Annotated in this window: 91 protein-coding genes, 1 tRNA gene and 2 pseudogenes; 42 read left to right on the top strand and 52 right to left on the bottom strand. The window is 65.7% G+C overall.

Annotated features, from left to right (window positions below; translation table 11 throughout):
• From WAO18_RS10515 to WAO18_RS10505, 3 genes are all read right to left on the bottom strand, one after another.
• Positions 1-759, bottom strand: a 759-nt coding sequence (locus WAO18_RS10515; protein ID WP_422206151.1) for a S1 RNA-binding domain-containing protein, incomplete at its 3' end; no start/stop codon positions are given.
• Positions 760-975: 216 nt separating this feature from the next.
• Positions 976-3651 carry a DNA polymerase I gene (gene polA, locus WAO18_RS10510; protein ID WP_422206172.1) on the bottom strand — a complete coding sequence of 892 codons (2676 nt, stop codon included), beginning with the start codon at positions 3649-3651 and terminating at the stop codon, positions 976-978.
• A 98-nt stretch (positions 3652-3749) separates the two neighbouring features.
• Positions 3750-4037 carry a putative quinol monooxygenase gene (locus WAO18_RS10505; RefSeq protein WP_422206150.1) on the bottom strand — a complete coding sequence of 96 codons (288 nt, stop codon included), beginning with the start codon at positions 4035-4037 and terminating at the stop codon, positions 3750-3752.
• A gap of 124 nt (positions 4038-4161) precedes the next feature.
• On the opposite strand from WAO18_RS10505, the gene WAO18_RS10500 reads away from it, so the two are divergent.
• Together WAO18_RS10500 and WAO18_RS10495 are read left to right on the top strand one after the other, a co-directional pair.
• The gene (locus WAO18_RS10500; protein ID WP_422206149.1) at positions 4162-4605 is read left to right on the top strand and encodes a Zn-ribbon domain-containing OB-fold protein; all 444 of its coding nucleotides are present in this window, start codon (positions 4162-4164) and stop codon (positions 4603-4605) included.
• The gene (locus WAO18_RS10495; protein ID WP_422206147.1) at positions 4602-5804 is read left to right on the top strand and encodes a lipid-transfer protein; all 1203 of its coding nucleotides are present in this window, start codon (positions 4602-4604) and stop codon (positions 5802-5804) included. The genes WAO18_RS10500 and WAO18_RS10495 overlap by 4 nt, the downstream gene beginning before the upstream one ends.
• Here WAO18_RS10495 and WAO18_RS10490 read toward each other — a convergent pair.
• Positions 5801-6412, bottom strand: coding sequence for an ANTAR domain-containing response regulator (locus WAO18_RS10490; RefSeq protein ID WP_422206146.1), 612 nt, complete (start codon positions 6410-6412; stop codon positions 5801-5803). The genes WAO18_RS10495 and WAO18_RS10490 overlap by 4 nt on opposite strands.
• A gap of 100 nt (positions 6413-6512) precedes the next feature.
• On the opposite strand from WAO18_RS10490, the gene WAO18_RS10485 reads away from it, so the two are divergent.
• From WAO18_RS10485 to WAO18_RS10470, 4 genes are all read left to right on the top strand, one after another.
• A tRNA-Leu gene (locus tag WAO18_RS10485) sits at positions 6513-6589 on the top strand.
• 33 nt (positions 6590-6622) lie between these two features.
• Positions 6623-7948, top strand: a complete 1326-nt coding sequence (locus WAO18_RS10480; protein ID WP_422206144.1) for an adenylate/guanylate cyclase domain-containing protein — start codon at positions 6623-6625, stop codon at positions 7946-7948.
• A 74-nt stretch (positions 7949-8022) separates the two neighbouring features.
• On the top strand, positions 8023-8595 hold the full coding sequence (locus tag WAO18_RS10475; RefSeq protein WP_422206170.1) for an HdeD family acid-resistance protein: 573 nt from the start codon (positions 8023-8025) through the stop codon (positions 8593-8595).
• 96 nt (positions 8596-8691) lie between these two features.
• On the top strand, positions 8692-9240 hold the full coding sequence (locus tag WAO18_RS10470; RefSeq protein WP_422206142.1) for a DUF4190 domain-containing protein: 549 nt from the start codon (positions 8692-8694) through the stop codon (positions 9238-9240).
• Here WAO18_RS10470 and WAO18_RS10465 read toward each other — a convergent pair.
• The 10 genes from WAO18_RS10465 to WAO18_RS10420 form a co-directional block, all read right to left on the bottom strand.
• Positions 9212-10639: a bifunctional lysylphosphatidylglycerol flippase/synthetase MprF gene (locus WAO18_RS10465; protein WP_422206140.1), complete on the bottom strand. Its 1428-nt coding sequence runs from the start codon at positions 10637-10639 to the stop codon at positions 9212-9214. The two genes, WAO18_RS10470 and WAO18_RS10465, sit on opposite strands and share 29 nt — an antisense overlap.
• 120 nt (positions 10640-10759) lie before the next feature.
• Entirely contained in the window at positions 10760-11599 is an 840-nt protein-coding gene (locus WAO18_RS10460; RefSeq protein ID WP_422206169.1) for an acyl-CoA thioesterase II, read from the bottom strand.
• Positions 11600-11651: 52 nt separating this feature from the next.
• On the bottom strand, positions 11652-13070 hold the full coding sequence (gene pyk, locus WAO18_RS10455) for a pyruvate kinase (RefSeq protein ID WP_422206138.1): 1419 nt from the start codon (positions 13068-13070) through the stop codon (positions 11652-11654).
• A 61-nt stretch (positions 13071-13131) separates the two neighbouring features.
• Positions 13132-13569, bottom strand: coding sequence for a DUF2752 domain-containing protein (locus tag WAO18_RS10450; RefSeq protein WP_422206136.1), 438 nt, complete (start codon positions 13567-13569; stop codon positions 13132-13134).
• Positions 13569-14927, bottom strand: a complete 1359-nt coding sequence (locus WAO18_RS10445; RefSeq protein WP_422206134.1) for a prolipoprotein diacylglyceryl transferase — start codon at positions 14925-14927, stop codon at positions 13569-13571. The genes WAO18_RS10450 and WAO18_RS10445 overlap by 1 nt, the downstream gene beginning before the upstream one ends.
• Positions 14924-15739 carry a tryptophan synthase subunit alpha gene (gene trpA / locus WAO18_RS10440; RefSeq protein ID WP_422206167.1) on the bottom strand — a complete coding sequence of 272 codons (816 nt, stop codon included), beginning with the start codon at positions 15737-15739 and terminating at the stop codon, positions 14924-14926. The genes WAO18_RS10445 and trpA overlap by 4 nt, the downstream gene beginning before the upstream one ends.
• A complete protein-coding gene (trpB, locus tag WAO18_RS10435; protein ID WP_422206133.1) occupies positions 15733-17031 on the bottom strand; it encodes a tryptophan synthase subunit beta in 1299 nt (432 codons plus the stop codon). Before trpB ends, trpA begins: the two co-directional genes overlap by 7 nt.
• 42 nt (positions 17032-17073) lie before the next feature.
• Complete coding sequence (gene trpC / locus WAO18_RS10430) at positions 17074-17892, bottom strand: indole-3-glycerol phosphate synthase TrpC (RefSeq protein WP_422206132.1); 819 nt, start codon at positions 17890-17892, stop codon at positions 17074-17076.
• Positions 17893-17972: 80 nt separating this feature from the next.
• Positions 17973-18632, bottom strand: coding sequence for a TIGR02234 family membrane protein (locus WAO18_RS10425; protein ID WP_422206131.1), 660 nt, complete (start codon positions 18630-18632; stop codon positions 17973-17975).
• Positions 18625-20166, bottom strand: coding sequence for an anthranilate synthase component I (locus WAO18_RS10420; RefSeq protein WP_422206166.1), 1542 nt, complete (start codon positions 20164-20166; stop codon positions 18625-18627). Before WAO18_RS10420 ends, WAO18_RS10425 begins: the two co-directional genes overlap by 8 nt.
• A 60-nt stretch (positions 20167-20226) precedes the next feature.
• Between WAO18_RS10420 and WAO18_RS10415 the strand changes: the two genes are divergently transcribed.
• The gene (locus tag WAO18_RS10415) at positions 20227-20685 is read left to right on the top strand and encodes a peroxiredoxin (protein ID WP_422206130.1); all 459 of its coding nucleotides are present in this window, start codon (positions 20227-20229) and stop codon (positions 20683-20685) included.
• On the opposite strand, the gene WAO18_RS10410 is transcribed toward WAO18_RS10415, so the two are convergent.
• The 9 genes from WAO18_RS10410 to hisD form a co-directional block, all read right to left on the bottom strand.
• Positions 20659-23043, bottom strand: coding sequence for a putative bifunctional diguanylate cyclase/phosphodiesterase (locus WAO18_RS10410; protein WP_422206128.1), 2385 nt, complete (start codon positions 23041-23043; stop codon positions 20659-20661). The genes WAO18_RS10415 and WAO18_RS10410 overlap by 27 nt on opposite strands.
• Before the next feature lie 289 nt (positions 23044-23332).
• Entirely contained in the window at positions 23333-23680 is a 348-nt protein-coding gene (gene hisI / locus WAO18_RS10405) for a phosphoribosyl-AMP cyclohydrolase (protein WP_422206126.1), read from the bottom strand.
• Entirely contained in the window at positions 23677-24474 is a 798-nt protein-coding gene (gene hisF / locus WAO18_RS10400; RefSeq protein ID WP_422206124.1) for an imidazole glycerol phosphate synthase subunit HisF, read from the bottom strand. The genes hisI and hisF overlap by 4 nt, the downstream gene beginning before the upstream one ends.
• Positions 24464-25264: an inositol monophosphatase family protein gene (locus WAO18_RS10395; RefSeq protein ID WP_422206122.1), complete on the bottom strand. Its 801-nt coding sequence runs from the start codon at positions 25262-25264 to the stop codon at positions 24464-24466. The genes hisF and WAO18_RS10395 overlap by 11 nt, the downstream gene beginning before the upstream one ends.
• A 7-nt stretch (positions 25265-25271) precedes the next feature.
• The gene (priA, locus tag WAO18_RS10390; RefSeq protein WP_422206120.1) at positions 25272-26006 is read right to left on the bottom strand and encodes a bifunctional 1-(5-phosphoribosyl)-5-((5-phosphoribosylamino)methylideneamino)imidazole-4-carboxamide isomerase/phosphoribosylanthranilate isomerase PriA; all 735 of its coding nucleotides are present in this window, start codon (positions 26004-26006) and stop codon (positions 25272-25274) included.
• 1 nt (position 26007) lies between these two features.
• A complete protein-coding gene (hisH, locus tag WAO18_RS10385; RefSeq protein WP_422206118.1) occupies positions 26008-26628 on the bottom strand; it encodes an imidazole glycerol phosphate synthase subunit HisH in 621 nt (206 codons plus the stop codon).
• Positions 26625-27239: an imidazoleglycerol-phosphate dehydratase HisB gene (gene hisB, locus WAO18_RS10380; RefSeq protein ID WP_422206116.1), complete on the bottom strand. Its 615-nt coding sequence runs from the start codon at positions 27237-27239 to the stop codon at positions 26625-26627. The genes hisH and hisB overlap by 4 nt, the downstream gene beginning before the upstream one ends.
• On the bottom strand, positions 27236-28360 hold the full coding sequence (locus WAO18_RS10375) for a histidinol-phosphate transaminase (RefSeq protein WP_422206115.1): 1125 nt from the start codon (positions 28358-28360) through the stop codon (positions 27236-27238). Before WAO18_RS10375 ends, hisB begins: the two co-directional genes overlap by 4 nt.
• A complete protein-coding gene (gene hisD / locus WAO18_RS10370; protein ID WP_422206164.1) occupies positions 28357-29697 on the bottom strand; it encodes a histidinol dehydrogenase in 1341 nt (446 codons plus the stop codon). Before hisD ends, WAO18_RS10375 begins: the two co-directional genes overlap by 4 nt.
• An 83-nt stretch (positions 29698-29780) precedes the next feature.
• Between hisD and WAO18_RS10365 the strand changes: the two genes are divergently transcribed.
• Positions 29781-30191, top strand: a complete 411-nt coding sequence (locus WAO18_RS10365) for a nitroreductase family deazaflavin-dependent oxidoreductase (RefSeq protein WP_422206113.1) — start codon at positions 29781-29783, stop codon at positions 30189-30191.
• On the opposite strand, the gene WAO18_RS10360 is transcribed toward WAO18_RS10365, so the two are convergent.
• Positions 30188-31216 carry a zinc-dependent alcohol dehydrogenase gene (locus tag WAO18_RS10360; RefSeq protein WP_422206111.1) on the bottom strand — a complete coding sequence of 343 codons (1029 nt, stop codon included), beginning with the start codon at positions 31214-31216 and terminating at the stop codon, positions 30188-30190. The two genes, WAO18_RS10365 and WAO18_RS10360, sit on opposite strands and share 4 nt — an antisense overlap.
• A gap of 40 nt (positions 31217-31256) precedes the next feature.
• Here WAO18_RS10360 and WAO18_RS10355 point away from each other — a divergent pair, with 40 nt between their 5' ends.
• From WAO18_RS10355 to WAO18_RS10345, 3 genes are read left to right on the top strand one after another with little or no spacing between them, the layout of a single operon-like run.
• On the top strand, positions 31257-31823 hold the full coding sequence (locus WAO18_RS10355) for a TetR/AcrR family transcriptional regulator (protein ID WP_422206109.1): 567 nt from the start codon (positions 31257-31259) through the stop codon (positions 31821-31823).
• A 44-nt stretch (positions 31824-31867) separates the two neighbouring features.
• Positions 31868-32173 (top strand): hypothetical protein, encoded by a 306-nt coding sequence (locus WAO18_RS10350; protein ID WP_422206108.1) that lies wholly within the window; start codon positions 31868-31870, stop codon positions 32171-32173.
• 12 nt (positions 32174-32185) lie between these two features.
• Positions 32186-33256, top strand: a complete 1071-nt coding sequence (locus tag WAO18_RS10345) for a hypothetical protein (protein ID WP_422206106.1) — start codon at positions 32186-32188, stop codon at positions 33254-33256.
• Between the two features lie 41 nt (positions 33257-33297).
• Here WAO18_RS10345 and nadC read toward each other — a convergent pair whose 3' ends face one another.
• From nadC to nadA, 3 genes are read right to left on the bottom strand one after another with little or no spacing between them, the layout of a single operon-like run.
• Positions 33298-34158 carry a carboxylating nicotinate-nucleotide diphosphorylase gene (gene nadC / locus WAO18_RS10340; RefSeq protein ID WP_422206104.1) on the bottom strand — a complete coding sequence of 287 codons (861 nt, stop codon included), beginning with the start codon at positions 34156-34158 and terminating at the stop codon, positions 33298-33300.
• 44 nt (positions 34159-34202) lie between these two features.
• Complete coding sequence (locus WAO18_RS10335; RefSeq protein WP_422206102.1) at positions 34203-35789, bottom strand: L-aspartate oxidase; 1587 nt, start codon at positions 35787-35789, stop codon at positions 34203-34205.
• Positions 35786-36814 (bottom strand): quinolinate synthase NadA, encoded by a 1029-nt coding sequence (gene nadA, locus WAO18_RS10330; RefSeq protein WP_422206162.1) that lies wholly within the window; start codon positions 36812-36814, stop codon positions 35786-35788. The genes WAO18_RS10335 and nadA overlap by 4 nt, the downstream gene beginning before the upstream one ends.
• Positions 36815-36915: 101 nt before the next feature.
• Here nadA and WAO18_RS10325 point away from each other — a divergent pair, with 101 nt between their 5' ends.
• Both WAO18_RS10325 and WAO18_RS10320 read left to right on the top strand, forming a co-directional pair.
• Positions 36916-37626, top strand: a complete 711-nt coding sequence (locus tag WAO18_RS10325; RefSeq protein WP_422206101.1) for an NUDIX hydrolase — start codon at positions 36916-36918, stop codon at positions 37624-37626.
• A gap of 62 nt (positions 37627-37688) precedes the next feature.
• Positions 37689-39032, top strand: a complete 1344-nt coding sequence (locus WAO18_RS10320) for a lipase family protein (RefSeq protein ID WP_422206100.1) — start codon at positions 37689-37691, stop codon at positions 39030-39032.
• Here WAO18_RS10320 and WAO18_RS10315 read toward each other — a convergent pair.
• The 3 genes from WAO18_RS10315 to bioB are packed head-to-tail and all read right to left on the bottom strand — an operon-like array spanning position 39027 to position 40929.
• A complete protein-coding gene (locus tag WAO18_RS10315; protein ID WP_422206099.1) occupies positions 39027-39659 on the bottom strand; it encodes a DUF2567 domain-containing protein in 633 nt (210 codons plus the stop codon). The two genes, WAO18_RS10320 and WAO18_RS10315, sit on opposite strands and share 6 nt — an antisense overlap.
• A complete protein-coding gene (locus WAO18_RS10310; protein WP_422206097.1) occupies positions 39656-39883 on the bottom strand; it encodes a hypothetical protein in 228 nt (75 codons plus the stop codon). The genes WAO18_RS10315 and WAO18_RS10310 overlap by 4 nt, the downstream gene beginning before the upstream one ends.
• 11 nt (positions 39884-39894) lie before the next feature.
• Positions 39895-40929: a biotin synthase BioB gene (bioB, locus tag WAO18_RS10305; protein WP_422206096.1), complete on the bottom strand. Its 1035-nt coding sequence runs from the start codon at positions 40927-40929 to the stop codon at positions 39895-39897.
• 219 nt (positions 40930-41148) lie between these two features.
• Between bioB and WAO18_RS10300 the strand changes: the two genes are divergently transcribed.
• The 5 genes from WAO18_RS10300 to WAO18_RS10280 all read left to right on the top strand — a co-directional run bounded on the left by WAO18_RS10300 (position 41149) and on the right by WAO18_RS10280 (position 46281).
• Positions 41149-41292 carry a hypothetical protein gene (locus WAO18_RS10300; protein ID WP_422206173.1) on the top strand — a complete coding sequence of 48 codons (144 nt, stop codon included), beginning with the start codon at positions 41149-41151 and terminating at the stop codon, positions 41290-41292.
• Between the two features lie 197 nt (positions 41293-41489).
• Positions 41490-43265: a hypothetical protein gene (locus WAO18_RS10295; protein WP_422206160.1), complete on the top strand. Its 1776-nt coding sequence runs from the start codon at positions 41490-41492 to the stop codon at positions 43263-43265.
• Positions 43266-43270: 5 nt separating this feature from the next.
• Entirely contained in the window at positions 43271-43636 is a 366-nt protein-coding gene (locus tag WAO18_RS10290) for a hypothetical protein (RefSeq protein WP_422206158.1), read from the top strand.
• Positions 43633-44991 (top strand): hypothetical protein, encoded by a 1359-nt coding sequence (locus tag WAO18_RS10285; protein WP_422206094.1) that lies wholly within the window; start codon positions 43633-43635, stop codon positions 44989-44991. The genes WAO18_RS10290 and WAO18_RS10285 overlap by 4 nt, the downstream gene beginning before the upstream one ends.
• A gap of 102 nt (positions 44992-45093) precedes the next feature.
• Positions 45094-46281: an NAD-dependent formate dehydrogenase gene (locus tag WAO18_RS10280; protein WP_422206093.1), complete on the top strand. Its 1188-nt coding sequence runs from the start codon at positions 45094-45096 to the stop codon at positions 46279-46281.
• Between the two features lies 1 nt (position 46282).
• Here WAO18_RS10280 and WAO18_RS10275 read toward each other — a convergent pair whose 3' ends face one another.
• The 4 genes from WAO18_RS10275 to WAO18_RS10260 are packed head-to-tail and all read right to left on the bottom strand — an operon-like array spanning position 46283 to position 49959.
• Positions 46283-46792: a 2'-5' RNA ligase family protein gene (locus WAO18_RS10275; protein ID WP_422206091.1), complete on the bottom strand. Its 510-nt coding sequence runs from the start codon at positions 46790-46792 to the stop codon at positions 46283-46285.
• On the bottom strand, positions 46792-47472 hold the full coding sequence (bioD, locus tag WAO18_RS10270) for a dethiobiotin synthase (RefSeq protein ID WP_422206089.1): 681 nt from the start codon (positions 47470-47472) through the stop codon (positions 46792-46794). Before bioD ends, WAO18_RS10275 begins: the two co-directional genes overlap by 1 nt.
• On the bottom strand, positions 47469-48617 hold the full coding sequence (locus WAO18_RS10265) for an 8-amino-7-oxononanoate synthase (RefSeq protein WP_422206088.1): 1149 nt from the start codon (positions 48615-48617) through the stop codon (positions 47469-47471). Before WAO18_RS10265 ends, bioD begins: the two co-directional genes overlap by 4 nt.
• 4 nt (positions 48618-48621) lie before the next feature.
• On the bottom strand, positions 48622-49959 hold the full coding sequence (locus WAO18_RS10260; RefSeq protein WP_422206086.1) for an adenosylmethionine--8-amino-7-oxononanoate transaminase: 1338 nt from the start codon (positions 49957-49959) through the stop codon (positions 48622-48624).
• A 91-nt stretch (positions 49960-50050) separates the two neighbouring features.
• Here WAO18_RS10260 and WAO18_RS10255 point away from each other — a divergent pair, with 91 nt between their 5' ends.
• The 8 genes and pseudogenes from WAO18_RS10255 to WAO18_RS10220 all read left to right on the top strand — a co-directional run bounded on the left by WAO18_RS10255 (position 50051) and on the right by WAO18_RS10220 (position 60577).
• Positions 50051-50494: a hypothetical protein gene (locus WAO18_RS10255; RefSeq protein WP_422206084.1), complete on the top strand. Its 444-nt coding sequence runs from the start codon at positions 50051-50053 to the stop codon at positions 50492-50494.
• Between the two features lie 307 nt (positions 50495-50801).
• Positions 50802-51299: pseudogene (gene ripD, locus WAO18_RS10250) on the top strand (NlpC/P60 family peptidoglycan-binding protein RipD); the annotation flags it as partial.
• A gap of 76 nt (positions 51300-51375) precedes the next feature.
• Entirely contained in the window at positions 51376-53532 is a 2157-nt protein-coding gene (locus tag WAO18_RS10245; protein WP_422206082.1) for an acyltransferase family protein, read from the top strand.
• Positions 53533-53649: 117 nt separating this feature from the next.
• Positions 53650-55830 carry a glycogen debranching protein GlgX gene (glgX, locus tag WAO18_RS10240; protein ID WP_422206080.1) on the top strand — a complete coding sequence of 727 codons (2181 nt, stop codon included), beginning with the start codon at positions 53650-53652 and terminating at the stop codon, positions 55828-55830.
• Positions 55831-55833: 3 nt separating this feature from the next.
• Positions 55834-58131: a malto-oligosyltrehalose synthase gene (gene treY / locus WAO18_RS10235; RefSeq protein WP_422206078.1), complete on the top strand. Its 2298-nt coding sequence runs from the start codon at positions 55834-55836 to the stop codon at positions 58129-58131.
• Positions 58124-59854, top strand: a complete 1731-nt coding sequence (treZ, locus tag WAO18_RS10230; RefSeq protein ID WP_422206076.1) for a malto-oligosyltrehalose trehalohydrolase — start codon at positions 58124-58126, stop codon at positions 59852-59854. The genes treY and treZ overlap by 8 nt, the downstream gene beginning before the upstream one ends.
• 36 nt (positions 59855-59890) lie before the next feature.
• On the top strand, positions 59891-60316 hold the full coding sequence (locus WAO18_RS10225) for a hypothetical protein (protein ID WP_422206075.1): 426 nt from the start codon (positions 59891-59893) through the stop codon (positions 60314-60316).
• A gap of 27 nt (positions 60317-60343) precedes the next feature.
• Complete coding sequence (locus WAO18_RS10220) at positions 60344-60577, top strand: hypothetical protein (protein ID WP_422206073.1); 234 nt, start codon at positions 60344-60346, stop codon at positions 60575-60577.
• 22 nt (positions 60578-60599) lie between these two features.
• On the opposite strand, the gene ilvA is transcribed toward WAO18_RS10220, so the two are convergent.
• Both ilvA and WAO18_RS10210 read right to left on the bottom strand, forming a co-directional pair.
• On the bottom strand, positions 60600-61898 hold the full coding sequence (ilvA, locus tag WAO18_RS10215; protein WP_422206071.1) for a threonine ammonia-lyase: 1299 nt from the start codon (positions 61896-61898) through the stop codon (positions 60600-60602).
• 28 nt (positions 61899-61926) lie between these two features.
• On the bottom strand, positions 61927-62364 hold the full coding sequence (locus WAO18_RS10210; RefSeq protein WP_422206069.1) for a nitroreductase family deazaflavin-dependent oxidoreductase: 438 nt from the start codon (positions 62362-62364) through the stop codon (positions 61927-61929).
• Positions 62365-62592: 228 nt separating this feature from the next.
• Here WAO18_RS10210 and WAO18_RS10205 point away from each other — a divergent pair, with 228 nt between their 5' ends.
• Positions 62593-63819 carry a fatty acid desaturase family protein gene (locus WAO18_RS10205; RefSeq protein WP_422206067.1) on the top strand — a complete coding sequence of 409 codons (1227 nt, stop codon included), beginning with the start codon at positions 62593-62595 and terminating at the stop codon, positions 63817-63819.
• Between the two features lie 2 nt (positions 63820-63821).
• Here the strand turns inward: WAO18_RS10205 and fadD11 are convergent, their stop codons facing one another.
• Entirely contained in the window at positions 63822-65654 is a 1833-nt protein-coding gene (gene fadD11, locus WAO18_RS10200; protein WP_422206066.1) for a fatty acid--CoA ligase FadD11, read from the bottom strand.
• 34 nt (positions 65655-65688) lie between these two features.
• Here fadD11 and WAO18_RS10195 point away from each other — a divergent pair, with 34 nt between their 5' ends.
• Complete coding sequence (locus tag WAO18_RS10195) at positions 65689-66510, top strand: class I SAM-dependent methyltransferase (protein ID WP_422206064.1); 822 nt, start codon at positions 65689-65691, stop codon at positions 66508-66510.
• 64 nt (positions 66511-66574) lie between these two features.
• On the opposite strand, the gene dnaE is transcribed toward WAO18_RS10195, so the two are convergent.
• The 5 genes from dnaE to WAO18_RS10170 all read right to left on the bottom strand — a co-directional run bounded on the left by dnaE (position 66575) and on the right by WAO18_RS10170 (position 75506).
• Entirely contained in the window at positions 66575-70117 is a 3543-nt protein-coding gene (gene dnaE, locus WAO18_RS10190; protein ID WP_422206062.1) for a DNA polymerase III subunit alpha, read from the bottom strand.
• Between the two features lie 74 nt (positions 70118-70191).
• Complete coding sequence (locus WAO18_RS10185) at positions 70192-73155, bottom strand: RND family transporter (RefSeq protein WP_422206060.1); 2964 nt, start codon at positions 73153-73155, stop codon at positions 70192-70194.
• Between the two features lie 92 nt (positions 73156-73247).
• Positions 73248-73679, bottom strand: coding sequence for a type II toxin-antitoxin system Rv0910 family toxin (locus WAO18_RS10180; protein WP_422206058.1), 432 nt, complete (start codon positions 73677-73679; stop codon positions 73248-73250).
• Positions 73679-74482, bottom strand: a complete 804-nt coding sequence (locus WAO18_RS10175) for an SDR family NAD(P)-dependent oxidoreductase (protein ID WP_422206056.1) — start codon at positions 74480-74482, stop codon at positions 73679-73681. The genes WAO18_RS10180 and WAO18_RS10175 overlap by 1 nt, the downstream gene beginning before the upstream one ends.
• Positions 74483-74489: 7 nt before the next feature.
• A complete protein-coding gene (locus WAO18_RS10170) occupies positions 74490-75506 on the bottom strand; it encodes an SDR family NAD(P)-dependent oxidoreductase (protein WP_422206054.1) in 1017 nt (338 codons plus the stop codon).
• Positions 75507-75668: 162 nt separating this feature from the next.
• Between WAO18_RS10170 and WAO18_RS10165 the strand changes: the two genes are divergently transcribed.
• Positions 75669-76076, top strand: a complete 408-nt coding sequence (locus WAO18_RS10165) for a group I truncated hemoglobin (RefSeq protein ID WP_422206053.1) — start codon at positions 75669-75671, stop codon at positions 76074-76076.
• A gap of 104 nt (positions 76077-76180) precedes the next feature.
• Here the strand turns inward: WAO18_RS10165 and WAO18_RS10160 are convergent, their stop codons facing one another.
• The gene (locus tag WAO18_RS10160) at positions 76181-77563 is read right to left on the bottom strand and encodes a nitrate/nitrite transporter (RefSeq protein ID WP_422206051.1); all 1383 of its coding nucleotides are present in this window, start codon (positions 77561-77563) and stop codon (positions 76181-76183) included.
• 179 nt (positions 77564-77742) lie between these two features.
• Between WAO18_RS10160 and WAO18_RS10155 the strand changes: the two genes are divergently transcribed.
• Entirely contained in the window at positions 77743-78924 is a 1182-nt protein-coding gene (locus tag WAO18_RS10155) for a putative sulfate/molybdate transporter (RefSeq protein WP_422206049.1), read from the top strand.
• Here WAO18_RS10155 and WAO18_RS10150 read toward each other — a convergent pair.
• The 3 genes from WAO18_RS10150 to glp are packed head-to-tail and all read right to left on the bottom strand — an operon-like array spanning position 78915 to position 81154.
• On the bottom strand, positions 78915-79394 hold the full coding sequence (locus WAO18_RS10150; RefSeq protein ID WP_422206047.1) for a MogA/MoaB family molybdenum cofactor biosynthesis protein: 480 nt from the start codon (positions 79392-79394) through the stop codon (positions 78915-78917). The two genes, WAO18_RS10155 and WAO18_RS10150, sit on opposite strands and share 10 nt — an antisense overlap.
• Positions 79394-79888, bottom strand: a complete 495-nt coding sequence (gene moaC / locus WAO18_RS10145) for a cyclic pyranopterin monophosphate synthase MoaC (protein WP_422206045.1) — start codon at positions 79886-79888, stop codon at positions 79394-79396. Before moaC ends, WAO18_RS10150 begins: the two co-directional genes overlap by 1 nt.
• 60 nt (positions 79889-79948) lie before the next feature.
• Positions 79949-81154 (bottom strand): gephyrin-like molybdotransferase Glp, encoded by a 1206-nt coding sequence (gene glp / locus WAO18_RS10140; protein WP_422206043.1) that lies wholly within the window; start codon positions 81152-81154, stop codon positions 79949-79951.
• A 120-nt stretch (positions 81155-81274) separates the two neighbouring features.
• On the opposite strand from glp, the gene WAO18_RS10135 reads away from it, so the two are divergent.
• Complete coding sequence (locus WAO18_RS10135) at positions 81275-81700, top strand: molybdenum cofactor biosynthesis protein MoaE (protein WP_422206156.1); 426 nt, start codon at positions 81275-81277, stop codon at positions 81698-81700.
• A 23-nt stretch (positions 81701-81723) separates the two neighbouring features.
• Here WAO18_RS10135 and WAO18_RS10130 read toward each other — a convergent pair whose 3' ends face one another.
• Positions 81724-82005, bottom strand: coding sequence for a MoaD/ThiS family protein (locus tag WAO18_RS10130; RefSeq protein WP_422206041.1), 282 nt, complete (start codon positions 82003-82005; stop codon positions 81724-81726).
• Positions 81998-83068, bottom strand: coding sequence for a GTP 3',8-cyclase MoaA (moaA, locus tag WAO18_RS10125; RefSeq protein WP_422206039.1), 1071 nt, complete (start codon positions 83066-83068; stop codon positions 81998-82000). Before moaA ends, WAO18_RS10130 begins: the two co-directional genes overlap by 8 nt.
• Positions 83069-83209: 141 nt before the next feature.
• Between moaA and WAO18_RS10120 the strand changes: the two genes are divergently transcribed.
• The 4 genes from WAO18_RS10120 (at position 83210) to WAO18_RS10105 (ending at position 86046) form a co-directional block, all read left to right on the top strand.
• Entirely contained in the window at positions 83210-83632 is a 423-nt protein-coding gene (locus WAO18_RS10120; RefSeq protein ID WP_422206037.1) for a TOBE domain-containing protein, read from the top strand.
• A gap of 111 nt (positions 83633-83743) precedes the next feature.
• Entirely contained in the window at positions 83744-84220 is a 477-nt protein-coding gene (locus WAO18_RS10115; RefSeq protein ID WP_422206154.1) for an oxidoreductase, read from the top strand.
• Between the two features lie 13 nt (positions 84221-84233).
• Positions 84234-85724, top strand: a complete 1491-nt coding sequence (locus tag WAO18_RS10110) for a molybdopterin-dependent oxidoreductase (protein WP_422206035.1) — start codon at positions 84234-84236, stop codon at positions 85722-85724.
• 1 nt (position 85725) lies between these two features.
• Complete coding sequence (locus WAO18_RS10105) at positions 85726-86046, top strand: hypothetical protein (RefSeq protein WP_422206033.1); 321 nt, start codon at positions 85726-85728, stop codon at positions 86044-86046.
• On the opposite strand, the gene WAO18_RS10100 is transcribed toward WAO18_RS10105, so the two are convergent.
• Both WAO18_RS10100 and WAO18_RS10095 read right to left on the bottom strand, forming a co-directional pair.
• Complete coding sequence (locus WAO18_RS10100; protein WP_422206031.1) at positions 85982-86359, bottom strand: hypothetical protein; 378 nt, start codon at positions 86357-86359, stop codon at positions 85982-85984. The genes WAO18_RS10105 and WAO18_RS10100 overlap by 65 nt on opposite strands.
• Before the next feature lie 31 nt (positions 86360-86390).
• Positions 86391-87443: a hypothetical protein gene (locus WAO18_RS10095; protein ID WP_422206029.1), complete on the bottom strand. Its 1053-nt coding sequence runs from the start codon at positions 87441-87443 to the stop codon at positions 86391-86393.
• A 60-nt stretch (positions 87444-87503) separates the two neighbouring features.
• Here WAO18_RS10095 and WAO18_RS10090 point away from each other — a divergent pair, with 60 nt between their 5' ends.
• The 5 genes and pseudogenes from WAO18_RS10090 to nirD all read left to right on the top strand — a co-directional run.
• The gene (locus WAO18_RS10090) at positions 87504-87890 is read left to right on the top strand and encodes a pyridoxamine 5'-phosphate oxidase family protein (RefSeq protein ID WP_422206027.1); all 387 of its coding nucleotides are present in this window, start codon (positions 87504-87506) and stop codon (positions 87888-87890) included.
• Positions 87891-88054: 164 nt separating this feature from the next.
• Positions 88055-92077 (top strand): molybdopterin-dependent oxidoreductase, encoded by a 4023-nt coding sequence (locus WAO18_RS10085; RefSeq protein WP_422206025.1) that lies wholly within the window; start codon positions 88055-88057, stop codon positions 92075-92077.
• On the top strand, positions 92074-93834 hold the full coding sequence (locus WAO18_RS10080) for an NTP transferase domain-containing protein (RefSeq protein WP_422206024.1): 1761 nt from the start codon (positions 92074-92076) through the stop codon (positions 93832-93834). The genes WAO18_RS10085 and WAO18_RS10080 overlap by 4 nt, the downstream gene beginning before the upstream one ends.
• Positions 93835-93993: 159 nt before the next feature.
• Entirely contained in the window at positions 93994-96492 is a 2499-nt protein-coding gene (gene nirB, locus WAO18_RS10075; RefSeq protein WP_422206153.1) for a nitrite reductase large subunit NirB, read from the top strand.
• A gap of 1 nt (position 96493) precedes the next feature.
• Positions 96494-96877 (top strand): annotated as a pseudogene (gene nirD, locus WAO18_RS10070) (nitrite reductase small subunit NirD); the annotation flags it as partial.
• Between the two features lie 27 nt (positions 96878-96904).
• Here nirD and WAO18_RS10065 read toward each other — a convergent pair.
• Together WAO18_RS10065 and WAO18_RS10060 are read right to left on the bottom strand one after the other, a co-directional pair.
• Entirely contained in the window at positions 96905-97615 is a 711-nt protein-coding gene (locus WAO18_RS10065; RefSeq protein ID WP_422206022.1) for a sirohydrochlorin chelatase, read from the bottom strand.
• Positions 97612-98760 carry a uroporphyrinogen-III synthase gene (locus WAO18_RS10060; RefSeq protein WP_422206020.1) on the bottom strand — a complete coding sequence of 383 codons (1149 nt, stop codon included), beginning with the start codon at positions 98758-98760 and terminating at the stop codon, positions 97612-97614. The genes WAO18_RS10065 and WAO18_RS10060 overlap by 4 nt, the downstream gene beginning before the upstream one ends.
• Positions 98761-99128: 368 nt before the next feature.
• On the opposite strand from WAO18_RS10060, the gene WAO18_RS10055 reads away from it, so the two are divergent.
• A complete protein-coding gene (locus tag WAO18_RS10055) occupies positions 99129-99554 on the top strand; it encodes a group I truncated hemoglobin (protein ID WP_422206018.1) in 426 nt (141 codons plus the stop codon).
• 142 nt (positions 99555-99696) lie between these two features.
• The coding region (locus WAO18_RS10050) for a DUF732 domain-containing protein (RefSeq protein WP_422206016.1) at positions 99697-100097 on the top strand (401 nt) is incomplete at its 3' end.

The raw sequence follows: 100097 nt of genomic DNA, 5'->3' as shown, positions 1-100097 counted from the left end.
CTGGACAACCTCGGACGGGTGATCGATGTGCTTCCAGGACAGCTCGGAGACGTGCACCAGACCGTCCACCCCGCCGAGGTCGACGAACGCGCCGAAGTTGACGATCGAGGACACCACACCCTTGCGGATGGCGCCCTTCTGCAGCTGGTTGAGGAACTCGCTGCGCACCTCGGACTGGGTCTGCTCCAGCCAGGCGCGACGGGACAGAACCACGTTGTTGCGGTTCTTGTCCAGCTCGATGATCTTGGCTTCGATCTCCTTGCCGATGTACGGCTGCAGATCGCGGACGCGGCGCATCTCGACCAGCGACGCGGGCAGGAAGCCACGCAAGCCGATGTCGAGGATCAGACCACCCTTGACGACCTCGATGACGGTGCCCTTGACGGCCTCGTCCTTCTCCTTGAGTGCCTCGATGGTGCCCCAGGCGCGCTCGTACTGGGCGCGCTTCTTGGACAGGATCAGGCGCCCTTCTTTGTCCTCTTTGGTGAGGACGAGGGCTTCGACTTCATCGCCCACGGAAACGACCTCATTGGGGTCGACGTCGTGCTTGATGGACAGTTCGCGGGAAGGGATGACGCCTTCGGTCTTGTAGCCGATGTCGAGCAGGACTTCGTCCCGGTCAACCTTGACGATGGTCCCTTCGACGATGTCGCCATCGTTGAAGTACTTGATTGTTTTATCGATGGCGGCGAGAAAATCCTCGCTCGAGCCAATGTCGTTGACGGCTACTTGCGGCGAGGTGACGGTGGGACTCGGCATATTGTTGGGTTGCTCCGGACAGGTTGAGGTCGTAGGGACAGTGCTGGATTCAATTCACGCCCGGCTTACCCATCGCGCTACGCGCGCTGAATCGTTGCCGAACTACCTGTTGAGGCTACTCGACTAGGCACACGCTGGCCAAACTCGGCCCACCGACGTCCTGGGAAAACCTGCGAATTTCTCGCGAGCACGAGGCGCCCGCGGCTAGATCGGACGCTAATGTGCGGCAGTGTCCCAGCTCGGGCCATAGCCCACCGACACCTCCAACGGCACGTCAAGCGGGTATGCGCCGCCCATTTTGTCGCGCATCAGCTGCTCGAGCTGCTCACGCTCACCTTCGGCGACTTCGAACAAAAGTTCGTCGTGAACCTGCAACAACATCCGTGATGTCAGCCCTGCGGCGGTGAGGCCGTTGTCGACCTCGATCATGGCCACCTTGATGATGTCGGCGGCGCTGCCCTGGATCGGCGCGTTGAGCGCAGCCCGTTCGGCGGCCTCGCGGACCTGCCGGTTGGTGCTGTCCAGCTCGGGCAGATAGCGGCGGCGTCCCAGCACCGTCGATGTGTAGCCGTCCTTGCGGGCCTGCTCGACGACGGCCATCAGGTAGTCACGCACCCCGCCGAACCGGGCGAAGTACTGATCCATCTGGACCTTGGCCTCTTCGGTGGAGATCTTCAGCTGCGCCGCCAGGCCGTACGCGCTCAACCCGTAAGCCAGTCCGTAGGACATCGCCTTGACCCGGCGTCGCAGTTCGCCGGTCACCTCCTCGATCGGCACCCCGAACGCCCGCGACGCGACAAATGAGTGCAAATCCTCTCCGGTGTTGAAGGCTTCGATGAGGCCCTCGTCGCCGGAGAGATGCGCCATGATCCGCATCTCGATCTGGCTGTAATCGGCGGTCATCAGCTCGGTGTATGAGGCACCGGCTCCCGTGCCGACCACGAAAGCGTCGCGGATTTGGCGGCCGGCGTCGGTGCGGATCGGGATGTTCTGCAGGTTGGGCTCAGTAGATGACAGGCGGCCCGTGGCTGCGATCGTCTGGTTGAACGTGGTGTGGATACGGGCATCTCCGGCAACCGAATTCAGCAGGCCGTCGACGGTCACCTTCAACCGAGTGACGTCGCGGTGTGCGAGCAGGTGCTGCAGGAACGGATGCCCGGTTTTGTCGAACAGCGACTGCAGCGCATCGGCGTCGGTGGTGTATCCGGTCTTGGTCCGTTTGGTCTTCGGCATCTCCAGCTCGTCAAACAGCACCACCTGCAGCTGTTTCGGCGATCCGAGGTTGATCTGCTTGCCGATCACGGCGTACGCCGCTTCGGCGGCATCGCGGATCTGGTCGCCGAATTGGCTTTGCAGCGAACTCAACTGGTCCAGATCCACGGCGATACCGACCGCCTCCATGCCCGCCAGCACCCGCTGGACCGGCAACTCCATGTCGGCCAGCAACGGCGTGGACTCGATGCGGGCTAATTCCGAGTCCAGCGCGTCGGCGAGGTCGACGACCGCGCGGGCACGTAGTACCGCGGTCTGCACGGCTTGCTGGTCGACGCCGTCGCTGTCATCGAGGAGTGAAAGTTGCTGCTGCTCAGATGTTTCCGCGCGCAGCTCGCGACGCAGGTAGCGCAGCGACAGATCATCGAGCGTAAAGCTGCGCTGTCCCGGGCGGACCAGGTAGGCGGCCAGCGCGGTGTCGGAGCTGACGCCGTTCAACGTCCAACCGCGACCGGCCAGGTCGTGGATCGCCAACTTGGCCTCGTGCAAGGCTTTTGGCTTTTCGGGGTCGGCCAGCCAGCCGGCCAGCGCCGAATCGTCCTGCGGCGTCAGCGTCGTGGTATCGATGAAGCCGCCGTCGCCGTCGGCAGCGGCGATCGCCAGCGCGGTCGCATCGCCGCCGTAGGGCAGATGGGTGCCCACCACCGCCAGGCCGGCGCGGCGGCCGTCGGCGAGATGATCGGACAGCCACTGCCCGATGGTGCCGGGTTCCAGCGCTCCCCCGCGGATGTCGAATCCCTCGTCGACCTCCGGCTCGACGGCCGCCAGCGTGTCGAACAACCGGTCCCGCAGCACCCGAAATTCCAGCTGGTCGAACAACTGGTGGATCTGGTCGCGATCCCAGGGCTGCATCCGCAGCGTGTCCGGCGTCTGCGCCAGCGGCACGTCCCGCACCAGGTCGGTGAGCTCGCGGTTGAGCACCACGCTGGACAGATTCGCACGCAGCGCGTCGCCGACCTTGCCGCGCACCGAGTCGACGTTGTCGACCAGCGCCTGCAGCGATCCGTATTCGGTGATCCACTTCGACGCCGTCTTCTCGCCAACTCCCGGGATGCCGGGCAGATTGTCGCTCGGGTCGCCGCGCAGCGCGGCAAAGTCCGGATACTGCTCGGGCGTCAGGCCGTACTTCTCGACCACAGCCGCCGGAGTGAACCGGGTCAGTTCGCTAACGCCTTTACGCGGGTAGAGCACGGTGACGTCGTCGCTGACCAGCTGCAGCGAATCGCGGTCGCCGGTAACGACCAGCACCTGGTAGCCCTCTTTTTCGGCCTGTGTCGTCAGCGTGGCGATCAGGTCGTCGGCTTCGAAGCCAGGCTCAGCGAGTACCGTAATACCCAGTGCCGCAAGGACTTCCTTGGTGACGTCGATCTGCCCGCGGAACTCGTCGGGGGTGGACGAGCGGTTGGCCTTGTATTCCGGGTATCGCTCGGAGCGGAACGTCTGCCGCGACACGTCGAACGCGGCTCCCACGTGGGTAGGCGATTCGTCGCGCAGCAAATTGATCAGCATCGCGGTGAACCCGTACACCGCGTTGGTGGTCAGCCCGCCCTGAGTTTTGAAATTCTCCGCGGGCAGCGCGTAGAACGCGCGATACGCCAGCGAATTGCCGTCCAGCAGCATCAACGTCGGCTTGTCGTCACCGGCCTTGCCGGCTTCGGCCTTCTTGCTCGCGGTCCTCGCTGGGCTCACGGCCTCAACTCTAGGCACACGTCATGACATCAAGTCAGCCGCTGCTCGCTGCCGACGTCGTACTCGCACACCGACGCGGAGACGATCTGGCCTTGTTGCTCGTCACCGGGCCCGCTGCCGCGGAACTCATCGAGCGCGGCACGCGATTCCCAGCGTTCGAAGATGTCGACGCGATCCGGCTCGATCAAGTCGGCACTGATCGCGAAGTCGAGACAGCCCGGCGACGTGCGGGCTTGCCGCACGACCTCCCCGCAGCCTTCGAGGTAGCTATCGCGCTGCAATGGGTCGACGACGAGGTAACCCGCGACGATCAACATTGGCTGCTCCTTCGATTGACGCAAGCTTTGACAATGTGACCGCGCGGGTCCGCGAAACTCATCGGTGACAGCGCCAAACTGCAACACGTTTCAGTTTTGCTGTCGCGCTAGGTAGGCTGGCCCCGTGCCTGAGGTCACCATTCCAGAACCGGCAATCGACGGGTGGTTCGCCGCCGACTCGACCGGCAACCCGCATCTGATTGGCAGCAAGTGCCCAAAATGTGGCACCTATGTTTTCCCGCCACGGGAGAACAACTGTCCTAATCCGGCGTGCGATTCCGACGCACTAGAGTCCGTCGCGTTGTCGACCCGCGGAACGCTGTGGAGCTATACCGAGAACCGCTATCCGCCGCCTGCGCCTTACCCTGCCGCAGACCCCTTCGAGCCATTCGCCATCGCGGCGGTCGAACTCGACGATGAGGGCATCATCGTGCTCGGCAAGGTGGTCGAGGGAACGCTCGCGGCCGATCTGAAGGTCGGCATGCAGATGGAGCTGGCCACCATGACTTTGTTCACCGACGCCGACGGTGTCGAGCGTCTCGTGCACGCGTGGAGGATCGCCAAATGAGTACTCCCGAACCGCTTTACATCCTCGGCGCCGGCATGCACCCGTGGGGCAAGTGGGGCCGAGACTTCACCGAGTACGGCGTGGTCGCCGCGCGTGCGGCGTTGGCGGAGGCCGGCCTGGACTGGCGGCAGATTCAGCTCGTCGCCGGGGCCGACACCATCCGCAACGGATACCCGGGTTTCATCGCCGGGTCGACGTTCGCGCAGAAGCTCGGCTGGAACGGGGTGCCGGTCAGCTCCAGCTACGCGGCATGTGCCAGCGGCTCGCAGGCCCTGCAGAGCGCCCGCGCCCACATTCTGGCCGGGTTCTGCGATGTCGCACTGGTCATCGGCGCCGACACCACCCCGAAGGGGGCGTTTGCCCCAGTCGGCGGGGAGCGAAAGAACGACCCGGACTGGCAGCGTTTCCACCTGATCGGTGCGATGAACCCGGTGTATTTCGCACTGCTGGCGCGGCGCCGGATGGACCTGTACGGGGCGACGTCCGACGACTTTGCTCAGGTGAAGGTCAAGAACTCCCAGCACGGTCTGCAGAACCCGAATGCCCGCTACCGCAAGGAATCCTCGGTCGAGGACGTGCTGGCCAGCCCGGTGGTCAGCGACCCACTGCGCCAGCTCGACATCTGCGCCACCTCCGACGGCGCCGCCGCACTGATCGTGGCCAGCGCGGACTTCGCCCGCAAGCATCTCGGCTCTCTGGACGGTGTACCGTCGGTGCGCGCGGTGAGCACCGTGACGCCGCAGTATCCGCAGCATCTGCCCGAATTGCCAGACATTGCAACGGATTCCACCGCCGTGGTGTCGGCGCCGGATCGGGTGTTCAAGGACCAGATCCTCGACGCCGCCTACGCCGAAGCCGGTATCGGGCCGGAAGACGTCAGCCTGGCCGAGGTGTACGACCTCTCCACGGCCCTGGAGCTGGACTGGTATGAGCACCTAGGGCTGTGCGCCAAGGGCGAAGCCGAGGGTCTTCTGCGCAGCGGTGCGACCACCATCGGGGGCAAGGTGCCGGTCAACCCGTCGGGTGGATTGGCGTGCTTTGGTGAGGCGATTCCCGCCCAGGCGATCGCCCAAGTCTGCGAGTTGACCTGGCAGCTCCGTGGTCAGGCCACCGGCCGCCAGGTCGAGGGCGCCAGAGTCGGCGTCACCGCGAATCAAGGCCTGTTCGGCCACGGCTCGTCGGTGATCGTCGCCCGTTAGCTCGATGCGTCCTTAGTGGTGTCCAGGGTCTCCAGCACCACTTCGGCGACGTGCTTCATCGTGGTACGACGATCCATCGCCGCACGCTGGATCCACTTGAACGCCTCAGGCTCGGTCATGCCCTGGTTGGCTTGCAGCAGTCCTTTGGCCCGTTCGACGAGCTTGCGGGTCTCCAGCCGGTCGGACAGTGACTCGACCTCGAGCTCCAACGCCCTGACTTCGCTGAATCGGCTCAGCGCGACCTCGATAGCGGGAATCAGGTCGGAGATCGTGAACGGCTTCACCAGGTAGGCCATCGCACCGGCGTCACGCGCCTTTTCGACGAGATCGCGCTGGCTGAAGGCGGTCAGGATCACGATCGGCGCGATGCGTTTGCTGGCGATCTCCGATGCCGCGTCAATGCCATCGCGGCGCGGCATCTTGACATCCATGATCACCAGATCGGGCTTCATCTGCTCGGCCAGCTCGACGGCCTCCTGGCCGTCGCCGGCCTCGCCGACGATCTCGTAACCCTCTTCGCGCAGCATCTCGGCCAAGTCGAGGCGGATCAGCGCCTCGTCTTCGGCGATCAGAACCCGGTGCGGCGTGCGGGCGTCGTCGTCGGTCATGACGAACATTCTCTCGTGAACCGCGTGGATCCTCGACCGCGGGGCTGTGAGTCGGCCCGCATGGCCCGATCCTCTATGGTGGGAGGCCGTAAGTCAGCAGGCCCTCGTATCCCAACTGGCAGAGGAAACGGATTCAAAACCCGTCCAGTGTGAGTTCGAATCTCACCGAGGGCACCACATGGCATTGGTTTTAGCCGTTAGGCTTTTCCTGTGGTGGCTAAGCGGTGCGCCGCCCAACAACCAACAGGGTCGCGGCGGACACCGGATTGCGTAGAGGCAGTGCGGGCGCAACCGCGCGCTCGCAGCCAGGTTTACGCCGAGCGGATCACCCGGCGGCGCCGCATTCTCAACCTGACCGCAGCGATGGCGGTCTTCATCAGCGCCGGGTTCGGGTTCGTCCAAGTTTTCTCGGCGCCCCAGCTGTGGTGGACCGGCTTGGTCAACATCGTTGCCGCCGGGATCTACGCCGTGGTGCCGTTGCTATACCGTTTCGGCGAGCTGCTCCCGCCATTGACGTTCATCGGCACGGCGTACGTGTCGATCTTCACCATCTGCTGGTTCGTAGGCACCGGCTCGGGGCTGCAGTTCTATTTCCTTGTCGCGGCCTGCCTGGTGGTGCTGCAGCTGGGCGTCGACCGCATTTTTCTCGCGTCGATTCTGGCCGCGATCGCCGCCAGCATGGTAATCACGTTGCAGTTTCTGGTCCCCCACAACACCGGCGCGGAACCCGGCTGGGCGTTGTCGCTGAACTTCGTCGTCACCACGATCTCCGCGTGCGTGATGGTGGTGACGACCGTGTGGTACGCGGTACGCGAAATCGTTCGCGCTGAAGCCGCAATGGAAGTCGAGTACGAGCGGTCCGAGGCCTTGCTGGCCAACATCTTGCCGTCCAGTGTCGCCGACCGGCTAAAAGACCCGGAGCGCAACATCATTGCCGACAAGTACGACGACGCTTCGGTTCTGTTCGCTGACATCGCCGGGTTCACCGAGCGGGCCAGCGATATGCCGCCGGATCGGCTGATCCGCTTCCTGGATCGACTTTACAGCGACTTCGACGCGCTGCTCGACAAGCACGGCCTGGAGAAGATCAAAGTGAGCGGAGACTCCTACATGGTGGTCAGCGGCGTGCCTCAACCGCGTGCCGATCACGTGGAGGCGTTGGCAGCATATGCGCTCGACATGGCCGAAGCCGCAAGCCATTTGAAAGATTCACACGGCAACGCCCTGCCGTTGCGGATCGGGCTGGCCAGCGGACCCGTTGTCGCGGGCGTGGTGGGTTCGCGCCGCTTCTTTTATGACGTGTGGGGCGATGCAGTCAACGTCGCATCCCGGATGGAATCCACGGATTCGATCGGCCGGATCCAGGTTCCCGAGGATGTCTATCGGCGGCTGAAAGATGACTTTGTGCTTCAGGAGCGGGGCGCCGTCGAAGTCAAGGGCAAAGGATCGATGCGGACCTGGTACCTCATCGGCCGCAGGCCAGACACCGGGTCCGGCGACGTTCTTACAGCGGCGCCTCAGACAGCCGGCGTCTGACACCTCGTAAACCTTCCACCCGCGGAGGCTGTGTGTGGGAAAATTACGGCATGGAAAACACTGCTGTTCCAAAGTTGTTGCCGCATCTGTGGAAGTCGACCCTGCTCTCCGGGATCATGGCCCTGACTCTTGGCATCCTGGTGTACGTCTTACCCGGCCATTCCATCGTCGCTGCGGCCGCTCTATTCGGTATCTACCTACTGGTCACCGGTGTCGCGCAGGTCTTCTTCGCCTTCAGCCTGCACGTCGCCGCCGGCGGACGAGTGCTGTCGTTCATCAGCGGGGCGGCCTCGCTGGTGTTGGCCGTGCTGTGTTTTCGGCATTTCGGCGAGGGCTATGCGATCATCCTGCTGGCCATCTGGATCGGCGTCGGCTTCATCTTTCGCGGTGTGGCAACCTCGATCTCGGCCATCAGCGATCCGCACCTGCCCGGGCGTGGCTGGCAGATATTCCTCGGTTTGGTCAACCTGCTGGCCGGTATCGTGATGATCGCATCGCCTTTGGAAACGATCGAGATCTTGACGCTGATCGTCGCCATTTGGCTGATCGTCATAGGGGTGTTCGAAATCGTGTCGTCGTTCGGTATTCGCAGTGCCTCCAGGCGGCTGGACAAGGCCCTGACAAGCGGACCTCCGAACGCGGCGTGACAGGCGGCGCACGCAGTCCCGCAGACGTTCAATGAGGGTTGTGCCGGAGCATGTCTGGCTGACAGTTGTGCACGCCGCCCGATGAGAGAGCGAGCCATGAGCGGATCTCCGGATATGCCGGACAGACGGGAAAACGCCGCGGCCACACCGCCTACCGGTCCGCGGTATCAGTACCCCAACCGGTATCAGCCCGGCCCTTACCCGCCTGGTTATCCGCCGCCTCCGAGCTACTACTACGGCGGCCCCCGACCGCCGGTGGCGCCGAAGAATGGGCTGGGTATCTCCTCGCTGGTGTTGGCCGTCGTCGGGCTTCTCAGTGTCGCGACGGTGTTCGCGCCCATCCTTCTCGGAGTGCTCGCGGTGGTGATCGGTTTTTTCGGGCAGGGACGCGCGAAGCGTGGCATCGCCAACAACGGCGGTGTCGCGATCGCCGGCATAGTGTTAGGGGGCTTGGCAGTTGTTGTCGGGTTGGCGTTTATCGCGATTTGGACGACGGTCTGGAAGGACGTGCGCGGCGGCGATTACATCGACTGCACCCAGAAAGCCGGCTCCGACCGCGTCTTGCAGCAGCAGTGCGCCGACCAGTTTCGGCACAGCGTCCAAGACCGGCTCAGCGTTACGTTGACGCCTGTGCCGACCCGGTAGATCGCTGTCGGCCGCGGCGGCGCGGCACGAACTCCAGCGACAGGAGCACGTAGATCAGTGGTACCAGCTGCGTGAGCGATACCAGTGCGTAACGCCTTTCGCCCGTTGCGTGGAATTTACACAGATAGCGATAGAGCGACTCGAGTGCGATCAAAGGGTCCAGTCGATGGATCAGCCAGTAGAAGATAGCTTGCATCCGACCCCGGTCCTGCGCGTCGAAAAGCTCAGGAAAGGCCGCAAAAGACAATGACACGCGTTGTGCGCCAGCATCTTTAGCTGCAGTGATCATGTCTACGCTGAGTCGTTCGTCAATACCATTGGGTGCGCCACGTCGCCGCCACGGCACTTCGAGGGTGATCTCGCTGCCGCCCCCGGCCGTGGCGTAGCGGTGAAACCCTTGTGCGCGGCACGATTTGTCGCGCGCAACGATCAGCTGTACGCCCGGGAACCGGCCCTCGAGGACACCGTCCAGGCTCATGCAGAAGCCACGATCGGTGTGCGCTCCGCTGGGCGATGCCCGTAGCACCTCGGCCAGCTCCGCCACCTGCGACTCGTCGAGATCCTGTTCCGCGACGATCTCGGTGGTGATGCCGGAGTTGTGGGTGCGCTGAACTGCTTGACGCAAGTTGCGGAACCTGCGCCCGGTCATCGTGAAATCGGCCACGTCGATGACGACATCCCGGCCGATCGGTATCGTCCGCAACGGCGTGCCGAGCACCTTGTGATCACTCCACAACGGAAGGCGCCGTTCGCTACACCCCAGTACCACCATCCGCCAGCCGTGGGCGCGGCAGTGCGCGGCGAAATCGGCAACGAGTTGCGGGAATTGGGCCTCCTCGCCGACGGGGTCCCCGCTGACAACCGCGTAGCCGATGCGGGTCCGGTACGCAAGCGCCGCCCTGCCGTCCGCGCTGAACAGGTAGCACTTGCCGGCCTGCATCGCGAACGGCGCCAGTGGGTCGCGGTTGGTGGCGTTGATCAAGACCCACACTCGAGCAAGATCGCCGGGCTGTCGTCGCGCCGTGACGGGCCACATCAGCGCCAGTCCGGATCCAGCGATCAGTGCACCACCGAGCAAGTCGAAAGACAGCACCCGTGCACCGATCCCGACGACCAGGACGACGGCCGCGACACCTGCGTGCCGGGCCGTGACTGGTCGCCCGAGGAACAGACCTCGCACGATCAGCGCAACCGCGGCAAGGACAGTCAACGACCATTCCAGGCGATCCGTGGCGTGCCAGCCCGCGTGGGCGTATGCGCGCACGATTATCGACATCAACCAGCACACCGCGCCCAATAGCGCGGCTGCGCCGAGATAGCGTGCCGCCGATGAGTGGACGTGAACGGCTTGCCCACCTGAGCGGACCCCAGGTGCGAGACCGAGCGGTGACTCCTTCACGCGCACCTCCGGCTGGTCCAATCACCAACCCAATATCGAAGATACGCTCCAAACGCCCTTCAGCGCAGTACCGCGCCACGCTCCGAAATCAAAAGCTACCTGGACCTTCCCGCCCGCCGATCAGCTCTTTTCCGGGAAATATTTCACCAGTCCTTCTTGCACCACGGTGGCTACCGGCTGTCGAGACCGGTCGAAGAAGTAGCCGCTCCCGAGGCCGCGTGAGTCCGCCGCGACCGGCGAGGACGTGGAGTACAACACCCAGTCGTTGAAATTCACCTGACGGTGGAACCAGACCGAGTGATTAACAGTCGCAGCGAAGATGCGGTCGAACCCCCACGAGAGTCCGTGCGTCGTGATGATCGAATCCAGCACGGTGGTGTCGGAGCAGTAAAGCATTGCGGCGGTGTGCAATACGGGGTCCTCCGGTAATGTGCCGTGGGCCCTGACCCACACCCGGTTGTAATCCAGCTGATCGCCTTTTTTTCGCATCACCCACGATGGGTCGTTGGTGTAACGCCATTCGATGGGTTGCAGCGCGTTGGCGAACAGCGGGACGGCGTCCTCGTAGCCGCGCAGCTGCTCCTTGAGCGTTGGCACTTCGTCCGGGTCGGGGACATCGGGGGGTTCGACGTTGTGCTCGAGACCGCGGCCGCCGGCCAGGAAGGAGATCAGCACGGTGGCCAGCAGCATGCCTTCCTGCGTCACCTCGACACGACGGTTGGCGAAGCGGCGCTCGTCGCGCAGCCGTACCACCTCGAATTCGATGTCCTTGTCGGTGTCGCCGCCGTTGATGAAGTGTGCGGACAGGGCGTTGGGCGGAAGATCGCGGGTCCGCGTGCGGCTCGCAGCCACGAACGATTGCGCCATCATGAGTCCACCGAACGTGCGAGGCGGGTTTTTGCTGGGGTGGGTTCCGGCGAAGACGTCATCGCCCTTTTGATGCAGGTCCAGCACCGCCATCAGCTCGTCGAAGTCGGACACCGGCCCCAGCCTAGTGGCCCGGTTGGCTGAGCTAGACGTCCTCTTCGCCGATGCGGTGCACGTGAATCAGATTCGTCGAGCCCACGGTGCCCGGAGGCGCACCCGCAACGATCACCACCAGGTCGCCCCGTTTGTAGCGGCCCAGCGACAACAGCGACTTGTCCACCTGGCGGATCATGCCGTCGGTGGTTTGCATGATCGGGACGATGAACGTCTCGGTGCCCCAGGTCATGGCCAGCTGGCTGCGAACTTCGGGCAGCGGGGTGAACGCCAGCAACGGCAGCGGCGTGTGCAGGCGGGCCAGTCGCCGCACGGTATCCCCCGACTGGGTGAACGCGACCAGCGCCTTGGCGTCGAGCCGTTCGCCGATATCGCGCGCCGCGTAGCTGATCACTCCGCGTTTGGTGCGCGGTACGTGGGTCAGCGGCGGGGCGGCCGTCGAATTCTCTTCGACGGCGCAGATGATTCGGGCCATCGTCTGGACCGCCGCCAACGGATATTTGCCGACCGAAGTTTCTCCCGACAGCATGACCGCGTCGGCGCCGTCGAGAACCGCGTTTGCGACGTCCGAGGCCTCAGCCCTGGTCGGCCGCGAGTGCTCGATCATCGATTCGAGCATCTGGGTGGCCACGATAACGGGTTTAGCGTTCTCCCTTGCCATTTGGATGGCGCGCTTCTGAACCAGCGGCACTTCTTCCAGCGGCAGCTCGACCCCCAAATCACCGCGCGCGACCATGACAGCATCGAAGGCCAGCACGACCGCCTCGAGGTTGTCGATGGCCTCAGGCTTTTCGAGTTTGGCGATCACCGGAACCCGCCGGCCGACCCGATCCATCACCTCGTGAACCAGCTCGACGTCCGAAGGAGAACGCACGAATGACAGCGCCACCATGTCGACACCCAAGTGCATGGCGAACTCGAGATCGTCGACGTCCTTTCCGGACAGCGCGGGCGCCGACACACTCATCCCGGGTAGCGACATCCCCTTGTTGTTGCTGACCGGGCCGCCCTCGGTGACCCGGCACACCACGTCGTCGCCGTCAATGTGATCGACCATCAATCCGACGTTGCCGTCGTCGACCAGAACACGGTCACCGACCACCGCGTCTTGGGCCAGCTGCTTGTAGGTGGTCGAGACCCGGTCGTGGTTGCCCGCGCAGTCCGCAACGGTGATCCGCACGATTTCGCCGTCGGCCCAGTACGTCGGTCCGTCAGCGAAGCGGCCGAGCCTGATCTTCGGGCCCTGAAGGTCGGCGAGAACGCCGACGGCCCGGCCGGTGGCATTTGATGCGGCCCGCACCCGGTCGTAGGACGCTTTATGGTCGCTGTAGTCGCCGTGGCTGAAGTTCATTCTGGCGACGTCCATTCCGGCTTCGACCAGCGCCCGGACCGCCTCGTCAGAGCTGGTGGCCGGACCGAGAGTACAGACGATCTTTCCGCGTCTTGCCACGACAAATCAGCATAGTCGCGCTACTTGATCATCTCGCGTCAGTTCCGGATCGAGCAGCGGGCTAGTGGGTGAGCAAAGTCGGAACCAAGGGGAATCCGGGCAGGTTGCGCACCACTGTCCAGGCCAGCAGTGTGATCATCACCGTCACAACCGCCGGGAGTGTCAACGGCCACTTTCGGCTGCGGCGGCGCAGCAGAATCCACCCGACCAGCAGCGGGGCTCCTACCAGGACCACCACATTGTCGTTGATCGCCGCGAGCAGATTCCCGTGCAGCACGTCGTGCGTCATCCGCAGCGTGCCGCAGACAGGGCAGCTCCAGCCGGTGAGCAGGCGGAATGGGCACACCGGGAAAAACGAGTCCGGCTTATGCGGGTCTACCAGTCCGATGTAGCCGAGCGCGGCAGTGAGTACTGCGCCCGATCCCAGCAAGGCGTACAGGTGATGTCGATTCCAGCGTTCAGCCGGCCCGCCGGGGCCGTACTGAGCCGGACCGGACATCAGTCGTCTTCCGACTTGGTTGCGCTCGCGTCGGGATCGTCCTCGGCGTCTTCCGATGCCGCGACGTCCCCGTCGGTCGATTCCGGTTCGGGGTCTGCCGGTTCGTCTGCGCCTTCGTCTTTGTCTGCATCCTCTGCGTCTGCCGGCTCGGCTTCGTCTTCGTCGGCATCCTCGGCTTCTGTCGAGTCGGCCGTTGCCCCGTCGGCCTCGGTCTCGGGTTGCGGGGCGTCCTCTGGCTCAGGGGTTGCCGGCACCTCGACCTCGGTCGGGTCGACTTCGGCCGCATCAGCCTCGGCCACGACCGCCTCGGCGTCGTCGTCAGGCTTGTCGGGCGCCGTCGTGTCCGGCTTCTCGGTGTCCTCGACTTCGTCGGTGGCGCCGCCGACGGGAGGCGTCTCGGCCGCTTCTGTCGCCGCCGCGGCCTCTGGCGTCTCCGGCGACGCATCGTCGGATTCGTCCTCGATCTCATCGGGTTCCAGCAACTCGGCCGCGGAGCCGCTTAGTGTCGCCGGATCTTCGCGGCCCTTGGGGGCCAAGATCAGGTAGACCACCGCGCCGATGAAGACGAACGTTGACGTGAAGGAGTTGATCCGGATTCCAGCGATATGGGTTGCGGTGTCGTCACGCAGTAGCTCGACACAGAACCGCCCGACGCAGTAGAGCGCAACATAGGCCGCGAACAGCCGACCGTGCCCGATCGTGAATCGCCGGTCCAGGTAGATCAGGATCGCGAATACCAGTACATTCCAAAGTAATTCGTATAGGAACGTAGGCTGCACAACCATCGCCAACTGCCCGGTCGACACCCCGTCGAGCGAGTGCACGTCGACAAATCCGGCTGGGTCGCGACGGTAGAAGATCTCCAGACCCCACGGCATCGTGGTCTCACGGCCGAAAAGCTCTTGGTTGAAGTAGTTCCCGATGCGGCCGATCGCCTGCGCCAGAACGATGCCCGGCGCAATCGCGTCGCCGAATGCCGGAAGCGGAATGTCCCGACGCCGGCAGGCGATCCACGCGCCCACCCCGCCAAGTGCGACGGCGCCCCAGATTCCCAGTCCGCCGTCCCAGATACGCAGCGCTGCAATCGGCCCGGCCCCGCCCTCGCCGAAATATGTCCGCCAGTCTGTCGCCAGGTGATAAAGGCGACCCCCGATCAGGCCGAACGGTACGGCCCACAGCGCGATGTCGTAGATGACACCTCGCTCGCCGCCGCGGGCCGCCCACCGCCGGTCACCGATCACCAGAGCGGCGATGATCCCAATGATGATGAACAGGGCGTAGGCCCGCAGCGGGATCGGCCCCAGATGCCACACGCCCTGCGGCGGGCTCGGGAAATATGCAATGACAGTCGTCGTCATGATGTCGAATTCCTTTGGCGCACACCGGTGGCGAGTTCTTCGCTTAAAGCACGCAGGGTCGGCAACCCATCGGTGAGGGCAGAAACGAGCGCCGAGCCGACAATGACACCGTCCGCATAGCTGGCGATCTGGGCCGCCTGCTCCCGGGACCGAACGCCCAGACCGACTCCGGCGGGAATATCGGAAACCGCTTTGACCCTGGCCACCAGATCCGGCGCCGCGTTCGACACCGCATCACGGGCACCGGTAACACCCATCGTCGATGCCGCATAGACGAATCCTCGCGATGCTGCGACTGTAGCCGCCAGGCGCTCTGGCGTCGACGACGGCGCGACCAGGAAGATCCGGTCCAACCGATGCTGATCAGATGCCGCCAACCATTCGTCGGCCTCGTCGGGGATGAGATCGGGGGTGATCAGGCCATGCCCGCCGGCCGCTGCGAGGTCACGTGCGAACGCGTCAACTCCATAGCGCAACACTGGATTCCAGTACGTCATGACTACTGCACGGCCACCGGTCGCGCTGATCGCCTCGACGGCCGCCAACGTGTCGCGGACCCGCACACCCCCACGGAGCGCGATCTCCGCGGCGTTGGCGATGGTCGGGCCGTCCATACCCGGATCCGAGTATGGCACACCGACTTCGATGAGGTCACAGCCCGATTCGGTCAAAGCCTTCATCGCCTCGATCGACGTCGGAACATCGGGGTATCCGGTCGGCAGGTAGCCGATCAGCGCCGCGCGGTTATCGTCTCGGCACGCTTTGAAAAGCTCCGCCAAACGGCTCTTTTCGCTCTGCTCGACGGTCATGATCGTCTGCCGTCCGCTTCGTTGCCGAGCAAGCCGAACCACTTCGCGGCTGTCTCGACATCTTTGTCCCCGCGGCCGGACAGATTCACCACGATGACTGCCCCGCTGCCCATCTCAACGCCCAGCTTGAGCGCACCGGCCAGCCCGTGCGCCGATTCGATTGCCGGGATGATGCCTTCAGTCCGGCACAACAGCCGGAACGCGTCCATCGCCTCCGTGTCGTTGATCGGCCGGTATTCAGCCCGCCCAGTATCTCGCAGCCAAGCGTGTTCTGGACCCACACCCGGATAGTCCAAGCCGGCCGAGATCGAATGCGATTCGATGGTCTGTCCGTCATCGTCCTGCAGCAAGTACGAAAACGAACCCTGAAACGCGCCGGGCGAGCCGCCGGTGAATGTCGCAGCGTGGCGGCCGGTTTCGACTCCATCACCCGCCGCTTCGAAGCCCACCAGCCGGACGCCGGGATCATCAAGGAAAGCGTGGAATATGCCGATCGCATTGGATCCACCACCCACGCACGCGGTGACGGCGTCGGGCAGTCGGCCAGCCTGGTCCTGGATTTGCACACGTGTCTCGAGCCCGATGATCCGCTGGAAGTCGCGAACCATCGTCGGAAAGGGGTGCGGTCCGGCAGCGGTGCCGAAGCAGTAGTAGGTGTTGTCGGCGTTGGTAACCCAGTCGCGAAACGCCTCATTGATGGCATCTTTGAGAGTTTTCGAGCCTGATTCCACCGACACGACCTCGGCACCCAGCAGCCGCATCCGGGCGACGTTCAGCGCTTGGCGCGCGGTGTCGACGGCGCCCATGTAGATCACGCAGTCCAAGCCGAGCAGCGCGCATGCGGTCGCGGTGGCAACCCCGTGCTGGCCGGCCCCGGTCTCGGCAATCACTCGTGTCTTGCCCATCTGGCGAGCCAACAAGGCTTGACCCAACACGTTGTTGATTTTGTGAGAACCGGTGTGGTTCAAGTCTTCTCGTTTGAGGAAGATTCGCGCCCCGCCGGCGTGCTCGCTCAGCCGGACGGCCTCGTACAACGGCGATGGCCGGCCAGTGTAGTGCGTCTGCAGCCGGTCGAGCTCGTCCAGATATGTCTGATCGGTGCGTGCCTTGTCGTACGCCGCGGTGACGTCCTCGATCACCGCCATCAAGGCTTCGGCGACGAACCGGCCCCCATACACGCCGAAATGACCACGAGAGTCTGGATCGTGGTCAGTGGGCTCAGCGATCGCGGCGCTGGAACGCGGAAGTTCCGGACGCGTGGGGACACCTCGCGCTTGCGGGGGATTGTCTGCCATCACAAACGCTCAACGTGCAAGCGGCTCATCGGGTTCGCCGGGCTAGCGGGCGGGCTTGGGGCACGACGGATGCTTACCGGCGGTGACCAGGTCGGCGACAGCAGCACGCGGATCACCGCTGGTGACCAGCCCTTCGCCGACCAGGACGGCATCGGCACCGGCACCGGCGTAGGCCAGCAGATCGGCTCGGCCACGAACACCGGATTCGGCGATTCGGATCACGTCGGACGGCAGCCCCGGGGCGATGCGCGCAAAGCAGTCCCGGTCGACCCGTAGCGTCCGCAAGTCACGGGCGTTCACACCGATCACCCGGGCTCCAGCCGTCAACGCGCGGTCGGCTTCCTCTTCGGTGTGCACCTCGACAAGTGCAGTCATGCCAAGCGATTCGGTGCGCTCCAGCATCGACTCCAGCGCCGGTTGATCCAGCGCCGCGACGATCAGCAGAAGCATGTCCGCACCGTGGGCACGGGCCTCATGAATTTGGTAGGGCCCCACCACAAAGTCTTTGCGCAGCACCGGTATCGACACCCCGGCACGCACCGCGTCCAGATCGTCCAGGCTGCCGTGAAAGCGGCGCTCTTCGGTCAGCACGCTGATGATCCGGGCGCCGCCGTCTTCGTACTCGCACGCCAGAGCGGCCGGGTCGGAGATCGAGGCGAGCTCACCCGCCGATGGGCTGGCTCGCTTGACTTCGGCGATGACGCCGATGCCGGGCTCGCGCAACGCGGCCAACACATCACGCGGCGCAGGCGCAGCTTCAGCGGCGGCCCTGATCTCGGCCATGCTCACGACGGCTTCACGGGTGGCAACGTCGGCGCGGACTCCCTCGATAATGGAGTCGAGCACGCTTGCCGAACTCATGCCGTAGGTTCCTCTCCCCGGGCGCCGCCATATTGTCGTCGGCGTACTTCGAAGGGTAGCGAGCGCCGGCGCACGGTTCGTCACCGACCCTCGGTGTCAGGGTCGGGTGGTGGATTGCCATCCGGCGGCGGCGCCGACTCGGTCGGGTCGCGGCCCTCGTCGAGCTCGTCCCAGATCATCCGCTCAGACATCGGCCACTCGTCGCGCGCTGCCGCGGACCGACGCGCAGCGGGCGTGAGGTATTTCGTGGCGGTGCGGCCGGCCGTGGTCGCGGCGCGCATGACCAGCGCCGCGCTCGCCAGCGTGCAGACCGCGCTCGCCAGCGTGATCACCGGTCCCGGGTAGTGCCGGTTGCTGCCGACCAACTCCAGCAGCGGTACACGCGCGAGTTCAGCCGCCCGCACGGCAACGTCGGGGATCTCCAGCGTGCTGACCGCCAGATATCCCGCAGCCAGGCTGGCAAGTGCCACCAGGACCGCAAGAACCCGCAAGGCCCATCCCCGCACCGCCAGGACGGCGATAGCGGCGGCGAGCAGCAGCAGAGCCAGCGGGAGCAGGGCCGACGACCACGTCGCACCGGACAGGGTGACAGGCTTCGGTGGACCCAGCCCGTCGAAGGTGCGCAGGTCCACCCAGGTCAGCCTCGATGCCGCCCATAAACCCGCCGCCGAAGCCACCAGCAGGACCTGTGCGACCCGGATGGTCAGCCGGCCCGGAGTGGATGGCTGGGCGTCAGCCATCCCGACCGGTATCCGGGGTGGTCAACGTCTCCGCGGCCGCGATCGCGCTAAGCACCGCGCGTGCCTTGTTCGTCGCCTCGGTGTATTCATAGGGCCCGTTGGAGTCGGCCACTACCCCGCCGCCGGCCTGCACGTAGGCGGTGCCGTCGCGCATCAGCGCGGTGCGGATCGCGATCGCGAAGTCGGCATTCCCGGCGAAGTCGAGATAACCGATCACGCCGCCGTAGAGGCCGCGCCGGGTCTTCTCCACTTCTTCGATCAGCTCCATGGCGCGGACTTTGGGGGCGCCGGACAGGGTTCCGGCCGGGAAACAGGCCGTCACGGCGTCCAGCGCGGAGCGCCCTTCGGCCAGCATCCCGGTCACCGTGGAGACCAAATGCATGACGTGGCTGTAGCGCTCGATGTGGCTGTAGTCCTCGACTCGAACGGTGCCAGGCATACAGACGCGGCCCAGATCGTTACGGCCCAGGTCGACCAACATCAGGTGCTCGGCGCGTTCCTTGTCGTCGGCCATCAGCTCCTTCCCCAGGAGCTGATCCTCTTCCTCGGTCTCACCGCGCCATCTGGTTCCCGCGATCGGGTGCGTCGTCGCCCACCGGTCGTGCACGGTCACCAGCGCTTCGGGGCTGGACCCCGTAATTGAAAACGCCGTTCCCCCTTCGCCATTCGGTACGTGAAGGAGGTACATGTACGGGCTGGGGTTGGATACCCGCAACATCCGGTAGACGTCGATCGCCTCGACGTGGGTGTCCATCTCGAAACGCTGCGACGGCACCACCTGAAATGCCTCGCCGCGCTCGATTTCACCGACGAGACGTTCGACAATCGCGCCGTACTCCTCCACCGTGCGCTGGGAACGGTGGACCGGCTCGGGTCTGGTGAACGTCGCAACCGTCGCAGGCAAGTGCTGACCCAACGCAGTGGTCATCACATCCAGCCGTGCGATGGCGTCCTCGTAGGCTTCGTCGACACGCTCATCGGTGCCGTTCCAGTTCACCGCGTTGGCGATCAACGTAATGGTGCCCTCGTGGTGGTCGACGGCCGCGAGATCAGTGGCCAACAGCAGCAGCATGTCCGGCAGGTTGAGGTCGTCGACGGCGATCTCCGGCAGCCGCTCGAGCCGCCGCACCAGGTCGTAGGCGAAGAAGCCGACCATGCCGCCGGACAACGGCGGCAGCCCCGGCAGCACGGCAGTCGCCAGCAACTCCAGCGTCTCGTGTAAGACCTGGAGCGGGTCACCGCCGGTGGGCGCATCGTGCGGCACGGCACCCAGCCACACCGCCTGACCGTCGCGCACCGTGAGCGCCGACGGCGCACCGGCACCGATGAACGACCACCGCGACCACGACCGGCCGTTCTCCGCCGACTCCAGCAGAAAAGTGCCGGGGCGGTTGTCGGCCAGTTTGCGGTACGCGGACAGCGGCGTCTCGTCGTCGGCCAACACCTTGCGGGTCACCGGTACGACGCGATGCTCGGCCGCCAGCCCGCGGAAATGCTCCCGTGACGTGGTGGCAGCAGCGAGGTTTGCTTGCACGCAGCCATCTTCCCAGATGGGCAGATATACGGCGATCGCCACTGGCGTAGCCTGACGGCCATGAAAACCGGTGACACCGTGGCTGACTTCGAACTTCCCGACCAGACTGGCACTCCGCGCAAGCTGAGCGCGCTGCTGTCCGACGGTCCGGTCGTGCTGTTCTTCTACCCGGCGGCGATGACGCCCGGGTGCACCAAGGAAGCCTGCCACTTCCGAGACTTGGCTCAAGAGTTTGCCGCCGTCGGCGCAAGCCGGGTCGGCATCAGCGTCGATCCCGTCGCGAAGCAGGCGAAGTTCGCCGACACACAGGGCTTCGACTACCCGTTGTTGTCCGACACCGGCGGCGCGATCGCCAATCAATTCGGGGTCAAGCGTGGGCTTTTGGGCAAGCTGGTGCCGGTGAAACGCACCACCTTCATCATCGACACCAATCGGACTGTCCTTGACGTGATCGCCAGCGAGCTGAGCATGGAAACCCACGCCGACAAGGCATTACAGACGCTGCGCGCGCGTAGTTAGTTCGGCATGCCGCTGAACAACGGCGGTTCGTTCTGCGGGCGCCGGCGACGCCAGCAAGTCCATCATTGCGGAAGCCGCGATAGGCGGACTGTAGAGAATGCCTTGCGCCACTTCGCATCCCCGGTCGCGCAGCCACCCCGCCGTCTCGGCATTCTCCACGCCCTCCGCCACTGTCGTGACGTCCAAGGCGTGCGCGAGGTCGATGACCGCCCGCACGATCGCCTCGGCGCGCGGATCTGTCAGCACGTGCCCGATCAAGTCGTAGTCGACCTTGACCTCATCGATGGGCAGCTTGCGCAGATACGTCAATGCCGAATAACCGCTGCCGAAGTCGTCGAGTGCAATGTGAATGCGCTTCTCTCGCAAGACTTCCAGGACCTGGCGGGTCCGATAGATGTTGTCGAGCAGCATGTCCTCGGTGATCTCCACGATCAACGAGTCGCCGGGCAAGTCGTGTCGCGCCAGGGCTTCGAAGATGCGACCGGGCAGATTGACATCGCCGACCAACGGAGGGAACAAGTTGACCGCAACCGGCACGGCGATGCCCCGGCGCCGCCAGTGCGCGGCGTCGCCCAGTGCCTGGTCCAGAATCAGGTCGGTAAATGTGCGCATCAGGCCGTGCTGGCGCACCAGGGGCAGAAATTGGTGAGGCTGCACCATGCCGAAGAGCGGGTGCGGCCAGCGCACCAGCGCCTCGGCCCCCACTATGCGCGTCGTCTGCAGGTCGACCTTCGGTTGAAACAACACGGTCAGGGCACGATGGCTGATGGCCTGGCGCAGGTCACTGAGCAACCGCACCTCGACCAGTCCGCGTGTGGATTGCACCCCCGACGCGGGGAAGCTGGGCGATGTGTCGTCGCTGACATGCATGTCGGGACTGAAAGTCTGCAGTCCGCCACCGAACCGTTTGGCCGAGTACATGGCTATGTCAGCCTGCTTGAGCAATGCGCCGGCACGCAGGTCGGGATCGTCGACACCGGCAACCGCCAGGCCAGCGCTCGGCCGCATGAAGATGACCTCGCCGTCGGCGCTGAAGGGTCGCTCGAATGCCTCCATGATCTGGTAGACGATCAGGTGCGCTTGCTCCCCGGCGTCCTCGATGAGCACGGCAAATTCGTCGCCGCCAAGCCGGCCGACGGTGTCCCCGGTCCGCACGCAGCTCATCAAACGCTGGGCGGCTTGGACCAGCAGCGCGTCACCCGCGGGATGGCCCAAGTTGTCGTTGATCAGTTTGAAGTCGTCGAGATCCATCGACAACACCGCCACCGAGCGCTGATCTCGGTGGTAGAGCTGGATGGCATGGTCGAGCCGGTCATGAAACAGGATCCGGTTGGCCAGGTTGGTCAGCGGGTCGTGCAGCGCTTGGTCCGACACACTGTGCAGCAATCGCCGATTCTCGGCGACCACCATGAACTGGCGGGCCAGCACCGCAATGATCAGCCAAGGCGTCGCGGCCAGCGCGGGATCGGAGCCGAGGTGGCTATGGAGTTCGGCGAGTTCGAGCACACCGGCGATAGCTAATGGAATGTAGGGCAGCCACAACGAGATCGGGGCAGCCGAGGTCGGCGGTTCGGGTGAGGCCTCTGGCCCTTCTGCAGGACAGTTGAGCGCCGCGATGCCCAGCAGCACCAGCCCCGCCGGCCACTCCAAGCTCCACGCGCCGTCGGCCAGGTAGCTGTGGCGGACCAGCGAGAACACGTAAGCTCCGCCGGCCGCGGCAATCAGAGTCAGACCGATCGTCAGCACGGTAAACGTCCGGCGCCAGTGCGGGCTGGCGCGGGCTAGCCCGAGGATGGCCACCGTGACGGTCACGATTCCGGCGATCGGACAGGCGATCGACAGCATCTCGTCGACGCGGCTCACGCCACTAGCGGAGTACACGTCGCGGAGCAACGTCACCCAGGCCACGACGAACAGCGAGGCGCCGACTATCGCTCCGTCCAACAGCATGCGGAAACGGACGACGCCTGGATAACCCGACGGGAAGATGATCAGTGCGACGCAAGCGACCAAAGGAAAGATCAGAAACCCGACCATCGCCGTCGGCGGGTACGAGGGGAGGACACTGCCGCGTAACCGGTCATGCAGCACCGCGATCGAGCCGAACTCCAAAGCGACCAAGCCGACGGTCATCACGAGCCATGCCTGTCGTTGCCTCCCGCGTCCTCGTCGCGCCGCAATTGCGGCGCTCAGGGCCGCGAATGCAGGAAATCCCAACGTCCCCGCGACTCGCAGGGAGCTCACCACCGACTCGCCGCCCCACCCGGCTACAAACCAGACGGCGAACACCGCGAACACCGCGGTCGGCACCGCGGCTACGCGGAGCCGACGCTGCGTCGCGCTCGATGGTCCTGGCACTACACCCTGGCCTGTCATCCGGACTTGCACTGCGCGGCCGTTGATGCCGCGCCTGAAAGCTAGCAAAACCGGCGGCGGTTCACGGTGACATTTGTGCAGATCGTTGGGCGTTTGCCGACCGGATCGGCGATGTCTCCGCGTCAGCGGCGAGCGCGGCGCTTTTCCCTCCGGAATGTCGGACGCGATGTAGCGCGAGGATGTTGCTTCCAACAAACGGTCAGCGGAGCGCCAGGCGGGTTTCGCAAACCTATTTCACGATCTGAAATAACTCGCTGGTGTCTTCCTTCAGTTACTCCTCCGGTGCCAGCAGTACATCGGCGTCGAAGCAGCTGTGGTCTCCGGTGTGGCATGCGCCGCCGACCTGGTCGACCACCAGCAGCACCGCGTCGCCGTCGCAGTCCAGCCGCACCGAATGCACCCGTTGGGTGTGGCCGGACGTGGCGCCCTTTACCCACTGCGCGCCACGGGATCGCGAAAAATAAGTGCCCTCGCGGGTTTCCAGGGTGCGGGCGAGTGCCTCGTCATCCATCCAGGCGACCATCAGGACGTCACCGCTGCTGCGCTCCTGCACGATCGCGGTAAACAGGCCGTCGGCGTTGCGTTTGAGGCGCGCCGCGATATCGGGATCGAGTGTCATCGCACGGTGATCCCTTCTGCCGCCATGGCTTGTTTCACTTGACCGATGGTCAACTGCCGGAAGTGAAACACGCTGGCGGCCAATACCGCATCGGCGCCGGCAACCACGGCCGGCGCGAAATGCTCTGCTGAACCGGCGCCTCCGCTGGCAATCACCGGCACGGTCACCGCCGCACGGACCGCACGCAACATCGGCAGATCGAACCCGGCCCGGGTCCCGTCGGCATCCATCGAATTGAGCAGAATCTCCCCCACGCCCAACTCTGCACCGCGGGCCGCCCACTCCACCGCGTCGATGCCGGTGCCACGTCGTCCACCGTGAGTGGTGACCTCCCAGCCCGACGGTGTCGGAGCCGAACCCTCCGGCACAGTGCGCGCGTCGACCGACAACACGATGCACTGCGAACCGAATTGGGCCGCCATTTCGGCCAGCAGATCCGGACGTGCGATCGCCGCGGTGTTGATCGACACCTTGTCAGCGCCGGCCCGCAGCAACACGTCGACATCGTCGACTGTCCGCACACCGCCGCCGACGGTGAGCGGGATGAACACCTGCTCGGCGGTGCGGCGCACCACCCCCAGCATGGTGGCTCGTCCCGACGACGACGCGGTCACGTCGAGAAAGGTCAGCTCGTCGGCACCTTCGGCGTCATAGGCGGCGGCGAGCTCCACCGGATCGCCTGCGTCGCGCAAGTTGTCGAAGTTGACGCCCTTGACCACCCGGCCGTCATCGACGTCCAGGCACGGAATGACACGCACGGCAAGGTTTGTGTCACAGGCGGATTCAGTACTCATCGGGTCGTCCTACCGTTTGCAGCATCTCGAGCAACTGGGCGTGCACACCTGGTGCCGCCGCCAGAGCGGACCGCGAATCGGGTTTCCAGTCCTCGCCGGCCAACGTGGTGACCACTCCGCCGGCGGCCCGTACCAGCGCCACCCCGGCGGCGTGATCCCACACATGGTCACCGAAGCTGATCGAACCGCCGAGCACTCCGTCGGCGACGTAGGCGAGATCGATGCCGGTGGCTCCGTGCATCCGCATCCGCGACGACACCCGGCTGAGCTCTTCGAGCACCGCCAACCGGTACCGCCCTGGGAATCTGCCACGCGAATCGGCGTTGAAGGTGCCGACACCGATGATCGATTCGGTCAGCTCGCCCCGAGTCAACGGCGGTTGCGGCACACCATTTTTCATCACCGGACCACCCGAGACCGCCGCGTAGCGCTCGTTCATGAACGGCAACCAGGTCAGTCCGGCTACCGGATCGCCGTCATGCAGCAGGCCGAGCAGAATCGCGGCCATCGGCGAACCGGCGGCGTAATTGAACGTCCCATCTACCGGGTCGAGGATCCAGACCCATGGCGAATCGAGGTCCGCGCCACCGAACTCCTCGCCGTGCACCGGGATTCCGGTCGCCGACACCAAAGCGTCGACCACTTGACGCTCGATGGCCAGATCGACCTTGGTGGCGAAATCGTCGCCGCGTTTGCTGACGGCGGAGTCGGCTCGATGGCCGGCGACGAACGGTTTCGCGGCGACGTCGAGGATTGCCGATGCTTCCGCCACCAGTGCGTCGAGATCCATTGCGGCCCTAGCCCGCCACCGCTGCGAGCGCCTGCGGCAAAGTGAATCGTCGGGCGTACAGAGCCTTGCCGACGATCGCACCCTCGACGCCACTGCCGGTCAGCGTGGCGATGGCGCGCAGATCGTCGAGGCTCGACACGCCACCCGAGGCGATCACCGGAACGTCGGTCTGCTCGGCGACGCTGCGGAGCAGGTCGAGGTTGGGCCCGGTCAATGTGCCGTCTTTGGTGACGTCGGTGACGACGAAGCGCGAACATCCCTCGCTGTCAAGGCGTTCCAACACGTCCCACAAATCCCCGCCGTCGGTCTCCCAGCCGCGGCCGCGCAGCCGGTGATCGCCGTCGATGATCTGCACGTCCAGACCGACCGCGACCTTGTCGCCGTGCTCGGCAATCGCTCGCGCGCACCACTGCGGGTTCTCCAGGGCCGCGGTGCCCACGTTCACCCGGGCGCAGCCGGTGGCCAGCGCCGCCGCCAGCGATTCGTCATCGCGGATGCCGCCGGAGAGTTCGACCTGCACGTCGAGCTTGCCGACGACCTCGGCCAGCAACTCACGGTTGGAACCGCGGCCGAACGCCGCATCGAGGTCGACCAGGTGCACCCACTCGGCGCCGTCGCGTTGCCAGGTCAACGCGGCGTCCAGCGCTGAGCCGTACGCGGTTTCGCTGCCGGCCTTGCCCTGTACCAAGCGCACCGCCCGGCCCTCGACCACGTCGACGGCCGGCAACAAAATCAATGACACGTCATAACCCTTCAACCCAGTTGCTCAGCACGGCCGCCCCTGCATCCCCGCTCTTCTCCGGGTGAAACTGCGTGGCGGCCAACGGCCCGTCCTCGACCGCGGCCAGGAACGGTACACCGTGGGTGGCCCATGTCAGGAGCGCTTCGGGTCCGCCCTCCCACCGCTGGGCGGCATAGGAGTGCACAAAGTAGAAGCGCGCATCGGCGTCGAGGCCTTTGAACAATGCGCTGCCGGCTGCGGCCGCGACCACGTTCCAGCCCATGTGCGGGATCACCGGCGCATCCAACCGGGTAACCGCGCCCGGCCACTGGCCGCAACCGCTGCTCTCCACTCCGAACTCGACACCCCGGGCGAACAAGATCTGCATGCCGACGCACACACCCAGCACTGGCCGTCCGGTACCAACCCGCTCGGCGATCACCTGCTCGCCCTTGATCGCGCGGAGTCCGGCCATACACGCTTCGAATGCGCCGACGCCCGGCACCACCAGCCCATCGGCCGCCGCGGCCGCATCGAGGTCGGCCGTCACCTCCACCTCTGCGCCGACTCGCTGCAGCGCACGCTGAGCCGAACGTAGGTTACCGGAGCCGTAGTCCAGCACCACGACGGATTTGCTTGTCACAGAGTGCCTTTGGTGGACGGCACACCGGACACCCGTGGATCGGCTTCGACCGCTTGCCGCAGCGCCCGAGCGACGGCCTTGTATTGGGCCTCGGTAACGTGGTGCGGGTCGCGACCGTAGAGGACGCGGACATGCAGCGCGATGCGGGCGTTGTTCGCCAGCGTCTCGAACACGTGCCGGTTGATCACGGTGTGGTACGGCACCGAGCTGCCGGCGATCGTGGTGTGCCGCAGGTGATCCGGCTCGCCCGTGTGTACGCAGTAGGGCCGGCCGGAGACATCGACGATCGCGTGCGCCAGCGTCTCGTCCATCGGAATGAAGGCGTCGCCGAATCGGCGAATGCCCTTCTTGTCACCGAGTGCCTGACCGAGCGCCTGACCGAGCACGATCGCGGTGTCCTCGATGGTGTGATGTCCTTCGATGTCGACGTCGCCCTTGGCGCGCACGGTCAGATCGAAGCTGGCGTGGGTACCCAGCGAGGTCAGCATGTGGTCATAGAACGGCACTCCGGTGTCGACGTGAACGTCGCCGGTGCCATCGAGATCGAGTTCGACGACGATCTCGGATTCCTTGGTGGTGCGCTCAACGCGTGCGCGGCGACCGGCGGTCATGACGCTCCTAACGGCTGGGCTAATTGAGTCGCAGCCAGGTCTGCGCTGGCCGTCAGGAACGCATCGTTCTCCGCGGCCAGTCCTATTGTCGTGCGTAGGTATCCCGGGATGCCCACGTCGCGGATCAGTACACCGGCATCGAGGTAGCGCTGCCAGGTGTCGGGTGCATCAGCGAACCGGCCGAACAACACAAAGTTGGCGTCACTGGGAACCACCTGAAAACCCATGCCGCTCAGCGCTGTCGACACTCGTTCGCGTTCGGCGACCAGCGTCGCCACGCTGCCCAGCGTGTCGTCGGCGTGCCTCAGCGCCGCCCTGGCCGCGGCCTGGGTGGGCGCGGACAGGTGGTACGGCAGCCGAACCAGCAGCATCGCCTCGATCACTGCCGGCGTGGCAACCAGGTATCCCAGCCGCCCGCCGGCGAAAGCGAAAGCCTTGCTCATGGTCCGGCTCACAACCAGCTTGGTCGGGTACTCCTCGATCAGCGCCACGGCGCTGGGCTGCGCGGAGAACTCCCCGTAAGCTTCGTCGACGATCAGGATCCCCGGTGTCGCATCGAGCAACCGGCGTAGATCGGCCAGCGAAATGCTTTGTCCTGTTGGATTATTGGGACTCGTGACGAAAACAATGTCGGGGCAGTGCTCGACGATCGCCGCGACCGCGGCATCGGCGTCGAGGCTGAAGTCGGTGGCCCGAGTCGTCTGGATCCACTCGGTGCGGGTGCTGTCGGAGATGATCGGGTGCATCGAATACGACGGCACAAAGCCGATTGCGCTGCGTCCCGGGCCGCCGAAGGCCTGCAGTAGCTGCTGCAGGATCTCATTGGATCCGTTTGCCGCCCAAAGGTTTTCCACGCCGAGCTGAACCCCGGTCTGCACGCTGAGGTAGGCAGCCAGATCGGCACGAAGTGCCACCGCGTCGCGGTCAGGGTAGCGGTGCAGGTCGACAGCCGCATCGCGCACGGAGGCGACGACGTCGTCGACGAGCGCCTTGCTGGGCGGGTGCGGGTTCTCGTTGGTGTTCAGCCGCACCGGAACGGCCAGCTGCGGCGCCCCATAGGGCGATTTGCCGCGCAGGTCGTGGCGCAGCGGCAGGTCATCGAGCGACGGCCGGGTGCTCATTGCCCGAACCTCCGCCGTATCGCCTCGCCGTGCGCGGGCAGATCTTCGGCATTGGCCAGCGTGATCACATGCCCTGACACGTCTTTCAGTGCCGACTCGGTGTAGTCGACGATGTGGATACCGCGCAGAAAGGTCTGAACCGACAGGCCGCTGGCGTGCGCGGCACTGCCCGCGGTGGGCAGCACGTGATTCGAGCCGGCGCAGTAGTCGCCCAGGCTGACCGGCGAGTACGGGCCGATGAAGATCGCGCCGGCCGAACGAATCTGGGCCGCCACCTTGTCCGAATTCGCCGTCTGGATCTCCAGATGTTCTGCGGCGTAAGCATTGACGGTGCGGATGCCGGCATCGATGTCGTCGACCAGGATGATGGCCGACTGTCGACCGGCCAGCGCAGTCGTCACGCGCTGCCGGTGCACGGTGGTCTCCAGTTGCGCGGCCAGCTCGGTGTCGGTGGCGTCGGCGAGGGCGGTGCTCGGCGTCACCAGAACACTCGCGGCCATTTCGTCGTGCTCGGCCTGACTGATCAGATCGGCCGCGACGTGCGCCGCGTCGGCAGTGTGGTCGGCCAGGATCGCGATCTCGGTTGGCCCGGCTTCGGCGTCGATGCCGACCCGCGAGCGGCAAAGCCGTTTGGCCGCTGTGACATAGATGTTGCCCGGTCCGGTGACCATGTCGACGGGAAGCAGCTCGCCGCCGTCGGTGTCCTCGCCGCCGTACGCCAGCAGCGCCACCGCCTGGGCCCCGCCGACCGCCCATACCTCGTCAACGCCGAGAAGGCGGGCGGCGGCCAGGATGGTCGGATGAGGTAGTCCTTGGAAACGATCCCCGTATCGGCCTTGCGGCTGGGCCTGCGGCGGGCTGGCCACCACCAGCGAGCCGACACCGGCAGCCTGCGCCGGCACCACGTTCATCACGACGCTCGACGGGTACACGGCGTTACCGCCGGGCACGTACAGCCCGACCCGCTCGACGGGAACCCATCGTTCGGTGACGGTGGCACCGGGCCCCAACGTCGTCGTCACATCCGACCGGCGCTGATCGGCGTGCACCGCGCGGGTGCGTTCGATCGCCACCTCCAGTGCAGACCGGACGTCGCGATCCAGACCGGCCAGCGCGGCGTCCAACTCGGCACTGGGCACCCGGACCTTCGGCGGCCGAACTCCATCGAACGATTCGCCGTACTCGAGGGCGGCCTCCGCGCCGCGTTCGGCGACCGCATCGACGATCGGTCGCACCGTGGAAAGCGCGGCCTCCACGTCCACTCCGCCACGGGGCAAGGCCGCCCGCAGTCCGGCGACGGACAAGTCGGCACCCCGCAGGTCGATGCGCGCCATCACAGTCACGCCAACCATTGTCCCAGAGCAGAGCAACTACATATCGGACCGGTAGTGTGACCGCACCTGACGAAAACGGAGTCGCCATGTCCCGAAAGGACCATCCCAACAACGCCCCGGGTATCCCGATGCTCTTCCCGGTGTGGTTTGAGAACTTCCAAACCAAGTACTTCAACCCGATGGTGCAGCCGATCGCGCGCTACCTCCCGGGTTTCTCGGTGATCAAGCATCGGGGCCGCACGTCCGGCAAGCCATACGAGACCATCGTCACCGCGTACCGCAAGGACAATGTGCTGGCTATCGCGCTAGCCCACGGCAAGACCAACTGGGTCAAGAACGTGCTGGCAGCGGGCGAAGCCGACCTGCACTCCATCCGCAAGGACGTCCATCTGATCAACCCTCGGGTGTTGCCGGCCGGCAGCGCCAGCGACGGGCTGCCGTGGCTGGCCAAGCGGCAGATCGGTCGGGTCGGGATCTTCGTCGCCGATATCGCCTAGACGCGGGTGAATACGGTCTTGCCGGCGATCGTCGGCCAGGCTGACGGTGCGTCCTCCCACGGCACGACCCGTTCGACGATCGGCGACAAGTCACATCCGCCGGCCAGCACCTCCAAAATGTCTGGGATGACGGCCCGCGCGCTGACCCGCCCGGTGGCGAACCGCACACCTCGGGTGTAGGCCTGCAGCATCGGCATCTCGACGCTCGGCTGGAAGTAGATCCCGGTGTCGGTGCACACGCCATCCGGCCAGGTTGCGCGCAGCGCCGCGGAAAGCAGCGACGGGTTGCCGGTGGTGTGCACGGTGACCGGGTAGGGCTCCCAGGTTTTGTCCGGCTTGTCGGCATCGTGAACGACGGCGCCGATTTTTTCCGCCGCGGCGAGGCGGCCCGGATGGGTGTCGACGTAGTCGACGCGGCAGCCCAGCGCCGCGGCGAGCGCCGCCGCATACAGCCCGATCGACAGCCGGCCGATGACCAGCACACGGCGCTCGGCCGGGTCAAGGCCGGCAAGTTCCGACCGGAACGGGCCGATCGCCCGCCAGCCGTCGGGGATGTTGTCCGACAGCGACGCCACAGCGACCGGGTCGAGGGTCGGCGGCAGCGAAAGCAGCATCGCGTCGGCGTAGGGCACGAGCACCAGATCGGACATGAAGCCGCCGCCGTCCAGGCCGGCCAGCGGACCCAGTCCGTACATCGCCATCAGTGGCAGCGAACCGCATGAACTCGTCACGCCGCGACGGCATTCGCGGCAGGTCCCGCAGCTGATTTGGAACGGTACGACGACCCGGTCGCCCACCGCGACTCCCGTGACGGCGTCACCGACCGCGACGACCTCCGCTATCCCCTCGTGCCCGACCGCGTATCCGGGCGGCAGTGGCGCGGCTCCGCGCGCAACCGCGACGTCGAGGTCGCAGCACGCCACCGCCAAGGGGCGAACCAGCGCCTGCTGCGGCTGGGTGATCTCCGGGTCGGCGACATCGCGCCAGGCGTATCGACCGGCCTCCTCGAACGTCAGCTGCCTCATTCCAGAATTCTTGAGTGATTGCTCAAGTATTGTCAATAGCGTGCCGAGACCAGACCGCAGCCGGGCCGCATTGATCGATACCGCGGCTACCCTGTTCCGCCGCCAGGGGTACGCGGCGACCGGCCTCAACCAGATCCTCGAGGAGGCGGCGGTCAAACCGGGATCGATGTATCACCACTTCCCGCGGGGAAAGCAACAACTGGCCGCCGCAGTCGTCGACGGCGCCGGGGCCGCCATCGAACAACTGCTGCGCAGATTCTTAGCCGGCGGACTGCCGGTGGCCGACATCGTCGATCGGTGGGTCGATCTTCTGGTCGCCGGGCTGACCGCCGACCGGCGCGACGGCTGCCCGATCGAGCCGATCGCCACCGAGTCGGTCCATGCCAGTGCACTGGTGCGGGAAGCGTCGGCACGTGCCTTCACCGGCTGGTGCAGAGCGATCGAAGAGCGGCTGTGCGCCGATGGCTGGTCGGCGGTAGAAGCGGAAAGTGTTGCTGTTGCTGTGATTTCGTTGATCGAGGGAGCGTTGATCCTATCCCGCATCGCGGGCGACGCGGGCCCGCTCACCGCCGCAAAACCGGCAGCCCGCTGCCTACTTCGCCGCTAGATCGCGGCGCTCAGCGCGCCTATCCTGGACGCACGGGGTGCGACATGACTCGTGATGAACTCTTCGCCTCGATCGTGGCCGCAGGCCCCGGTCGCGATGACCTCGTGTACCTGGAGCGCCGCGGCGACTCCTACAACTGGCGAATCTTGACCGCCGTTGAAACCCCCGTTGCGGTCGCCGCGCCCGACGTGTGGATGTCGATCTCGGCCGCCTGGCCGCTTGACGATCCGGTGCGGCTGAACGCGTTCTTCGACGACCTGCTCGCCGAACTCGAGTCGATGGCCGATACCGCCGACCGGTGCCGGTGGCCAGTCGACGATCCATGGCCATATCACGCCCACCAGCACTGAACGGCGGGACAGATGGTCGAGTATCGGATCACCGCGGAGGAGCGCACTCGGTTCAAACGCTGCCGACGGCAGTGGGACTTCGCCTCACCCCATCGTCGCAATCTGCGCCCCATCGCTGCCGTCGAACCCGTGCTGCCTGCCGCTCTCAAGGACGCGCTGGCGGTGTACTACTACCCGGGCACCTGGGACTGGCAACACGAGGTGACCCAGCCGTTGGCGCACAAGGCCCTCGAGCGTGCGCTGGCCGACGCCGGTGGGACCGAGTTGCTCCCACGAGGGGCGGCCCTGCTGGACTGCTATGACGCCTGGGCGCATGCAGTCGACGACTTCGCGCCGGTCAAGATCAACCTCGATGTTGAGGCGCTGGTCCCGGATCCCGACGATGTCGAGTGCGGACTGGTGGTGCACGACGGATCACCGGTTATCTACGCGTGCCGGATCGACCTGGTGGCCGTCGACGCCACCGACGAGTACTGGGTGGTCTGCCATCAGATCGTCGACGAGTGGCAGGACGTCGACCGGTGGGACCGCGACGAGCAGGCGGTGGCGGCCTGTTGGGCGTTCGAGCATGACTACATCGGTGTCCAAGTCGCCGGAACCATCCACAACGAGGTGCGGATCGACGGCCCGCTCACGTTCCCGCCCACCGGGCCGGCGGTGAAACGTACGCCCAAAGCCGTCGCTCAACACGAGGCCAGCGGCGGTGGTCGATCGTTCCCACAACACCAACGGGTTTCGGCGCAGGAAACACGCGGCGATGCGAGGATCCGAACCGAGCAGCTCACCGCTGGGGTGTTGCGTCGTACTCGCATCCGCCGCAGCCGCCACGAAATCACATCGGCGGGAACGTTGATCGCCGCCGAGGCGGTGGATATGACACCTTGGCCAACCATCTACCCGACGTTCGCCGGGCATTGTCGCGACTGCGAATTCAGGGTGCCTTGTTCAGCGATCAGCGCAGGGTCTGACGCGGAACCGTTGTTGCAGAACGATTTCAGGCCAGCGCCCGATGAGGTGAGCAAACCGAGACTAGGTCAGTCGACCTGGGGTTTCGGGCGCGGCGCCGCTCCGCCGAGGTGGTGATCGCCGTATCTAAGCGTGCGTTTGATGATCGCTACTTCGCGCTAGACGTCCAGGCCGATGTCGAGCACCCGCACTGAATGCGTGAGCGCCCCGACCGCGAGGTAGTCCACTCCGGTCCCGGCGTAGTCCGCGGCGGACTCCAGCGAAAGTCCGCCGGAGGACTCGAGTTTGGTGGCCGGCGCCCGGGAGTCGCGGCGCTGCACCGCGATCTGGGTCTGCCAGACCGGAAAATTGTCGAGCAGCACCAATTCGGCGCCCTCGGGCAGGATTTCGTCGAGCTGCTCGAGCGAATCGACCTCGACCTCGCACGGCAGGCCGGGCGCGGCGGCCCGCACCGCGCGTAACGCCGCGACCACCGACCCCGCAGCCGCGACGTGGTTGTCCTTGATCAACGCCGCGTCGCCGAGGCCGAGCCGGTGGTTGACGCCACCGCCCACCCGGACCGCGTACTTCTGCAGGGCACGCAAACCGGGCAGCGTCTTGCGGGTGTCACGGATCTTCGTTGCGGTGCCGTGCACCGCGTCCACCCACGCCGCGGTCGCGGTGGCAATCCCGGACAGGTGGCATACCAGGTTGAGCAGTGTGCGCTCGGCGGTCAACAGGCCGTGCATGGGGGCTTCCACCGTCAATGCCGACGCTCCCGGCTCAAGCCGGGCGCCGTCGTCGACCCGGTCGATGATCCGATACCCGTCGGCGCCCAGCACCTCGTCGAGCACCAGCAGCGCGACGTCCACACCGGCAATTACCCCGGGTTCGCGGGTGATCAGCGACGCCGTGGTTCCCGCACCGTCGGGCACGGTCGCCGCGGTCGTGATGTCCGGGCCGTAGCGCAGATCCTCGTCGAGCGCCCGAGCGATCGTGGCGCGTGCCTCGGTGAGGTCGATTTCCGACAAATCCCCCATGGCGCTCCTCTCCGCTCGGCTCCGCATCCTCGACGGCGCAGCCATCAGCAGACCTCCGCCAACTCCTCGACCTGCGCGTCGTAGTCCGCGTCAAGCCGGACGACCAGGCTGCGGGCCGGAGCGGGAGCCGCGTGCGGATACTCCGCCCGGTGGTGACACCCTCGGCTTTCTTCGCGGGCCAGCGCCGCCGTGGCCACCGCGCGGGCGGCGACGGTTAATGCCGCGTCCTCGAGGCCGGCGCGGGTGGTGATCGCGCCCGCCGGCGCGGCCGACAATTTGCCGATCAACCGGTACAGGCCATCCGCGTCGCGGACCACCGCGGCATCGCGGCTCATGGCCCGCTGTAGCTCGGCGCGAGCCAGTGCCGCACATCCGGCCGGCTCCCCCGCCGTCGCGTGGACACGTCCGAGCAGCGTTGCGTGCTCAGCCGCGGCGCGGCCCGCCCGGCCTCCCACGACCAGGCCCTCCAACAGGCTGTTGGATGCCAGCCGGTTGGCGCCGTGCATGCCGGTGCGGGCGACCTCGCCCGCGGCGAACAGCCCGGGCAGCTCGGTGCGACCGTGAACGTCGGTGACGACGCCGCCGCAGCTGTAGTGCGCACCCGGGGCCACCGGGATCGGCTGACGAACCGGGTCGATGCCCGCCGCCCGGCAGGCGGCGGCAACAGTGGGGAAGCGGCGACCAAAGTCGTCGATACCGCGGGCGTCGAGGTAAACGCAGTCGTCGCCGATAGCGCGCAGGCGCGCCTCGATCGCGCCGGCCACCACATCGCGCGGCGCCAGATCTCCCATCGGATGCACACCCGCGGTCACCGAATTACCTTGACTGTCAACCAAGGCCGCGCCCTCACCGCGTATCGCCTCGGTGACCAGCGGCCGGCGACCACCTGCACGGCCGTCATAGAGCATCGTCGGGTGAAACTGGATGAACTCGATGTCGCTGACCGCGACACCGGCCCACAGCGCCAACGCGACCCCGTCGCCGGTGGAACCGGCCGGGTTGGTTGTCGCGCCGAAGAGTTGCCCGAGACCGCCGGTGGCCAGAATCACTGACGGCGCGTGGACGATGCCGATCCCCCGCGGATCGGCTACCAGAACACCGGTCACAGCATCGACTCCCGAAGCCGTGTCGTGCAGCAGTCGCAACGCGGCGTGCTTGGTCCGGATGTCCAGCGTGGTCGCCGCACGGTCGAGGGCCCGTTGCACCTCGGCACCGGTGGCGTCGCCCCCCGCGTGCACGATGCGTCGCCGGGAGTGTCCACCTTCGCGACTGAGCGCCCAGCCGCCGGTCGCAGCCCGATCGAATTGCGCTCCGTCGCTGACTAATTCGGTGACTGCCCGAAAGCCGTCCGCAACGATCGAGGTCACCGCGTCGGTATCACAAAGCCCGGCGCCGGCCGCCAGGGTATCGGCGACGTGCCCATCGACCGAGTCGTCGGTGTCCGGTAAGACCACGGCGATCCCGCCCTGGGCGTAGTGCGTGGCCGTCGCGCCCGGCTTGCGGCCGGCCTTACTGAGCACGATGACGCGCCGGCCCGCGCGGTGCGCGGCCAGTGCCGCGGCCAGACCACCGACACCCGTGCCGATGACGACGACATCAGCGCTCTCTGCCCAAGTCGGGTGGATGCTCATTCGCCGCCGCCGCCGCCCGGCTGGCCGATCGCGATCATCCGCTGCACGCTCTGCCGCGCCCGTGCCGCGGTCTGGGGATCGACGTGGACTTCGTCGGCACCCTCGACCAGGCAACGCAACAGGGCCGCGGGGGTGATCATCTTCATGTACTTGCACGATGCACGATCGTTGACCGCCTGGAAGTCGACGTCCGGTGCGGCGTTGCGCAGCTGGTACAGCATCCCGACCTCGGTGGCGACCAACACCTGTCGGGCTCGGGTTTCGCGCGCGGCGTCCAGCATGCCTCCGGTCGACAGGATTTTGACCCGGTCGTCCGGGAAGGCGCCCTCACCGGCCAGATACAGCGCAGACGTCGCGCAGCCACACTCCGGATGGACGAACAGCTCGGCGTCGGGGTGCCGGCGGGCCTGATCGGCCAACTCATCGCCGTTGATCCCGGCGTGCACGTGGCACTCACCGGCCCACACGTGCACGTTGTCGCGGCCCGTCATCCGGCGCACGTGGGCTCCGAGGAACTGATCGGGGCAGAACAGCACCTCGCGGTCGGGGTCGATGGAGGCTACGACGTCGACGGCGTTGGACGAAGTGCAGCAGATGTCGGTGAGCGCCTTCACCGCTGCGGTGGTGTTGACGTAGGAGACGACAACGGCGCCGGGGTGTTCGTCTTTCCAGGCCTGCAGATCCTCGGGCGTGATCGAGTCGGCGAGCGAGCACCCGGCACGCTGATCGGGGATGAGCACAGTCTTGTCGGGGCTGAGGATTTTCGCGGTCTCGGCCATGAAATGCACACCGCAGAACACGATGGTGTCCTCGGGCACCTCGGCGGCGACCCGGGACAGCGCCAGCGAGTCTCCGACGTGATCAGCGACATCCTGGATGGCCGGCAGCTGATAGTTGTGCGCCAGGATCGTGGCGTTCCGCAGGTCAGCCAGCCGACGAATCTCGGCCGCCCATTGCGCGTCGCCTTCGATGCCACCGAAACCGTTGGGAGAGTTAGTGATTCCCGCGGCCAGATCGTTTGCCATGTCTTTTTCCAGCCCGTTTGACAGCAAGTCGGTGCGATTCACGACTGTCATAGTCGATCCTTTCGACTCCCGGCGTCGGTTTTCGACTTATAATCGAAAACATGGTCAATGGTAGCACTGAGCACGAAGTGCTCGCTGTCGTATTCCAGGTTCGCGGGCTCGGACCAGGCTCGAAGACGCAAAAACCCGAGCTCAGTGTGCTGTTGTGGCAGCGTGCTCGCGATCCGCAACGAGGTGCGTGGTCTCTGCCCGGCGGGCAACTGCGCCACGACGAGGACATGACGACGTCGGTGCGGCGCCAGCTGGCCGAGAAGGTCGATCTGCGTGAAGTCGCTCACTTGGAGCAACTCGCGGTGTTTTCCGAACCCGCACGATTGCCCGGCGCGCGCACCATCGCGTCGACGTTCCTGGGCCTGGTTCCCTCCCCCGCCATCCCGGAGCTACCGCCGGACACCCGCTGGCACCCGGTCGCCGCGTTGCCGCCGATGGCGTTCGACCACGGCCCGATGGTCGCTCACGCCCGGACCCGACTGGTCGCCAAGATGTCGTACACGAATATCGGATTTGCCTTGGCACCAACCGAATTCGCGATGTCGACGCTGCGCGACATCTACAGCGCCGCACTGGACTACCAGGTGGATACCACCAATCTGCAGCGTGTGCTGACCCGCCGTGGCGTCATCACGCCGACCGGCACCGTCGCACAGTCCGGGCGTAGCGGCGGCCGCCCGGCGGCGATGTATCGATTCACCGAGTCACAGCTGCGGGTCACTGACGAATTCGCCGCGTTGCGCCCTCCCGGCTCTGCGTGACATGCGCGAGCCACCGGCGGGCCGACTGGATTCTTAAAGCCCTCTTAAGCAAGAATGTTCCGATGGACATTGGCAACCTTGCGAGCGCGACCGAGACCGGTGCCGAGTGGATCGGTCGGGCGCCCCATGAGGATTTGCAGGCCAAGGCCCGACCACTCCTGCCGTCTGAGGATCCGTTCTTCGAGCCGCCGCCCGGTTACCAGCACGCCACGCCCGGCACCGTGCTGCGTTCGCGCGACGTAGAGCTGGCATTTCTCGGCCTGATCCCGCAACGAGCGATGGCCACCCAACTGCTGTACCGCACCACGGACATGAACGGCAGGCCCGAGGCGACGGCAACGACGGTCATCGTGCCCGCCGACGCCACGCCCGAGCGGCCCTGCCCGGTGCTCTCGTACCAGTGCGCGATCGACGCGGTGTCGTCTCGATGTTTTCCGTCGTATGCCCTGCGGCGACGCGCGCAGGCCGTGGGCTCGCTGGCCCAGCTGGAATATCTGTTGATCGCGGCCGCGCTCGCCGAAGGCTGGGCGGTGTCGATCCCCGACCACGAAGGCCGCGCCGGAATGTGGGGGGCGCCGTTCGAGCCCGGTTACTTCATTCTGGACGGTGTTCGGGCCGCGATGAACGCCGAGCGGCTCGGGCTGGCCTCGTCGGCGCCGGTGGCCTTGTGGGGCTACTCCGGCGGCGGCCTAGCGACCGCATGGGCCGCCGAGCTGTGCGCGGACTACGCACCGGAGCTGGACATCGTCGGCGCAGTGCTGGGGTCACCGGTCGGCGACCTCGGCCACACGTTCCGCCGGCTCAACGGGAGCTTCCTGTCCGGCCTACCGGCCATGGTGATCGCCGCGCTGGTGCATATCTACCCCGACCTGGACCGGGTCATCGACGAACACGCCACCGACGAGGGACGCGCGATCCTGCGCCGGCTGGAAAGTATGACGACCATCGGCGCGGTCATCCGGATGATCAAGAAGGACGTCGGACAGTACCTCGACCGGCCGCTGGAAGAAATCCTGACGATGCCGGAAGTTCAGCACGTCTTCGACAGCATCCGACTGGGCGCCAAGGTGCCCACCCCGCCGGTACTGATCGTGCAGGCTGTGCACGACTATCTGATCGACGTCGAAGACATCGACCGGCTGGCCGACGCCTACTCGGCGGGCGGCGCCGATGTCACCTATCACCGCGACGCGTTCAACGAGCACCTGCTGCTGCATCCGCTGTCGGCGCCGATGGCGTTGCGCTGGCTGCAGGACCGGTTTGCGCGCCGGCCACTGACCGATCACCTGGTCAGAACGAAATGGCCGACGATGTTCAACCCGACCACCTACGTTGGCATGGCGCGGCTGGCCGTCATCGCGGCCAAGGTCATCACCGGAAAGGCAGTACACCGCCGTCCGCTATGACGGCGTCGAGCCTTCAGCGCTTTCAGCGCGCGGATACACCGCCTCGACGGCCGGATAGCCGCCGAGATCGTCGCGTGCGGTCGCCGCAACCGGTATGGCGTAGACCAGTGCGGCGGTCGCGGCCGGAAGCAGCAGCGTGCAGGCTTTCTGTAGCCCTGAGGAGCCGAAGAACACCGATGGCGCCTCAGTGACGTAGTACAGCGGGTGATCGTGGCTCACCGGGACGGTGTCGAAATTGACTGCGCCATACCGTAAATGCGCCAAGAGCACGCCTACGCCGATCGCAGCACCGGCCGCGATCACCACGCCGGCGCACAGCCCGGCGACCATCCCGGGACCGCGGTGCGGCCGCCACTGCCAGGCCAGCACGGCTGCCACCGCGGCGACGACGTTCAGCAGCCCAAGCATCAGGAACGCGGCGACGAAATAATGATCGGCTTCGCTGCCCAGATACTCGTGCACCCGCTCACCGCTATGGGTCAGCGCCACCGCACCTTTGATCGGTGGGGTCAGCCATGCCCACAGGGCACCGACGAGCGCGCCGATGGGAAGCAGTCCCGCCGCCACCGTGATTTCGGCTCGTCGCCGGGAAATGCGCGGCACGCCGCCGGCCCGCACGTCGGTCATCGCTGTGCCTCCAGATCCGCCGAGTCCACCCGGCCGTGCCGCGAACATTTCGCCCACCAGCCATCGGGCCGGACCTGAACCACCATCCGCCGACCGCATTCGGCGCAGAACCGGGGCGGCTCCAAACCCAGCTGGGCTGCCGTCGGCACGGCGCTGTCGGCCGGATCGCCGGTATAGACGTTATAAATGCCCGCCCCTACCGGCGCAGGCAGATCGCGGAGCATCACCGTCTCGTCTACAGGCTGGCGTTGAGGGCCTTGATCGGCATCTGCAGATCTTCGAGCAGCTCCAGATCGGCCTCGGCGGGCCGGCCCAGCGTGGTCAGGTAGTTGCCGACGATCACGGCGTTGATGCCGCCCAGAATGCCCTGTTTGGCGCCTAGGTCCCCAAGCGTGATCTCCCGGCCACCGGCAAAGCGCAGCATGGTGCGCGGCAAGGCCAACCGGAATGCGGCGACCGCCTTGAGCGCTTCGCTGGCCGGCAGTACTTCGAGGTCACCGAACGGCGTGCCCGGCCGGGGGTTGAGGAAGTTCAGCGGCACCTCGTCGGGGTCCAGCTCGGCCAGGTTGGCGGCGAACTCCGCGCGCTGCTCGATGGTCTCGCCCATGCCGAGAATGCCGCCGCAGCACACCTCCATGCCGGCCTCGCGCACCATCGACAGCGTCTCCCAGCGCTCTTCCCAGCTGTGTGTGGTGACGACATTGGGGAAGAAGGAGCGAGCCGTCTCCAGGTTGTGGTTGTAGCGATGTACGCCCATCGCGGCGAGCCGGTCTACTTGCTCGGCGGTCAGCATGCCGAGTGAGCAGGCGATCTGGATGTCGACAGCGTCGCGGATCGCTTCGATGCCGGCAGCCACCTGAGCCAGCAGCCGCTCGTCGGGTCCGCGTACCGCGGCGACGATGCAGAACTCGGTGGCGCCGGTCTTGGCAGTCTGTTTGGCGGCTTCGACCAGGCTGGGGACATCCAGCCAGGCACTGCGCACCGGTGAGGCGAACAACCCCGATTGCGAGCAGAAATGACAGTCTTCGGGGCAGCCGCCGGTCTTCAGGCTGATGATGCCTTCGACCTCGACCTCGGGACCGCACCAGGCCATCCGCACTTCGTGCGCCAGCGCCAACAGCTCTTCGAGCCGTTCGTCGGGAAGCTGCAGCACCTCCAGCACCTGTTGCCGGCTCAGCCCTTCGCCACCCTCGAGCACTTGGTGACGCGCCACGGCCAGGATGTCGGTGCTGTCGGTCTCGGATGTTGGCCGAGTCGCCGCCTGAGTCACCAGCTACTCCTTAGATCTTCGTCTTTGTCCTGTCCACGCATCCGGGACGCAGCGGACCAGGGCTTCTCGCAACCAGCGTTGACCGGTGCCCAGGCTAGGCTAGCGGTGTGCACCTGCACAAACGTGATGTGGTCGATGCGGCGGTCGCTGGGTACCCGACCGGGGTAGGCAACAGAGCCCCGGGAGTGAATGCAATTGGCTAGTGCACACGTTGAATACGTGTCTCATCATTGGCTTCTGCTGGCCGGGCCGGCGTTCTTGCCGGCGGTGGTCGTCGTCGGCGTTGTGTTGTACGTCGCGATCAAAGACCGGCGCACTCCCGATGACGATCAACAGGCCTCGACCGACGAACGGCGTGACTGAAACACGCCGACAGCAAATCGACCGAAGTTTGAGCGGAGCGCCCGCAGGCTACCTACTGTGAAGTAAGTTGAGCGCCCGAGAACTGTGGGCGGTCCGTCGCGGTGGGAGGTATCACGGTGGAGCTGACACTTCTGGCAGCGGAGCCGCCGGCGCGCGGCGCAGGCCTCAACCAGGTGATAGGCCTGTCGTTCGCCGCGATGATCATCGGCGTGGTGCTGTTGTACGTCGGATGGGCCCATCGCACGCACCGGATCACCTGGTTCAACACGATCGCCGAGCGGCTGGGACACAAGTTCAACCGGCCGTCCTGGGTCGCGCTGCCCATCCTGGTTTTCACATCGTCGATCATCTGCGCTCTGTTCGGTTTCATTTGGGATGTCAGCTGGCACATCGGAAACGGTCGCGACCCGGGTCCGTTGGCGAACCCGGCGCACTACTTCATCATCATCGGGCTGTTCGGCATTTTCCTGGCGGGCATGATTTCGGTGGTGCTGCCGTTCGACAAGCCAGGTCCGGCCGCTGTACGCATCACCCGCAACTGGTACGCCCCGGTCGGCGGGTTGCTGATGGCCGGTTGCGGCCTGTACGCGATGATCGGCTTTCCGCTCGACGACGTTTGGCACCGCATCTTCGGCCAGGACGTAACGCTTTGGGGTCCAACCCATCTGATGATGATCGGTGGTGCGAACTTCTCGCTGTTCGCGGTGCTGATGCTGGAGTACGAGGGCGCGCGCAAGACCGAAGACACGCCCGCCGACGAAGCGCTGGAGCGCCACGACGGGCCGTTCATCAAAGTCCTCCGCTACCTGTCATGCGGCGGCCTCCTGATCGGAATGTCGGTCTACCAAATCGAGTTCGACTTCGGCGTGCCGCAGTTCCGACTGGTCTTCCAGCCGATGTTGATCGCCGCGGCGGCGGCGATCGGGACGATCATCGCCCGCATGACCCTGGGTAGAGGCGCGGCGATCATCGCGGCGCTGTTCGCGATTGGGCTGCGGGGGGCCGTCGCGGTAATCGTCGGGCCGATCCTCGGCGCTGCGATCAACTGGTTCCCGCTCTATCTCGGGCCGGCACTGGTCGTCGAATTGCTCGCCCTGACACCGCTTTTCCGCCGCCCGATTCTGTTCGGCGCCGTGTCTGGACTTGGCATCGGCACGGCAGGTCTGTGGCTCGAGTCGCTGTGGATCGGCAAGGTGTACCACTACCCGTGGCCAGTCGACCTGTGGCGCGAGGCGCTGCCGACGGCGGTGCCGGTGGCGATCTTGGCCGGAGTGTGCGCGGCATTGGTCGGCATGGTGCTCACCAGTCAGCGTTTGCCGGGTCGCGCCTTCGGCATCACCGCGGTAGCACTGACGGTGCTTGTCATCGGTGGCACCGTCGCCAACGGACTGCACATCAACGTGCCGAAGCAGGACTCGGCGACGGTCAAGCTGACCGACCTGCCCAGTCCGGCCGGACAGCGGCTCGCGTCGGCCGATGTGCAACTCAACCCACCCAACATGGCCGGCGACCATCCGGACTGGGTCACGATCTTGGCGTGGCAGGGCAAGATGCAGAACCACCGTGGCCTGGTGATCAACCGGCTGCAAAAGGTCGGACCCGGCCACTACGTGTCCACAGAACCAATTCCGGTGTGGGGTGACTGGAAGACACTGTTGCGGGTGCACGACGGCCGTGACTTGGCGGCGGTGCCGATCTGGGCGCCGGCCGACTCCGCCATCCCAGTGCCCGAGATCCCGGTGTTGAGCAACGGCACCCGGCCGTTCGCCTTCGAAGTCGCGATCTTGCAGCGCGAACGCGATCCTGGCGTTCCCGCGTGGCTGTTCACCGCGGGCGGCATCGTCGTGTTGTTCTTCACGCTTTGTGTGATCACCGCGCTGACGTGGGGTGCCGGACGGATCAACAACTCGGAGAATGCGCCGAACGAACCCGGCGAAGAGGCTGTGGAGCACTCGCCGCCGCGGGCAGCGTGAGCGCGTTGCGGGGAATTCGCAAAGCGCTTTTCTCTGTTGCGGTTTCGACACTGTTAGTCGCCCTGGCCGGGTGCGGCGGTGCATCGAAGCCGGCCGGCGGTGCCGGGCTGACGATCGACATCACCATCGCGCATGGTCAGGTGACGCCGGCCAACGCGACGATGCAGGCTACGGTTCGTCAGCCGATCACGCTGCATGTCACCAGCGACGCCACCGACGAGTTGCACGTGCATTCGGTGCCCGATCACAAATTCGAGGTGGCCGCGGCGGCCAACCAGACGTTCCAATTCAGCGTTGACGTACCGGGCAGCGTCGAGGTCGAACTGCACCATCTCGACCGCACCGTGGCCACCATCCACGTGCATCCGTGACCGATTCGGTCATCGTCGCGCACGGCCTTGGCGGGTCGAGCGATCTGCCTGTGCCGTATGCCTTTTCGGTGATCGGTGCGGCTTGGGCGTTGACCTTCACCTTCGCCCTGGTCGCGTTCGCCTGGCGCCGGCCGCGATTTGACCCGGACAACCCCGCTCGCCCGCTTCCGGAGGCGGTGACGACTTTCGTGGACTCACGTGTTACCCGCGGCGTTGCCGCGGGTACGGCGCTGGGGTTCACCGGATGGGTGCTGCTGGCCGGGTTATGGGGTCCGCAGACTCAGGCCAACGCGCTGCTCGGCGTCTTCTACGTGCTGCTGTGGGTTGGCCTGGTGGCGACTTCGCTACTCTTCGGCCCGGTTTGGCGGGTCGTCTCACCGGTGCGCACGGTGTACCAACTGCTGCAACGCATTACACCGGAACGCATCGCCAGGCCGCGGCTGTCCTACCCGGAATCCTGGGGGTACCGGCCGGCTGCGGTCGGCTTGTTCACGTTCGTATGGATGGAATTGGCCAGCCCCAACCCTGCGGCTCTGGCATGGGTCAAGACCTGGCTGCTGATCTACGCCGCGGTGCTGTTGATCGGAGCATGGCTATGCGGGCAACGCTGGTTCGCCCGCGCAGACCCGTTCGGCGTATACAGCATGGCGGTCTCGCGGCTATCGCCCTTTCGGCGCGACCGGGAGGGCGGGCGCATCGCGATCGGCAACCCGTTCGATCACCTGCTGTCGCTACCCATTCGGCCGGGCATCGTCGTCGTGTTGGCGGTGCTGCTCGGCTCCACCGCGTTCGACAGCTTCTCGTCGTCGGCGACCTGGCGTAACTTCGCCGACGGGCTCGCCCGTGGTATTCACGCTGTGCCGGTATCGGTTTCGTTGTCCGGGCTGCGCACTGTCGGACTGCTGCTGTTCATCGCGGTGGTGGCGACCACTTTTTCGCTTGCCGCCCGAGCGACGGGCGGAGTCGAACGTGAACAGCGTCGCGCCTTACCCGGCCAGCTCGCGCATTCGCTGATTCCGATCGTGGTCGGCTACATCTTCGCGCACTACCTCTCCTATCTGGTCGAGCGAGGACAGCAGGCGGTGTTCGCCCTCGCCGATCCGCTCGGCAAGGGCTGGAACCTGCTCGGGCTGGGGCATTTACACGTCGCCTATGTGCTGTCGCTGCACCCGACGGTGTTGGCGGTGGTCAAGGTGACGTCGGTGGTCACCGGGCACATCGTCGCGGTGATCGCGGCGCATGACAAAGCGCTGCGCCTACTACCGAAGGGTCACCAACTCACCGGCCAGCTGACCATGATGCTGGTCATGGTCGGTTACACGTTCACCGGGTTGTACCTACTCTTCAGCGCCTGACCTGTCGTCAACGGGAGGGGACCCCTGCCCGGCTGTTGGTGACCGCGGTGGTGAAGGCTTACAGAATCCCGTCGGGCAGGCACAGGAGAAAAGGACAAAGTCATGGCCAAGGTACTGCTGGTTCTCTATCCGGACCCGGTCACCGGCTATCCCCCGGTGTATGCGCGTGACAGCATCCCGTCGATCAGTGGCTATCCCGACGGCCAGACCGTGCCGAGCCCGTCGGCGATCGACTTCACCCCCGGCGATCTGGTGGGCTGTGTGTCAGGTGCCCTGGGGTTGCGCAAATTCCTCGAAGACGGCGGCCATCAGCTGGTCGTCACCTCCGACAAGGACGGCCCCGACTCGGAGTTCGAACGGGAGCTGCCCGACGCCGATGTCGTGATCTCGCAACCATTTTGGCCGGCATATTTGACCGCTGAGCGGATCGGCAAAGCGAAGAAGCTCAAGCTGGCCCTGACCGCGGGGATCGGCTCCGACCACGTCGACCTCGACGCGGCGATCGCCCGCGGAATCACCGTCGCCGAAGTCACCTTCTGCAACAGCATCAGTGTCGCCGAGCACGCAGTCATGCAGATCCTGGCACTGGTGCGCAATTTCGTCCCCTCCCACCAGTGGGCGGCTGACGGCGGCTGGAACATCGCCGACTGCGTTGAGCGCGCCTACGACGTCGAAGGCATGGACGTCGGGGTGATCGCCGCGGGCCGCATCGGACAAGCCGTGTTGCGGCGGATGGCCCCCTTCGATGTCAACCTGCACTACACCGACACCAGGCGGCTCCCAGAGAAGGCCGAAAAGGAATTGGGCGTCACCTATCACCCCGACGCCGCTTCGCTGGTGCGTGCCGTCGACGTGGTGTCCATCCACGCTCCGCTGCACCCGCAGACCTACCACTTGTTCGATGAAAAGCTGCTGGCATCGATGCGGCGGGGCTCCTACATCGTCAACACTGCGCGCGCCGAGATCTGCGTGCGCGACGCGGTTGTCGCCGCGTTGAAGAGCGGTCAGCTGGCCGGCTACGCCGGCGACGTGTGGTACCCGCAGCCGCCACCGGCCGACCATCCGTGGCGCGCGATGCCGAACAATGCCATGACGCCACACATCTCGGGCACGACGCTGTCGGCGCAGGCCCGGTACGCCGCGGGCGCTCGCGAGATTCTCGAGGATTTTTTCGCCGACAAGCCGATCCGTGACGAGTACCTGATCGTGGCCGGCGGAGCGTTGGCCGGTACCGGCAAGGCCTCCTACACCGCGGGCGGCGGCTCGAGCCCTGGCAGCAGCGGAAAGTAGATCAGCCGATCGGATGCTCGACGCGTTCGGTGCCATCCCATCGACGCAGACCGGTGAGGCTGCCCCGGATCTCTGACGGCAGGCCTGCCACGCGCAGAACGGGGCCGAGTCGCGCATCCTCGACTCGGCGAGCCAGCGTGACGTGCGCCGTCCACTGACCGGGCAGGCTGTGCGGCAACGGTCCGGGCCGCAGATGCTGGCCGCAGATTCGGTGCACCTCGGCGTGCAGAGCGAGCAGTTCGGCCGACGGCACGACAAGCCGGGCAAGGACGGCGTTCGATTGTCCGAACAGCAGCGGTGCCCCGACCGTGCAGCCCAGCGGCAGGCGTTGCGCGACCGGCCGCAGCAGAGCGTCGACGTCGGGCTCGATCCGCTCGGCCACCGCCAGCGTCACGTGCGGCCGGCCGGCCGGAGTCCTGCCGGGTAGGTCCGCAACGGACAGGTCGTCCCACATGCGCCGCAGAGTCGCCTCGGTGTCTCGATCGAAGAGCAGCTCGATGGAGTGCACCATCAGCTGACCAGACTGGTGACCCAGGCCCGGTCGAATGCGTGCGCGCTCATCGCGACGAACTCGCCGGAATTCATCGACCCCGCACCGGCGGGCAGCGCGGCACGCAGCGGCGCCAGGCGCGCCAACGCCGACCGGTTCGAGGTTTCCAACACTCCGGGCTGCTGCGGCCAGTTGCCGATCACCAGACCCGAGCAGGAAATTCCATGCGCTGCAAGCGACTCCACTGTCAATGCGGTGTGGTTGAGCGTGCCGAGCTCAGCGGTGGCAACCACCAGCGCGGCGGCACCCAGATCAGCCGCAAGGTCTCGCAAACTCGTGCCGGCCTCGGCGATCTCGACCAGCAAACCGCCGGCACCCTCGACCAGGGTCAGCTGACCCCGACGGTCCACTGCGCGAATGAGTTTGAGCATGTCGCGGCGGCTGGGCAAAGGTTTTCCGGCCTGCTCGGCGGCCGCCAACGGAGCCAGCGGCTGCGGATAACGCGCCAGCCCGACGACCTTGCTCACCCCGGAGAGCCGCGTCACTTCGGCGAGGTCGTCATCGCCCAGGTCGGTACCGGTCTGCACCGGCTTGCAGACCGCGACATCGACACCCGCGTGGCGCGCTGACGCTGCCAGGGCCGCGGTGGTGATGGTCTTTCCGACACCGGTCCCCGTGCCGGTGACGACCAGAACCGTCAACGGCGGGCCGCGGCGAGCACGTCGGTCAGCACCGTGCGGGCCAGCTCGATGTCGTCCTGATCCAGCGACGCGCGAGCGGTCAGGCGCAGCCGCGACGTACCTACGGGCACCGTCGGCGGCCGGAAGCAGCCCACCCGGACGCCGGCTTCCAGACAGGCCGTCGCGGCGGCCAGCGCCACCTCCGGCGCGCCGAGGATCACCGACACCACCGCGGACTGCGGAATCTCCGCGACTCCACAGATGCCGGCCAGCGTGCCCGCGTGTCGCAGTACCGCCTGGCTTCGCCACGGGTCCGCGGTCAACACCCGCAACGCCGCCAGGGCGGCGCCCACTGCCGCCGGCGCCAAACCGGTATCGAAGATGAACGGGCGGGCGACGTCGATCAGGTGATCGCGTACCCCGACGGTCCCCAGCACCGCGCCGCCCTGACTGCCCAGCGCCTTGGACAGCGTGGTGGTCATCACCACATCGGGCGCGCCGGCCAATCCCAGTTCGTGCAGCAACCCGCGGCCACCGGGACCTCGGACACCCAGTCCGTGGGCCTCGTCGACGATGAGCAGCGCCCGGTGCCTGCGGCACACCTCGTGCAGCTGCCGTACCGGAGCCAGCGCGCCGTCCGCGGAGAACACCGACTCGGTGATGACGACGGCCCGCTCCTCGTTCCGGGAGGCCAATGCCGTCTCGACCGCGTCGATGTCGCGATGCGGGGTCACCACCACCCGCGCCCGCGACAGCCGGCAGGCGTCGACCAGCGAGGCGTGCGAGTAGGCGTCCGAGACCAGCAGCGAACCCGGCCCGGACAGCCCTACCACCGCGCCCAGGTTGGCGGTGTATCCGGATGAGAATACCAAACCTGCTGCGGCACCGACGAATTCGGCAAGCCTGGTTTCGAGCTCCTCGTGCAGCGCGGTGTTGCCGGTGACCAGCCGGGAACCGGTCGCGCCCGCACCCCAGGTACGCAGCGCGTCCACTCCGCCGTCGATTACCTGGGGATGCTGCGACAGGCCCAAGTAGTCGTTGGACGCAAGGTCGAGTTCAGTGGCCACCGCGGGCCGGGGCCGCAACGCGCGTCGCAGCCCGGCCTGGCGGCGCGCCTCAGCATGCGCCTCCAGCCAGGCCAACGGCGAAGTATCGATCTGCGTCATCGCACTAGAGCCTACGAGAACCGGTCAGCCGGGCCACCTCGACCATCGCGGAGGTGACCTGCGCAATCTCGTCGGGGGTGCAGATGAACGGCGGCATGGCGTACACCAGGTTGCGGAACGGCCGCAGCCAGACCCCCCGATCAAGCGCGGCCGGCGTCGCGATCGCCAGGTCAACAGGGCGGTCGCATTCGATGACCCCGATGGCGCCACAGACCCGAACGTCGGTCACCCCCGGCAACGCCCGCGCCGGCTCGAGACCTGCGGTCAGTCCGGTGCCGACTTGGGCGACCGTCGAGCGCCAATCCTGGCCGAGCAGCAATTCGACAGCAGCCACCGATACCGCGCAGGCCAGCGGATTGGCCATGAACGTGGGCCCGTGCATCAGCGCTCCGGCTTCACCGGAACTGATCGTGTGCGCGACGTCGGTGGTGCACAGCGTGGCGGCCAAGCTGAGGTAACCGCCGGTGAGCGCCTTGCCGACGCACATGATGTCGGGGCTGACGCCGGCATGGTCGGCGGCGAACAATTCGCCGGTGCGGCCGAATCCGGTGGCGATCTCGTCGAAGACCAGCAGGACGTCGTGCCGTCGGCAGATGTCGCGAAGGTCGGTCAGGTAACGCGGATCGTGAAACCGCATCCCGCCGGCGCCCTGGACTACCGGCTCGACGACCACGGCGGCCAATTCGGCTGCGTGTCGGGCCAGCTGCGCCTCGAATGACGCGCTGTAGCCGGGGTCGTAATCACGGGGCACCTGCGGGGCGAACACCTGGTGAGCAAGGACGTCGGTCCACAAGCTGTGCATGCCGCCGTCGGGGTCGCAGATGCTCATCGGCGTAAAGGTGTCGCCGTGGTATCCCCCGCGCCAAGTCATCAGCCGGCGCTTGCCCACCCGGCCGCGGCTGCGCCAGTACTGCAGCGCCATCTTCACCGCGACCTCAACCGACACCGACCCGGAGTCACTGAAGAACACCGTCTCCAAACCTGCCGGGGTGATCTCGACGAGGAGCTGCGCCAGCCGAGCGGCCGGCTCGTGGGTGAGCCCGCCGAACATGACGTGGTTCATGGTGGCGAGCTGCCTGGTCAGCGCCGCATCCAGCGCGGGGTGGCCATGACCGTGGACGGCTGTCCACCACGAGCTCATCGCGTCGATTGCCTGAATCTGCTCGCCGTCGCGGACCAGCGTCAGCCAGGCGCCGCGGGCGCCGACCGCCACCACATTCAGCGTCTCCGCGCCGGCATTCGAGCCCCCGATCGTGCTGTAGGGGTGCCACAGGTGGGCCGCATCGATCGCGCTGATCTGCTGGGGCGTCAGCCCCGACATCCCGGGGGCCGCAGAAGTCATAGAAAACGAGGGTAAAGCAGCCGGCCTCGGTGGCCGACCCGCTCAGCTTTCGGTCGCACAAAAGCCGGGCATCCGGCAGCATTGAGCCACCATGGCTTCGCCGCAGCAGTTCGATGACCCGTCCCCCAGCGACCACGATGACTCCCCACAGCGGGTGCTGCGGCTGCGGCTGATCCCGTGGGATGTGTTCTCGTTGCTCGCGTTGCTGATGCTGCTGGCGGCCATTGCCTTCGGGACCGATTGGTATTCGCGGCTTTTCGGCTTCCTCAAGGACGTCTGCACCGGCGATTGCCCACCCGCGCCTCTCGGCGTCGATTTCTACATCTACCCGGTGGTGTGGGGATGCATCGGCGCTGCGGTCGCCGCGGCACTGCTTGGGCCGCTGGTCTCGCTGTTGAAGGGTTGGTATCTGTCCTTCTGGCCACTTTTGGCGATCGCCCTGGTGCTGTTCGCCTCGGCGGCCGGCTCGGCGCTGACCGACTTCAGCAGCACGTACTGGCACGGCGGATCCGGGGTTGTGGACGACGGCGAGTGAGAGCGAAATCACAACGGTTCGCTGCCGGTTCGGCCCCCGGCCGACATCCGGTCACCGTCGGGTCACGGTATGACAAAAAATCCCGCTCAGAGGGCTTGCGCAGTGGCTCTGGCCACCTTTTGTTGCCACAGTGTCCCTAGTGACTGTTGTGAATTCAGCGGTTCACCGGCGGGTCCACCCGACACCGGTCTCGGTGGCGGCATGCGGCCCCCAACGGGGCGGGCCAGCGCATGGGTCTCGGTGGTGAATCGGGAATGGCGGCAGAGGCGTGAAGTCACCGCGCCAAAGCCACAGAGAGGTGATCAACATGAGACGCAGCTTCGCCGTCCCGTCCACCCTGGCCCTGTTGTTGACGCTGCCGATGGTCAATCCGCACATCGCAAGCGCTGACCCGACCGGCCCGACTCTCGTCGGATACCAGCAGTCGACCAGCTACGTAATCCAGCGTGCGCTTTCTCAGCGCAATGTGCCGTTCCTCTACGGCGGCGGCAACGCGGCGGGCCCCACCCGGGGCACTGGCCTGAATGCCAACATCGTCGGCTTCGACGCCTCCGGTCTGATCCAGTACGCCTACGCCGGCGCTGGGGTGAAGATGCCCCGCACGTCGGCCGAGCAGTGCAACGTCGGCCGCAAAGTCGCGCCCGCGCAAGCACGTCCGGGCGACCTGCTCTGCTACGGACCCGGTGGAACCCAGAGCGTCGCGATGTATCTCGGCAACAACCAAATGATCGAGGCCACCGAGCCTGGCGTCACGGTCTCGCCCGCGCGTACCAACGGCATGATGCCGTACCTGACTCGCATCCTGGAGTCCTGATCGGGAGCTAGCCGCCGGTTTCGAGCACCCGGAACGGCCGGCGGGTTAGGTAGATTGGCTGTCAATCATGACCGCCTCCCTGACCCGTCCGGCCGACGCCGACGTTGCGTGCCCTACGCAACACGCGACCGGCAAACGCGCAACGGGGTTCTACCGCCACGATCTCGACGGGCTGCGTGGCATAGCCATTGCCCTGGTGGCGATGTTCCACGTGTGGTTCGGCCGGGTGTCCGGCGGCGTCGACGTGTTCTTGGCGCTATCTGGTTTCTTCTTCGGCGGCAAATTGCTACGCACAGCGCTCAATCCGGCGTCGTCGCTGTCGCCGGTGCCCGAGCTGCTTCGGTTGGCACGCCGGCTGCTGCCGGCTCTTGTGGTGGTGCTGGCCGGCTGCGCACTGCTGACCGTCCTGATTCAGCCGGAGACGCGGTGGGAGACCTTCGCGGACCAGAGTCTGGCCAGCCTCGGCTACTACCAGAACTGGGAGCTGGCCAGCACGGTGGCCGACTATCTCCGGGCCGGCGAAGCGGTCAGCCCGCTACAGCACATCTGGTCGATGTCGGTACAAGGCCAGTTTTATCTCTCGTTCTTGTTGCTGATCTTCGGCTTCGCGGTGATGTTCCGACGCCGGCTCGGGGATCGGCTGCGGACGGCGTTCATCGTGTTGCTGACCGCGCTCACCGTGGCGTCGTTCGTCTACGCGATCGTCGCCCACCAGGCCAACCAGGCAACCGCCTACTACAACAGCTTCGCGCGTGCGTGGGAGCTGCTGCTTGGCGTGCTCGTCGGTGCCCTGGTCCCCTACGTGCGTTGGCCGATGTGGCTGCGCACGACGGCCGCCATCATCGCGCTGGCCGCGGTGCTGTCCTGCGGCGCGCTGATCGACGGCGTCAAGCAGTTCCCCGGCCCGTGGGCCCTGGTCCCCGTCGGCGCTGCCCTGCTGTTCATTCTGGCCGGCGCCAACCGGGCTGAGGGTGTCATATTGCCGCGGCCCAACCGGCTGCTGGCAACAGCGCCACTGGTGCGACTCGGCGCGATGGCCTACTCGCTGTATCTGTGGCACTGGCCGCTGCTGATCTTCTGGCTGGCCTACACCGGTCACGCGCATGCCAACGTCGTGGAGGGCACCGCCGTACTGCTGATCTCCGGCCTGCTGGCCTATTGGACGAACCGGTACATCGAGGAACCGCTGCGGCAGCGCGGCGCCGCTCGCACCGCGCCCGGGGCGGCGCCTGCTCTGCCCTGGCGAACACGGCTACGTCGCCCGACGATCGTGCTGGGATCGGTAGTCGGGCTGATGGGTGTGACGCTCACCGCGACGGCATTCACCTGGCGCGAGCACGTCAACGTCGAACGCGCCAGCGGCAAAGAGTTGAGCGGGCTGAGTTCCATCGACTATCCCGGCGCTCGCGCGCTGGTCAAGCACGTGCGAGTGCCCAAGCTCCGGATGCGGCCCACCGTGTTGGAAGCCCAGGAGGACTACCCGCCGTCCACTCGCGACGGCTGCATCGGTGATTTCAAAAACACCGACGTGATCAGGTGCAGCTACGGCGACAAGAACGCCACCCGGACCATCGCGCTTGCCGGTGGCTCGCACGCCGAGCACTGGCTGACCGCGCTGGACCTGCTCGGGCGCAGACACCACTTCAAGGTCACCACATACCTGAAGATGGGCTGCCCGCTGTCCACTGAGCAGATGCCGTTGGTGATGGGCAACAACGACCCTTACCCGGAATGCCGCGACTGGGTGGCCAAGGCGATGGCAGCGGTGGTGGCCGACCACCCAGACTTCGTGTTCACCACCTCGACGCGGCCATGGAACATCAAACCCGGTGACGTGATGCCCGGCACTTACGTAGGAATCTGGCAGACGTTCTCTGACAACAACATTCCGATCCTCGCCATGCGAGACACCCCGTGGTTGGTTAAGGACGGTCAGCCGTTCAACCCGCCGGACTGCCTCGCCAAAGGCGGCGACGCGGTGTCGTGCGGCATCAAGCGCTCCGATGTGCTGGCCGACCGCAACCCCACCCTCGACTGGGTTGAGCAGTTCCCGATGCTCAAGCCGCTGGACATGAGCGACGCGGTCTGCCGGGCCGACATCTGCCCGGCCGTCGAGGGAAACGTGTTGGTATACCACGACGCTCACCACCTGTCGGCTACCTACATGCGCACGATGACCAACGAGCTGGGTCGGCAGGTCGGACCGGCCACCGGTTGGTGGTGACCGCCCGGCGACGATGCAGGCAGAGCATTGGCATGAGGAGGAGCCGGGCAAAAGACACGGCCCGGGGCGGCCGGAGCCAGCAGAGCGATCGGATCGGACCGCCACTAAGGTCGAGAGATGCCCCCGTCAGACCCGACCAATGGCGCCGCCGCGGCCCCGCCCGCGCTGGCCACCGTGTGGCCGGGAAGCAGCTATCCGTTGGGCGCGAACTACGACGGCGGCGGCACCAACTTCGCACTGTTCTCCGAGATCGCCGAGAAAGTCGAGTTGTGCCTGATCGGTGACGACGGTCAGGAAACCCGGATCAACCTCGACGAGGTCGACGGATACGTCTGGCACGCATACCTGCCGGACATCAACCCCGGGCAGCAATACGGCTTTCGGGTGCATGGCCCGTTCGACCCCGCGGCAGGGCACCGCTGTGATCCCAGCAAGCTGCTGCTCGACCCGTACGGCAAGTGCTTTGACGGCGAGTTCAAATTCGACCAGCCGCTGTTCTCCTACGACCTCGCCGTCGCCGCCGAGGACCCCGCTGAGACCGGCACTCCGCCCCGGCTCGACTCGTACGGGCACACCATGACCAGCGTGGTGATCAATCCATACTTCGACTGGGCGAACGATCGCGCACCGCGCACGCCGTATCACGAGACGGTGATTTACGAAGCGCACGTCAAGGGTATGACTCAGGCGCATCCCGCTATCCCCGAGGCGCTGCGCGGCACCTACGCCGGCCTGGCGCATCCGGCGATCATCGATCACCTCAAATCGCTGAACGTCACCGCGATCGAACTGATGCCAGTGCACCAATTCATGCACGACCATCGCCTGATCGACCTGGGGCTGCGAAACTACTGGGGCTACAACACGTTCGGATTCTTCGCCCCGCACAACCAGTACGCCGCCAACCGGCGCGTCCGTGGCGCGGTGACCGAATTCAAGTCGATGGTCCGGGCCTTTCACGAGCAAGGCATCGAAGTCATCCTCGACGTGGTGTACAACCACACCGCCGAAGGCAACCATCTGGGACCCACGATCAACTTTCGCGGCATCGACAACGCCGCCTACTACCGTCTGGTCGACGAGGACCTGCGGTTGTACAAGGATTTCACCGGCACCGGTAACAGCCTCAACGCTCGCAACCCGCACACGCTGCAGCTGATCATGGACTCGCTGCGCTACTGGGTGACCGAGATGCACGTCGACGGCTTCCGGTTCGACCTGGCCTCCACGCTGGCCCGCGAGTTCTACGACGTCGACCGACTGAGCGCGTTTTTCGATCTGGTGCAACAGGATCCGATAGTCAGCCAGGTCAAGCTGATCGCCGAGCCGTGGGACATCGGCGAGGGTGGCTACCAGGTCGGCAACTTCCCGGGTTTGTGGACCGAGTGGAACGGGAAATATCGCGATACTGTGCGTGACTACTGGCGGGGCGAACCCGCGACACTCGGCGAGTTCGCGTCCCGCCTGACCGGGTCGTCGGATCTCTATGAGGCGACCGGCCGCCGGCCAGGCGCCAGCATCAATTTCGTCACCGCCCACGACGGATTCACGCTCAACGACCTCGTCTCGTACAACGAAAAACACAATGAGGCCAACGGCGAGGACAACCGTGATGGCGAGAGCCACAACCGGTCCTGGAACTGCGGCGTCGAGGGCCCGACCGACGACCCGGAAATCCTCGAGCTGCGCGGACGACAGATGCGCAACATCATGGCGACGCTGATGCTGAGCCAGGGCACGCCGATGATCTTGCACGGCGACGAGATCGGCCGCAGCCAGCAGGGCAACAACAACGTGTATTGCCAGGACTCCGAATTATCGTGGATGGACTGGTCCTTGGTCGACAAGAACGCCGAGCTACTGGAATTCGGCCGCAAGGTCACCGCATTACGTAAGGCCCACCCGGTGTTTCGCCGTCGCCGGTTCTTCGACGGTGAGCCGATCCGCACCGGCGACGAAGTGCGCGACATCGCCTGGCTGACACCGGCAGGCAAGGCGATGCAACCCCAAGACTGGGGCGGCGAATTCGGCCAGAGCATCGCGGTGTTCCTCAACGGCGATGCGATACCCGAATCCAACTCCCGCGGCGAACGGGTCGTCGACGACTCGTTCCTGATGTGCTTCAACGCCCACGACCACGAAGTCGATTTCAGCATCCCGCCCGACGACTACGCCACCGAGTGGACAGCCGTTCTGGACACCACCGATGCCACCGGTTCGGTGGAACTGGTCGTGCAAGACGGCGACGAGGTTTCTCTACCGGCGCGGGCATTGCTCGTCTTCCGTAAGACGAAGTAACGCATGGCATTTCCGGTACTGTCCACCTACCGGCTGCAGCTTCGGGGTGCCTCGAGCGGCTTCGGGTTCACCTTGGCCGACGCGGAGAATCTCCTCGACTATCTCCACGATCTCGGGGTGTCGCATCTGTATCTGTCGCCGATCCTCACCGCGGTCAGCGGGTCGGGGCACGGCTACGACGTCACCGACCCGACGACGGTGTCGGCCGAACTCGGCGGGGCGCCGGGTTTGGCGCGGCTGTCAGCGGCGGCGCGGGCTCGGGGCCTGGGCTTGGTCGTCGACATCGTGCCCAATCACGTCGGGGTGGACAGACCCGAGCAGAACTCGTGGTGGTGGGATGTGCTGCGGCACGGTCGATCGTCGGCCTACGCGTCGTTCTTCGACATCGACTGGGAGCTCGGTGACGGCCGGATTATGCTGCCGCTGCTCGGTTCTGACGATGACTCCGCCGACCTCACGGTGGACGGCGACCTGTTGCGGCTCGGCGACCTGGTCCTGCCGATCGCGCCGGGCACCGCGCACGGCAGCGGTCCTGACGTGCATGACCGTCAGCATTATCGGCTGATCGGCTGGCGCAACGGACTGTGCGGGTATCGGCGCTTCTTCTCGATCACGTCGCTGGCCGGCCTGCGCCAAGAAGACCGGACCGTGTTCGACACCAGTCACACCGAGGTAGCGCGGTGGTTCGCCGAAGGACTCGTCGACGGGTTGCGCATCGACCATCCGGACGGCTTGGCGGACCCGTCGAAGTATCTTCGCGGGCTGCGCGAGCAGGTAGGGCCTGACGCGTGGATCGTGATCGAAAAGATCCTCGCCGTCGACGAGGCGCTGGAACCGACCCTGCCCATCGCCGGTACCACCGGATACGACGCGCTCAGGGAGATCGGCGGTGTGTTCGTCGATCCCCAAGGAGCACAGGCATTGACGGGCCTGCTGGAATCCGCCGGTGTCGACTACGGCCAGATGGACGCCATGCTGGCCGACCTCAAGACCGTGGCGGCAACCGAGACACTGGCCAGTGAGCTGGGCCGACTGCGGCGATGCATCGTCGCTGCCGCCGGAGCCGACCATCCGTTACTGCCCGCGGCAGTGGCAGCCCTGCTGACCCATATCGACGTCTATCGCAGCGACTATCTCGGACTGGCGGCGGTGCTGCCTGTCGCGTTGGCGGTAACCTGCTCTGCTGCTCCGGAATTGGACGTTCCGCTGCAGCTGATCGCGGCGGCGGCCTCCGACGGAGGCGAACCGGCGGTGCGTCTGCAGCAGTTGTGCGGGGCGGTGACCGCCAAGGCCGTCGAGGATTGCCTTTTCTATCGCGACGCCCGACTGGTGTCGCTGAACGAGGTCGGCGGCGATCCCCGCGACTTCGGCGTCGGTCTTGCCGAATTCCATCAACGGGCGGCGACCCGGGCCCAGCTGTGGCCGCAGGCGATGACGACGCTGTCCACCCACGACACCAAACGCGGCGAAGACGTCCGGGCCCGCATCGGCGTGCTATCGCAGGTGCCATCGCTGTGGGCCGAGTTGGTCGCCCGTTGGGAGATCAGCACCCCATCCCCTGACCCTGCGACCGGACTGTTTCTGTGGCAGAACATCTTCGGTGTCTGGCCGGCGGACGGCGTGGTCACCGACGAGCTGCGCGAGCGGTTGCACGCCTACAGCGAAAAGGCGATCCGTGAAGCGGCCTGGCATACCTCCTGGCACGACCCGGTTGCCGATTTCGAAGACTCGGTGCATCGCTGGCTCGACGCCGTACTTGACGGCCCGATCGCGCGCGAACTGACCAATCTGGTGGCCCGGCTGCAATCGCATGCCGAGAACGACGCGCTCGGCCAGAAGTTGCTGGCGCTGACATCGCCCGGGATCCCCGACATCTACCAGGGCACCGAGTTGTGGGATGACAGCCTGGTCGACCCCGATAACCGACGCCCGGTTGACTACACCGCGCGGCGACAAGCATTGAAGTCGCTGCAGCACAAGAAAATTCGGGTGGTCAAAGCGGCCCTGCAGTTGCGTCGATCCCGTCCTGGCACGTTCCTGCGGGGCGGCTACCGTCCGGTGCTCGCCGCCGGAACCGGCGCTGACCACGTGGTGGCGTTCCAGCGTGGTGACGATGTGCTGGTTGCGGCCACCCGCTGGACGGTGCAGCTCGAGCAGACCGGTTGGGGCGATACTGTTCTCACGCTGCCGGATGGCTCGTGGAGCAATGCGCTTACCGGTGCGGTGGTCAGCGGGACGACGCCGGCCGCAGAGTTGTTTGCCGAATTACCGGTGGCCCTCATGGAGCGCACCGATGCGTGACTTCGCCGTGTGGGCACCGAAACCGGATCGGGTGCGACTCGACGTCGACGGGGCGGAGTTTTCCATGACGCGCGATCCCGGCGGCTGGTGGCGGGCTGCCGTCGACGCACCCGCAGATGCGCGCTACGGATATCTACTCGACGACGATCCGACGCGGCTGCCCGACCCGCGCTCGCCACGTCAACCCGACGGGGTGCACGACCGCTCACAGTTGTGGGAACCGGCGCCACGGGCGTGGTCCGACGACGGCTGGGCGGGCCGATCAGTGCACGGCGCGGTGATCTACGAGCTGCACATCGGCACGTTCACCGCGGCCGGCACCTTCGATTCGGCGATCGAAAAGCTCGACTATCTGGTCGGTCTCGGCGTCGATTTCGTCGAAGTGATGCCGGTCAACGCGTTTTCCGGCACGCATGGCTGGGGCTACGACGGCGTGCTGTGGTACGCGGTGCACGAGCCCTACGGCGGGCCCGACGCGCTGGTCCGCTTCGTCGACGCGTGCCATCAGCGTGGCCTGGGAGTGCTGATCGACGCGGTGTTCAATCACCTCGGCCCGTCGGGTAATTACCTTCCACGGTTCGGGCCCTACTTGTCGTCGGCGAGTAACCCGTGGGGTGAAGGCATCAACATCGCCGACGACGGATCCGATGAGGTACGCCGCTACATCATCGACTGCGCGCTGCGCTGGATGCGCGACTTCCACGCCGACGGTCTACGCCTGGACGCAGTGCATGCGCTCTTCGACACCACCGCGATCCACATCCTCGAGGAACTGGCCACCGAAACCGACGCTCTCGCCGAGCAGTTGGGCAGACCGTTGTCACTGCTCGCCGAGAGCGACCTCAACGATCCGCGCATGATCACCCCGCGCTCTGATCACGGCCACGGGATGACCGCGCAATGGGACGACGACATCCACCATGCCATCCACACCGCGGTGTCCGGTGAGCGTCAGGGCTACTACGCCGACTTCGGGTCGCTGGCCGGCTTGGCAAAGACGTTACGCCACGGATTCTTCCACGCGGCTACCTACTCCTCGTTTCGGCACCGCCGGCACGGCCGGCCGTTGGACACCGCGGCAATTCCGGCAACTAGGCTGCTGGCCTACACGTGCACACACGATCAGGTCGGCAACCGCGCGCAGGGCGACCGGCCGTCGCAAAATCTGACTTACGGTCAGCTAGCCGTCAAAGCCGCGCTGGTGCTCGGTTCTCCCTACACCGCAATGCTTTTCATGGGCGAAGAATGGGGGGCATCAACTCCGTTTCAGTTCTTCAGCTCCCATCCGGAACCCGAACTGGCCCGCGCCACCGCCGAAGGCCGCAAAAAAGAGTTCGCCGGTCACGGATGGGACGCCGAGGAGATCCCCGACCCCCAGGATCCGCGGACCTTCCAGCGCTCGAAACTGGATTGGTCTGAGCTCGACGTCGACGAGCATGCGAAGTTGTTCCGGGTGTATCAGGAGCTGATTGCGTTGCGGCGCAGTGAAACCGACTTAGCAGATTCGTGGCTCGAGCATCTGATCGTCGACTACGACGAAGAGGCTCGCTGGATCACCTTGCGCCGTGGTCGATTGACGGTGGCCTGCAATCTGGGCGCCGAGCCGGTGACCGTCCCGTGCACCGGCGAACTGGTGCTCGGCTCGGACTCCCCCGCCATCGGCGGCGAGGGTACCGAGTTGGCGCCGCACTCGTTCGCGATCCTGCGCGCTGTGGATAACTGACTACCGGCACCGCTGCACGCCGCTGATGATGCGCGGATGAGCCAACCCGAGCTGTTGCCGATCCCACCCATCCACACCGCATGCGATCCGGTGCATTCGGCCGAAGATCTGCGTGAGCGATGGCGCGCGCTGATGGGGCCGTTGGGTTTTGGGACGCGGTTGCTGTGGTTCGGTCTGATCGGGCCAGACCGGTGCTTTGCCCAGAAAATCAGCCGGGTGGCGATCCGCCCCCGTCCCCGGGGCCCGATCGTCTGGAACCTGATGTCGTCATTGCGGACCCTGCTCGACGACCTGGAGCCGAGCACCACAGTGCCTTTACTGCTCTCCGGGCCCGGACGCGGACCGATCTCGACCACCGAGCTTGTCTGGTCGAAGGCGCTGACCGATATGGCCGCCCGGTTCGCCGTGCCGCTGGAACCGATCTTTCGCGCCAACGATGAATCGATCGCAGTACTGGGCTAGCCGACGTCGATCGGGTAGCTTTCGCGTGTGAGTGAAATCGACTACGGCGCCAGAGCCCGTCTCGATTACATCGAAAAGCAGCTCCAGGCACTGTTTCCCGACAGCTACGTGCCCTTCGCATCGGCCAACGCATCCGGGATGCCGGCCGCCGTGGTCGAACTGGCCCGCGCCGGCAACTTGATCGCCGCGATCAAGGAGTACCGCAGGATCACCGGCGCCGATCTGGCCGAGGCGAAAAGGGCCGTCGAAGCCATCCGCTGAGCGACACCGGAAACGTCTGCGCCTACAACAGATAGCGATACGCCGGCGAGCCCGGCTCGATGGCTTCGATCTGCATCTCGGTGGCCCGCATGCGTTCCAGCAAGCCGTCCAGGCCGGCGGCTGAGCCTAACTCGATACCGACTAGAGCCTCGCCAGTCTCCCGGTTGTTGCGCTTGACGTACTCGAACAACGTGATGTCGTCGTTCGGTCCGAGCACGCCGTCCAGGAAGCGCCGCAGCGCGCCGGGCTCCTGCGGGAAGTCGACCAGGAAGTAGTGCTTGAGACCGAGGTGGACCAGCGACCGCTCGAGTATCTCCCCGTACCGCGACACATCGTTGTTGCCACCGGACACCAGGCACACCACGGTGGAGCCAGGCTCGACGTTGGCATCCAGCAAGCCGGCCACCGCCAGTGCACCCGCCGGCTCGGCGATGATGCCCTCGTGCTGATACAGGTCCAGCATCGCGGTGCACACCGCCCCCTCGTCGACGGCGGTGATCGACACCATGTCGCCGGCGGCGGCCAGGGCGGCGTAGGTCAGTTTGCCGGCCCGGCTGACAGCGGCGCCGTCGACGAACTGGTCGACGTGATCGAGAGTCACCGGGCCCCCGCTGGCCAGTGCGGCCATCATCGCCGCCGCTCCTGCCGGCTCGATACCGAGCACGGCGGTGTTGCTCGTCCGCTCGGCAAGGTACGTGGTGATGCCGGCGATGCACCCGCCGCCGCCGACCGGGACCACGACCAGGTCCGGCTCGTCCTCGAGCTGGCTGAGTATTTCGACCGCGATCGTGCCCTGGCCGGCGATGGTGCGCGGGTCGTCGAACGGTGGAACCAGCGTCGCTCCGGTGCGCGCCACGTCGGCGAGCGCGGCCTCGGCCGCCAGATCGTAGGTCGATCCGCCCACAATCAGCTCGATGAACTCCCCGCCGTGGTAGCGGATGCGATCACGCTTCTGCTTCGGCGTCTTGGCCGGAACGTAAACGCGACCGCGAACACCAAGGGTCCGGCAGGCGTAGGCGAAGCCCTGGGCATGATTGCCCGCCGATGAGCACACCACACCGGCGGCGATCTCCTCGGCAGACAGCTGGACGAGCAGGTTGTAGGCGCCACGCAGCTTGTAGGAGCGCACCGTCTGCAGGTCTTCACGCTTGAGGTACACGTTCGCCCCGGTTGTCGCGGACAACCGATCGGACAGCTGAAGGGGCGTGGGCGTGACCACCCCCGCGATTCGCTTCGCCGCACTGTCGACATCGGCCGCTGAAAAGGACGGCAGCGGCCCACTACCGCCGGTGCTCGGGCTCTGGCTCAGTTCGGCGGACACCGGTCAATGGTGCCACCACGCTGCGCGTTCAGTGCACAGGGGTGAGCACAAAGACCGGAATTTGCCGGTCAGTCTTGGTCTGATAGTCGGCGTAGTCCGGCCAGGCCTGCACTGCCCGCTCCCACCACAAGGCCTTCTCGTCTCCGAAAACCTCGCGCGCGTCGTAGTCGCGCGTGACGGCGCCGTCCTGCAGTTCCACCCGCGGATTCTTGGCGATGTTGTAGTACCAAACGGGGTTTTTCGGGGCGCCGCCCAGCGATGCGACCACGGCATACTCCCCGTCGTGTTCGACGCGCATCAGCGGGGTTTTGCGGAGCTTGCCGGTCTTGGCGCCGACGGTGGTCAGCAGGATGATCGGCTTGCCCTTCATGTCGGCGGCATCGGCTCCGCCGGACTCGGCGTACTTGTCGGCTTGCTCGCGAGACCAGTCCCAGGGGGATGGTGCATATTCACCTTCGAGTGGCATACCTCACCTTAAACCCGGCCGCGCAGTGCATCGAGATCGCGCGGAGACCCTGCAGTAATGCTTCCCGTGTAGAGTCTGCGAGCGACATCGACAATCCACGGTCAACCGGACGGCGCAGAGCCGATAAAGCAGGTATTCAAGCAAATGCTCGAACCGTCCAGCTGGTCGTTGCGCGCCCTCGCGCGAATCGGGCCATACCCCAACGCTGCCCGTCACCGATAAGCCTCTATGGCAATCGCCGAGGTACCTGAATACGCCCATCTGAGTGACGCGGATGTCGCCGCGCTCGCGGCCGAGTTGGACACGATTCGCTGCGACATCGAGCAGTCCCGCGGCACCAAGGACATGGAATACATCCGGCGCGCGATCGCTATTCAGCGATGCCTCGAGGTCGCGGCGAGGCTGACCATTCTTGGCAGCAAGACCAGGTTTGGCTGGATCTGCGGCACCGTCGGGTTGGCCGTTGCCAAGTGCATCGAAAACATGGAACTGGCCCACAACATCACCCACGGTCAGTGGGATTGGATGAACGATCCGGAAATCCACTCCGCGACGTGGGAATGGGACATGGTCGGTCCCTCCGCGCACTGGATGTCCTCGCACAACCACCGTCACCATGTCTTCACCAACGTTGTCGATGTGGACCACGACCTCGGCTTCGGCGTTCTGCGGGTCACCCGCGACCAGGAGTGGCGGCCGAGCAACCTTTTCCAGCCACTACGAGCGGTGCTGCTGGCGGCGCTGTTCGAATGGGGCGTTGCCATGCACGGCCTGTATTCGGTGCAGGAACGCGAGGACACCGACGAGGCCAAGTCTGCCCACACCAAGACGATGGTCCGCAAGATGGTCCGGCAAGCCGTCAAAGATTATGTGCTCTTCCCTGCCTTGAGCCTCAGGCGGTGGCGCCGCACACTCGGAGCCACCGTGGTGGCCAATGGGCTTCGCAATGGGTGGGCCTACATCGTCATCGTCTGCGGACACTTCGCCGACGGCGCGGAGAAATTCACCGCCTCGGTATTGGACGACGAGACGAAGCCGCAATGGTATCTGCGACAGATGCTGGGCACCGCGAACTTCCGGGCCGGTCCGGTACTGGCATTCATGAGCGGAAACCTCTGCTACCAGATCGAACATCACCTGTTTCCCGATTTGCCCAGCAATCGCCTGCCCGAGATCTCCGAGCGGGTCCGCGCGTTGTGCGTCACCTACGACTTGCCTTACACCACAGACTCATTCCTACGTCAATACCTACTCACCGTGCGCACCATCTGCAAATTGGCGCTGCCCACTCGGTATCTCTCCGCCACCTGCGATGACGCACCAGAAACGGCTTCGGAGAACAAGTTCCGGAATGCGTTGAAACAACCGGACTCTGCACTAGTAGGCGAAGATGTGCGGCGAAGCGGGTTGGCGACTGCCATGCTGGCCCAGCGCGCTCGCCGCAAGGCCAGCTGAGGTCAAACCCCCTGCGTCGTCTCTGCGCGGGCGGGCTCGTGAACATCCGGGCCCGGTTCTTTCGCATACAGCCCCTTGATCTCGGCGGCGTACTTCGCCATGATCGGGCGGCGTTTGAGTTTCATCGTGAGCGTGATCTCTTCGCCGCCAGGCTCCCACAACGCGGGTAGCACGCGGAAACGCTTGATCTGCTCGACCCTCGACAGTCTGGCGTTGCCCGCAGCCACGCCCGCCGAGATCTTCTCCAGCATCTGCGGGTGGGCCGCCAGGGCCTCCGGCGAGGCATCGTCGAGTCCGAGGTCGGCCGCGATCGGGCCGACCGAGTCGGCGTCGAACACCAGCAATGCGGTGTTGTAGGGACGACCGTCGCCGACTGTCAGCATTGCGCCGACCATCGGGCAGGCCGCCAGGATCGTGGTCTCAATGTTCGCCGGTGACATGTTCTTTCCGGCTTCGTTGATGATCAGCTCTTTCTTGCGGTCGACGATCCGCAGGTAACCGTCGGCGTCGACCTCCAGAATGTCGCCGGTGTGCAGCCAGCCGTCGGGGTCGATGGCCTCCGCCGTCTTGGCCGGCTCGCCGCGGTAGCCCTTCATCACCAGCGGTCCGCGCACCAGGTACTCGCCGTCCTCGGCGATCTTGGACTCCAGCCCGGGCAGCAGCTTGCCCACCGAGCCTAGCCGCGCATCGGCCGGATGTGTCACGCTGGCAACGCAACTCAGCTCCGACATACCCCACACCTCGGCGATATCGATCCCGATGCCGGCGAAGAATGCCAGGGTCTCCCGCGGGATCGGCGCCGCGCCGGAGACCGCCCAGCGCAACTCGTCGAATCCGAGCTTGGCACGCAGCTTCGAGAACACCAGTTCGTCGGCTTGAGCCCATTCCGCAGTTACCTCGTCGGAGAGCGTCTCCCCGGCGACCAACGCGGCCGCCTTTTTGGCCGCGACCGACATCGACCACTGCAGAGCTTGGTGTTTAGTCTCATCCGGCTCGTGCGCTGTCGCGAATTCAATTGCGGCCTTGAGCTTTTCCCATACTCGCGGGACAGCACCCCAGGTGTTCGGGTGCACGTCGGCCAACGCGGCGGCGATCTCACGGGCATCGGGGACCACGGTGATCTGCGCACCGAACACCTCGTTGTTGTACAGCGCCATCGTGCGGTCGGCGATGTGCGCCGACGGCAGGAAGGACGTCACGCGGTCGCCGAACCGAACTCCCAGAACGGCGTCGAGGGCTTGGGCCTCGAACAGCAGATGGGCGTGCGTCATCTCGACGCCCTTGGGATTACCCGTCGTCCCGGAGGTGTAGATCAAAGTGATCACGTCCTCGGCGCGCACCGCCCGCCAGGTCGCCTCGAAATCGAAGTCGTCCGTCGCGGCCGCGTACAGATCATCCAGCGACAGGGTGCCGTCCGGGGCGCCGTCGATGCAGATGATGTGCTCGAGTGTCGCGCCGCTGGCCCGGATCCGGTCGACGTACTGCTGCTCGCAGATCACCACTGTGGTGCCGGCATTGTCGAAGACATAGGTCAGCTGCTCGGGGGCCAGCGTGTTGTACACCGAGAACGAGGTGGCGCCGACGTGCTGGGCGCCCACTTCCAGCGGATAGAACTCGATGCGGTTGGCCATCATCAGCGAGACCGTGTCGCCGCGGCGGACCCCCAGCCCGTGCAGCCCGGCTGCCACCCGGCGCACGTCGTCCGCGTACTCCCGCCAAGTCATCGCCTGGCCACCGCCCGGTGTACGCAGCGCGACCGCATCCGGATCGATCGCCGCGGTCCGTTGGAATGCCTCGCACAATGTGGTCGGTGGCTGGGTTTTCGATTCGGTCACCCAGCCGAGGCTAGTCCCGGAGTACCTTGCCGGTATGGGAATTGCGATCAGCGACTTGACGCCTGTCGAGCAGACCGCGTTTGTCACCCAGTACGCCCGTGCGGTCGACAGCCGTTGGCCCAGGCCGATACTCGGCGACACCCTGGCCGCGGAGATCGTCGCCAAGATCGACTACGACTTCGACAGTTTGGGAGTGCCATCGAGCGCGATACGCCAGACTGCGCTGCGCGCGAAGATGCTCGACGACCGGGCCCGCCAGTTCATCGCAGAACACCCAGGCGCCGTCATCGTCGACCTCGGCGCGGGCCTGGGCACGGCCATGCAGCGGGTGGCGCCCCCGACGACGGTCGACTGGTACAGCATCGATCTGCCCAACGTCATCGCGCTGCGCGACGAGTTGGTGCCCGCCGACGACCACGCGCATTCGGTGGCGGCGTCGCTGGCCGACGATGCCTGGACCGACAACATTCCGCCCGACCGGCCCACCATGCTGATCGCCGACGGTCTGCTGGCGTTCATCTCGGAGCGGGTGATCGTCAACCTGTTTCGCCACATACCCGAGCATTTCCGGTCGGGCGAGATAGCGATAAACGACTACGGCCGCGTCAGTCGCCTCAACATCGCGGCGATGAAGGTGGTCTTCAGCGCGGTCGGAACCCAGTGGAATTACCGGGGTTTCAACGACGCCCACGTACCGGAGAGCTGGACTCCACGGCTGCGACTGGTCGAGGAGACCAGCCTGTCGCATGCGCCCGAGATCGACCTGTACCCGATGGTTCCCCGGGTGGCGACCCGGCTGATGGGGATGACCAAGTCCGGTGCCCGCACGGCACGGATCCTGCGCTACCACTTCTGAAACTCCAAAAGGCAGCGCGGGGTGCTCCCACACACCCAGCACGAGCCGCGCTTCGGTTGTCCGCCTAACCGCCCAGACAGCCCGGACCAAGCAGCGCCTTGAGATCGCCCATCAGCGCTGGGGACAACGTCACCCGCAGTGACGCGTCCAACTCGAGGGTGGTAGTCCGGTCGCCGCTGAGCAGCCGCAGGTGCACCTGCGACGTGCCCGGGTGTTGAGCCAGCACTTGCTTGAGCGCGCTGACCTTGTCGATGGTGCACTGCCGCGTCGGCAAGCTGACCGCCAGCGGCCGATTCACCTGCGCATTACTGAAGTCCGGCACCACAAGGTCGTTGGCGATCAACGAAATCCGGTCATCCCTGATAGCGACTTTGGCTGTCACTAGCACCACCGTGTCATCGGCGACCTCCGCGCCGAACGCGGAGTAGGTGTGCGGGAAGAACATCACTTCGATGCCACCGGTGAGGTCTTCCAATTGTGCTGATGCCCAGGGCATTCCGTTCTTATTTACCCGGCGGTTCACCGAGGCCAGGATGCCGCCGACCTTCACCATGGTCTCATTGGCGACATCGCCGTCGAGGATCGCCGGGATGGCGGTGTCGACCTGGGTCGCCAGCAGATGCGCGACTCCGTTGAGCGGATGCCCGGACACGTAGAGGCCCAGCATCTCGCGCTCCAGCGCGAGTTTGTGCTTGTCGTCCCACTCCTCGTCGGGGACCCTGATGGTAAAGACCGCGTCGGCGCCCGCTCCGCCGTCATTCGGGTCGCCACCGAACAGGTCGAACTGCCCCATCGCCTCGGCTTTCTTGGTGCCCAGCACCGAGTCGACTGCGTCGGTGTGCACCAGGAACAGCCCCTTGCGCGGGTGCTTCAACGAATCGAATGCGCCGGCCTTGATCAGCGATTCGGTGACTTTCTTGTTGCACGCCGCGATATCGACCTTGCCGAGATAGTCGGAGAAATCGGTGAACTTCCCCTTCTCGGTACGGGTATTGATCAGCGAGGCAACCACATTGGCCCCGACGTTGCGGATCGCACCCAGCCCGTAACGGATATCGGCGCCGACCGAGGCGAAGTTTAGCCCGGATTCATTCACGTCCGGCGGCAGCACGGTGATGCCCAGCTTGCGGCAATCGGCCAGATAGACCGCGGCTTTGTCCTTGTCGTCGCCGACCGAGGTGAGCAGCCCGGCCATGTACTCGGCGGGATAGTTGGCCTTGAGGTAGGCCGTCCAGTACGACACCAGGCCGTACCCGGCGGCGTGCGACTTGTTGAACGCGTAGTCCGCGAACGGCAGGATGGTATCCCACAGCGCTTTGATCGCCTTGGCTGAGAAGCCGTTGCCCTGCATGCCTTCTGAGAAGCCCTCGAACTCCTTCTCCAGCACCTCGCGTTTCTTCTTACCCATCGCCTTACGCAGAATGTCGGCTCGAGCCAGCGAGTAGCCGGCCACCTTCTGCGCGATGCGCATGATCTGCTCCTGATACACGATCAGGCCGTAAGTCTCGGCGAGGATCTCCCGTAGCGGTTCCTCGAGTTCGGGGTGGATCGGTTTGATCGCCTGCCGATTGTTCTTGCGGTCGGCGTAATCGTTGTGGGCATTCATGCCCATCGGACCGGGCCGGTAGAGCGCAAGGACGGCGACGATGTCTTCGAAGCCGGTGGGCTGCATGCGGCGCAGCAGGTCGCGCATCGGCCCGCCGTCGAGCTGGAACACTCCGAGCGTCTCGCCGCGGCCCAGCAGCTCGTAGGTCGCCGTGTCGTCGAGGGCCAAAGACTCCAGATCGAGGTCAATTCCCCTGTTGGCCTTGATGTTCTCCAGCGCGTCGCCGATGATCGTCAGGTTGCGCAGCCCGAGGAAGTCCATCTTCAGCAGGCCGATCGCCTCGCACGACGGATAGTCCCAGCCGGTGATGATCGCGCCATCCTGCGGCCGCTTCCACAACGGGATGACCTCGGTCAACGGCTCGCTGCTCATGATCACCGCGCAGGCGTGCACGCCGGCGTTGCGGATCAGGCCTTCCAGTCCACGGGCGGTCTGGTAAATCGTGCGCACATCAGGATCGGTGTCGATCAGCCCGCGGATTTCGGCGGCCTCTTTGTAGCGTTCGTGGTTGGGGTCGGTGATGCCCGACAACGGAATGTCTTTGGCCATGATCGCCGGCGGCAGCGCCTTGGTGATCCGGTCGGCGATCGCAAAGCCGGGCTGCCCGTAGTGGATCCGTGCGGAATCCTTCAGCGCCGCTTTGGTTTTGATCGTGCCGAAGGTGATGACCTGCGCAACGCGATCCTGCCCCCATTTTTCGGCCGCGTAGCGCACCATTTCGCCGCGGCGACGGTCGTCGAAGTCGATGTCGATATCCGGCATCGACGCACGCTCGGGATTGAGGAACCGCTCGAATAGCAACCCGTGCTGGATCGGGTCGATGTCGGTGATGCCCAGCGAGTAGGCCACCAGCGAACCGGCCGCCGAGCCACGGCCCGGGCCCACCCGGATATCGACCGAGCGGGCGTAATTGATCAGGTCGGCGACGATCAGGAAATAGGACGGAAAACCCTTGTCGCAGATGACTTCGATCTCGTACGCGGTCCGCTGGGTGTAACCGTCGGGTGCCCCATCGGGGAAACGGCGCTGCAGGCCGGCCTCGACCTCGTGGCGCAGCCAGGACGCCTGGTCGTGGCCGTCGGGCACCGGAAAGATCGGCATCCGGTCGCGGGGTGCCCACACGTCGGCGTACGAGCTGACCCGCTCGGCGATCAGCAGAGTGGAATCGCAGGCCCCATCGACCTCTCCGTCCCAGATCTGCCGCATCTCGGCGGCCGACTTCAGGTAGTAGCCGTCGCCGTCGAACTTGAACCGGGTCGGGTCCGTGAGCGTCTTGCCGGTCTGCACACACAGCAGCGCCTCGTGGTTATGCGCGGCGTCGCGGGTGACGTAGTGGCAGTCGTTGGTGGCCAGCGGCGGAATGTTCAGCGCGCGACCGATTTCCAGCAGCCCGTCGCGCACCCGGCGCTCGATGGACAGCCCGTGGTCCATCAGCTCCAGGAAGTAGTTCTCGGGTCCGAAGATCTCGCGCCACTTGGCGGCGGATTCCAGCGCTTCGCGGTGATGACCTAGCCGCAGCCGGGTCTGCACCTCCCCGGACGGACAGCCGGTGGTGGCGATGATGCCGTTGGCGTGCTCGGCGATCAGCTCGGCGTCCATTCGCGACCATTTGCCCAGCTGGCCCTCGAAGGAGGCCAGCGACGAAAGCTTGAACAGATTGCGCAGCCCGGCGGCGTTCTCGGCGACCATCGTCATGTGGGTGTAGGAGCCGCCGCCGGACACGTCGTCGCTCTTCTGCCCCGGATCACCCCACAGAATGCGTTTGGTCTCGAACCGGGAAGCCGGCGCGACGTAGGCCTCGATGCCGATGATCGGTTTGATACCCGCAGCGGTGGCCCCGTTGTAGAACTCGCTGGCGCCGAACATGTTGCCGTGGTCGGTCATCCCGATCGCGGGCATCTCCAGCCGCTGCGCCTCGGCGAGCATCGGCGCGACCTTCGCGGCACCATCCAACATCGAGTACTCGGTGTGGTTATGCAGGTGCACGAACGACTGACTCATAGGGACGCCAGTCTATGGCCGCACACCGACGCTTACCCGGCGTGTCGCCGAGTGTGTCGTGCGGTTGCACCGACTCACGAGCGCAACGCGACGGTGTCGGGATCGCTGCGGGCGTGCCTGCCGTACGCGCCATTGCCATGGACCGCGGCCGTGCCGTTCGGCGCTTCGGGCGCTGGTGGTGAGGCCGGCTTCGGAAGCCGCTCATGCGGCGTGGGCGGCGGCGGCTTGGACGGCCACCAGTTCCACTTGCCGACAAGCACGGCGATGGCAGGCACGGTGATGGTGCGCACCAGGAAGGTGTCCAGCAGCAACCCGGTCCCGATGATGAAACCCGCCTGCACCAAGGTGCTGATACTGGCGAACATCATGCCGAACATCGAGGCGGCGAAGATGACCCCCGCCGCGGTGATCACGCCACCCGTCGACCGCACCGTGTTGAGGACGCCGGAGCGTATCCCGTGTGGCGACTCTTCCCGAAGCCGCGAGATCAGCAACAAGTTGTAGTCCGCGCCCATTGCGACCAGCACGATAAACGTCAGTCCGGGAATGCTCCACGTCAGCTTCTGGCCGAGGATGAACTGGAAGACGATGACACCGACACCGAATGCCGATAGGTACGAGATCACCACTGACCCAATGAGATACAGCGGCGCGACGACGGCGCGCAGGAGTGCGACCAAAATCACGAACACGATCAGAATGGTCATCACGACGATGAGGCTGATGTCTTTGGCGTAATAGGCACGCGTGTCGCGGAGCATCGCGGTGACTCCCGATGCCGAAATCGAGGCCTGCTTGAACATGGCATCCGGGTGCGGCCCCCGAGCGGCATCGGTGATGACACGAATCTGATCCATCGCATCGGTGCCGAACGGATAGAGCTTGGTTTGCACCAGGTAGCGCGCCGTGTGTCCATCGGGTGAAATGAAAGCCGTCAGCGCGCTGTTCAACCCTCCCCCGGTGTTATCGGTTTGCTTGATCAAATCCTTTACGCCGTCAATCATCTGCTGAATCGCGTCGGCGTAATTGTGGGCATCGTGCTGCGTTTCTGCCGTGCGCTGCTTCTTACCGGAATCGTCGTTGTTAACTACCCGCAGGTCATTGCTGGTGTCGTCCAGTATTTGGCGCACATTTCTCGACGCCGACTCGATGGTGTTCGCGTCAGGAAAGGTTTCCAGCCGCTCGGCGAAATCGGACATCTTCTTGAGTGCTCCACCGTCGCGCGTGGTGATCGCGACCACGTCCAAGACCGTCACCGGCGAGGCGTTGACGGTGTTGGCGATCTCGGCAACATCGAGGGACATCGCGAAGCCGAGCGCACGCACGGTGCTGACGAACATGGCGGTGTCGTCGACTTCTTTGGTGGGGGCGGCCGGAGGTGCCAGGGCGGCCAGTTCGGGCGGTAGGTCGAAGTCGGCGGTTACGGCCCCGGTGCTGGCAACGGAGTAAAGGAGCGAGGCCACGTTAGGGAATCCTTCGGCGCCTTCGATCGAATCGGCGGCCTTATCTGTCTTGTCGGCCTTATCGCTCTTGTCGGCGTTGTCGGCCTTGTCATGGTGCGCGTCGGCAGTGGTCGACTTTTTGTCGGTCGACTTTTTGTCGGTCGAGTTCGCCGTGGCCACCGGGGCGCCGTGGATCGCCGCGATGTCGGGCAGTTGGCCCACCCGCTGTTCCATCTGCTTCAGATCGACCAGGGCAGCCGGCTTGCGCAAGTCTTGTGATGACTGGACGACCAGATACTCGGGAATGGTCGCGTTCAACGGAAAATGCCGGCCAAGCGTGGCATATCCGACAGCGCTCTCGACGGTTTGCGGGAGTGTTTTGCTGTCGTCATAGTTGAAGCGGACAAACATCACGCAGCCGGCCAGAATCACCAACACGGTCATGCTGCCGACCAGATGGGCCACCGGCCGGCGCACGATGCGTATTCCCGAACGCCGCCAGAAGCGGGTGGAGAGGTCACGGCGCGGCTTGATCCAGCCCCGCCTTCCGACGAGAACCATCAGGGCCGGAAGGAAGGTCACGGCAGCCAGAAACGCCAACGCGATGGAAATCGCCAACGCCGGACCGACGTTCCTGAAGGAGCCTAGTTGGGTGAAGACCATGCCCAGAAATGTGACCGACACCGTGGCCGCCGACCCCGCGATGACTTTGCCGATCGACGTCAACGCCTTCACGACGGCTTCGTCAGAAGGCATGCCCTGCCGCAAATAGTCGTGGTATCGGCTGATCAAAAACACGGCGTAATCGACGCCGGCGCCCGCCATCATCGTCGTCATCAAGGTGATCGTCTGGCTGGAAACGCCCAAACCCAGTTCGGCAACTCCGGCCACAATGGACTGCGCAACCCCCACCGACACGCCGATCGTGATCAGCGGCAACATCATCGTGACTAGATTCCGGTAAATCACAAACAGGATGATCAGGACCATCAACACGACGGCCGCCTCGATCGCATGCATGTCGCGAATACCAATGAACATCATGTCGTCGCCGGTAGCCGCGGGGCCGGTCAGGTTTGCCGTCAGCGTGGTCCCGGCGACGGCTTGTTTGACGATGTTGGCGACCCGGCCGTACGCCGCATGCAGCTCTGGCGTGCCCACCCAGCCCGAGAGCACCATTGGCAGATACCAGGCTTTGTGATCCTTGCTCGTCACCGCCTCGCGCAGGGCCGGCGTCCGGACGAAATCCTGCAACATCACGATGTCGCGAGTGTCCGGCCGCAGCTTGTCGGCCAGGGTGCGATACGTAGTGAGGTCGGAGGGATTCAGCCCGTTGTCATCGGTCAGGACCACCAGCAGGACGTTTTCGTTCTCGGAGCCGGACTGGTGATAAGCCTCGGAGATCTGTCGTGTCGTCTGCAGCACCGGGGCGTAGGGCGGCAGAATAGCGACCGGGCGCTTGGCGGCCATCTCGGTCAGCGATGGAAACGTCATCGACAGCACTGCAGCGAGCGCAATCCAGAAACCGATGACGGCCCATGGCCACCGCTGCACCACCACGCCGATCCAGCCGAAGGAACCCCTGGCTTCGGACATAGTGGCTCCTCGAGCCCCCCACGACATCCGGCCAGGTTACCGCCGTTCGTCGATCTTTGGGGCCTTCGGACGTAGCGCGCCCGTCCGCGCCGCTATCCGTACAGCTCGATGAACTGCTTCAGCGACTTCTCGACATCGCCTTTGACGGCGCGTGCCGCCGCCGCACCCACCGGACCGAACAGGGCGCGGCCGCCCAGCTCGAGACGCACGCCCAAGTTCGAACCCTGTTTCGTTGGCGCGACGCTCAGCGTCACGGTGTATTTCGCCCCGCCCTTGCCGGAACCCGACAATGCGACCCGGTGCGGCGGGTCCCAGGTGGTGACCGTCCACGTCACGCGATTGCGAAGCCCCTTGGCGCGTGCCACGCCCACGATCTGGGTTCCTTCGCTCAATTCCTCCGGAAGCTCACTGCGCCACGCCTCGTGCATCACCAGCCAGTCGCCGAGATCGGACAGGTCGGCGACGTGATCCCACATGTCCTGTGGGCTCATCGGCACATCGGCCGTCACGTCGACAGCGGCCATCAGCGACTGGGTCCGCCGCGCAAGCGGTTGCCGAGGCGCAGGGCGGGCAGCAGCAGGGTGCGCGGCATATGCCTGCCGCCGATACTGACGGCCTTCGGCACGATCCCGGGTACCACACTGCGCTTTCCGTCGACCATGCCGGCGATGGCCTGTTCGGCGACATCGTGCGGTGACACCTGCGCGATGGGAATGCTGAACCGCTCGGCGTTGGCGATCTCACCCCATTCAGTCGGCACCGGGCCGGGGCACAACACGGTGACCGACACACCTGTGCCGTTCAGTTCCTCGTGGACAGCCTCCGAGAAGGTCTGCACGAACGCTTTGGTCGCCGAATACACGGCCATGTACGGCATCGGCTGGAATCCCGCAATCGAGGCGATGTTGAGCACCGCGCCGGCGCCCCGTTCGACCATGCCGGGCAGCGCGGCATGGGTCAGCTCCATCAGCGTCAGCGAGTTGAGGACGACCTCCTCGCTTTCGCGCTCGACCGGCAGAGTCTGGAAGACACCGCTGGTGCCGAAGCCGGCGCTGTTGCACAACCCGGCGATCGGCTCGGTGCGCAGCCGCTCGGAGAGTTGTTGGCGTGCCCTGGCATCGGACAGGTCGAGCGCCTGCACCTCGGCTCCGACCGAGTACTGGTTGCGCAGTTCGTCGGCAAGCTCGTCCATGCGTTCCTTGCGGCGAGCGACGAGCACCAGTGGGTAGCCGCGCCGGGCCAGCCCTTTGGCCAGTTCGGTGCCGATGCCGGAGGAAGCGCCGGTGATGACGACGGCTGCCTGGTTGTTCGGTTTCGGAAGACTCATGGTTCCCTCACCAGTGGATTCCGCGGGTGGCCCGCACGAATGTTTCGCTTCGGCCGTCGAATTGTGTTGTGCTGCTGTCAGATTCGTCACCTTTAGCCGCCGACGAGTCTTCGAACATGGTGAACGCCCGGTTGCGCACCCGGTCCATCACCGACGGGTTGACGGCGTCGGCCAGAGCCGCGAATTGCCCGAACGGCGAGCTGGCGCGACGTGGTCGCTGCACGATCGCGTCGGTGATCACCCCGGCGGCCTGGTCCGGTGTCAGCGCCGGGAATTTGTCGTACATCTTGGTGGGGCTGATCATCGGAGTCCTGACCAGCGCCATATGCACGGTGGTGAACTTGATGTCGTCGCCGACCACCTCGGCCTGTAGCGCGTCGCACAGGCTGTCCAGCGCCGCCTTGCTGGCGATGTAGGCACCGAACCGCGGCGCGCGGGTCTGCACACCCACCGAGGACACGTTGATGATCTGCCCGAAGCCGCGTTCGCGCATACCGGGAATGAATTTGAGGATGAGCTGTACCGCGCCGAGGTAGTTCAACTGCATGGTGCGCTGGTAGTCGTGAATCCGGTCGTAGGACAGCGCCAGCGAGCGCCGTATCGATCGTCCGGCGTTGTTGATCAGCATGTCGACGCCGCCGAGATCGGCCAGCACCTGATCGGCCATCGCGGCGATGGCGTCCATGTCGGAGAGATCGCATGGGTAGACATGCGCGGTGCCGCCACTGCTGCGGATTTCGTCGGCAACCTTTTCCAGGTTTTCCCGGGTCCGCGCGACCAGGACCACCTCGCCGCCGGCTTCTGCGATCTTCTTCGCAGCGGCTTCGCCGATACCCGACGATCCGCCCGTGATGAGGGTGATGGTGCCGTCGACGGCATCGTGCAGAGTGCGCCCCTGCACCGCGTCGAGCAGATTGCGCAGGTAGAAAGGTCGATAGCGGCCGGCGGAGTTTGGGGTGTTGACGAGATTGGACACTGCGGCGAACGGTTTCTCGACCAGACCGGTCAGATCACCCAGATTCATAGCTTCCACGCTCCCGGTGGTATTTCCGCTGGCTTCGCCACGAGTCTGCTACACCGCTGCGAAGTTAAGGCGCTTCTTCGGCAATCCGGTTGTTACGCCGGGTAATCCCGTGGTGATGGCGTTCTAACTGTCGGGCAACGGTCCGATGGTCCGCTATTGGGCATGGGAATACTCACCCGGTTTCGCAAACCGGGAACGGCCTCGCTCTACGAGAAGATCGGCGGTCAAGACGCCCTCGAAGTCGTGGTCGAGGACTTCTACTGCCGTGTGCTTGACGACGACCACCTGGCCGGCTTCTACGCCGGCTCGGACATAAGGTGCGTAAAAGCCAGGCAGGTCGAGTTCCTCTCGGCTTTGCTCGGCGGGCCACGGTCCTACACCGGCATGCCGATGCGGCAGGTGCACGAAGGCCGCGGCATCACAATGCATCACTTCGCCATGGCGGCAGCGCATTTGGCGGACTCGCTGTGCGCGGCCGGACTGCACCCGGACACCATCACCGACATCCTTGATGCGATCGCGCCGCTGGCCGGTGAGATCGCATCGGACAACATCAAGGCGGTGGTCTGAAGGCCGTGTCAAGCTTCGCCGAGCGTGCGTGATCCGCGAATGAACGGCCTGGTTTATCCCGCAGACCGCACGCTCGGCGGACCCCTTTCGCGGCGCCATGGGCGTCAGCGGGCGGTGGCCAACACGGGCCGATCGGCGAGGCCGCGGGATGGAAGCCGCACGTAGAAACGCATGGTGACCAGCACGGCTAGCGCATAGAACACCGCGAAGTCCCAAAATGCGATGGTCGCGGTGCCGTCCACGAGGTAGCTGCTGCGCAGCGCCAGGTTGATCGCCACGCCGCCGAGGCCACCGATCGCGCCGGTAATACCGATCACCGCACCAGACATCGAGCGGGAGTAGTTGGCCCGGGCCTCCTCGTCGGCCTCCAGTGCGCGAGACGCCGCATGAAAGATCGACGGGATCATCTTGTACACCGCGCCATTTCCGATCCCGCTGAGTAGGAACAGGACCACGAAACCGATCACGTACGCCACCATGGTCGTTGTCGTGGTTCGACGGCCGGCCAGAGTTGCGGTGATTGCCAGCACCCCATCGGCGCCGATCATGCCGACGAACGCCCACAATGTCACCGTGCCTCCGCCGACTCGGTCGGCAATGCGGCCGCCGTAAATCCTTGCGACAGAACCGAGTAGCGGCCCGATGAACGCGATTTCAGCGGCGTGAAGCGACGCCTGCGCTGCGCTCTGCCCGCTGGCGGCGAACGATATTTGCAGCACCTGGCCGAAAGCGAACGAGAACCCGATGAATGAACCAAAGGTGCCGATGTAGAGCAGGCTGACCAGCCAGGTATGCCGGCTGCGCAACGCGGCACGCATCGCGCCCAGGTCGACCGACACCGCGTCGAGGTTGTCCATGTAGCGGGCCGCCCCGACCGCGGCGATGATCAGCATCACGAGGTAGAACGCGCATACCCAATACGGCTGCCGATTGCCCGCGGTGGCGATGACTAACAGGCCGACCAACTGCACGGCCGGCACGCCGATATTTCCGCCGCCCGCGTTGACGCCCAGGGCCACACCTTTGAGACGCTGCGGGAAGAACGCATTGATGTTGGTCATCGATGACGCGAAGTTGCCACCGCCGAGGCCGCACAGCGTCGCACAGACCAGGTAGAACCACAATGGCCGACCCGGTTCGGCGAGAACGAGGATCGTCGCAACCACCGGCACGACGAGCACGCAGGCGGAGAACACGGTCCAGTTGCGGCCGCCGAAGCGTGCGGTCGCCATGGTGTAGGGCAACCGCAGTGCCGAGCCGACCAACGTTGCGGTGGCAGCAATCAAAAACTTGTCACCGGCGGTCAGCCCATACACCGACTGCGGCATGAACAGAACCATCACCGACCACAGCGACCACACCGAGAAGCCCACATGCTCCGCCGCGACCGACCACGCTAAATTGCGCCGCGCGATGGTTTGTCCGCCCGTCTGCCATGCCGCCCGGTCCTCCGGGTCCCAACCTGTGATCGTGCGCGATCGCGCCACCGCGTTCTCCCTCGCGATTCGGATACTTCCGACGTGAACGTAAAGAGGCGATGTTGCCGCTCGGCGTCCCACGATGTCGCGGCCGTGAAATCACTCTCACACGTGAGCTGGACGCCTTGTGAGCGGGACTTGCGTACTCGAAGACCGCGTGGGTGAGGGCCCTGCATTAGAGTGCTGGCATGGTCGACACGGTGCCAGCACAGATCGAGTCGAACCCGAACCCGTTCCGGTTCGATCGCGCGGAATTAGCCGGAGCGGTAAGCGATCTGGGCGTACTGGTCCCGATCGCGGTGGCCTTGATCGTGAAGAACGGTCTCATGCCGACCGCGGTGCTGTTGCCGGCCGGCCTGCTGTACGTGATGGCCGGCTTCATCTATCGACTACCAGTGCCGGTCCAACCGTTGAAGGCGTTCGGCGCGATCGCGATCGCGCATGGGTTCGGCGTCGACGACATCGCGGCGGGCGCGGTGCTGATGGGCATCCTCTTTCTGGTCCTTGGCGCGACGGGCGTGTTGGATTGGGTCGCAAAAGTGTTCCCCCAGACGATCATTCGGGGGATTCAGCTCTCGGTCGGGTTGTTGTTCTGCCAGCTTGCCTGGCGGCTGGTCTCCACGACACCGAAGGCGTTCACCGATCACCGGCACTCCCTTTGGTGGCTAGGGGGGATGACCCTGCTGGTCATCGCCGTCGCGCTGGTCTTGCGACGCCGGCAGATCACCTTGGTGCTGCTCGCGATTGCCGTGGTGGCAATGGTGCTGAGCTTTCACGTCCCCGTCACGTTCGGACCTTCCGCGGTGCACATACCGCATCTAAGTCGGGCCGCGTTCGCCGCTGCGGCAGTCGCCTTGGTGCTACCGCAGGTGCCGTTGTCGTTCGCCAACTCGTGCCTGGCCACTGCGGACACCGCCCGCACCTACTTCGGCGACGCCGCCCAGCGGGTGCGGCCGGGACGCTTGGCAACCACCATCGGGCTGGCCAATTTGTTCGCCGGCTCGATCAGCGGGATGCCGGTGTGCCACGGCGCCGGGGGCATGACGGCGCATCGCACTTTCGGCGCCCGTAGCGGCGGCGCCCCGATCATGTTGGGCAGCACGATGATTGCGCTTGCACTTGGGATAGGAGCGACCCTGACCGCGGCGCTGGCCGGTTTCCCGGTTCCGATCCTGGCCGGGCTGTTGACGGTCGCGGGCCTGCTGCACATCACACTGCTGAAAGATCTTCGGGGGCCCTGGCATTGGGCGCTGGCGATCGCGGTTGGCGTCACCGGCTTCCTGAGCAACCTTGCCGTCGCTCTCGTTGGGGCGCTTGTGATCTGGTGGGCAGCTCGACTGATCCAGGCACGCCGGTCCCGCTACGAATGATCGTTGCCGGCGATTTGATCCAATGCGTGATCAAGCACGCCGACTAGCACCCCGAGCCCGTCGCGCACTCCGCCGGGTGAACCGGGCAGATTCACCACCAGGGTCCGACCGGCCACCCCGCAGATGCCCCGCGACAGCACTGACGTCGGCACTTTCGGTAAGCCGGAACGCCGGATCTCATCGGCCAGCCCGGGAATCTCGAAGTCGAGCACGGCCCTGGTCTGGGCGGGTGTGTCATCGGTCGGCGAGATGCCGGTGCCCCCGGAGGTGATCACCACCTCGACACCGTCGGCAACCGCATCCCGCAGCGCCTTGCCGACCAAATCGCCATCCGCGACCAGCACCGATTGCACCGACGAAAACCCTTGCTGCACAAGCCATTCAGTGATAAGCGGCCCGCATAGATCATCGTAGACCCCGGCCGCCGCGCGAGTCGAGGCGATCACCACGGTCGCAGATCGGCCTGCCATCAGCGCGTCCACGTCCCGTGGCGGCCGCCGTCTTTGCGCACCACCCGGACGTCATCGATCTGCGCCGCCGGGTCCACCGCCTTAACCATGTCGTACAGCGTCAACGCGGCCACGCTCACCGCCGTCAGCGCCTCCATCTCCACACCGGTCCGATCGGTGCTGTGCACCGTCGCGGTGATCTCGATGCCGTTCGCGCCGATGGTGAAATCGACGTCGACCCCGGTCAGCGCCAATTGATGACACAGCGGAATCAGCTCGCTGGTGCGCTTGGCAGCCAGAATGCCCGCAACCCGTGCGGTGGCCAGCGCGTCACCTTTCGGCAAACCACCCGCCGAGATCAGCTCCATCACCTGTGCTGAGGTACGCAGCGAGCCCGCGGCAATCGCGGTACGTCTGGTGGCATCCTTCCCGGTGACGTCCACCATGTGAGCCGCCCCCGCGGCGTCGATATGCGACAGCGGACCTGTCGGTGGGGTGGGCGCGGCGTCAGACATCGCACCGCCTACCGGTCAACCACTTGGACACGCACGCTCCCATTCTGGCAGTTTGTCGCGCTAGTCGATGTCCCAGACCTGCACCTGGGCGCCCGCGGGGATCTCTGTCGCGTCGGCCGGAATATCGATCAGGCAGTTCGCCGACGCCAGCCACCGCACATGGTGGGAGCCGGCCGGACCATGGCTTGCCACCCTGCCGGTGGCCGCGTCGAATACCCCACGCCGGAACTGGCGTTTTCCGGCCGGCGCGGTCAGCGTCTCGGTCAGCACCGCAGATCGGCGCGGGCGATGCGGAGCCGGCAATCCCATGGCAGAGCGCAGCGCCGGACGGATGAAGACTTCGAAGGACACCAGTGCGCTCACCGGATTTCCGGGCACGGTGACGATCGGGGTACCGGCGGCTCGGCCGGTGCCTTGCGGCATGCCGGGCTGCATTGCCACTTTGACGAACTCCACGCCCTGATCTCCGTCTCGGCCGAAGGCATCCTTGACCACTTCGTAGGCGCCCGCGCTGACGCCGCCGCTGGTGATGATCAGATCCGCCTCACCCGCGTACCGGTCGAGCACCGCGCTGAACTGAGCGACGTCGTCATCAGCGGTCACTGACGCGACGACGTCGGCGCCGGCCTCGCGGATGGCGGCGGCCAGCATGAGCGAGTTCGACTCGTAGATCTGGCCTGCCTGTAGCGCCGCCCCCGGCTGCACGAGTTCGGATCCGGTGGATACCACCAAGATGCGCTGACGCGGGATCACCGTCAGCGCGCGCAGGCCCAGCGCGGCGGCTAATCCCACCACCGCCGGGGTCACCAGCTGCCCGACCCGCAGCACCGTGGCGCCCGCCGCGACGTCCTCGCCCGCCCGGCGGATGTAACTACCCTTCACGCTGGGTGCGTTGATCGTCACGACATCGGTCCTGCCATCGGTAGCCTCGACCGGCACCACCGCCGTCGCTCCGACAGGGACCGGGGCACCGGTCATAATGCGATGAGCGGTGCCGGCCGCGAGCACTGGTATGTCGGTGCGGCCAGCCGGAATATCTTCGGCGACAGGCAATTTCACTGGATATTCAGCCGTTGCCGAAGCCACCTCGTCGGCGCGCACTGCGTAGCCGTCCATCGCGGAGTTGTCGAAAACCGGCAGCGATATCGCCGTGATCACATCACCGGCCAGCATCAGGCCCTCGGCGTCGCGCAGCCCGGCCGCCGTCGCGGGCCGGGCGACGATCAACGCTGCGACGACGCGCTGGTGCTCCTGGACCGACCGCATGGCGTCAGACCGAAAACCGTTGGCTATCAATCATCGACAACTCCACCCAGCCATGCCTGCGCTCTGAAAGCCTTGAAGTTGCCAATATAGTTGGTTCTCATGGAAAGTCGTGGCTCGGCGATGACCCGGGTGGTGCGCGCCGCGCTGACCGATCAACCGATCCTGCTGGCCGACCACGAGGAACTGGTTGGCCATCACGCCGCGGGAGCCGTCGTGGGATTCGTCGGCGCGATTCGCGACCACGACGGCGGGCGGCAGGTGCTCAAACTGGAGTATTCGGCACACCCGTCGGCCGCCGACGTCATCGCTGAGGTGACGGCCGAAGTTGCCGCGAAAGCGGCAGGAGTGCGGGCGGTTGCGGCCAGTCACCGAATCGGTGTGCTGCACATCGGCGAGGCGGCCCTGGTGGTGGCGGTCGCCGCTGATCATCGTCAGGCCGCATTCGAGACCTGCGCGCAACTGGTCGATGCCATCAAGGCGCGGTTGCCGGTGTGGAAGCACCAATTCTTCGCCGACGGAAGCGACGAATGGGTGGGCTCGGCGTAGGGACCGGTTCGCGAATTACCGGGCTATCCCCCGGCGAACGGTGGCAACACGTCGATGGTGTTGCCCGACCGCAGCGGCTGAGCCTGGTCGTGCACTGCCACCCCGTCGCAGAGAAACGAGCACCGCAGCAGGACGCGCGCCAACTGCGGGCCGCGTCGGCTCAGTTCGCCGACAAACTCCCCGACCGTGATGCCGTCACGCACGGTCAGCTGCTCGAAATCGAAGCCCGCGGCGGCGCCGGCGGCCGCGAAATACCGCACATCGACGTCGATCAGCCGGCCCGTTTCGGCAGTCACCTCAGCCACCGATCGCGCTCATCGACCGCTTCGGCTGCACGAAGTCCGGCGCGTTGATACCGTGGCCTGCGGGTTTCTCCCACATCGCGGCTCGCCATGCAGCCTCGATTCCGGCGTCGTCAACGCCGTCGCGCAGCAAGGCCCGCAGGTCGGTCTCCTGGGTGGCGAACAGGCAACTTCGCAGCTGTCCATCGGCGGTCAGCCGGGTGCGATTGCACGTCGCGCAAAACGGTTGCGACACCGTGGCGACGATCCCGACTTTGCCGGTGCGACCTGTCACAGGATCGGTGATCTGCCATAACGCGGCCGGCATCGCACCCCGCGGAGTCTCATCGGGGTTCAACCGAAATCCGTGCCGCCGCAGCTCGGCCAGCACCTGATCCGCGGTCACCATGGTCTGACGTTGCCATTCGTGTCCGGCGTCGAGCGGCATCTGCTCGATAACGCGTAGCTGGTAGTCGTGCTCGAGGCAGAACCGCACCAACGGCACCGCGTCGTCCAGGCCGTTCACCGGGTCCAGCACCGCATTCACCTTCACCGGCCGCAATCCCGCTGCCGACGCGGCAGCCAAGCCGGCCAAGACGTCGGCCAGCCGATCGCGGCGGGTGATAGCCGCGAAATTCGCAAAGTTCACGCTGTCCAGCGACACGTTCACCCGGTCCAAACCGGCGCGCGCCAGCGCCGGGGCACGTTTCGCCAACAAAACGCCGTTGGTTGTCAGCGCGAGCTCCGGGCGGGGCAGAAGGGCCGCCGCCGCGGTGACAATGCGCTCAAGATGCTTGTCCAGCAACGGTTCTCCGCCAGTGAACCGGACTTTGGTCACACCCAGTCGGGTCACCGCGATTCGCACCAACCGAACAAACTCATCGGGCTGGAGCAGTTGACCCGCGCCCAGCCAAGGCAAACCGGCGGCGGGCATGCAGTAGGTACACCGCAGATTACAGCGATCGGTCAGCGACACCCGCAGGTCGGTTGCCGACCGCCCGTAGCTGTCAATCAGCGGACCAGCCGATGGAGCGGACCCGTCGAGCTCACGGGGCGCCAACGGGATACCGAGCGTCGTGATCGTCACGGTGCCGCCCGGAGCATCGTCGCCCGCTCATGCGGGTATTGCGAGAGCATCACTAGCCATTATTGCCCGATTAGCGCCGCACCGCTCGGCACGTTCTCGCACGCTGCTGCGCATCGAACCCGCCACAGATAGCATTTTCTCGTGTCATCGATGCGGATCCGTCAGGCGGCCGAGTTGCTCGGAGTCAGCGACGATACCGTCCGGCGATGGATCGACAACGGTACCTTGCCGGCCAGCCAGGATCAGGCCGGTCGCAAGGTGATAGCCGGTGATGTACTGGCCGAATTCTGGCGCGCCAATGCCCCGTCGCCGCCGCCGAACCCACTTGGAATCAACAGCTCGGCGCGCAATCGCTTCGTCGGATTGGTCACCGATGTGCTCAGCGACAAGGTGATGACCCGCGTCGAAATGCAGTGTGGGCCACACACAGTCGTGTCGTTGATGAGTACCGAGGCGGCCCGCGAGCTCAAGCTCGAGCCCGGCAGTCTGGCCGTCGCCATTGTCAAAGCCACCACTGTGATCGTGGAGACCCCGCGGGCGCGGGAGGAGCCGTCCGCGCACTGAGCCATTGACGCTTGGGCCTTTTCAGCGATTTGTACGCGTTTTGGCAGGCACCCCCCTGACCTGACCGGTTTGTGTAGAAGCGCCGCGGGGTAGGTTGCAGCCGTGGGTGTGATGACCCAGCGGTTGAAGCACGGCCAGTTGTATGAATGGCTTCGCCTCAAGGGCTACGTCGCGTTCAACGTGCCCCGAACGGTTACGGCGCTCGGAGCGGGTCTGTTGCTGGGAATTGCCGCCGTGCATGTCTACGTGTTGACCAGCCGGCCGGCATTGCCGGCGTACTTCGTCGGCTACACCGCCACGGTGCTCGCCTGCTGCCTGTTGGCCGCCGCGGGCCTCTGGCTTGACCGAATTCCCCGGATACCGTCCTCGGCATGGCTGCTCGGCGACGGGATTGCGGTCGCCTTCATCGGTCTGTACCTGGTCACCAGGGTGACGCCACTACCCGGGCTGCTTGCGGTGACCGGCCGCTGGGATTTCGCGCCGGGCACGCTGGCGGGTGTGTTGGCATTGGGCTTCGTCACCGTCCACATGTCAGTGTTGTTGGGAATCAACGTGGCCTATCCGCAACGTCAACAGTGGTCCGACTGACGGGAGCCCTGCCGTGACAACACTCGACTATCCGGTGTGGCTGCGAGTGGACCACTGGCTCAACGTGCTGTTCGTGACGCTGGTAATCCGCAGCGGCATCGAGATTCTCGCGACCCATCCGAAGCTGTACTGGAATGACGACAGCAAGCCCGGAACCGAGTGGGCGCGGTTCACCCGCAAGGTCATGCCTAAGAACAAGCTCTACGACACCCTCGACGAGGAGGAGGACTACAGCCCGTTCATCTCGTTGCCCGGCCGCGCCCAACTGGGCATCGGCCGGCACTGGCATTTCTTCGCGGTGATCGGCTGGATCCTGATCGGCCTGTCGTACTACATCTTGCTGTTCGCTACCGGGCAGTGGCACCGCTACTGGCCCGCGTCGTGGTCGATCTTCCCCGAGGCCTGGAATGACATCGTCACCTACATGACGTTCAATCTGCCGCCGCTGCTGCCGGGCGAGCCGCTGGACGCCATGCAGAAACTGACGTATGCAGGTGTCGTCTTTGTGCTGGCGCCGTTCCAGATCCTCACCGGCGCAGCCCAATCCCCAGCCGTCGAAGCCCGGTTCCCGTGGTACGTGCAGATGCTGGGCGGGCGACAATGGGCGCGCAGTCTGCATTTCCTGGGCCTTGTCGCCTTCGTGGGTTTCATCGCCATCCACCTCTCGATGGTGTTCTTCTGGGGCTGGGGCCGTCTCACGGCTTCGATGATCTTCGGCTCGGTTCACAACACCTACTGGTCAACAGCGTTGTCGTTGTTGATCATCGCGACGATCATCGGCATTCACGTCGCGGCGACGATCTGGAGCCTGCGCAACCCGCGTTCAGTTCAGCGGGTCATCGACCGCGTCGTGGCGATCGTTCGGCGGCCGCTGCTCCGGCCGTTGAACTCACGGCAGAACTATTCGGCCAAGCGGCTCACCACACAGCACCGGGTCAACGGCAAGCCCCCATGCTCGGACGAGTACAAGGTGATGGCGGTGCACAACTTCGTCGACTGGCGGCTTCGGGTAGGCGGATTGGTCGAGAATCCGGTGACGCTGGATTTGGCGGCGCTTCGCGCGCTCGCGCAACCGGAGATGCAGCGGGTGATGCACAACTGCGTCCAGGGTTGGACAAGCATCGGCGAATGGAGCGGCGTGCACCTGAGCATGCTGGTCGAGCTGGTGCGGCCGCTCCCGGAGGCGAAATACATCTGCTCGATGACGATGCAGGACAATGACCGCGACGAGCCCAGTTCGCATGGCGGAGGCCAGTTCTACGAAGTGATGGACCTCGAACTCGCCTACAAGCCGCAGACCATTCTGGCATATGAGATGAACGGCAAACCGTTGCCGATCAAGCACGGCGCACCGGTGCGGTTGCGAGTGGAGACCCAGGTCGGATTCAAGATGGCCAAATGGATCAACCAGATCGAGTTCGTCAACGACTACTCCGGGATCGGCAAGGGTGCGGGCGGCTGGCGCGAAGACAACGTCTACTACGCCAAAAATGTGGAGATCTAGCATGGCTGACCAAGCGATGGTGCGCCCCGAGCTGATCAGCCTGGTCCCCCTCGACCGGGACCGCGTCCTGGAACAGGTTGCGGCTAAAGGTGGACACTGCCAGAGCTGCGGCCAAACCGATTTCGAGGTCGGCCACGCGCTGTATCTCGGTTTTCTCTTCCTGGATGAAGACGACGATGCCTACCTGGTGGCGTTGACGTGCCGTGGCTCGGCGTGTGGGCAGCGCACTGCAATCAGGCTGTGCGAGAAGGATTTTCTCAGTTGCGGCGAAACAGAAGCCCGCGCCGCCACGTGGCTGGCCTCGACTCCCCCCAGCGCTTAGCCGCGGCGGGTGGCGCAGCGCTGAAAACCGGCTGGGCTAGGCCGAAGCGATCAATCAGGCCGGCCATGCCCCGCAGCTCGTCGCACAGGGCCTGGAACCGACGTTCGTCGGTCTCGTCGAGGAGTCCGCGCGAACTGTAGTGCAGCAACCGCGGCAACCGGCCGGCTAGAGCGGTACCCCATCTGATGCTGAAGTCGTATTTCTGGCTGTCGCTTACTTCGTCTAGTAGACCAAGTTGTTTGAGCGCCTCGATCTGTTCGGTGAGCCATTCGACGTCGTCGTCGATAGTGACCGGTGTGGACTTGTCTTCCATATCGGCAGGCCACCGTCCTTCAGTTGTCCGGTCACAGATGCGGTTTGGCGACACTGACCACCAACGGTGTTCCCGCGAAGGTCAGGTACACCCGGTGCGGCCCGAGCGCCATCCCCGACAACCGAGCCGATCGTTGCGATTCTGGAAGAGCCGCACGGTAATTGGTCATCCGCAACACTGGGATCGAGCCTAGCGGGTAACCGGTGAAACTGGCTGTTTCCAGCGTTGCCACCTCCTGGTCGGTGGCAGCGTAGACCCGGGTGTCGTCGGTACCGATCCAGCGGATCGGTGAGGGCAGTTGGGTCGCGGCCAGTACCTGCAACCCTTCCCCGCCCGGCCGCGAGTCGACGGCATACAACACGTCGCTGTCCGGTCGTGTCACGAAGATTCGCGTCACCGCGGTTCCATCCGCGGCTGACGAAGCGACGTCGATGGGCAACGCCCCCTGCTCGCCTGGTGGCGACGAAGGTCCTTTGTAATAACGAATTCCGGATGATCCGTACACGTGGTACTCGATCTCGCGCCCACGGTTAGCGCCGTCGATGGTGTCCGAGCGCCCGCCGTTTATCGTTGCCGTCGGCAGTTCCCGGTAGCCGTATTCGTCTACCGGGGTCACCGACGAGCCGTCGGCTGACAGCGCGAGCAACATCCGCAATCCGCTGTCTTCGGACAGGTACGCCGGACTCGGCCCGGCGTCGAAGTCGGCACTTTGGTCCAGCGAGGCGAGATCGACCACCGCGACCTTGCCGCGTCGCGGCTCGGGGACGAAGACGTGCCGATCGTCTTTCCGGCTGATCTGCAGGTTGCGCCCGGCCGCCATCGCTTGCGACAGCCGCGTGACGGCGTGGCCCGGGTGAGCCGGATCGGCGATTTCGGCCAGTCGGCCGTCGGCGGTTAGCGCGACGAGCGTGTGGCGGCGGTACGACCACAACGGGGCATTCAGCGCGACATCTACCGACGTCACAGTGACCTCTGGCGCGCTCTCCACGGATGTTCCAGGGGCCGAGCAACCCGCAACGACGATTGCACTGGCGGCCAATGAAACCTGCCAGCGATCAAGCCAGCGAACCACGATGTTGATCATCTCTCGTTGCCGGACTTTAGTACCCCGAATGACCGCACGGCTAACCCCTACGCTGTGCGAATGGGCAGCAAGTCCGCGAGGAGAATCGACTTCGACCGCTTGGCCGACGCATTGGGCGACTATCGATTCGCTTACCTCGTCACCGTTGACGACGACTACCTGGTGCACACCGTTACCGTCGAACCCGAATTGCGCGAGCAGGTGCTGCACGTCGGGCGGATCGGCGGCCGAACCCGCGAGAACGTCGAAAGCCACCGTGCCGTCACGCTGTTGTGGCCTCCGAGCGAACCGGGCGGTTACTCGCTGATCGTCGATGGCCGAGCTGAGACCCTCGGGGCGCCCGAGGCGCCCGGGCTTCGGGTGATACCGACTCGTGCGCTACTGCATCGCAATGCTGACCCTGACGACCCCGGCCTGCACGACTGTGTGATGTTGCACCGGCCGTAATCTGCATCACGTCTCTGAACTGGGATTTTGCCACCTCACCGCGGTACTCAGCGCACTGCTAGGTCAAGTTGATCCGGGCGTAACCGCAATGACGGGTGCCGAAACACACCCGCGACACCATGGGGTTCTGTTGCCGCGACCGCGGCGAAGGGCGAGAAGGTGGTATGACGACGGTCGCCACGGTGTGTGGGTACTGCGGTGTGGGTTGCGGCATGGACCTGCATGTGGCCGACGGCGTGGTGACCAAGGCGACCGGGCGCGCCGACCATCCCGCCAACCGCGGGCGATTGTGCACCAAAGGCAACACCACAGCCGACATGCTGCGTGCCGGCGGACGCCTGGATAATGCCCTTCGCCGGCGACAGCGCGGCGTCGAGGCCGAGCCGATCGCGGTGGAAACCGCGATCGCAGAGGTGGCCGCCCGGCTGTCGGCGATCCGCGACGAACACGGACCGGACGCCATCGCCCTGTACGTGTCGGGTCAAATGACCACCGAAGCACAGTATCTGGCCAACAAACTGGCCAAGGGGTATCTGCGGACGCAGTGGATCGAGTCCAACTCGCGGCTGTGCATGGCCAGCGCCGGGACGGGCTACAAGCAGTCGCTCGGCGCCGACGGTCCGCCCGGCAGCTATGACGACCTGGACACCGCAGACTTGTTTCTGGTGCTGGGCGCCAACATGGCCGACTGCCATCCGATCCTTTACCTGCGGATGATGGACCGCGTCCGGGACGGCGCCAAACTGGTGGTCGTCGACCCCCGCCGGACGGCCACTGCCGCCAAAGCCGACCTGCACCTCCCGATCCGCCCGGGCACCGACCTGGCCCTGCTCAACGGTCTGCTGCGGCTGGTGCGCGACGCCGATGGTGTGGACACCGACTTCGTCGCCGCCTACACCGAGGGCTGGGAGCCGCTGGATGCCCTGCTCGACGAATATCCGGCCGACCTCGTCGCCGACATCACCGGCCTGAGTGAGGCGGATCTGCGGACCGTGGCGGAGCTGATCTGCGGGACGAGGAACTGGGTGAGCCTGTGGACCATGGGCCTCAACCAGTCCACCCACGGAACTTGGAACACCAACGCCTTGTGCAATTTGCACCTGGCCACCGGCGCGATATGCCGACCCGGTGCGGGCCCGTTCTCGCTGACCGGCCAGCCGAACGCGATGGGCGGCCGGGAAATGGGATACATGGGTCCAGGCCTGCCCGGACAGCGGTCGGCACTGGATCCCGACGACCGCGCGTTCGTCGAGGCCCGATGGGAACTGGAATCCGGCACGATTCGCGCCGAGGGTGGAACCGGCACAGTCGACATGTACCGGCGGATGGCCGACGGCGAGATCCGGGCAGCGTGGATCATCTGCACCAACCCCGTTGCCTCCGTTTCGAATCGAGCCTCGGTAATCGCCGGTCTACAGCGTGCCGAGCTGGTGGTGGTCCAGGAGGCGTTCGCCGGCGCGGAGACCTCCGAATACGCCGACGTGGTGTTGCCCGCGGCGCTGTGGGCCGAGGCCGACGGTGTGATGGTCAACAGCGAACGCACCCTCACGCATTGCGGGGCCGCGATGGACCCGCCCGGCGAGGCCGCCCCGGACTGGCAGCTGATCTGCCGGGTCGCGACCGCGATGGGCTACCCTGGTTTCGACTTCGATTCGGCTGCAGCTGTTTTCGACGAGCTGGCCACTTTCCACAATCCGTGCACCGGTTGGGATCTGCGCGGAGTGGATCACCAACGGCTGCGCCGCGGCCCGGTCCAGTGGCCCGCGCCGCCCGGTTGCGAGGACCGCAACCCGATCCGCTACCGAAACGACGGCGTCAGTCAAGATCTGCATACCGCCGACGACGGCACGATACCGGCGCTGGCCTTCCCGACGCCGAGCCGTCGCGCCCGGTTTCTGCCCCGGCCTTACCTCCCCGCGGCCGAACTGCCAGATGACGAGTTTCCGATGGTGTTCACCACCGGCAGGCTGGCGCACCAATGGCACACCATGACCAAAACCGGGCGTGTCGCCAAACTCAACAAACTCAATCCCGAACCGTTCCTGCAGCTGCATCCGGGAGACGCCGACCGGCTCGGTGTCAGCGACGGCGACCGCGTCGAAATCCGTTCCCGCCGTGGTCGTGCCGTGCTCGCGGCCGCTGTCGACGATGCGGTACGCCCTGGCGTGTGTTTCGCCCCGATGCACTGGGCCGACGCTTTCGCGCCCGACGTCGCCGTCAATGCGGTGACCAACGACGCGGTCGACGCCGACTCGCTGCAGCCGGAATTCAAAGTGTGCGCTGTCGCAGTCACCCCGATCGAATCCGGCAGTGTCGCAAATCAACTCACGTCTCAAAAGGCTCGAGCGCCGGTCGACGCACTCGCTGCGCTGCTGAGCACGCTCCCGTCGTCGGCGACGCTGAGCGCCGACGAACGGCTGTTCCTGTCTGGCCTGGTGAGCGGTATTCGCGCGAATCCGCCCAGCGACGAGGTGCCGCTGCTGCCCGCCGTGACGCCGCTCTCGCCGCGAAATCGGGTATGGATTGACGGCGTGCTGGCCGGAATCTTCTCCAGGTCCGCAATACCAACGGCGTCCACACCCGGGCATGTCGCCGGCCAGCCGTTAGCGACGGTGGTGTGGGCATCACAGACCGGTACGGCCGAGGAGTTCGCCGCGACCTGCGTCGAAAAACTCAACGGTGCAGGTGTTGCGGCGCGTTTGCGCGGGGCCGAAGAAGTCGCGGTGGCCGATCTGACTGGCACTCTGCTGTTCGCGGTGTCGACCACCGGCGACGGCGATCCCCCCGACAACGGGATCGCGCTATGGGACGCGCTGGCGGCCGCTGAGCCCGGCGACCTCGACAACCTCACATTCTCGGTTCTCGGATTCGGCGACTCGTCGTACGCCGATTTCTGCGGCTTTGCCCGCAAGCTCGATGCCCGGCTCGAACACCTGGGTGCCCACCGCATCGTTGACCGCGCGTTGTGTGAACCGGACTTCGAGGCGACCGCACAGTCCTGGACCGACCGCGTCATCTCAGTGTTGAGCGATGTCCGCTCGGGTGCGAAGGAGTCGAAGCCGGTAACAGCACAGTCGTATTCGCGCGCCAACCCACTTCGGACGACGATAACCAGCAACGTCTCGCTGTGCGGTGCGGGTTCTGACAAGGATGTACGCAGCATCGGATTTCGTTTGCCTGAGGGCACTCTGGAGTACAACGCCGGCGACGCACTCGGCGTGTGGCCGCACAACCACCCCGAGACCGTCTCCGAGTTTCTCGACCTCACCGGCCTGGACGGCTCCGTCGAGATCGGCGTGGGTGAAGAGACGATGCTACTTGCGGAGGCGCTCGCTCGACGGCTGGACATCACCCGAATCACGCCGGACCTATTGCGGTTCGTGCACGAACGGCATCCGGCCGAAGACTTGCGGGTCGCGATCGATGACTCCCCCCGCTTCGCCGAGTGGACCTGGGGACGCCAAACTCTGGATCTGCTGGGCGATTACCCCGTCCAGGCGGAACTCGACGAGTGGCTCAGTGTGCTGCGACCGTTGGCACCCCGGCTGTACTCGATCTCGTCGAGTCCGCTCGAAGACCCGACGCAGGTGCAGGTGACCCCGGGCGTTGTTCGCTTCGAGTCGTCGGCCGGTACGCTGCGACACGGCGTGTGCTCCGGTTACCTGGCAACCCTGGAGACCGGCGCCGAGGTGGATGTCTTCATCCAGCGCACCAAGCACTTTCGCCCGCCGCAGGATCCGGATGCGCGGACGATCATGATCGGCCCCGGAACCGGAATCGCGCCGTTCCGCGGATTTCTGCACGACCGGGCCGCACGCGGGCACACCGGCGACAACTGGCTGTTCTTCGGCGAACGCCACGAAGCCACCGAGTTCTACTACCGCGACGAGCTGGATACCTTCGCCCAGTCGGGCGTGCTGACCCGGATCGACACCGCGTTCTCTCGCGACGGCGCCACCAAGCTCTACGTCCAGGACCGCATGCAAGAGAATGCCACCGACCTGTGGAAATGGGTCGCCGACGGCGCCTACGTGTACGTGTGCGGGGACGCCGCGCGGATGGCCCGCGACGTCGAGGAGACCCTGCGCGGCATCATCGCTCAGCAGAGCGGTCGCAGTCCGAAAAGCGCGGCCACGTATCTGCAGGCGATGTCGGCCGAGCGGCGCTATGTGCGGGACGTCTATTGAGCACCGCCGCTCCGCATGCCGCAAGCCGCCCACCGGTTTCCGACGCCCGAGCCGCGCAGCGCCGACCCCTGCGCGCCATCGTGCTTGCCGGCGGGGCCTCGACGCGCCTCGGCGCGGACAAGCCGGAGCAGCGGGTCGGCGGACGGCGGCTGCTCGACATCGCGCTGGGAGCGGTGGCAGATGCCGACACCGTTGTCGTGGTGGGCCCACCGCGCGATGTGCCGTCCGCAGTAATCGTGGTGCGCGAAGACCCGCCAGGCCGCGGTCCCGTCGCCGCGCTCGCTGCGGGCTTTGCGGCGCTGCCCGGTGGGCCCGCCGATATCGTGGTGCTCGCGGCCGACCTGCCGTCCATCACACGGGATGCCGTGACGGCACTGGCCGCGGCCCGCCGCGACGCGCCGGTCGCCCTTGCCGTCGACGACAGCGGCCGCCTCCAATACCTTACTGCGGTATGGGATTCGGCGGCGTTGGCAGCCGCGCTCACCGCCTACCCGGCGCGAATGCGAGACCTACTGCCGGGCAACCGGGTAACCGCTCGGGTGGCCGACGTCTTCGACGTCGACACACCCGAGCAACTCGCCGCTGCCCGTGCCAAGGCCGACCGCACGCCCGACAGCGTCCGCGCGGCCGTATCCGCCGCAATCGGTCGGCTACCCGTCGTCGAGCGCAGGCTGGAGGACGCGATCGGCGCGGTGCTCGCCGAACCGCTCACGGCCGCAACACCGTTTCCCCCGTTCGATGCGTCGGCAATGGATGGCTGGGCCGTAGCCGGGCCCGGTCCGTGGATTCCGCGGGACGATGCCGTCGCCGCCGGAATGCACAGTGGCGCACTGGCCGACGGGCAGGCCCGTCGCATCGCCACCGGTGCCCGCCTGCCCGAGGGTGCGCAACGGGTGATCCGCGACGAGGAGGTCGACGCGACCGGCCAACTGGTGTACCCCTGCGCATCCGGCCCCGCGGACCGCGACGACACCCGTCGCCGCGGAAGCGAGTGGGAAACCGGCGCGGTGCTGGCATCGAGCGGTACCGGGGTCGACGAAGCCCTGGCATCGCTGGCCTGCTCGGCCGGAGTCGAGCGCCTGATGGTCCGTGGGCCGGTGCGGGCTGCAGTCCACAGTTCGGGCGATGAAATCGATTTCGGTGCAAAGGTTTACGATCCTGCACAGCCGGTACTGCCCGAGACCGCAGCCGGGCCGGTCACCGCCCGGTTACGCAAATTGGGTGCCGTCGTCCACACCGGTGCGCATCTGCCCGATGATCCGGACGCCCTGCAATTCGCTCTGACCGGTGAGGTTGACTTGGTCGTCATCATCGGCGCCACCGGTCGAGGGGTGGCCGACCATCTGCGCGGCGCGATCGCCCGGGCCGGCGGCTTTGTGGTCGCCGATGGGGTGGCCATGCGTCCCGGCGGGTCGGTTCTGGTCGCGACACTGCCCGGCAACGGCTCCGGTGCGCGGGTGCTGCTCGGCGTCGGCGGCAACCCGCTGGCGGCGATCGCCGGTGTGGCCCTGCTGGGTCCGGTTCTCATCGACGCACTCACCGCGGCCGAGCCCGCCGCCGCCGAGCTGATTTCGGTACACGGCGTGGCTCGCACCGATCGGTGGCGGGTGGTTCCCGTCGAACCTGACGGCAACGGCGCATGGGCGGCGCCGAAACACGCCGCGACATCACATCTCGCGGCCATGGTGGGGCGACGTGGCCTGGCCCTGATCCCGCCGGATTCGGCCGAGGGGGCGCTGGTCGAGCGGCTCGGATAGACCTCCTCACGCGCACACGTCATGCGGCGTGAGAAAGGCGTGACGGGGCGGCAACCCAGTGCGACGCGGTCGCAATACAGGACTTCTAGCGTCGACCTGCAGAACCGGGAAAGGAGCGCAGCAGTGCGTCAACGCACGGTGGCGGTTATCGGGCATGGCATGGTGGGGCACCGCTTCGTCGAAGCGCTGCGCGCCCGCGACACCGACGGCGAATGGCGGGTTGTCGTGTTCGGCGAGGAGCCCGATGCGGCCTACGACCGGGTCGGCTTGTCGTCCTACGTGGGCGCCTGGGACCGCTCGCTGCTGGCGCTCAGCGGAAACGACTATGCCGGCGACCATCTCGTCGAGCTTCGCCTCGGGAACGCGGTGACCGGCATCGACCGCAACGGCAAACGTCTCGTCGCCGCCGACGGATCGGCACTGGAATACGACGCACTGGTATTGGCCACCGGCTCTTACCCCTTCGTCCCGCCGGTGCCCGGCAAGGATTCGGCCGGCTGTCACGTGTACCGGACCTTGGACGACCTGGATGCGATCCGCGCCGACGCCGAGGTCGCACTGGCCGCCGACCCCGGGGCCGTCGGCATCGTCGTCGGTGGCGGGCTGCTCGGTCTGGAGGCAGCCAACGCGTTACGACTGCTCGGAATGCGGCCGCATGTGGTCGAATTCGCGCCGCGGCTGATGCCGCTGCAGGTCGACCAGGCCGGCGGCGAGCACCTGTTGCGTTCGGTGCGCGAGCTGGGCATCGGCGTCACCGTCGGCGCGGGTACTTCGGCCATCGAGCAGATCGCCGGCGAGGGCGCCAATCGGCTTCGCGTCACCCTGAGCAACGACGAGGTGATCGACGCCGCGCTGCTGGTCTTCTCGGCCGGAGTTCGGCCACGCGACGATCTGGCCCGGGCGGCCGGCCTCGGCACCGCCGAGCGCGGCGGCATTGTATGCGACTTAACCTGCACCACAAGCGAACCCGATATCTACGCCATCGGCGAGGTGGCGGCGATCGAAGGCCGCTGCTACGGCTTGGTCGGCCCCGGTTACACGACCGCCGAAGTGGTCGCCGACCGGCTACTCGGCGGCGACGCGGAGTTCCCCGGTGCCGATCTGTCCACCAAACTCAAGCTGCTCGGGGTCGACGTTGCCAGCTTCGGCGACGCGCTGGGCACCACGCCGGGCGCACTGGAGGTGGTGGTGTCCGACCCGATCGGTGGCACCTACGCCAAGCTGGTGCTCTCCGACGACGCGCAAACCCTGCTCGGCGGCATCCTGGTCGGCGACGCATCCAGCTACGGGGTGTTGCGGCCGCTGGTCGGATCGCAGCTGCCCGGCGACCCGGTGGCCCTGATCGCCCCGGCCGGCGCCGGCGACGTGCCCGCGATCGGCGTGGGTGCACTCCCCCACGACGCGCAGATCTGCTCATGCAACAACGTCGCCAAGTCGGCGTTGTGCGCGGCGATCGCCGAGGGTTCGGGCACCGTGGCCGACCTCAAAAACCTTACCTCTGCGGGCACGTCGTGCGGGTCGTGCGTACCGCTGCTGTCACAACTGCTCGCCGCCGAAGGTGTCGAGGTATCGAAAGCGTTGTGCGAGCACTTCTCTGCGTCCCGGACCGAGCTGTTCGAGATCGTGCAGGCCAGTGGCGTACGCACGTTCTCCAGCTTGATCGAGCGCTACGGCACGGGCACCGGCTGCGACATCTGCAAACCGGTGGTGGCGTCGATTCTTGCCTCCACCAGCTCCGAGCACATCCTCGACGGGGAGCAGGCGTCGCTGCAGGACACCAACGACCATTTCCTCGCCAACCTCCAACGCAATGGCACCTACTCGGTGGTTCCGCGGGTGCCCGGCGGCGACATCACGCCGGAGCAGTTGATCCTGATCGGTGAGATCGCACGCGATTTCGGGCTATACACCAAAATCACCGGCGGCCAACGGATCGACATGTTCGGCGCCACCGTCGACCAACTCCCGCAGATCTGGGTCAGACTCGTCGAGGGCGGCATGGAATCCGGGCACGCCTACGGCAAGGCGTTACGCACCGTCAAGAGTTGTGTCGGCACCGATTGGTGCCGCTATGGCCAGCAGGATTCCGTCCAGATGGCCATCGATCTGGAGCTGCGCTACCGCGGACTGCGAGCACCGCACAAGATCAAGATGGCCGTGTCGGGCTGCGCCCGCGAGTGTGCGGAGGCGCGCGGAAAAGATGTGGGCGTGATCGCCACCGAGGCAGGCTGGAACCTGTACGTCGGCGGCAACGGCGGCATGACACCCAAACACGCCCAGCTGCTCGCCTCCGACCTCGACAACGAAACCCTGGTGCGCTACGTCGATCGCTTCCTCATGTACTACATCCGCACCGCCAGCCGGTTGCAACGCACAGCGTCATGGCTTGACGAGCTCGACGGGGGGCTGGACCACCTGCGGGAAGTAATCATCGACGACTCCCTTGGTCTGGCAGCCGATTTCGAGGCGGCAATGGAGCGCCACGTGGACGGCTACATCTGCGAATGGAAAGCCGTTCTCGACGACCCGGACAAGCTTGCCCGGTTCGTGTCGTTCGTCAACGCGCCCGGCGCGCCCGACCCGACCGTCGAATTCGGCGAGAAGAACGGGCGCAAGGTGCCCGTCCTGCTCGGCACGCCTACCGTGAGGAACCACTGACATGGCAACGTCATTCGATCTCGGCCGCTGGCGTCACGACTGGACCGCCGCCTGCCCGGCCACGCGGCTTCAGCCGATGCGTGGCGTGGCGGTTCTCCTGCCCGACAGCGCGCAGGTCGCGCTTTTTGTGTTGGCCGACAACAGTATTCGCGCTGTCGGAAATATTGATCCGATCGGCCGGGCCGCCGTGTTGTCGCGTGGCATTGTCGGCGACCGCGCAGGTGTTCCCATCATCCAATCCCCGCTGAAGAAGCAAGCTTTCAGCCTGCTCGACGGCCGGTGCCTCGACGCCGAGGGAATCTCCATTCCGGTCTACGCAACCCGAGTCGGCGTGGACGGCACGGTGTGGGTCGCCAACTCCCCCGACATTCGCTTCGGCTACCGCCGCGCGGGTTTTCCGCCTGACCGGCAGCTACCCCGGCACGCACGCGAACCCCGGCAGCACCGCTTCCCGGCGGCGACGGCAGGCCAACCGGATCACCGCGGGATGCAAACCGAGCGGCGCGCTCACCACGTCGGCGCCGGCCAAATGTAGACGACTCTGAAACAATCCGTCCGCCAACAGATATGACGCCAACGCGACCCGACGGGCGCCAGACCGACGGGCCCTCACCACGACATCAGCCACGGAAGGATAGCCCGACCCGTCGCGACACGGCGCGGCGAACGCGGTGGACACCCGGTGGCCAACCAGCGCAGACAACGACGCGGCGGTGAACCGCAGCTCGCCGCGTGCCCGTGGGTCGCGGGTGCCGGCCGCCACGAGCACCACGTGATCATCGCGATCCCAGCCCGCGGCGGTCAACCTGCACAACATCGCACGGGCCAACTCCGGCGACGGTCCGAGCGGGCGGGTGACGGTAACGCGTTGGTGCCCGGATTCGGCAACGTATTGCGGGACGTCGACGCGGACGTGGTATCCACTGGACAGCAGCGCAGGCACCAGGACCGTCGGCTCATCGTGCAAAGTGTTTAACACCTCGGCCGGTGTCGGACCCAGGACATCGACGAATCCGACCCGCACCTGCTCGCTCAGAACTGCGGCCACAGCCGTCGCCAGGTCGCTGATCATGTTGATACCCAATGGATTCCGAGTCCCATGGGCCACCAGCACAGTGGTCATCGAGGCACCGCGGTGTCGTCAGGCATGAAGTCCAGCGCCAGCCGATAGCCACGTTTGACTGCGGTGGCGATGAGCTCTTTGACCCCGATCGCCGACCGCAGCCGCGCGACCGCGGCCTCGACCACGTGTGGGTCGTCACCGCCGAGCGCTTCGAGCAGTACATCGCGCGACACCACCGCGCCGGGAGCGGATGCTAGCAGCTTGAGCAGAACCAGCGAGTTGGGTGACAGGTCGCGCACCACGCCGTCGACGACGGCACAGGTAGCGCGCACGCCCAAGGTGTGTCCGGCGACCGCCAGATCCGGCTGTCGGCGCGGCAACTCGTCGGCGACGGCACGTGCCAACGCGCCGAGCCGCATCCGTTCGGGCTGTACGGAGGACACCCCGGCGTTGTGCAACGGACGGGCGGTCACCGGCCCCACGCAGAACACAGTCACCGTCGTATTCATTGCCCGCCGCACGGCCTCGGTGAGCCGCAAGTCGTCGGCCCGCATCAAGAACGATGCCGCCGCGGGCGCGGATGTGAACGTGATCGCGTCCACACCGCCGAGCGCGACCTTCTCAATCAGGCCGTCCAACGCGCCGAGGTGTTTCGGCGGCTCCCACCGATACACCGGCACGCCCACGACGGTCGCGCCGCGTTCGACGAGCGTGTCGATGAACCCCGGTACCGGGTCCCAATCCTCGGTAGCGCCGTGCAGCTGCACCGCGACTCGTTTGCCCCGGAGGTCATCGACGGTCAGGTGGGCGAGTACTTCCTCAGAGGACTCCGATACCGGCGACCACTCTTCACGCAAACCGGCCGCCCGCAGAGCGCCGGTGGCTTTCGGTCCCCGCGAGATCACCCTGGCCTTGCCCAGAGCCGCCAGCAGCGCCTCGGCCATCCCCCAACCCTCGGCCGCCTCAACCCAGCCGCGAAACCCGATCCCGGTCGTTGCGATCAGGACGTCCGGCGGCGCATCAATCACGTCATCGGTGGCGGTGCGCAGTCGCGCGTCGTCGGCGAGGGGAACCATGTTCATGGCCGCAGCCGTCACGACGTCTGCTCCGCGACGGCGCAGCATCGTCGTGAACTCATCCACCCGCCTCGAGGCAGTGATGGCCACTGTGAACCCCGTCAGCGACGCGGCATCCGGCTCAGTCATGCCGTTGCTTCATCCGATCGCTTCGCCACTTCCCCTGCCTAATCCACTGTGTTGTCTGGAAAAACATATGAGCGTGATGTTGCTCCCCCGATGCCCGCGATGTCGCTGCGATGAATTCGCCCTCACACCGGGCCGCAGCGCAACGTGAGTTAGGCGAAGTACCAGGTGGCGCCGTGTCTGACCGCGTAGTTCCAGCCTCGCTGACGGAATTGTTACGTGCAAATCGTGGAGGTGTTGGATTGCTCACCGAGCGTGCCGCGCTGCTGCGAAGTCCCGGTTATTCCTGGCAATTGACTGGTTACTGGCGGTAATCGCCCGGTGATGGCGGCCTAACGGTCGGGCAACGGCCCGATGATGTGCTTCTGCTCATGCGAATGCTTTCACTATTACGCCGGCGCAAGGCCGCGGCGCCGGCCGGGACGGGCAGCATCTATGACGCGATCGGCGGTTACGAGGCAATCGAAATCGTCGTCGAAGACTTCTACACCCGAGTGCTTGCCGACGACCAGCTGTCCGGCTTTTTCGCCGGATCGAATATGAACCGGTTGAAGGGCAGACAGGTCGAATTCTTCGCTGCCGCCCTCGGGGGGCCGGAACCCTACACCGGGGCACCGATGAAGCGGGTCCACCAGGGCCGCGGCATCATGATGTCCCACTTCGCCTTGGTGGCTGGGCATTTGGCAGCTTCGCTATCGGCCGCGGGGGTGCCTCCGGCGACGATCGACGAGATCATCGGCGCCGTCTCCCCACTGGCCGCGGATATCGCGTCGGACCACGCCACCGCCGGCATTTGACCGACGCCGTGGAGGCGATGCGTTAACCCGTACCGGCCGGGACAAACATCGAAATCCGCAATCTGCCGGATCGCCCTGCGCGGCCTAAACTCAAGCGGAAAGCCCCGCCATGCAATGGCCGTAGTAGATCGGAAACCTGGCCATGTTTTCCGGCATCACCCGCGCCACCATTGCCACCATCGGTGTACTCGGCGCCGCGACAATTCTGCCCGGCGGAACCTCAGCGGCCGATCCAAGCCAGGACCAGAGATTCTTCGAATTGCTTGGTGAGAAAGACATTCCGCCTGTCGACAATGCAAACAGCCTCATCACTACCGCACATAAAGCATGTGCCAAACTCGACGACGGCATGCCGGTGGCCGACTTGGTGGACCTGATCAGGAACAACGGCTACAACGAGAACCCGCTGACGCGCCTGAGCCCCCCTGACCGCATCACCAGGACCATCAACCAGTTCATCAACGCGTCGGTGGAGGCCTACTGCCCCTACGACCGCGGCAAAATTGCCTCCATCGCGGGTTACATCGCGACGCAACCCGGCGC

The organism is Mycobacterium sp., assembly GCF_049278535.1.
GTDB lineage: Bacteria > Actinomycetota > Actinomycetes > Mycobacteriales > Mycobacteriaceae > Mycobacterium.
This window is presented reverse-complemented; position numbering and strand designations above follow the sequence as displayed.

Excerpts from the sequence above, each read along its gene's own strand:
- WAO18_RS10325 (WP_422206101.1), top strand. The coding sequence starts at position 36,916 with ATGGTCAATGGTAGCACTGAGCACGAAGTGCTCGCTGTCGTATTCCAG.
- WAO18_RS10505 (WP_422206150.1), bottom strand. The coding sequence starts at position 4,037 with ATGTTGATCGTCGCGGGTTACCTCGTCGTCGACCCATTGCAGCGCGAT.
- WAO18_RS10095 (WP_422206029.1), bottom strand. The coding sequence starts at position 87,443 with ATGATCAACATCGTGGTTCGCTGGCTTGATCGCTGGCAGGTTTCATTG.
- WAO18_RS10150 (WP_422206047.1), bottom strand. The coding sequence starts at position 79,394 with ATGGCAGGCCGATCTGCGACCGTGGTGATCGCCTCGACTCGCGCGGCG.
- WAO18_RS10470 (WP_422206142.1), top strand. The coding sequence starts at position 8,692 with ATGAGCGGATCTCCGGATATGCCGGACAGACGGGAAAACGCCGCGGCC.
- WAO18_RS10395 (WP_422206122.1), bottom strand. The coding sequence starts at position 25,264 with ATGGATCTCGACGCACTGGTGGCGGAAGCATCGGCAATCCTCGACGTC.
- hisB (WP_422206116.1), bottom strand. The coding sequence starts at position 27,239 with ATGACCGCCGGTCGCCGCGCACGCGTTGAGCGCACCACCAAGGAATCC.
- WAO18_RS10180 (WP_422206058.1), bottom strand. The coding sequence starts at position 73,679 with ATGGCCGCTGTCGACGTGACGGCCGATGTGCCGATGAGCCCACAGGAC.
- hisI (WP_422206126.1), bottom strand. The coding sequence starts at position 23,680 with ATGACACTCGATCCCGATATCGCGGCGCGCCTCAAACGCAACGCCGAC.
- WAO18_RS10170 (WP_422206054.1), bottom strand. The coding sequence starts at position 75,506 with ATGAATCTGGGTGATCTGACCGGTCTGGTCGAGAAACCGTTCGCCGCA.
- treY (WP_422206078.1), top strand. The coding sequence starts at position 55,834 with ATGGCATTTCCGGTACTGTCCACCTACCGGCTGCAGCTTCGGGGTGCC.
- WAO18_RS10350 (WP_422206108.1), top strand. The coding sequence starts at position 31,868 with ATGACTCGTGATGAACTCTTCGCCTCGATCGTGGCCGCAGGCCCCGGT.
- WAO18_RS10445 (WP_422206134.1), bottom strand. The coding sequence starts at position 14,927 with ATGACGACGACTGTCATTGCATATTTCCCGAGCCCGCCGCAGGGCGTG.
- WAO18_RS10265 (WP_422206088.1), bottom strand. The coding sequence starts at position 48,617 with ATGACGCAGATCGATACTTCGCCGTTGGCCTGGCTGGAGGCGCATGCT.
- WAO18_RS10090 (WP_422206027.1), top strand. The coding sequence starts at position 87,504 with ATGGGCAGCAAGTCCGCGAGGAGAATCGACTTCGACCGCTTGGCCGAC.
- WAO18_RS10315 (WP_422206099.1), bottom strand. The coding sequence starts at position 39,659 with ATGACCGACGTGCGGGCCGGCGGCGTGCCGCGCATTTCCCGGCGACGA.
- WAO18_RS10245 (WP_422206082.1), top strand. The coding sequence starts at position 51,376 with ATGACCGCCTCCCTGACCCGTCCGGCCGACGCCGACGTTGCGTGCCCT.
- hisF (WP_422206124.1), bottom strand. The coding sequence starts at position 24,474 with ATGAGTACTGAATCCGCCTGTGACACAAACCTTGCCGTGCGTGTCATT.
- WAO18_RS10365 (WP_422206113.1), top strand. The coding sequence starts at position 29,781 with ATGTCCCGAAAGGACCATCCCAACAACGCCCCGGGTATCCCGATGCTC.
- moaC (WP_422206045.1), bottom strand. The coding sequence starts at position 79,888 with ATGTCTGACGCCGCGCCCACCCCACCGACAGGTCCGCTGTCGCATATC.
- WAO18_RS10295 (WP_422206160.1), top strand. The coding sequence starts at position 41,490 with ATGATCATCGGCGTGGTGCTGTTGTACGTCGGATGGGCCCATCGCACG.
- WAO18_RS10135 (WP_422206156.1), top strand. The coding sequence starts at position 81,275 with ATGACCCGGGTGGTGCGCGCCGCGCTGACCGATCAACCGATCCTGCTG.
- WAO18_RS10225 (WP_422206075.1), top strand. The coding sequence starts at position 59,891 with ATGAGCCAACCCGAGCTGTTGCCGATCCCACCCATCCACACCGCATGC.
- WAO18_RS10490 (WP_422206146.1), bottom strand. The coding sequence starts at position 6,412 with ATGACCGACGACGACGCCCGCACGCCGCACCGGGTTCTGATCGCCGAA.
- WAO18_RS10460 (WP_422206169.1), bottom strand. The coding sequence starts at position 11,599 with ATGGCGGTGCTGGACCTGCATCAAAAGGGCGATGACGTCTTCGCCGGA.
- WAO18_RS10100 (WP_422206031.1), bottom strand. The coding sequence starts at position 86,359 with ATGGAAGACAAGTCCACACCGGTCACTATCGACGACGACGTCGAATGG.
- WAO18_RS10260 (WP_422206086.1), bottom strand. The coding sequence starts at position 49,959 with ATGACTTCTGCGGCCCCCGGGATGTCGGGGCTGACGCCCCAGCAGATC.
- WAO18_RS10335 (WP_422206102.1), bottom strand. The coding sequence starts at position 35,789 with ATGAGCATCCACCCGACTTGGGCAGAGAGCGCTGATGTCGTCGTCATC.
- WAO18_RS10065 (WP_422206022.1), bottom strand. The coding sequence starts at position 97,615 with ATGACCACTGTGCTGGTGGCCCATGGGACTCGGAATCCATTGGGTATC.
- WAO18_RS10060 (WP_422206020.1), bottom strand. The coding sequence starts at position 98,760 with ATGACTGAGCCGGATGCCGCGTCGCTGACGGGGTTCACAGTGGCCATC.
- glgX (WP_422206080.1), top strand. The coding sequence starts at position 53,650 with ATGCCCCCGTCAGACCCGACCAATGGCGCCGCCGCGGCCCCGCCCGCG.
- WAO18_RS10255 (WP_422206084.1), top strand. The coding sequence starts at position 50,051 with ATGGCTTCGCCGCAGCAGTTCGATGACCCGTCCCCCAGCGACCACGAT.
- WAO18_RS10115 (WP_422206154.1), top strand. The coding sequence starts at position 83,744 with ATGACCCAGCGGTTGAAGCACGGCCAGTTGTATGAATGGCTTCGCCTC.
- trpC (WP_422206132.1), bottom strand. The coding sequence starts at position 17,892 with ATGAGTTCGGCAAGCGTGCTCGACTCCATTATCGAGGGAGTCCGCGCC.
- WAO18_RS10185 (WP_422206060.1), bottom strand. The coding sequence starts at position 73,155 with ATGTCCGAAGCCAGGGGTTCCTTCGGCTGGATCGGCGTGGTGGTGCAG.
- trpB (WP_422206133.1), bottom strand. The coding sequence starts at position 17,031 with ATGGCAGACAATCCCCCGCAAGCGCGAGGTGTCCCCACGCGTCCGGAA.
- WAO18_RS10450 (WP_422206136.1), bottom strand. The coding sequence starts at position 13,569 with ATGTCCGGTCCGGCTCAGTACGGCCCCGGCGGGCCGGCTGAACGCTGG.
- dnaE (WP_422206062.1), bottom strand. The coding sequence starts at position 70,117 with ATGAGTCAGTCGTTCGTGCACCTGCATAACCACACCGAGTACTCGATG.
- treZ (WP_422206076.1), top strand. The coding sequence starts at position 58,124 with ATGCGTGACTTCGCCGTGTGGGCACCGAAACCGGATCGGGTGCGACTC.
- WAO18_RS10280 (WP_422206093.1), top strand. The coding sequence starts at position 45,094 with ATGGCCAAGGTACTGCTGGTTCTCTATCCGGACCCGGTCACCGGCTAT.
- WAO18_RS10415 (WP_422206130.1), top strand. The coding sequence starts at position 20,227 with ATGAAAACCGGTGACACCGTGGCTGACTTCGAACTTCCCGACCAGACT.
- WAO18_RS10360 (WP_422206111.1), bottom strand. The coding sequence starts at position 31,216 with ATGAGGCAGCTGACGTTCGAGGAGGCCGGTCGATACGCCTGGCGCGAT.
- glp (WP_422206043.1), bottom strand. The coding sequence starts at position 81,154 with ATGCGGTCGGTCCAGGAGCACCAGCGCGTCGTCGCAGCGTTGATCGTC.
- WAO18_RS10055 (WP_422206018.1), top strand. The coding sequence starts at position 99,129 with ATGCGAATGCTTTCACTATTACGCCGGCGCAAGGCCGCGGCGCCGGCC.
- WAO18_RS10320 (WP_422206100.1), top strand. The coding sequence starts at position 37,689 with ATGGACATTGGCAACCTTGCGAGCGCGACCGAGACCGGTGCCGAGTGG.
- WAO18_RS10425 (WP_422206131.1), bottom strand. The coding sequence starts at position 18,632 with ATGGCTGACGCCCAGCCATCCACTCCGGGCCGGCTGACCATCCGGGTC.
- WAO18_RS10195 (WP_422206064.1), top strand. The coding sequence starts at position 65,689 with ATGGGAATTGCGATCAGCGACTTGACGCCTGTCGAGCAGACCGCGTTT.
- WAO18_RS10275 (WP_422206091.1), bottom strand. The coding sequence starts at position 46,792 with ATGGTGCACTCCATCGAGCTGCTCTTCGATCGAGACACCGAGGCGACT.
- WAO18_RS10175 (WP_422206056.1), bottom strand. The coding sequence starts at position 74,482 with ATGAGTCTTCCGAAACCGAACAACCAGGCAGCCGTCGTCATCACCGGC.
- WAO18_RS10105 (WP_422206033.1), top strand. The coding sequence starts at position 85,726 with ATGGCTGACCAAGCGATGGTGCGCCCCGAGCTGATCAGCCTGGTCCCC.
- WAO18_RS10495 (WP_422206147.1), top strand. The coding sequence starts at position 4,602 with ATGAGTACTCCCGAACCGCTTTACATCCTCGGCGCCGGCATGCACCCG.
- WAO18_RS10310 (WP_422206097.1), bottom strand. The coding sequence starts at position 39,883 with ATGCTCCGCGATCTGCCTGCGCCGGTAGGGGCGGGCATTTATAACGTC.
- WAO18_RS10165 (WP_422206053.1), top strand. The coding sequence starts at position 75,669 with ATGGGAATACTCACCCGGTTTCGCAAACCGGGAACGGCCTCGCTCTAC.
- WAO18_RS10205 (WP_422206067.1), top strand. The coding sequence starts at position 62,593 with ATGGCAATCGCCGAGGTACCTGAATACGCCCATCTGAGTGACGCGGAT.
- nadA (WP_422206162.1), bottom strand. The coding sequence starts at position 36,814 with ATGGCAAACGATCTGGCCGCGGGAATCACTAACTCTCCCAACGGTTTC.
- WAO18_RS10210 (WP_422206069.1), bottom strand. The coding sequence starts at position 62,364 with ATGCCACTCGAAGGTGAATATGCACCATCCCCCTGGGACTGGTCTCGC.
- WAO18_RS10085 (WP_422206025.1), top strand. The coding sequence starts at position 88,055 with ATGACGACGGTCGCCACGGTGTGTGGGTACTGCGGTGTGGGTTGCGGC.
- WAO18_RS10375 (WP_422206115.1), bottom strand. The coding sequence starts at position 28,360 with ATGAGCACCCGGCCGTCGCTCGATGACCTGCCGCTGCGCCACGACCTG.
- nirB (WP_422206153.1), top strand. The coding sequence starts at position 93,994 with ATGGTGGGGCACCGCTTCGTCGAAGCGCTGCGCGCCCGCGACACCGAC.
- nadC (WP_422206104.1), bottom strand. The coding sequence starts at position 34,158 with ATGGGGGATTTGTCGGAAATCGACCTCACCGAGGCACGCGCCACGATC.
- WAO18_RS10155 (WP_422206049.1), top strand. The coding sequence starts at position 77,743 with ATGGTCGACACGGTGCCAGCACAGATCGAGTCGAACCCGAACCCGTTC.
- WAO18_RS10345 (WP_422206106.1), top strand. The coding sequence starts at position 32,186 with ATGGTCGAGTATCGGATCACCGCGGAGGAGCGCACTCGGTTCAAACGC.
- polA (WP_422206172.1), bottom strand. The coding sequence starts at position 3,651 with ATGCTGCTGGACGGCAATTCGCTGGCGTATCGCGCGTTCTACGCGCTG.